Annotated in this window: 90 protein-coding genes and 1 pseudogene (2 of these 91 running past the window's edge); 51 read left to right on the forward strand and 40 right to left on the reverse strand. The window is 68.6% G+C overall.

What is annotated here, in order from left to right; genetic code table 11:
• The 9 genes from AC1RL8_RS08470 to AC1RL8_RS08510 all read right to left on the reverse strand — a co-directional run.
• Positions 1 to 37: the beginning of a hypothetical protein gene (locus AC1RL8_RS08470; RefSeq protein ID WP_143599160.1), read on the reverse strand. Its footprint begins 233 nt before the window's first position; the window shows 37 of its 270 coding nt (coding positions 1-37); its start codon is at positions 35 to 37; the stop codon falls past the left edge of the window.
• Between the two features lie 41 nt (positions 38 to 78).
• Complete coding sequence (locus AC1RL8_RS08475; RefSeq protein WP_492685032.1) at positions 79 to 11,073, reverse strand: peroxidase family protein; 10,995 nt, start codon at positions 11,071 to 11,073, stop codon at positions 79 to 81.
• Between the two features lie 496 nt (positions 11,074 to 11,569).
• Positions 11,570 to 12,022, reverse strand: a complete 453-nt coding sequence (locus AC1RL8_RS08480; protein ID WP_492685033.1) for a hypothetical protein — start codon at positions 12,020 to 12,022, stop codon at positions 11,570 to 11,572.
• A 13-nt stretch (positions 12,023 to 12,035) separates the two neighbouring features.
• Positions 12,036 to 12,809, reverse strand: a complete 774-nt coding sequence (locus tag AC1RL8_RS08485) for a LuxR C-terminal-related transcriptional regulator (protein ID WP_095744458.1) — start codon at positions 12,807 to 12,809, stop codon at positions 12,036 to 12,038.
• Positions 12,810 to 13,667: 858 nt separating this feature from the next.
• Positions 13,668 to 14,354, reverse strand: a complete 687-nt coding sequence (locus tag AC1RL8_RS08490) for a response regulator (RefSeq protein ID WP_095950012.1) — start codon at positions 14,352 to 14,354, stop codon at positions 13,668 to 13,670.
• A 37-nt stretch (positions 14,355 to 14,391) separates the two neighbouring features.
• Positions 14,392 to 16,074, reverse strand: coding sequence for a sensor histidine kinase (locus AC1RL8_RS08495; RefSeq protein WP_492685034.1), 1,683 nt, complete (start codon positions 16,072 to 16,074; stop codon positions 14,392 to 14,394).
• A gap of 376 nt (positions 16,075 to 16,450) precedes the next feature.
• The gene (locus AC1RL8_RS08500) at positions 16,451 to 16,921 is read right to left on the reverse strand and encodes a hypothetical protein (RefSeq protein ID WP_083259040.1); all 471 of its coding nucleotides are present in this window, start codon (positions 16,919 to 16,921) and stop codon (positions 16,451 to 16,453) included.
• 389 nt (positions 16,922 to 17,310) lie between these two features.
• A complete protein-coding gene (locus AC1RL8_RS08505; RefSeq protein ID WP_492685035.1) occupies positions 17,311 to 18,657 on the reverse strand; it encodes a DUF5666 domain-containing protein in 1,347 nt (448 codons plus the stop codon).
• Positions 18,654 to 19,487 (reverse strand): DUF6502 family protein, encoded by an 834-nt coding sequence (locus AC1RL8_RS08510; RefSeq protein WP_139703591.1) that lies wholly within the window; start codon positions 19,485 to 19,487, stop codon positions 18,654 to 18,656. The genes AC1RL8_RS08505 and AC1RL8_RS08510 overlap by 4 nt, the downstream gene beginning before the upstream one ends.
• Before the next feature lie 354 nt (positions 19,488 to 19,841).
• Between AC1RL8_RS08510 and AC1RL8_RS08515 the strand changes: the two genes are divergently transcribed.
• Positions 19,842 to 20,795: an alpha/beta fold hydrolase gene (locus tag AC1RL8_RS08515; RefSeq protein WP_492685036.1), complete on the forward strand. Its 954-nt coding sequence runs from the start codon at positions 19,842 to 19,844 to the stop codon at positions 20,793 to 20,795.
• Positions 20,792 to 21,109 (forward strand): hypothetical protein, encoded by a 318-nt coding sequence (locus AC1RL8_RS08520; protein ID WP_492685037.1) that lies wholly within the window; start codon positions 20,792 to 20,794, stop codon positions 21,107 to 21,109. The genes AC1RL8_RS08515 and AC1RL8_RS08520 overlap by 4 nt, the downstream gene beginning before the upstream one ends.
• A 4-nt stretch (positions 21,110 to 21,113) precedes the next feature.
• On the opposite strand, the gene AC1RL8_RS08525 is transcribed toward AC1RL8_RS08520, so the two are convergent.
• Positions 21,114 to 21,821: a FadR/GntR family transcriptional regulator gene (locus AC1RL8_RS08525; protein WP_095744462.1), complete on the reverse strand. Its 708-nt coding sequence runs from the start codon at positions 21,819 to 21,821 to the stop codon at positions 21,114 to 21,116.
• Positions 21,822 to 21,894: 73 nt separating this feature from the next.
• Entirely contained in the window at positions 21,895 to 23,220 is a 1,326-nt protein-coding gene (locus AC1RL8_RS08530; RefSeq protein ID WP_492685038.1) for an MFS transporter, read from the reverse strand.
• Positions 23,221 to 23,404: 184 nt separating this feature from the next.
• On the opposite strand from AC1RL8_RS08530, the gene AC1RL8_RS08535 reads away from it, so the two are divergent.
• Positions 23,405 to 23,962: an ureidoglycolate lyase gene (locus tag AC1RL8_RS08535; RefSeq protein WP_492685698.1), complete on the forward strand. Its 558-nt coding sequence runs from the start codon at positions 23,405 to 23,407 to the stop codon at positions 23,960 to 23,962.
• A 131-nt stretch (positions 23,963 to 24,093) separates the two neighbouring features.
• A complete protein-coding gene (locus AC1RL8_RS08540; protein ID WP_492685039.1) occupies positions 24,094 to 24,465 on the forward strand; it encodes a hypothetical protein in 372 nt (123 codons plus the stop codon).
• A gap of 162 nt (positions 24,466 to 24,627) precedes the next feature.
• Here the strand turns inward: AC1RL8_RS08540 and AC1RL8_RS08545 are convergent, their stop codons facing one another.
• Entirely contained in the window at positions 24,628 to 24,834 is a 207-nt protein-coding gene (locus AC1RL8_RS08545) for a hypothetical protein (protein WP_159277736.1), read from the reverse strand.
• A 145-nt stretch (positions 24,835 to 24,979) separates the two neighbouring features.
• Here AC1RL8_RS08545 and AC1RL8_RS08550 point away from each other — a divergent pair, with 145 nt between their 5' ends.
• From AC1RL8_RS08550 to ntrC, 12 genes are all read left to right on the forward strand, one after another.
• On the forward strand, positions 24,980 to 26,575 hold the full coding sequence (locus AC1RL8_RS08550) for a class I SAM-dependent methyltransferase (protein ID WP_492685040.1): 1,596 nt from the start codon (positions 24,980 to 24,982) through the stop codon (positions 26,573 to 26,575).
• A gap of 62 nt (positions 26,576 to 26,637) precedes the next feature.
• A complete protein-coding gene (gene ggt / locus AC1RL8_RS08555; protein ID WP_095950003.1) occupies positions 26,638 to 28,374 on the forward strand; it encodes a gamma-glutamyltransferase in 1,737 nt (578 codons plus the stop codon).
• Positions 28,375 to 28,435: 61 nt separating this feature from the next.
• The gene (locus tag AC1RL8_RS08560; protein ID WP_307694364.1) at positions 28,436 to 29,176 is read left to right on the forward strand and encodes a pseudouridine synthase; all 741 of its coding nucleotides are present in this window, start codon (positions 28,436 to 28,438) and stop codon (positions 29,174 to 29,176) included.
• 105 nt (positions 29,177 to 29,281) lie between these two features.
• Positions 29,282 to 30,295: a YncE family protein gene (locus AC1RL8_RS08565; protein WP_492685041.1), complete on the forward strand. Its 1,014-nt coding sequence runs from the start codon at positions 29,282 to 29,284 to the stop codon at positions 30,293 to 30,295.
• Positions 30,279 to 31,109: a polysaccharide deacetylase family protein gene (locus tag AC1RL8_RS08570; protein WP_307694362.1), complete on the forward strand. Its 831-nt coding sequence runs from the start codon at positions 30,279 to 30,281 to the stop codon at positions 31,107 to 31,109. Before AC1RL8_RS08565 ends, AC1RL8_RS08570 begins: the two co-directional genes overlap by 17 nt.
• 16 nt (positions 31,110 to 31,125) lie before the next feature.
• Positions 31,126 to 32,100, forward strand: coding sequence for a sterol desaturase family protein (locus tag AC1RL8_RS08575; protein WP_492685042.1), 975 nt, complete (start codon positions 31,126 to 31,128; stop codon positions 32,098 to 32,100).
• Between the two features lie 56 nt (positions 32,101 to 32,156).
• Complete coding sequence (locus AC1RL8_RS08580) at positions 32,157 to 33,059, forward strand: EI24 domain-containing protein (protein ID WP_139703609.1); 903 nt, start codon at positions 32,157 to 32,159, stop codon at positions 33,057 to 33,059.
• The gene (locus tag AC1RL8_RS08585) at positions 33,056 to 33,856 is read left to right on the forward strand and encodes a competence/damage-inducible protein A (RefSeq protein ID WP_167394999.1); all 801 of its coding nucleotides are present in this window, start codon (positions 33,056 to 33,058) and stop codon (positions 33,854 to 33,856) included. The genes AC1RL8_RS08580 and AC1RL8_RS08585 overlap by 4 nt, the downstream gene beginning before the upstream one ends.
• A gap of 147 nt (positions 33,857 to 34,003) precedes the next feature.
• Positions 34,004 to 35,419, forward strand: coding sequence for a type I glutamate--ammonia ligase (gene glnA / locus AC1RL8_RS08590; RefSeq protein WP_062470904.1), 1,416 nt, complete (start codon positions 34,004 to 34,006; stop codon positions 35,417 to 35,419).
• Positions 35,420 to 35,565: 146 nt separating this feature from the next.
• A complete protein-coding gene (locus AC1RL8_RS08595) occupies positions 35,566 to 36,093 on the forward strand; it encodes a hypothetical protein (protein WP_062470907.1) in 528 nt (175 codons plus the stop codon).
• A 14-nt stretch (positions 36,094 to 36,107) separates the two neighbouring features.
• Positions 36,108 to 37,187 carry a nitrogen regulation protein NR(II) gene (glnL, locus tag AC1RL8_RS08600; protein WP_062470910.1) on the forward strand — a complete coding sequence of 360 codons (1,080 nt, stop codon included), beginning with the start codon at positions 36,108 to 36,110 and terminating at the stop codon, positions 37,185 to 37,187.
• 26 nt (positions 37,188 to 37,213) lie between these two features.
• Positions 37,214 to 38,740, forward strand: coding sequence for a nitrogen regulation protein NR(I) (ntrC, locus tag AC1RL8_RS08605; RefSeq protein ID WP_492685043.1), 1,527 nt, complete (start codon positions 37,214 to 37,216; stop codon positions 38,738 to 38,740).
• Positions 38,741 to 38,767: 27 nt separating this feature from the next.
• On the opposite strand, the gene AC1RL8_RS08610 is transcribed toward ntrC, so the two are convergent.
• The 17 genes and pseudogenes from AC1RL8_RS08610 to AC1RL8_RS08690 form a co-directional block, all read right to left on the reverse strand.
• Positions 38,768 to 39,298 (reverse strand): hypothetical protein, encoded by a 531-nt coding sequence (locus tag AC1RL8_RS08610; protein ID WP_159277719.1) that lies wholly within the window; start codon positions 39,296 to 39,298, stop codon positions 38,768 to 38,770.
• A gap of 5 nt (positions 39,299 to 39,303) precedes the next feature.
• Positions 39,304 to 40,089, reverse strand: coding sequence for an exodeoxyribonuclease III (gene xth, locus AC1RL8_RS08615; RefSeq protein ID WP_492685044.1), 786 nt, complete (start codon positions 40,087 to 40,089; stop codon positions 39,304 to 39,306).
• Positions 40,090 to 40,312: 223 nt separating this feature from the next.
• Positions 40,313 to 41,077, reverse strand: a complete 765-nt coding sequence (locus AC1RL8_RS08620) for an ATP-binding cassette domain-containing protein (protein WP_492685699.1) — start codon at positions 41,075 to 41,077, stop codon at positions 40,313 to 40,315.
• A gap of 51 nt (positions 41,078 to 41,128) precedes the next feature.
• Positions 41,129 to 41,806 (reverse strand): annotated as a pseudogene (locus AC1RL8_RS08625) (ABC transporter permease); the annotation flags it as partial.
• A 76-nt stretch (positions 41,807 to 41,882) separates the two neighbouring features.
• A complete protein-coding gene (locus AC1RL8_RS08630; RefSeq protein ID WP_492685700.1) occupies positions 41,883 to 42,701 on the reverse strand; it encodes an ABC transporter substrate-binding protein in 819 nt (272 codons plus the stop codon).
• Between the two features lie 48 nt (positions 42,702 to 42,749).
• On the reverse strand, positions 42,750 to 44,669 hold the full coding sequence (locus AC1RL8_RS08635; RefSeq protein ID WP_492685045.1) for a molybdopterin biosynthesis protein: 1,920 nt from the start codon (positions 44,667 to 44,669) through the stop codon (positions 42,750 to 42,752).
• Complete coding sequence (locus AC1RL8_RS08640; RefSeq protein ID WP_492685046.1) at positions 44,666 to 45,919, reverse strand: molybdopterin molybdotransferase MoeA; 1,254 nt, start codon at positions 45,917 to 45,919, stop codon at positions 44,666 to 44,668. The genes AC1RL8_RS08635 and AC1RL8_RS08640 overlap by 4 nt, the downstream gene beginning before the upstream one ends.
• Before the next feature lie 152 nt (positions 45,920 to 46,071).
• Positions 46,072 to 46,461, reverse strand: a complete 390-nt coding sequence (locus AC1RL8_RS08645; RefSeq protein ID WP_095744480.1) for a hypothetical protein — start codon at positions 46,459 to 46,461, stop codon at positions 46,072 to 46,074.
• Positions 46,458 to 47,720 (reverse strand): formate dehydrogenase subunit gamma, encoded by a 1,263-nt coding sequence (locus tag AC1RL8_RS08650; protein ID WP_492685047.1) that lies wholly within the window; start codon positions 47,718 to 47,720, stop codon positions 46,458 to 46,460. Before AC1RL8_RS08650 ends, AC1RL8_RS08645 begins: the two co-directional genes overlap by 4 nt.
• Before the next feature lie 12 nt (positions 47,721 to 47,732).
• Positions 47,733 to 47,984 (reverse strand): hypothetical protein, encoded by a 252-nt coding sequence (locus AC1RL8_RS08655; RefSeq protein ID WP_082817975.1) that lies wholly within the window; start codon positions 47,982 to 47,984, stop codon positions 47,733 to 47,735.
• Positions 47,981 to 48,601 carry a formate dehydrogenase FDH3 subunit beta gene (gene fdh3B, locus AC1RL8_RS08660; RefSeq protein WP_062470938.1) on the reverse strand — a complete coding sequence of 207 codons (621 nt, stop codon included), beginning with the start codon at positions 48,599 to 48,601 and terminating at the stop codon, positions 47,981 to 47,983. Before fdh3B ends, AC1RL8_RS08655 begins: the two co-directional genes overlap by 4 nt.
• Positions 48,602 to 48,610: 9 nt before the next feature.
• Positions 48,611 to 51,586, reverse strand: coding sequence for a formate dehydrogenase subunit alpha (locus tag AC1RL8_RS08665; RefSeq protein WP_159275129.1), 2,976 nt, complete (start codon positions 51,584 to 51,586; stop codon positions 48,611 to 48,613).
• Positions 51,587 to 51,595: 9 nt separating this feature from the next.
• Complete coding sequence (locus AC1RL8_RS08670) at positions 51,596 to 51,820, reverse strand: formate dehydrogenase (protein WP_070059792.1); 225 nt, start codon at positions 51,818 to 51,820, stop codon at positions 51,596 to 51,598.
• A 114-nt stretch (positions 51,821 to 51,934) separates the two neighbouring features.
• Positions 51,935 to 52,552: a TorD/DmsD family molecular chaperone gene (locus AC1RL8_RS08675; protein ID WP_369644135.1), complete on the reverse strand. Its 618-nt coding sequence runs from the start codon at positions 52,550 to 52,552 to the stop codon at positions 51,935 to 51,937.
• Positions 52,549 to 54,627, reverse strand: coding sequence for a 4Fe-4S dicluster domain-containing protein (locus AC1RL8_RS08680; RefSeq protein WP_492685701.1), 2,079 nt, complete (start codon positions 54,625 to 54,627; stop codon positions 52,549 to 52,551). The genes AC1RL8_RS08675 and AC1RL8_RS08680 overlap by 4 nt, the downstream gene beginning before the upstream one ends.
• Positions 54,587 to 55,210 carry a DUF3306 domain-containing protein gene (locus AC1RL8_RS08685; protein WP_492685048.1) on the reverse strand — a complete coding sequence of 208 codons (624 nt, stop codon included), beginning with the start codon at positions 55,208 to 55,210 and terminating at the stop codon, positions 54,587 to 54,589. The genes AC1RL8_RS08680 and AC1RL8_RS08685 overlap by 41 nt, the downstream gene beginning before the upstream one ends.
• The gene (locus tag AC1RL8_RS08690) at positions 55,203 to 55,793 is read right to left on the reverse strand and encodes a DUF3305 domain-containing protein (protein WP_159275132.1); all 591 of its coding nucleotides are present in this window, start codon (positions 55,791 to 55,793) and stop codon (positions 55,203 to 55,205) included. Before AC1RL8_RS08690 ends, AC1RL8_RS08685 begins: the two co-directional genes overlap by 8 nt.
• 82 nt (positions 55,794 to 55,875) lie before the next feature.
• Between AC1RL8_RS08690 and AC1RL8_RS08695 the strand changes: the two genes are divergently transcribed.
• Positions 55,876 to 56,787 (forward strand): formate dehydrogenase accessory sulfurtransferase FdhD, encoded by a 912-nt coding sequence (locus AC1RL8_RS08695; protein WP_492685049.1) that lies wholly within the window; start codon positions 55,876 to 55,878, stop codon positions 56,785 to 56,787.
• Between the two features lie 13 nt (positions 56,788 to 56,800).
• On the opposite strand, the gene AC1RL8_RS08700 is transcribed toward AC1RL8_RS08695, so the two are convergent.
• Positions 56,801 to 57,823, reverse strand: coding sequence for an alpha/beta fold hydrolase (locus AC1RL8_RS08700; RefSeq protein ID WP_492685050.1), 1,023 nt, complete (start codon positions 57,821 to 57,823; stop codon positions 56,801 to 56,803).
• Positions 57,824 to 58,191: 368 nt separating this feature from the next.
• Positions 58,192 to 58,932, reverse strand: coding sequence for a response regulator (locus tag AC1RL8_RS08705; protein WP_062470956.1), 741 nt, complete (start codon positions 58,930 to 58,932; stop codon positions 58,192 to 58,194).
• 193 nt (positions 58,933 to 59,125) lie between these two features.
• On the opposite strand from AC1RL8_RS08705, the gene AC1RL8_RS08710 reads away from it, so the two are divergent.
• Genes AC1RL8_RS08710 through AC1RL8_RS08720 form a run of 3 tightly spaced genes read left to right on the forward strand, consistent with a single transcriptional unit; the run spans position 59,126 to position 62,764 of the window.
• Positions 59,126 to 59,545, forward strand: coding sequence for an organic hydroperoxide resistance protein (locus AC1RL8_RS08710; protein ID WP_062470958.1), 420 nt, complete (start codon positions 59,126 to 59,128; stop codon positions 59,543 to 59,545).
• A gap of 51 nt (positions 59,546 to 59,596) precedes the next feature.
• Complete coding sequence (locus AC1RL8_RS08715) at positions 59,597 to 60,973, forward strand: ATP-binding protein (protein ID WP_492685051.1); 1,377 nt, start codon at positions 59,597 to 59,599, stop codon at positions 60,971 to 60,973.
• A 27-nt stretch (positions 60,974 to 61,000) separates the two neighbouring features.
• The gene (locus tag AC1RL8_RS08720; protein ID WP_492685052.1) at positions 61,001 to 62,764 is read left to right on the forward strand and encodes a cytochrome c biogenesis protein DipZ; all 1,764 of its coding nucleotides are present in this window, start codon (positions 61,001 to 61,003) and stop codon (positions 62,762 to 62,764) included.
• Positions 62,765 to 62,776: 12 nt separating this feature from the next.
• Here the strand turns inward: AC1RL8_RS08720 and AC1RL8_RS08725 are convergent, their stop codons facing one another.
• The 3 genes from AC1RL8_RS08725 to AC1RL8_RS08735 are packed head-to-tail and all read right to left on the reverse strand — an operon-like array spanning position 62,777 to position 63,457.
• Positions 62,777 to 63,028 (reverse strand): general secretion pathway protein GspL, encoded by a 252-nt coding sequence (locus tag AC1RL8_RS08725; RefSeq protein WP_095744491.1) that lies wholly within the window; start codon positions 63,026 to 63,028, stop codon positions 62,777 to 62,779.
• Between the two features lie 12 nt (positions 63,029 to 63,040).
• On the reverse strand, positions 63,041 to 63,286 hold the full coding sequence (locus tag AC1RL8_RS08730) for a hypothetical protein (RefSeq protein ID WP_062479607.1): 246 nt from the start codon (positions 63,284 to 63,286) through the stop codon (positions 63,041 to 63,043).
• A gap of 9 nt (positions 63,287 to 63,295) precedes the next feature.
• Positions 63,296 to 63,457 (reverse strand): hypothetical protein, encoded by a 162-nt coding sequence (locus tag AC1RL8_RS08735; RefSeq protein WP_169805078.1) that lies wholly within the window; start codon positions 63,455 to 63,457, stop codon positions 63,296 to 63,298.
• A gap of 204 nt (positions 63,458 to 63,661) precedes the next feature.
• On the opposite strand from AC1RL8_RS08735, the gene AC1RL8_RS08740 reads away from it, so the two are divergent.
• The 20 genes from AC1RL8_RS08740 (at position 63,662) to AC1RL8_RS08835 (ending at position 98,958) form a co-directional block, all read left to right on the forward strand.
• Complete coding sequence (locus AC1RL8_RS08740; RefSeq protein ID WP_062479604.1) at positions 63,662 to 64,612, forward strand: LysR family transcriptional regulator; 951 nt, start codon at positions 63,662 to 63,664, stop codon at positions 64,610 to 64,612.
• Positions 64,613 to 64,770: 158 nt separating this feature from the next.
• On the forward strand, positions 64,771 to 65,280 hold the full coding sequence (locus AC1RL8_RS08745) for a cupin domain-containing protein (RefSeq protein ID WP_492685053.1): 510 nt from the start codon (positions 64,771 to 64,773) through the stop codon (positions 65,278 to 65,280).
• A gap of 23 nt (positions 65,281 to 65,303) precedes the next feature.
• Positions 65,304 to 66,311 (forward strand): hydroxyquinol 1,2-dioxygenase, encoded by a 1,008-nt coding sequence (locus AC1RL8_RS08750; protein WP_070059783.1) that lies wholly within the window; start codon positions 65,304 to 65,306, stop codon positions 66,309 to 66,311.
• A 95-nt stretch (positions 66,312 to 66,406) separates the two neighbouring features.
• Positions 66,407 to 67,870, forward strand: a complete 1,464-nt coding sequence (locus tag AC1RL8_RS08755) for an aldehyde dehydrogenase family protein (RefSeq protein ID WP_369632756.1) — start codon at positions 66,407 to 66,409, stop codon at positions 67,868 to 67,870.
• Positions 67,871 to 67,907: 37 nt separating this feature from the next.
• Positions 67,908 to 68,882 carry a tripartite tricarboxylate transporter substrate binding protein gene (locus AC1RL8_RS08760; RefSeq protein WP_492685054.1) on the forward strand — a complete coding sequence of 325 codons (975 nt, stop codon included), beginning with the start codon at positions 67,908 to 67,910 and terminating at the stop codon, positions 68,880 to 68,882.
• Between the two features lie 21 nt (positions 68,883 to 68,903).
• Entirely contained in the window at positions 68,904 to 69,971 is a 1,068-nt protein-coding gene (locus tag AC1RL8_RS08765; protein WP_492685055.1) for a maleylacetate reductase, read from the forward strand.
• 49 nt (positions 69,972 to 70,020) lie between these two features.
• On the forward strand, positions 70,021 to 71,274 hold the full coding sequence (locus tag AC1RL8_RS08770) for an ABC transporter substrate-binding protein (RefSeq protein ID WP_492685056.1): 1,254 nt from the start codon (positions 70,021 to 70,023) through the stop codon (positions 71,272 to 71,274).
• 12 nt (positions 71,275 to 71,286) lie between these two features.
• Positions 71,287 to 72,006, forward strand: a complete 720-nt coding sequence (locus AC1RL8_RS08775; RefSeq protein ID WP_492685057.1) for an ABC transporter ATP-binding protein — start codon at positions 71,287 to 71,289, stop codon at positions 72,004 to 72,006.
• Entirely contained in the window at positions 72,003 to 72,719 is a 717-nt protein-coding gene (locus AC1RL8_RS08780; protein WP_489057567.1) for an ABC transporter ATP-binding protein, read from the forward strand. The genes AC1RL8_RS08775 and AC1RL8_RS08780 overlap by 4 nt, the downstream gene beginning before the upstream one ends.
• Positions 72,712 to 73,572: a branched-chain amino acid ABC transporter permease gene (locus AC1RL8_RS08785; RefSeq protein ID WP_070059778.1), complete on the forward strand. Its 861-nt coding sequence runs from the start codon at positions 72,712 to 72,714 to the stop codon at positions 73,570 to 73,572. Before AC1RL8_RS08780 ends, AC1RL8_RS08785 begins: the two co-directional genes overlap by 8 nt.
• An 11-nt stretch (positions 73,573 to 73,583) precedes the next feature.
• Positions 73,584 to 75,179, forward strand: a complete 1,596-nt coding sequence (locus AC1RL8_RS08790; RefSeq protein ID WP_492685058.1) for a sulfatase-like hydrolase/transferase — start codon at positions 73,584 to 73,586, stop codon at positions 75,177 to 75,179.
• Between the two features lie 38 nt (positions 75,180 to 75,217).
• Complete coding sequence (locus tag AC1RL8_RS08795; RefSeq protein WP_492685059.1) at positions 75,218 to 76,192, forward strand: Bug family tripartite tricarboxylate transporter substrate binding protein; 975 nt, start codon at positions 75,218 to 75,220, stop codon at positions 76,190 to 76,192.
• A gap of 5 nt (positions 76,193 to 76,197) precedes the next feature.
• A complete protein-coding gene (locus tag AC1RL8_RS08800) occupies positions 76,198 to 77,235 on the forward strand; it encodes a branched-chain amino acid ABC transporter permease (RefSeq protein WP_492685060.1) in 1,038 nt (345 codons plus the stop codon).
• Positions 77,219 to 78,082, forward strand: a complete 864-nt coding sequence (locus AC1RL8_RS08805; protein WP_492685061.1) for an intradiol ring-cleavage dioxygenase — start codon at positions 77,219 to 77,221, stop codon at positions 78,080 to 78,082. The genes AC1RL8_RS08800 and AC1RL8_RS08805 overlap by 17 nt, the downstream gene beginning before the upstream one ends.
• Positions 78,083 to 78,155: 73 nt before the next feature.
• On the forward strand, positions 78,156 to 78,386 hold the full coding sequence (locus tag AC1RL8_RS08810; RefSeq protein ID WP_492685062.1) for a hypothetical protein: 231 nt from the start codon (positions 78,156 to 78,158) through the stop codon (positions 78,384 to 78,386).
• 97 nt (positions 78,387 to 78,483) lie between these two features.
• Positions 78,484 to 79,338 (forward strand): response regulator transcription factor, encoded by an 855-nt coding sequence (locus AC1RL8_RS08815; protein WP_095744502.1) that lies wholly within the window; start codon positions 78,484 to 78,486, stop codon positions 79,336 to 79,338.
• A gap of 907 nt (positions 79,339 to 80,245) precedes the next feature.
• The gene (locus tag AC1RL8_RS08820) at positions 80,246 to 80,836 is read left to right on the forward strand and encodes a hypothetical protein (RefSeq protein ID WP_492685063.1); all 591 of its coding nucleotides are present in this window, start codon (positions 80,246 to 80,248) and stop codon (positions 80,834 to 80,836) included.
• A 179-nt stretch (positions 80,837 to 81,015) separates the two neighbouring features.
• Positions 81,016 to 84,003 carry a hypothetical protein gene (locus AC1RL8_RS08825; protein WP_492685064.1) on the forward strand — a complete coding sequence of 996 codons (2,988 nt, stop codon included), beginning with the start codon at positions 81,016 to 81,018 and terminating at the stop codon, positions 84,001 to 84,003.
• Positions 84,004 to 84,181: 178 nt separating this feature from the next.
• On the forward strand, positions 84,182 to 91,780 hold the full coding sequence (locus AC1RL8_RS08830) for an OmpA family protein (protein ID WP_492685065.1): 7,599 nt from the start codon (positions 84,182 to 84,184) through the stop codon (positions 91,778 to 91,780).
• Positions 91,781 to 91,791: 11 nt separating this feature from the next.
• A complete protein-coding gene (locus AC1RL8_RS08835; RefSeq protein ID WP_493196459.1) occupies positions 91,792 to 98,958 on the forward strand; it encodes a prealbumin-like fold domain-containing protein in 7,167 nt (2,388 codons plus the stop codon).
• A gap of 16 nt (positions 98,959 to 98,974) precedes the next feature.
• On the opposite strand, the gene AC1RL8_RS08840 is transcribed toward AC1RL8_RS08835, so the two are convergent.
• The gene (locus tag AC1RL8_RS08840) at positions 98,975 to 99,757 is read right to left on the reverse strand and encodes an IclR family transcriptional regulator (RefSeq protein ID WP_062481672.1); all 783 of its coding nucleotides are present in this window, start codon (positions 99,755 to 99,757) and stop codon (positions 98,975 to 98,977) included.
• Between the two features lie 141 nt (positions 99,758 to 99,898).
• Here AC1RL8_RS08840 and AC1RL8_RS08845 point away from each other — a divergent pair, with 141 nt between their 5' ends.
• The 9 genes from AC1RL8_RS08845 to AC1RL8_RS08885 all read left to right on the forward strand — a co-directional run bounded on the left by AC1RL8_RS08845 (position 99,899) and on the right by AC1RL8_RS08885 (position 108,642).
• Positions 99,899 to 100,906 (forward strand): TRAP transporter substrate-binding protein, encoded by a 1,008-nt coding sequence (locus tag AC1RL8_RS08845; protein WP_082818330.1) that lies wholly within the window; start codon positions 99,899 to 99,901, stop codon positions 100,904 to 100,906.
• A 155-nt stretch (positions 100,907 to 101,061) separates the two neighbouring features.
• Entirely contained in the window at positions 101,062 to 102,126 is a 1,065-nt protein-coding gene (locus AC1RL8_RS08850; RefSeq protein ID WP_492685067.1) for a ThuA domain-containing protein, read from the forward strand.
• A gap of 91 nt (positions 102,127 to 102,217) precedes the next feature.
• Complete coding sequence (locus AC1RL8_RS08855; protein WP_492685068.1) at positions 102,218 to 104,443, forward strand: outer membrane protein assembly factor BamB family protein; 2,226 nt, start codon at positions 102,218 to 102,220, stop codon at positions 104,441 to 104,443.
• 36 nt (positions 104,444 to 104,479) lie between these two features.
• The gene (gene pqqA, locus AC1RL8_RS08860) at positions 104,480 to 104,554 is read left to right on the forward strand and encodes a pyrroloquinoline quinone precursor peptide PqqA (protein WP_013539171.1); all 75 of its coding nucleotides are present in this window, start codon (positions 104,480 to 104,482) and stop codon (positions 104,552 to 104,554) included.
• A gap of 58 nt (positions 104,555 to 104,612) precedes the next feature.
• Positions 104,613 to 105,533 carry a pyrroloquinoline quinone biosynthesis protein PqqB gene (gene pqqB / locus AC1RL8_RS08865; protein ID WP_492685069.1) on the forward strand — a complete coding sequence of 307 codons (921 nt, stop codon included), beginning with the start codon at positions 104,613 to 104,615 and terminating at the stop codon, positions 105,531 to 105,533.
• A gap of 4 nt (positions 105,534 to 105,537) precedes the next feature.
• Positions 105,538 to 106,275 (forward strand): pyrroloquinoline-quinone synthase PqqC, encoded by a 738-nt coding sequence (gene pqqC / locus AC1RL8_RS08870; protein ID WP_492685070.1) that lies wholly within the window; start codon positions 105,538 to 105,540, stop codon positions 106,273 to 106,275.
• Positions 106,272 to 106,541, forward strand: a complete 270-nt coding sequence (pqqD, locus tag AC1RL8_RS08875; RefSeq protein WP_070059765.1) for a pyrroloquinoline quinone biosynthesis peptide chaperone PqqD — start codon at positions 106,272 to 106,274, stop codon at positions 106,539 to 106,541. Before pqqC ends, pqqD begins: the two co-directional genes overlap by 4 nt.
• Positions 106,519 to 107,697: a pyrroloquinoline quinone biosynthesis protein PqqE gene (gene pqqE, locus AC1RL8_RS08880; RefSeq protein WP_492685071.1), complete on the forward strand. Its 1,179-nt coding sequence runs from the start codon at positions 106,519 to 106,521 to the stop codon at positions 107,695 to 107,697. Before pqqD ends, pqqE begins: the two co-directional genes overlap by 23 nt.
• 12 nt (positions 107,698 to 107,709) lie before the next feature.
• The gene (locus tag AC1RL8_RS08885) at positions 107,710 to 108,642 is read left to right on the forward strand and encodes an alpha/beta fold hydrolase (protein ID WP_492685072.1); all 933 of its coding nucleotides are present in this window, start codon (positions 107,710 to 107,712) and stop codon (positions 108,640 to 108,642) included.
• Here AC1RL8_RS08885 and AC1RL8_RS08890 read toward each other — a convergent pair.
• Genes AC1RL8_RS08890 through AC1RL8_RS08910 form a run of 5 tightly spaced genes read right to left on the reverse strand, consistent with a single transcriptional unit; the run spans position 108,623 to position 113,355 of the window.
• Positions 108,623 to 110,029 carry an ELWxxDGT repeat protein gene (locus tag AC1RL8_RS08890; RefSeq protein ID WP_492685073.1) on the reverse strand — a complete coding sequence of 469 codons (1,407 nt, stop codon included), beginning with the start codon at positions 110,027 to 110,029 and terminating at the stop codon, positions 108,623 to 108,625. The two genes, AC1RL8_RS08885 and AC1RL8_RS08890, sit on opposite strands and share 20 nt — an antisense overlap.
• 4 nt (positions 110,030 to 110,033) lie before the next feature.
• Positions 110,034 to 111,314, reverse strand: a complete 1,281-nt coding sequence (locus AC1RL8_RS08895; RefSeq protein ID WP_062476564.1) for a TRAP transporter large permease — start codon at positions 111,312 to 111,314, stop codon at positions 110,034 to 110,036.
• The gene (locus AC1RL8_RS08900; RefSeq protein ID WP_095951047.1) at positions 111,311 to 111,877 is read right to left on the reverse strand and encodes a TRAP transporter small permease; all 567 of its coding nucleotides are present in this window, start codon (positions 111,875 to 111,877) and stop codon (positions 111,311 to 111,313) included. Before AC1RL8_RS08900 ends, AC1RL8_RS08895 begins: the two co-directional genes overlap by 4 nt.
• Entirely contained in the window at positions 111,874 to 112,335 is a 462-nt protein-coding gene (locus AC1RL8_RS08905; RefSeq protein ID WP_070059760.1) for a type II 3-dehydroquinate dehydratase, read from the reverse strand. The genes AC1RL8_RS08900 and AC1RL8_RS08905 overlap by 4 nt, the downstream gene beginning before the upstream one ends.
• Positions 112,336 to 112,371: 36 nt before the next feature.
• Positions 112,372 to 113,355 carry a TRAP transporter substrate-binding protein gene (locus AC1RL8_RS08910; RefSeq protein ID WP_492685702.1) on the reverse strand — a complete coding sequence of 328 codons (984 nt, stop codon included), beginning with the start codon at positions 113,353 to 113,355 and terminating at the stop codon, positions 112,372 to 112,374.
• 197 nt (positions 113,356 to 113,552) lie between these two features.
• Between AC1RL8_RS08910 and AC1RL8_RS08915 the strand changes: the two genes are divergently transcribed.
• The gene (locus AC1RL8_RS08915; RefSeq protein WP_062476577.1) at positions 113,553 to 114,335 is read left to right on the forward strand and encodes an IclR family transcriptional regulator; all 783 of its coding nucleotides are present in this window, start codon (positions 113,553 to 113,555) and stop codon (positions 114,333 to 114,335) included.
• 46 nt (positions 114,336 to 114,381) lie between these two features.
• Positions 114,382 to 115,343: the 5' portion of a TRAP transporter substrate-binding protein gene (locus AC1RL8_RS08920; protein ID WP_492685074.1), read on the forward strand. The gene runs 58 nt beyond the window's last position; only the first 962 of its 1,020 coding nucleotides appear in the window; the start codon lies at positions 114,382 to 114,384; its stop codon lies beyond the right edge, outside the window.

Genomic DNA, 115,343 nt, shown 5'->3' on the forward strand with positions numbered 1-115,343 from the left:
GGGCCTGCTGCGGGCTTGCGTTGTTTTTCTCGTCCATGTCGTTCTCCGTGGTCAAGGTCGTTGAAACGTCGGCGGTGCTCATGCCGACAGCACGAAGTCGGCCTGCGTGATGGTGTTCGTTCCCACCCCGTTCACGCCCATCAGCAGGATGCTTTCCAGGCCGTCGAACTCGACCAGCGTGTCGGCGCCCAGGTCGGTGATGGACACGTTGGCGGCAAAGTTGCCGGCGTTGATCCCCATTGCGGAGATGTTCAGCCGGTCCTGCCCGTTGAGCAGGTTCCCACTGGCATCGAAGCCGAGGATCGTGTCGTTGCCGAACCCCGGCGCGAACACGAAGACGTCGTCTCCCGTTCCGCCGTCCATGGTGTCGTTGCCCGTGCCGCCGGTCAGCCGGTCCGCGCCCGCCCCGGTGCTGAGGGTGTCGTTGCCGCCACCGCCATCCACCACGTTCGCGGCATTCAGGAGGGCCACGGGCGCGAAGCTGATGTTGTCGTTGCCCTGGCTGCCGATCACGTTCTCCACCGAGCTCAGCGTGTCGGTGCCGGTCTCGGCACTGGTGGCGGAGGTCGGCGTGACCGTCGCACCGGCCGAGGTGGCGGACAGGTCGTAGGTGTCGTTGCCGATGCCGCCGGCGTAGCTGTCGTTGCCGTCGCCCACCGTGGCGATGAAGGTGTCTGCGCCCGCATCGCCGTCCACCGTGTCGCTGTCCAGCCCGCCGGTGAGCCTGTCGTCGCCTGCCTGGCCGTTGATGGTGTCGTTGCCCGAGCCACCCAGCACGATGTCGTCGCCGGCGCCGGCACTGATGGTGTCGTTGCCGCCCTGGCCGTCGATGAAGTTCGCGCCGCCATTGACGACGATGATGTCGTTGCCCTGGCTGCCGATGATGTTCTCCATCGTGTTGAGCGTGTCGGTGCCGATCTGCGCGCTCGTGGCGAGGTTGACCGTCACCGTCGCGCCGGCCGTGGTGGCCGACAGGTCGTAGGTGTCCACGCCGGCCCCGCCGACATAGCTGTCGTTGCCGTCGCCGATCGTCGCGACGAAGCGGTCGTCGCCGCCGCCGCCGTTCAGCGCGTTGGCACCGGTGTTGCCGGTCAGCGTGTCGTTGCCGGCGCCACCGGTCACGTTCTCGATGTTCGCCACCGATTCGAAGCCCGTGGCCGTGCCGGTGGCCAGGTTCACGGTGACGGCCGTGGTCGTGGCACCGTAGCTCAGGGTATCGACGCCGCCCTGGAGGTCGGCCGTGACCGCCTCGACGTCGGTGACGGTGCCGCCCGCCAGGGACGCGATCGCCGTTCCCGTCAGCACCACCGCGAGCGTCTGGCCCAGCGCCGTGCCGGCGATGGTCAGCCGGTCGTTGGCACCCGCGCCGCCGTTGATCGTGTCGGCGCCGTCGCCGACGAGGTAGTGGAAGAGGTCGTCTCCCGCGCCGCCGCTGACCGTGTCGTTGCCGGCGCCGCCGGTGAGCGTGTCGTTGCCCTCGCCACCGGTCACGGTGTCGTTGCCGCCGCCGGCGTCGATGACGTCGTTGCCGCCCTGGCCGTCGATCACGTTCGCGCCGCCATTGACGACGATGCTGTCAGCGCCCTGGCTGCCGATGAAGTTCTCGATGGAGGACAGCGCATCGGTGCCCGTCTGCGCGCCCGTGGCGGTCGTCGGGGTGATCGTCACGCCTGCGGAGATCGCGGACAGGTCCAGCGTATCGGTGCCGCCGCCGCCGGTGTAGCTGTCGTTGCCGTCGTTCACCGTCGCGACGAAGCGGTCGTTGCCGCCGCCGCCGTTGAGCACGTTGGCCAGCGCATTGCCCACGAGCACGTCGGCGCCATCGCCTGTCGTCACGTTCTCGATGCCGGCGATCGAGGTGAAGCCCGAGGCCGTTCCGGCCGTGAGGTTCACCGAGATGGCCGCGGCGCTCGTGTAGGTCAGCGTGTCGACGCCGGCCAGCAGGTCGGCTGTGACCGACTCGACATTGCTCACCGTGCCGCCGGCCACCACCGTGAGCGCGGTGCCGTTGTAGCTCACCGCCAGCGCGTCGGCCGCCGCCGTTCCGATGACGTTCAGGGTGTCCAGCCCCGCGCCGCCGTCGACGGTGTCCGTGCCTTCGCCCATCGTGTAGTTGATGGTGTCGTTGCCGGCGCCGCCGGCGATGCTGTCGCTGCCCGCGCCGCCGTCGATGAGGTCGTCCTGGCCGAGGCCGTTGATGGCGTCCGCGCCGCCGCCGCCGAAGATCACGTCCTGGCCTTCAGTGCCCGTGAGGACCTGGGCCGCGTTGTTGGCCGCGATGAAGTCGCCCGTGACCACGGTGGCCGCGGAGCGCACCGTCTCGAGCGCGCCCGCATCGTCCGTGAAGCTCACCGTCAGGCGCAGTTCGCGGTTGACCTGGTCGGCGCCCGGCGTGAAGGTCGCCAGGGTGGCGCCCGCGATGGGCGTGAACCCGGCGCCGCCGCCGCCGACGCCCGTGTTGACGGCCTGTTCCCACTGGTAGCTGAAGACGGCGCCCGTCAGCCCGTCCACGTCGCTGATGCCGAGGGTCGATGCCGTCAGCAGCTGGCCTTCGGTCGGCGTGGTGTCGCTGATCGTCGGCTGCCCGGTGGCCGCGGCGTTGAGGGCCAGCGGCGCGGTCGTGGCGGAGTACACGTTCTCCAGCACGTCGTTGGCATCCTTGTAGACCGCCCGCACGCGCAGCGCCAGGCCGAGCTCGAAGGTCCGCGGCGTGAAGCTCGTGCCCGTGGCCCGCGCCACTTCGCCGCCGGCGTTCTCGATCAGGATGTCTTCGAAGATGCCGGGGCGGACCTCGGCCTGCCAGAAGTAGGCGATGGGGCCGGTGATCGCACCGTCGGGGTTGGTCGCGCTGACGTTGTCCGGATCGGTCACGCCCAGGGCCGACACGGTGAGGGTCGCGCCCAGGGTGGGCGTGGTGTCGCTGAGGGTCAGCTGGCCTTCGGGATCGAGGTTGAAGCCTTCTTCCGCAATGAATGCCGCGCCATCGGAGAACTGCAGGCGTTCGATGTTGCGCACCACGTCGATGCCGTCGGCGCCGGCCACGCCGTCCACCACATGGCTGATGCGCCAGACATCGTTTTCGAGGAAGGTGATCTCGTAGTTGCCGAAGACGTCCGAGAAGACGGCCGTGTCGAAGTCCGGCGCATCCGACATCAGGATCTCGCGGGCAATGGTGAGTTGACCCGGGTTGTAGGTGCCGTCGAAGACGCGCCCCTGCAGCTCGAGGTCGGTCATGGTGTCATAGCTCGCGATCTCGGCGCCCGTTCCGTCGGCGTTCTCCCGCACGCTGATGCGCACGTTCAGCCAGGCATCGCCGTCGATGATGTCGTTGCCGCCGCGGCCCTCCAGCAGGTCGCTGCCGCCGCCGCCCAGGATGATGTTGCCGGCGAACGAAGTCACCGGTCCGTCCATCTCCATGCCGACACCGAGCACCTGGTCCAGGAGGCCCTGCAGTCCGTCGATGAGTTCGATGTGGGTCAGCACGCTGCCCGTGGTGCCCGACAGCGCCATCGCGGCCGCATCGTTGTCGTCGCCGCGCAGGACGTCGGCGTGCGCAGAGCCCGACATGCCCTCGACCGAAGTGAACCGCGCCAGCACGGTCGCGTTCGAGATCGGCACGGGCGTTTCGTCGAAGGCACGAAGGAACAGGTCGGCCGTGACGCCGAAGGCATCGTCCTTGAACCCGGCCCAGTCGAAGCCGGAGCCGCCTTCGTAGCGGTCCACCTGGCCGCCGTTGCCGAACATGATGTCGTCGCCGCCTTCGCCGTCCATCCGGTCGGAGATCGAGTTGCCGATGAAGACGTCGTGGCCCACCACCTGGTCGCGGGCGAAGGCGTCGAAGTTCTCGCCGGCGCTGCCGTCGGCCATGCCTTTCTCGATCCAGTCGTCGCCTTCGTTGCCGAACACGAACTCGTTGCCGCGGGCGCCGAGGATGAAGTCGTTGCCCGTGCCGCCGAACGCCTCGGACGGGTCTTCGCCGGTGACGATGAAGTCGTTGCCGTGGCCGCCCAGGATCAGGTTGATGCCGTTGCCGCCGTGGATGGCGTCGTTGCCGTCGCCGCCCTGCATGTTGTCGTCGCCACCCAGGTCCGTCATGATGTCGTCGCCGGCCCCGCCGAAGACGAAGTCGTTGCCATCCCCGCCTTCGAGCCGGTCATTGCCGGCGTCGCCCCACAGCGTGTCGTCGCCGATGCTGGAAATGATGGTGTCGTTGCCTGCGGTACCGCCCAGAACGACGTGGTCCTCGCCGCTGTACTGCAGGTAGTTCGGATCGGCCGCTTCGGTACCGGGGTTGTTGCGCAGCACCAGTGGCGTCAGGCTGCCCTCGGCCGTCGGATCGTCGCGCCCGTCGAGCCCCAGGCCCGTGAACTGCCGGGACGGGTCCACCTCCAGCGTGAACCCCGGCGTCGTGAAGATGTCGCCGGGCAGGTGCTCGACATCGGTGTTGGCCATCACCAGCCGGGCGAAGGAGTTGTTCTCCAGCTCGGTGAGGAAGTTCAGGCCCTGCGTGCGCTCCAGGTAGTAGAAGCGGTCGCCGTCCTGCAGCTTCTCCATCTGCTCCTCGAAGACGAAATTGAAGGTCGAACCCAGCAGGCCGCCGAACGGCATCTGCTTTTCGGCCAGGCCGCCGATCCACAGGTCGATGTCGTCGACGCCGGTGGTCGTGATGCCGGCCTCGTCCGCGTAGGCATTGCGTCCGTACAGGAAGTCGAGCCGATCCTCCGGCGCACCGATGCCGCCGTAGACCAGCGCCACCGCCGCCGCGCGCTTCTCGATCAGGGTGTCGGCGGCGGCCAGGCTGGCGTGCACGCCGTAGGCCGCAATGAAGTTGACCACCGAGGCCTCATGCTTGATGTGCTGCATGAAGTCGACCCAGTTCGCGTAGGGCTTGAGCTGGCTGTCGCCGGTCACGCTGTAGAAGTCGCGCCGCGCGGCGTTGAGTGTCGGCACGCCGGTGTCGCGCCCGCGCACGATGTTGATCGTCGCCAGGTCGAGCGGCAGGCCGAGCAGGTTGTTGCGCAGGGCCTCGGTCACGAACTCGTCGATCTCGTTGCCCTGTTGCCGCGTGAGGCCGCGCGCGAGCGCGCCGGCCGCTTCATCCGCCGTGATGCCGCTGGCTGCGAACGCGAGCGGATTGAGGAAGGCCTCGATCAGCCCGAGCTGCTGCGTGGGGTCGGCCGTGCCGCCGATCACGTTGAAGTCGACGTCGAAGCGGTCCACCGTCTCCGTCAGCATCGAGTGGCCGAAGCGGTACACGGTGTGGGCGAACTCGGCGACGATCGACGGATCGATCTCGGTGTCGTAGACCTGGGTGGCGGCAAAGAAGATGTCGATCTGCGGCTGCACCTTGCGCGCGAATTCCTCGAACACGAGGTGCTGGTACTGCATCTCGGTGCCGAAGCGGGCCGCCTGGAACAGGCGCTCGCCGTCCCACGAGCCATCGGGCAGGTGCCATTCGGCAATGAAGGCCGCGTCGCCCGACGCCATGATCACTGCCTTGGTGTGTTCGACCAGCCGGTTGTGCTCGGCGTGGAACACATGGTGAATGCTGGTCAGCGCGATGTTTTCGTTGACCCGGCCGTCGCCGGCGATGTAGTGCGCATCGAGCAGTTCGTCGTCGTAGAAGCCCGCGGCCGGTGTGCCGCCGATCTGGTCGTCGGCATCGGCCGTCAGCGCGACGCCCTGGCTGTTCACCGGGTTGGCAGTGTGGGCGATGTCGGCCAGGAACACGTGGCCCGTGCGCACGGCCAGGCTTGCATCGATCGGCGCGCCCGGCGAGCCCGAGGCCAGCGTGCCGCCGGCCTGCAGCACGATCTGCGCGAAGCCGGTCACCGGGTCGGGAATGAAGTTGCCGTACTCGTCGGCCGCCAGCAGCGGCAGGTTGAGCGCGTCGGCATTGTCCAGCGCGATGCCCAGCAGGTCGCGTGCCTGCGCCTTGACCACCGCCCAGGTGGCCATGCCGCCGAGTTCGATGTCGTCGCCGGTGCCGAAGATGCCGTCGGCACCGAGGTCGCGGTTGGTGATCAGCCGCCCGGTGGCGACCGGCTTGCCTTCGGCGTTGAGCTCGTAGGCGCGCAGGAAGACCTGGTGCGAGGGGTGCGACGTGTAGGTCTGGTTCTGGTCGATGAAAGGCGTCGTGAGGTTCGTGGCCTCGTGCGTGGTGTCGTCCGCGGTGCCCATGACGCCGTCGGCGCCGGGTCCGGCAACCTGGGTGGCGCGCGTCAGCACCAGGAAGTTGCTGTTGCTGCCCGACACATAGAGCGGATCGTCAGGCTGCAGCGGGACGAAGATGGTGCCGTTGCCGCCCTTGGCCACGAGGTCCAGGCCGTGGTCGAAGAACTGGCCGAAGAAGGTCATGAAGGCGTTGAACGGCGCCGACAGGCCTTCGTCCGGCGCGGTGTTCGGAATGACCAGCAGGGTGCCGACGGGAATCGCCACGCCGTCCAGGTCGTACAGCACACCGTCCACCAGCGTGCCCAGGCCCGCGTCGACGAACGCGCTCACCGCCGCCGGGTTGTTGCTCGTCATGTCGACGATCAGGTTGCTGATGATGCGCGGGTCGGCGTCCACCACATTGCCGCTGGGGCCGTAGTCCGTGTTGGTGAGCGTGCCCCCCGGGCCGAGGTTGATGCTGTCACCGTCCTGGTCGTTGCGGAACACCGGATCGACCAGGCGCGGGAACACCTGGTCCGCGGCGCCAAAGCCGGACTGGCCCTGCACCAGGTTGTTGTAGGAGCCGTCCACCGTGCGAAGGCCGAGCGGCGCGCGCGCGTTGTCCAGGATGTCGGTCAGCGCCTCGCCGTTCGCGTGCCGCTCCGAGATCTTGATCTGCTCCAGGATGAACTGCAGGTCGGACTGCAGGAAGCGCACGCCCGCGCTGTCGACCAGCGCGGAGGAGGGCGGGGGCGCCGGCGGCACGACGGCCGCCACGCCGGTGACCGCCGCGGTGGGCGTGGAGTACACGGTTTCCAGCACGCCGTCGGCATCGCGGTAGACGGCCCGCACCCGGATGGCCAGGCCGTCGAAGGGTGCGGTGACCCGGAAGGTCGTGCCGTTCACCGTGGCGGGCTGGCCGCCGCCCAGGTCGATGATGTCGCGGAACACGCCCGGCGCGCGCGTCGGGTCGGCCTCGTACTGCCACGTGTAGCTGATCGGCCCGGTGACGGTGCCGCCAGGATTGTCCGCATCGGTGAGGGCGGCCGACACGCTCAGGAGCTGGTTGATCTGCGGCGTGTCGTCGCTGATCGTGACCGAGCCGCCCGGTGCGTTGTTGCTGCCGGACAGCAGCTGGACGGCGTCGGAGAACTGCAGCCGCTCGATGTTGCGCAGGATGTCGGTGCCGTCGGTGCCGACGTTGTCGGTGACGGTGGTGCGGCCGTCGGCGCCGGTGGTGACGGTGTAGTTGGCGCGCAGCCCGGAGAACATCGCGGTGTCGTAGTCGGCGCTGTCGGACATCAGGATCTCGCGCACGATGCTGAGCTGGCCCGGGTTGATCTCGCCCGAGAGCATGCGCGGCACCAGCTCCTTCAGGCTGTCGACGCTGGTGAGGCCGGGCACGCCCGAGACGGCGATGCGTACGTTGAGCCAGGCGTCGCCGTCGATGATGTCGTTGCCGCCGCGGCCCTCGATGAGGTCGCTGCCGTCGCCGCCCAGGATGATGTTGCCCTCGCCGAACGAGGTCATGCCCGCGGGCAGCAGGCTTTGCAGGCCGTCGATGAGCGCGATGTTGGTGAGCACGCTGCCGGTCCAGCCGGCCTGCAGGATCTCGACGGCGTCGGCGTCGTCGCCGCGCAGGAAGTCGGCGAAAGCCGATCCCGACAGGCCTTCGGTGAAGGCGAAGCGGTCCATCATCGCGGCGTTCGAGTTGACCACCGGGGGCACCACGAAGTCGTTGACGATCATGTCGGCGGTCACGCCGTACTTGTCGAACTTGTAGCTGGCCCAGTCGAAGCCGGAGCCGCCGTCGAAGTGGTCTTCGCCGTCGGAGCCGGTGAAGATGTCGTCGCCGCCTTCGCCGATCAGCTCGTCGAAACCGCCGCCGGAGATCAGGACGTCGTTGCCGATGACGCTGTCTTGCACGAGCGGGTCGAAGCTGTCGCCCGTGGTGCCGTCCTGGGTTCCCAGCTCGATCCAGTCGTGGCCCTCGTTGCCGAATGTCGGCAGGTTGCCCTTGCTGCCCAGGACGAAGTCGTTGCCCTGGCCGGCAAAGACTTCGGAGACGTCCTCGCCGGTGATGATGAAGTCGCTGCCGTCCCCGCCGATGATCAGGTTCGCGCCGTTGCCGCCGTGGATGACGTCGTTGCCCTCGTTGCCCTTGAGCACGTCGTCGCCGCCGCGGTCCGTGATGATGTCGTCGCCCGCGCCGCCCTCGACCTGGTCGTTGCCGTCGCCGGACTCGATGCGGTCGTTGCCGCCGTCGCCGTAGATGGTGTCGTCGCCGATGCTGGCGATCAGGGTGTCGTTGCCGGCGGTGCCGCCGAGCACGACGTGTTCGTCGCCCGTGTAGCGCAGGTAGGTGGTCTCCACGGCCGCGGTCGTGGGATCGTCACGGATCACCAGCGGGGTGAGTTCGGTGCCGCCCTCGGTCGGGTCGCCGTGACCGTCCACGCCGATGCCGGTGAACTGGCGCAGCGGGTCGACTTCGAGGATCAGGCCCGGGGTCGAGAAGATGTCGGCCGGCAGGTGCGTCGCGTCGGTGTTGAGCATCACCAGCTTGGCGAAGGTGTTGTTCTCCAGTTCGGTGAGGAAGTTGAGGCCGGCCAGACGGGAGAGGTAATAGAAGCGGTCGCCGTTCTGCAGCGCCTCCATCTGCGACTCGAAGACGAAGTTGAAGGTCGAGCCCAGCAGGCCGCCGAAGGGCATTTGCTCTTCGGCCAGGCCGCCGATCCACAGGTCGATGTCGTCCACGCCCGTGGTGGTGACACCGCCGACCATCGCGTAGATGCCCGTGCTGTTCAGGAAGGCGAGCCTGTCGGCTTCGTCTGCAACGAAGCTGCGCTCCGCGGCCGTGCCGGCGTTGAGAACCACGGTGCCGCCGAAGACGAGTGCGGCCGCCACGGCCCGCTTCTCGGCCATCGTGTCGACGTCCGCGGCGGTCAGCGCGCCATGCGTGCCGTACGCCGCAATGAAGTTGATGACGGAGGCCTCGTGCTTGAGGTGCTGCGTGAGGTCGACCCAGCTCGTATAGGGCTTGAGCTGCGGGTCCGCGGTCGAGGTGTAGAACTCCCGGCGCGCTTCGTTGAGCGTGGGAATGCCGGTATCCCGGCCGCGTGCGATGTTGATGGCGGCGAGGTCCAGCGGCAGACCCAGGAGCTGGTTGCGCACTGCGTCGGTGACGAACTCGTCGATCTCGTTGCCCACCTGCCGGGTCATGCCGCGCACGATGGCGCCGGCCGCCTGCTCCGGTGTCAGTGCGCCGTCGTTGTTGAACCCGATCGGGTTGAGGAAGGCATCGACCAGCGCGAGATCGCTCGACAGGAAATTGGGGTCCAGCCGGTCCACGGTCTCGGTCAGCATCGTGTGCCCGACGCGGAACACCGCGTGTGCGAACTCGGCGACGATCGCCGGGTTGATCGTCGTCTGGTAGTTGGTTTCGGCCAGGAACTCGTCGACGGCCGGCTGCATCTTGCGCGCGAACTCTTCGAACACCAGGTGCTGGTACTGCATCTCCGTCGCGAAGCGCGCGGCCTGGAAGATGCGCTCGCCGTTCCATGAGCCGTCGGGCAGCTGCCATGAGGCGATGAACGCAGCGTCGCCCGTGGCCAGGACGGTGGCCTTGATCTCTTCGGCCTGCCGGTTGTGCTCGGAGTGGAAGACGTGGTGGACGGAGGTCAGGGCGATGTTCTCGTTGCCGCGGCCGTCGCCGGTGATGAAGTGGCGGTCCAGCAGCTCGTTGTCATAGGTGCCGGGTTCCGAGAGGCCGACGGCCGAGTCGCTGTCGGGCGCCAGCACGCCGCCCACGAACACGGGCGCCGCGGCATGCGCGATGTCGTTCAGGAAAGCATGGCCGGTGCGAACGCCCACGCTGGCATCGATGGGCGCGCCGGGCGTGCCCGAGGCGAGCCCGTTGCCGTCCGGGTCCAGCGGCCCGCCGACGTCGGCGGCGCGCAGCACGATCTGCGCGAAGCCGGTCACGGGATCGGGGATGAACTTGCCGAACTGGTCCGTCGCCAGCAGGGGCAGGTCCAGCACGTCGGCGTCGTCGAGCTGGATGCCGAGCATCAGCGCCTGCGCCTTGACCTGGGCCCAGTTGGCAAGACCGCCGTCGGCGCCATCGAGCAGGCTGCCCGTGGCCACCGGACGGCCGTTGGCGTCGAGCACGTACTCGCGCAGGAACACCTGGTGCGAGGGATGCGAGGTATAGGTCTGGTTCTGATCGACGAAGGGCGTGGTCTGGTTGGTCTGGTCGCCGTTCGCATCGCGCGTGGCGCGCGACAGGATCATGAAATTGGGGGCGCCGGGGGCCGTACTGAACAGCGGATCGTCCGGCTGCAGCGGCATGAAGATCATCTCGGTGCTGCTCTTGTTGACCAGGTCGAGGCCGTGGTCGAAGAACTGGCCGAAGAAGGTGAACCATGAATTGAAGGGCGCCGACAGGCCTTCGTCGGGGCTGGTGTTCGGAATCTCCAGCAGCGTGCCGGGGGGAATGACGACGCCCTGGAGGTCGTACAGGACGCCGGCTGCGTCGAGCGTTCCGAGGCCCGCGGCCACGAAGGCGCTCACCGCCGCGGGGTTGTTGCTGGTCATGTCGGCGACCAGGTTGCTGATCAGCCGCGGGTCGGCATCGACCACGTTCCCGGCGCTGCCGTAGTCCGTGTTGGTGATCCCTGCGAAGGCGTCGTCCTGCTCGTTGCTGTAGGTCTGCGGCACCAGCTGCGGAAACGGGTTGTCTGCGGCACCGAACTCGCTCTGGCCCGGCATCAGGTTGTTGTACGACCCGTCGACCGTCCTGAGGCCGAAGGGCGCAAAGGCGTTCGGGACCAGGCTGGCGGGGTCCGCTCCCGCTGCTTGTGCTTCCGCAATGAGAATTTGTTGAAGAATGAATTCGAGATCGGACCTGATCAGCGTGGCCATTTCTATTCTCCTCAAGACGAACGACTTTCAATGCAGCCCCGGTCCCGCCTACATGGCGAAAAGGCTCATGTAGCGTGGCTCAGGAGTGACCGCGCGCCTGGAATTGCCAGCCGCGGGTTTTTCGAGGAAGTGATGCAGCGCGCGACCCGGTAGCGGTCACGCCTGGGGAGCGACTAGGATCGTCGTCGGCCGCTCAGGCACCGCAGCGGGGCGGTGCAGCAAATATCCATTGCGCGATGCCGGTCAGGCGCGATGCCGGCATGGAGATGAAGCCCGCATTTCATGCGGACCTTGATTCGACACTTGTTCATGCGATACCCCCACCATGGATCCTGTCAAAAAGAATCTAGGTCGGCGCGCCGAAAGTCGTTGCCGCTTGTAAGCGGACGGCAACCGGTGGTCGATTGGTTGTCTTCGAAAACGAAGGTGCTAATTATGAGAGGCCATCTTCAGGAATGCAACTTTCTCACATACAAATTAACTGACGAGAACCTGACTACGCGCGCCAGAGCCAAAAAAAAACAGCGACCGCGGCGACACCGGCCGAAATCAGGGCGATCAGCGCCATTTCCGCATGGCCGCCATTGCTTTTTTGGGACGCCGCAGCGAAAGCGGGAGGGCGTTCATTGCCGTGTGGCGGGCTCGCGAAGGGGCTGTAGACGGCGGAGCCGGGGCGCTCCGGGTCACCGCTTCCTGTTGTGACCGCCGGATCGTCGGGAGAGGCCGTCACCACGGCCGCGTCGCTTGCGACTTCGCCGTCCGCAACGCCGCCATCCGGGTTCTCGTGCGCCGCAACGGCCGCCGACGTCGCTTCCGTCGCGATCGCCAGGTCGGCGCACATGACCTGCGTGGCCCAGGCCGCGACAAGCATGGCCTGAACGAAGGGCCGCTTGTCGAGCGCGCGACGAGGGCGCGATCCGGCGGCGAAGGGGCAATCGATCGGGGTCATGGGTCGCTGCCGTTCAGATCAGGCCCGTGTGAACGGCGAAGTTCACCGCCTGGGCGCGCGAATGCACATGCAGCTTCTTGTAGATGCTCTTGATGTGCACATTGACGGTCTGGCCGGTGATGCCGAGCTTGGCGCCGATCTCCGCCGAGACGTAACCCGAGGCCACGCAACGCAGGACCTCGCTCTCTCGCGGCGTCAGTGTCATGTCGCGCGATGGCGGCCTCGGCGGCGACGGCGCCTTGTCGGCGACCGGCTCGCGGGGGTGGTAGTCCAGGCGGTGCAGCAGGCGCCGCGTGAGTCGGGGCGTGATTGCGGCCCCGCCGTTCACCACGTGCAGCACGGCATCGGCGAAGCTCTGCAACCAGGCGTTCTTCAGGAGGTACCCCATGGCACCCAGTTCGAAGGCGCGCAGCACGTGGGCATCGTCCTCGAGCGAGGAGATCACGATGACCTCGCTGCTGCGGTGCAGGCGGCGTGCCTCGGTGATCAGCTCGAAGCCCATCTCGTCGCCCAGCTGCAGCTCGAGCATCAGCACGTCGAAGGTGTGCGTGGTCAGCAGCCGGCGTCCCTCGCGAACGCTGTCGGCCTGGCCTTCGAGCTGGATGCGCAGGTCCGACAGCAGCTCCTGGGCGATCACCCGGCGCATGTACTCGTCGTCGTCGACGAGCAGCACGCGCACCGGCGATTTTTCCTGGCCGATCAGGAAGTCCGGCCACAGCCTCGCGGCGGGCGCGCAGACGCCGACGGAGGCCTTCTCGCCAGAGCTGATGAGCCGGTGATCAAGCATGTGCCTGCCCCGGTTGGCGTGAGCGACGCAGGCCGGTCGTTGCGAGCGTGGGCGGGGAGACGCAAAGGTCGTCCGTCGAGCGCTCCGGGGCCACTTTCCCCATCGGCGGCAAAGCAGGTTGGGGTTTCATACATTTTCAATAGAAAAATGAAAGGCAAGTGCCGAATTGAATGTTTTCTGTGAGTTTTAATTGAAATTCAATTCAGCCCGAGGCTTGTGCAATCCTATGAACTTGACGGGACGATTGCGCGGGTCTTTTGCTCCTGTTTGTGGAAAGACATGAGTGTTTCAAAATGGAACTACCTGAACCATGACGTTCGATATACCTAATTTCTATGTTTTTGAGGCGGATCGTGAAAAACGACGCATTGTTCGCCAAGTGAGCAATGCTGGTTGAAAAGTGGAATGGGTTTATTTATGCGAGGAAATTTTGAAAATAATGAAATTAATCAAATATGAAATTCATTTCTGATTGGGTATTTGGTGTTTGGTGAAATAAAATACTCAAAAAACCAATTGAAACCGTGGAAATAATTTGATTATTGAAATCCCGATGATATTTGAATTGAATGAAATCTTCTATTAACCAAATTGCCTGCTATCCGATTTTTATTTTTGTGATCTATTCTCTCGTTTGATCATGATTTTTCAATTCGATTGAAATTCAATTTCTTTGAGGTGGCACGAAATACGGTGCCGAATCTTTTCCTCCTCTGCCACTCCGGTGCGCTCCCGCACGCCAGCTGATCGCAGCAGGCGGTGATCGGAAAAGCGGGGAAATGGCGGGGCCTGAAGGGGCATGCCGACGCTGAGCGACCCGCAGTGGGCGCCTCGAAGGACGGGGCGGGCAGGGCGCTGTCAGTGCGCCATCGCGTCGAGGTGGTGCTTGACGGCGTAGATGTACAGCTCGAGCCGGTTCGTCACGCCGAGCTTCTGGTAGATCGACGTGAGATGGTTGCGCAGCGTGTGCTCGGTGACGAAGGCCTGCCCGGCCAGGGTCTTGTTGGAGGCGCCGCTGCCGTGCACCACGGTGCGGACGATGTCGCGCTCCTTCTGGGTCAGGCTGGCCTGCCTGACGGACTCGGGGTCGGCTTTCGGCGGCTTCTTCACCGAGGTGAGTTCCGAGAGCACGCGGCCCATGGTCGGGGCGTCGACGCAGAGCTCGCCGTGGTGCACGCGCTCGATCGCGTCGAGCACCTGCTCGGCCGAGGCGTCCTTGCGCATCACGCCGCGCGCGCCGCGCAGCACCGCGAGGTCCAGGGTGCGCTGCTCGCGTTCGCCGGTCAGCACGACCACGCGCGAGACCTCGTTCGACAGCAGCTGCGGCAGGATGTCCAGGGCGCAATGGCCGTCAAGGTCGAGGTCGAGCACGATGACGTCGGGGGCCAGGCTCTGCGTGTGCGCCACGGCTTCTTCGCAGCAGCTGGCGGTGGCGACGACCTTCATGCGCGGCTGTTCGCCGTCGATCAGCCGGGACAGGCCCCACAGCATGGTCTGGTGATCGTCCACCAGCAGGACGCCGATGGGATGGGCTTCGGTTTGCATGAGGGGCTCCTCGGACTGTTGTCGTGCTTTTGGGGGCTCAGATGGGGATTTCGATCAGCACCTCGGTGCCGCCGCCCCGGCACCGGCTGACCTGCGCGCGGCCTCCGAGCGCCGCTGCGCGGTCGCTGAGGGAGCGTGGCCGGAAGGGCGCGAAGTTCTCTTCGTCGCCTTCGTTCTCGATGCGCAGGTGCAGGCAGCCATTGCGGCAGCCGATGCGCACGCTGCCGCGGCGGGCCTGCGTGTGCTTGCAGATGTTGTTCAGGCCTTCGCCCACCATCTGCAGGACCTCCGCGGTCATGCGGTCGTCAAGACGCACGTGGCCTTCGACGTTCACCGAAATCTCGATGCCGTAGAGCCCCTGGATGCGGGCGGCCTGGCTGTACAGCTGGTGCAGCACGAGGCCGCACGAACTTTCCGGGCCGGCCTTGACCGCGCCCGCGAAGCGCCGCAGGTCGGCGATCACGCCGCTCGCCACCTCGGCGAGCTTGTCCAGGTCCTCGAGCAGCGGGTTGTCCGCGGCGGCCTTCTTGCGCAGTGCGCACAGGCCCATGCGCAGCCCGATGTAGGGCTGCACGGCGGTGTCGTGCAGGTCCAGCGAGATCTTCAGGCGCTCGGTCGCGGCCGCTTCGGAGGCCATGCGGTCGAGCACTTCGATGGTCTCGATGACCGGGAAGATCTGTTCCATGAGGTGGGCGAGGAACAGCGCGTCGGACTTGCTGAAGTGGCCGTTGCGCGACGAGATGAACACGCGCCCCTCGCCCAGGCGCAGCGGCAGCGCGGCGCTGATGAACGCGCGGGCCTCGAGCATGGTAGCCACGGCGGCACTGCGCTTGGCGCCGTCGCGGCCCTCGGGGCGCCAGCCGATCGCGCCGGGGCCGTGCATGTGGCTGCGCGCAAAGAAGTGGTTCAGGGGCCAGGGCAGGCGGTTGCTCAGCACGGTGTGCGGATGCTCCAGCGCCATCAGCGGCGACTCGGCGATGCCTCCGAGCGTCTCGACGCCGACGTGCTCGCAGGTGTCGTCCTTGCGCAGCGTGCGCAGGGTCCAGTTGCCGGTGGCGGTGTCCCGCGTCATGAGGATGCAATGGCTGGCCTTGAAGAAGGCCAGCGTCTTTTCCATCGTGCGGGCGATGGTGCGGCCCGCGCCGAAGCGCGGGTTCGACAGCTGGCTGATGTCACCCAGCAGGGCCAGGCGCCGCTGCAGGATGAGCTTGGAGCCGCCCCAGTGCACGATCATGTGTCCCAGCGCCAGCAGGAAGGTCGTGCGCATCAGCAGCTGCGGCGCGTCGTCGCCCGTGCTCGAGCCGAGCCCGCAGGCGGCGAACGACGCGACCGAGACGATCGTCACGCGGGCGCCTTCCTCGAAGCCCCAGCGGAACGAGGAGGTCAGGATGGCGAAGAAATAGAACAGGAAGAAGAGGCTGTGCACGCCGCCCGTCACGAAGACGATCAGCGTGAACCACATCACGTCGGACCAGTGGACCGCCTTGCCCTGGACATGGCGCCAGCCGCCCTGCGTGCAGGCGTGCACCAGCACGCTGTGCAGGAGGTATCCGCAAAAGGCCAGCCAGACCGCGCTGGCCACCGGTTGCCGCGTGGGCCCCGCATCGACCGCCATGGCCAGCACCGCCGAGATCGACAGCACCAGCCGCATGCGGGCGGCCATGAGCGCATCCGTCGACAGGCTGCTGTCGAGGCTCGGGGCGGAGACGGGGGCGCGCATGGCAAGACATCCTTCGCATGAACTGTTTCATGCACGGCAGGGGCCGACGTTCGGTGGTAACAGCCTGGCGTTCATTTCTTCGGGCCAATAACGCGGTGTATGTGAAGGTTTCACATTACTTCTTTGGTACTCGAAATGAACCTTGTGGGCGATCTGTGACGTCTGTTGCGCTTGGTTTCAATTGTGTCGTGGGCAGGCTTTTTTCATCGCTGTACGAGGCGCTTTCGCTGGGCCGGGGGCTGCCGCACGGCAAACGGGTACCCGATTCATGGAGGTGTGGGGCAAGGGGGCGCGAGGGGCGATGTTCGTGCGCGCCGGACGCACCGATCCCGGCGCGCCAGGGCTGGCACGCCGGGCGTTCGACCCGAACCCGGATTCAGCCCCGCCGTGGCACCAGCGCCGTCCGTCCCAGGGGCGTGACCCGCAGGACGGTGGCCTGGCGCAGCTTCTGCCGGGCGCGGCAGATCGGGGGGAGGGTGGCTTCCACCATGCCAGCGGCTTCCAGGACCGCCACGGAGTTGATCTCCGACGGGTCCTCGGTGTGCAGGGGAAAGGTCGAGTTGCCGATCCTGCGCAGGTAATCGAGCGGCATCACGCTCCATTGGGGGCGTTCTTCATGCACCGAGGCGCCGTTGCCGCAGAGCGTGGCGATCTCCGCGTGCCCTTCCTCCGTGATGGCGAAGACCTGGGCGCTTTCGTACCGCTGGTAGCCGAAGTTGTCGACATGGAACTCGGCTTCGATGAGTCCGGTGGCGACCAGCACCGAGGCATGCCGGATGTCCGCGTCCGCCGTGAGCATGACCGGAAAACGCTTGTTCATGAGCCGAAGAAGAAGGACGAGCGGCATGCGGTACTCCTCGCAGTGTCAGCGGTGCCGGCTGGTCCGGCGACGAACAGGCGCCCGATGCGCAGCCCCGCACAGGGAGGCATCCGTCAGGCGTGGGCCTGCGATGCCAACGGGGAGCAACGGTCGCACTGAACTCGCGGGAACAGACACGGAAGCCACCAATGTAAGAAATGTGATTTTTTCACTTTAGTCCCTTTTTCGTACTTTCGCCACGGGTTTGGAGATAGATGGCCGAAGGTGCTATCCGGCCCGCGTGCGCGCAGGCCGACGCCCGCCGCGGTGCGGCGCGTCGAACTGGAACTGGATGTGTGTGAAAGCCCGGCTTCGCCTGCGGCCAGAAGGGGCGGGCGATGCGACCGGGCGGCGGGGCGCTGCGCTGCCGCTTCAGGTCAGGGGTTGAATGTCACCCGCTGCGCGATGAGAACGCCGTCGACCACCCGGTCTCCCACGACGGTCACGCGCTGGCCGTTGGCCAGGTTCGCGGCGGTACCGTTCTCGAAGGTGGTACCCGGTCCGCTGGCGTCCACCGGCTGGCCCTGCACCCGGAAATAGGCCGAAGACTGGTAGCCGCCGATGGCGCCGATGAGCGTGAACGAGGCCGGCCCGCCCGTGCCCGGCACATGGCGGATGCGCAGCTTCTTGACGACCAGCACCCCGCCGGACATGAAGCCGTCGACCTCGACCTTCACGCCGTTGCCGAGCGAACCGACGGGGCCGCCCGTGATCTGCGCATTGGTGGCGTCCACCGGCGTGCCCAGCACCTTGAAGGCGCCGCGCGAGACGAAATCAGTGATGTCCCCCGCGAGTTGCAGTGCGATGCCGTTGCCCGTCGGTATCGCGTACCAGCCCGCCACCTTGGTTGCCGTGAACGCGTTGCCGACCGGCGCGGCCGTGCCGCGGGCGCGCACGATGACACCGTTGGCCAGCGACGAGGCGTCGATGCCCGCGAAGCTGGCGCCGCCATAGCTGACCGTCAGCTGGCCGAGCGTGAAGGTCTGGTTCATCACATTGAGGTTCTGGATGGCGCCCGTCACCAGCGGGGCGGTCAGCGTGGGTGCGGTCTGCACGCGGGTGGCGCGCAGCGTGCCCGGCGCACCGGGCAGGCCCCACACCTGGACGAGGCTGCCGTCGGCCACATTGGCAAGCCCGTTCGCGTCGGCCCAGACCGTGGCCGCATCGATGCTCACGCTGATGCCCATGACGACGAAGCTGCCGGCGCCCACGTCGATGCGCGAGACGGCGCCGCGCAGTTCGGCGCCCGAGACGACCTGCGTCGCGATGCCGCGGGTGAAGTCGGGGTCGACCTTGCCGGCGACCCGCGCGCTCATGCCGATCTGGAGTTCGGTGGCGTCCTCGACGGTGATGGTGGCCGTGTCCGTGGTGTAGCGCAGGCCGTTCAGGATGATGCTGCCCAGGCCGTCCGCGGAGCCGATGCCGGCGGCGTCCGCAGTCACGCCGGTGCCGCCCGAGCCGACACCGGAGCCGTCGGTGTTGCCGTTGCTGGCGGTGTCGCCGGAGCCGCCCGTGCCGGCGTTGCCCGAGCCGGACCCGGTCCCATCCCCGCCTGTGCCCGTGCCCGCGCCGCCGGGGCTGTCACCGCCGATCGCAGTGCCGGTGCCCAGGCCCAGGTTCCCGGTCGAGGCACCACCGCCGCCTCCGCAGGACATCAACAGGGCCATGAGGCCGGCGCAGAACAGGCCCAGCAGGAGGCGGCGGGGTGTTTGGATCGTGCTCATGAGGGGCGCTCGCTTTCAGAGGACGCGGGCGGGGGCGGCGTGCCCTCGTCCTCGTAGTACGTGTAGATGCCGACACGGATTCGTCCATTGGCGCGGGCCGGCGCGCGGCTGACCGCCTGCGCCATTTCCTGCGCGAGCTCGTGGTGCAGGGCGGACCAGCGGTCGCGCACCAGGCGGTGGATCTGTTCGCAATCGTTCAGCGACAGCCCGCGCGCGTACACCGCGCGTTCGAGCATGCGGGGCTGCTCGCCCAGCGTGTTGGCGACGGCCGCCAGCAGGTGGTCCCGGCCGTTGTCGCCCAGGAAGGCCAGCATCGATTGCAGGTCCTGCACGGGCACGAAACCGTCGGCGGTGAGCTCGGCCATGCCCTCGTTTTCAGTCACCATGTTCAACCGGATCAGCTCGTCGAGGATGGTGCGGTGGTGCACGTTGCCGCGGCTGCTCAGGCGGGCGACCGCCTCGAACGAGGGCGCCGTGTGGCCCGAGGTGACGGGCAGGCGCCGGAACGAAGCGTCTTCGGTCAGCATCTGCAGCCACAGCGTGAAGGTCTTGGCTGCGGCCGACAGTTCGGTGTGGGGCAGGGGGTCGACGGTGGAGCGGACCTTGGCGGTCACGGCCTTGCGGTTCAGGCCGGTGGTGACGGACAACTGGCTCAGGTTGGGCTTGGGAACGCCCTGGCTGCGCCAGGAGTGCTGCGCCTCCTCGATCAGCAGGTCACGCAGCAACTCCTCCAGGTGGGGGTGCTTGACCCCCATCGCGAGGGCGAGCTTCACCACGGGTCGAAGGATGCGTGAGCAGGCCGCCAGGGCCCATTCCAGCCGTTGTTCCATGACGCGACGTGTGTAGTCCTGAAAGTGCAATGCCGACAGGATCGGAGGCGGCGCCCCGACCACCATCAACGCCCCATTGTCCTGCGCACCGCGCTGCAGTGAAAGCTTTGGACTGCGGTTTGACGGCCAGTGAGCCAAAGTTTCATGTTCGGGCGCGGGGCGACCGTCCGGCCGGTGCTGCCAAGGCCGATCGGCCGACGGGATGGCCAGGTTGCCTATGTCGCCCTGCAGCGTGCCCGCCGCAGGGCGCGCGCGGCCCGGACGACACCCAGGGTCGGCCCTTTCCCACATGCGGGCCCCGCGCCGGAGGCGACAAAGACATCTCTGTTTCTTTGCATGTCTCAAGGAGCCGAGATGGCCAATGCAAACCCCCGAAAGAACGACGCGGCCGGCACGACCGCCGTCACGCACCGCACGGTGCAGATCGATGGCGTCGAGGTCTTCTATCGCGCGGCCGGTCCGGTGGGTGCCCCGGTGCTGTTGTTGCTGCACGGCTATCCGTGTTCTTCGTTCCAGTACCGCGCGCTGATGCCGGCGCTGGCGGACCGCTGGCGCGTGGTGGCGCCCGATTTCCCGGGCTTCGGCTACAGCGGCACGCCCGAGGAGAACTTCGTGTTCGATTTCGATGGCTACGCGTACTTCCTCGACCGCTTCACCGCCGCGCTCGCGCTGCGCCGCTACGCGCTGTACCTGCACGACTACGGTTCGCAGATCGGCCTGCGCCATGCGATGCGGCGGGCCGGGCGGGTGACGGCGCTGATCGTCCAGAACGGCGACATCTACGAAGACACGCTGGGGCCGAAGTACGCGGCGATCCGGGCGTACTGGAACGACCCGAGCGAGGCCCATCTCGCGGTGCTGGAGCGCGCCGTGAGCGAAGAAGGCTTTCGCGACGAATTCATCGGAGAGGTGTCGTCGCGCGTGGCCCCGCGGCTCGCGCCCGATCTCTGGCGCCTTCACTGGCCGTTGATGGACACGCCCGCGCGGCGCGGCATTGCGCTCGGTCTCATGAAGGGCCTGAAGGACAACCTGCGGTGGTTCCCGCGCTACCAGGACTACCTGCGCACGTACCGCCCGCCCACGCTGATCCTGTGGGGTCCGCAGGACGGCTACATGCCGATCGAGGCCGGCCGTGCCTACCTGCGGGACCTGCCCGACGCCCAGTTCCACGCGTTCGACGACGGGGGCCACTGGCTGCTCGAGACGCACTTGGCCGAGGTGCTGCCGCCGCTGCGCGATTTCCTGGGGCGGCACCTGCCGGTGCCGGCGTTTGCATCCACCCGGACGATCGAAGGCGTGCCGCTATGAGCGTCGCCACCATCGCGCGCATCTGGCGCGGCCGCGTCACGCGGGGCCGCGCCGATGCCTACGAACGCTACCTGCTGGCGGAAGGCATTCCGCCGCTGCGCAAGACGGCGCTCGCGGTGCAGCTGTTTCGCGAAGACCGCGCCACCGAGACCGAGTTCGTCACGACCTCCTACTGGCCCGACGTGGCCGCGATGAGCGCGTTCACCGGCGGCGACCCGAATGGGGTGCACCATCTGCCGCGCGATGCGGAGTTCCTGATCGAACTGCCCGAGAGCGTCGAGGTGCTGCGCATCGTCGTCGACACGTGGACCTGAAGCGTCAGGCTGCCTCGAGGCCCGTCGGAAAGTGCACGCCCGCGCGCTGCGCGGCCTGCACGATGTGCTGCGTCATCGCCTGCTGCGCCAGCGCCGGGTTGCCTTGCGCGAGCGCCTCGATGATCGCCATGTGCTCGTCGTAGGTGGCATGGCGCGCACCGCGCTTGTAGAAGGGCAGGCGCTGGCTCTCCTGCATCACCTCGGCGCTGTTGCGCAAGATCTCGGCGATGGCCTGGTTGCCTGCGATGCCGATGATCTGCATGTGGAAGTCGAAGTCGAGCTGCGTGGCCTGCGTGAAGTCGCCGGCGTCGATGCACTCGCGCATGGCTTGCGCGTTGGCGCGCAGCGCCGCCAGGTCGTCCGCTTCGATGACCAGGCAGGCCAGCCGCGCGGTGAAGTTCTCGACCGCGAAGCGCAGCTGGTACACGTCCTGCAGCGAATGCGAGGTGGCGAACTTCCAGGCCGGGGAGGCGGCCGGCGCCTGTTGTCCGCCGTCTTCGGCCACGTACATGCCCTTGCCGGGGCGCGGAATGACCAGGCCCGTGCCCTGCAGCGTCGACAGCGCCTCGCGCAGCGAGGTGCGGCTGATGCCGAGCTGCTCGGCCAGGTCGCGCTGCGAAGGCAGCAGCCCGCCGGCCGCGTAGGTGCCGTCCGCGATCCGCTGCTGGATCAGGCGGGCGGCGGTGGCGGCGACGGCGGGGGAGGCGAGCATGGGCGGTTTTCGGTGCGAAGTGCGGCAGTGGCGGGAGCTGGAAATCTTACTGTGGCCGCACCCCGGGCCTTCCCTACTTGTTGACCAGCTTGGCCGGCACCGTCCAGGTGAGGAAGGCGCCGAACAGCAGCACGCCGGCCAGCACGAACAGGGCGATGTCGGTGCTTTTCGTCGCGTCCTTGATCAGGCCGATCATGTACGGGCTCACGAAGCCCGCCAGGTTGGCGAAGGAGTTGATGAGCGCAATGCCCGCCGCCGCGCCCGCGCTCGACAGGATGGCAGTCGGCAGGCTCCAGAACAGCGGCGACGTCGCCAGGCTGCCACCCGCGGCCAGGGCCAATGCGGCCAGCGAGAGGTACACGTTGTTGCTGAAGATCGCGCTCAGCGTCAGGCCCAGCGCGCCGCAGCAGAAGGGCACGATCAGGTGCCAGCGGCGTTCGCGCATGCGGTCGGAGCTGCGGCTCACCAGCAGCATCGAGACGATGGCCACGGCAAAGGGAATGGCCGTGAGCAGGCCGATGTTCAGCGCGCCCGACACGCCCGACTGGCGCACCAGCGTGGGCAGCCAGAAGGTCAGGCCGTACTGGCCCATCACCGTGCAAAAGCAGATCAGCGCCATCTTCACGATGCGGCGGTCGGCGAACAGCGCGCGCAGCGTCATGTGGCTGGTGCCGCCCTTGGTGGCGTTCTCGGCGGCGATGTTGCGTGCGAGCACGGCCTTTTCTTCGGCCGTCAGCCAGCGTGCGCCCTGGATGCTGTTGTCGAGGTACACGATGACGAGCAGGCCGATCACCAGCGAGGGCAGCGCCTCGATGAGAAACAGCCACTGCCAGCCGCGCAGCCCGCCCATGCCGTGCATGGCGTCCATGATCAGGCCCGACAGTGGTCCGCCCAGCACGCCCGACACCGGAATCGCGCACATGAACACCGCCACCATCTTGGCGCGGCGGTGCGAGGGAAACCAGTAGGTGAGGTACAGGATCATCCCCGGGTAGAAGCCGGCCTCGGCCGCCCCGAGCAGGAAGCGCAGCACGTAGAACTGCGTGGGCGTGGTCACGAACATCATCGCGGCCGAGATCAGGCTCCACGTGATCATGATGCGCGAGATGGTGGCCTTGGCGCCGATGCGGTGCATCAGCAGATTGCTCGGCACCTCGAAGAAGAAGTAGCCGATGAAGAACAGCCCCGCGCCCAGCCCGTACATGGCTTCGCTGAACTGCAGGTCGCTGAGCATGTTCAGCTTGGCGAAGCCGACGTTCACGCGGTCCAGGTAGGCGGCCACGTAGCAGAGCGTCAGGAACGGCATGAGTCGCCATGCCACTTTCTTGTAGAGCGCGTTCTCCGCTGCAGCAGAGGTGGTGGCCGGCTGCAGCGGCGCATGAAGGGTGGTGGTTGACATGGCGGTCCTCGAAGGCGTCGATGGGTGGATTAACTGGTATTACCGGTATGATTTAACGCGACCGAGACCTTAAGGCCTCATGCGCCATTGGACACTAGCGATTTCCCTGACGCCGGGAGATTGACTGAGTGGATGTATCGCAAGGATACTGGTAATACCAGTTGGACCAAAAGCCGAGGAGTTTCTGTTGACGATTGCCAGCCCCACTTTCCTGCCCCCGGCGCCGGGCACGCCCGCGACGCTTGCGCTCGTTGCGCAGCCGCTGACGCGCGAGGCGTTCGCCGCGTTCGGCGACGTCATCGAGAGCGCGCACGCCCGGGCGATGCCGATCAACGCGGGCATGACCACGCGCTTTCACGACCTGGCGCGCGTGGACCCGGGCCCCGGCGACAGCCGCGTGCTGGTGAACATCTTCGAGACGCAGCCCTACGCGATGCCGCTGCAGGTGGGCATGCTGGAGCGCCACCCGCTGGGCAGCCAGGCCTTCGTGCCGATGGACGGCAGCCGATTTCTCGTGGTGGTGGCGCCGGCGGGCGACACGGTGCGCGTGGAAGACATCCGCGCCTTCGTCACCGACGGGCGGCAGGGCGTGAACTACGCGCGCGGCGTCTGGCACCACCCGCTGGTGGTCACGCAGCAGCCGGCCAGCTTCGTGGTGATCGACCGCGGCGGGGCCGGGCCGAACTGCGACGAGATTCTGGTGCCGCCGGCGTGCGTGGTGCGCGTCAGCCTAGCGGGCTGAGCGCGCGCCATCCCTGCGGCCATCGCCCGGCGGCTGCGCCAGCGTCGCAGGCACCGCGACGCCGACTTGCGGTCATTGGCGAAAGAGGCCTACACCGCCGGGAGCGCCCCGGTGAAACCTTCGGGCCATGGGTGAACGCCATGCGCAATCCAACGAAATCGATGTTTGCCGGAAGCCTCGCCATCGGGGTCCTGGGTGTCGCGGCGCTCGTTGCCGGGCCGGCTGCCGCGCAGTCGGCCGACAAGCCGCCGCCACCGCCGGTCAAGCCGCAAGCGCAACCTGGCCCCGACCCCGAGCTCCTCGTGAAGCCGCCGCCCCATGGCCATCCGCGGCTGGTGAAGCCCGCGCCGCCCGACCGCGACCCCGGCATGGTGAAAAAGCCACCGGCGGACGCGAAGCCGGCCGGCGAGGACAAGCCCCGCGCGGACGACCCTGGCGCGCCCTCGCGCCAGGACGACTGCCGGGGCACCGCCGAGGACTGCAGGCAGAACTCCCCGCGCTGACGTTTCGAACGGAAGGACACGCCTCGCCATGAAATGGTCGAGTCGCCGGGCTACCTGCGCAAGACCTGCGACCGCGAGAGCGGGTTGGCGCTCATCGACATCGACGCCTGAGCGGTGCGGCCGGGCGTCAGCCCTGCGTGATGCGGCGGGTGGTGCGGTGGCTCACTGGCACTGGAACAGCACGCCGGATTCGGCGGGTGCCTTGCCGAGCCACTTCGGGTCCTGTCCCTTGGCGCTGCAGTAGTCCGAGGCCTGGGTGTAGGTCATGGCACGCAGCACACCGTCGCGGAAGGGAACGATCTGGTTGGGCGGCGTCGAGCAGCCGGCAATGACCAAAGCCAGGGGAAACAGTGTGATGCGCCAGTTCATCGGGCCATTCTAAAGAGGTCGTGCAAGCGCATGAGCCTGCGGCCAGGGCAGGGCGGGTCGGCCCGCGCCGGCTTCTTTTTGCGAGGGCACGGGGCTATAGTCTGCGAGCACTGCTGCAGCCCCTTCCGATCCCCAAAGGACGTTCGTGCCGGACTCTCTGACTTCCACGCTCACCAGTTACTACGATGCGGTGCCCTACGACTCGCACCCGTTTCCCCAGTCCGCCGTGGAGCACTTGGAAGCCCTGGCCTTCCTGTTCGGACTCGAGGCGCCGCCGCCGCAGAAGGCGCGCGTGCTCGAGCTGGGCTGCGCCGCCGGCGGCAACCTGATTCCGTTCGCGGCGCGCCATCCGCAAGCCCAAGCGGTCGGGGTCGACCTGTCGCGCGTGCAGGTGGCGCAGGGCGCCGCGGCGCTCGACCAGGCGGGGCTGTCGAACATCGAGCTCAAGGCCTTCAACATCGCCGACATCGACGCCTCGTTCGGCCTGTTCGACTACATCGTCTGCCACGGCGTCTACAGCTGGGTGCCGGGGCCGGTGCAGGACGCCATCCTGCGCGTGTGCGCCGAGAACCTGGCGCCCAATGGCGTGGTGTACGTGAGCTACAACGTGTACCCCGGCTGGAAGGCGCGCGAGATCGTGCGCGACGCGATGATTCTGCGCGGTGGCCCGCGCGACACGCCCGAAGAAAAGCTCTCGTACGCGCGCGGCATGCTCGAGTTCCTCGAACAGTCGGCCCGGCCCGACAGCGTGCTGCGCAAGACGCTCGAAGAGACGATGCCGATCGTGCGCAACTCCGGCAACTACTACCTGCTGCACGAGTTCCTCGAGCCCTGCAACGAGCCCTGCTATTTCAAGGAGTTCGTCGCCCGTGCCGAGGCGCGCGGGCTGGCCTACCTGTGCGACGCCGAGCCCTCGACCATGTTCGTGCAGAACTACGGCGAGAAGGTGCGCGACCCGCTGCTGCGCGAGTGCGGCGGCAGCCAGGTGATGATGGAGCAGTACCTCGACTTCCTGGTCAACCGCACCTTCCGCCAGACGCTGCTGGTGAAGCAGGGCAACGCCGCGAACATCCGCTACCGCCTCGAGGTGCCCCGCCTGCGCGCGCTGGAATTCGCCGGCGTCTTCCGCGTCGATGGCGGTGATGCGCTCACCATCGACACCCGCGAGCAGCCTTGCACCGCGCTGCGCGACCTGAAGGTCACGTTGCGGTTGCCGGCGCACAAGGCGGTGGCGCAAGCGCTCGACGCGAGCTATCCGTGTTCGATGTCGACCGAGGCGCTGCTGGCCGCGGTGGTGACGCTCACCGGCGAGCCGCGCGCAGCCGTCGAGCCCATCGTGCTCGCCATGCTCGAGGAACTGCTGATCCTCGGCGCGCTGCGCATCCGGCGCACGCCGGTGCCGGCGGCTTCTGCCGTGTCCGCGTTGCCGCAGGCGCTGGCGCCGGTGCGGCGCGCGCTGGCCGGCGTGCCCGCGTCGCAGGCGACGGCCGTGCTCTGCAACCAGTGGCACGAGCCGGTGTCGCTCACGGTGCTCGAACGCAGCCTGTTGCCGCTGCTCGACGGGGCGCACACGCATGAGGCGCTGGCCGCCTTCCTGCTCGACGAGGTGCGCGCCGAACGCCTGCGCTTCCTGAAGGAGGACCAGCCGCTGACCGATCCGTCGGCGCTGCACGCCTTCGCGCAGGAGCAGGTGGCGCAGGCGCTGCAAAGCCTGCGGCGCAAGGCGCTGCTCACGGCCTGACGGACCCACGTTCCATTCACCCCTCCCTCATTCTTCATCCAACGCACAGAGGAGACTTTTCCATGCAGCACTTCAAGTGGACCCCCACCCTGCGCGCTGCCGTCGCGGCCGCGCTCACCCTGGCGGCGGCCGGCGGCTCGCAGGCCGCGTCGCAGGCGCCGGTGGCGGCCGAACACGGCATGGTCGTGAGCGCGCAGCACCTGGCCAGCAAGGTCGGCGTCGATGTGCTCAAGCGCGGCGGCAACGCGGTCGATGCGGCCGTGGCCGTGGGTTATGCGCTGGCGGTGGTGTACCCGGCGGCGGGCAACCTGGGCGGCGGCGGCTTCATGACCGTGCAGCTGGCCGACGGCCGCAAGACCTTCCTGGACTTCCGCGAGAAGGCACCGCTGGCCGCCACGGCCAACATGTACCTCGACAAAGACGGCAACGTCGTCAAGGGCCTGAGCACCCACGGCCACCTCGCCGTGGGCGTGCCGGGCTCGGTGTCGGGCATGGAGTACGCGCGCGAGAAGTACGGCACCATGAAGCGCGCCGACCTCATCGCCCCCTCGGTCCAGCTGGCCGACAAGGGCTTCGCGCTGGAGCAGGGCGACATCGACATGCTGCTCACCGCCACCAACGACTTCAAGAAAGACCCGGTCTCCGGCGCCATCTTCCTGAACAAGGGCGAGCCCTTCGCGGTCGGCCAGAAGCTGGTGCAGAAAGACCTCGCCAAGACACTGAAGGAAATCAGCGCCAAGGGCACCGACGGCTTCTACAAGGGCTGGGTCGGCAAGGCCATCGTGGCGTCGAGCCAGGCCGGCAAGGGCATCATCACGCAGGCCGACCTCGACCAGTACAAGACGCGCGAGCTCGCGCCGGTCGAGTGCGACTACCGCGGCTACCGCGTGGTGTCGGCGCCGCCTCCGAGTTCGGGCGGCGTGATCATCTGCGAGATGCTCAACATCCTGGAGGGCTATCCGCTCAAGGATCTGGGCTTCCGTTCGGCGGAGTCGGTGCACTACCAGATCGAAGCCATGCGCCACGCCTACGTGGACCGCAACAGCTACCTGGGCGACCCCGACTTCGTGAAGAACCCGCTCGATCGCCTGCTCGACAAGGGCTACGCCGCCAAGATCCGCGCCGCCATCGACCCCAAGAAGGCCGGCGTCTCCAAGGACATCAAGCCCGGCGTGGCGCCGCATGAAGGCAGCAACACCACCCACTACTCGATCACCGACAAGTGGGGCAATGCGGTCTCGGTCACCTACACGCTGAACGACTGGTTCGGCGCCAAGGTCACGGCCGACAAGACCGGCGTGCTGCTGAACAACGAGATGGACGACTTCACCTCCAAGATCGGCGTGCCCAACATGTACGGCCTGGTGCAGGGCGAGGCCAACGCCATCGCCCCGGGCAAGCGCCCGCTGAGCTCGATGAGCCCGACCATCGTGTCGAAAGACGGCAAGCCGGTGTTCGTGGTCGGCACGCCCGGCGGCAGCCGCATCATCACGGCCGTGCTGCACACCATCCTGAACGTGGTCGACTACGGCATGAACGTGCAGGAAGCTGTCGATGCACCGCGCTTCCACCAGCAATGGCTGCCCGACGTGACCAACGTCGAGACCTTCGCGATCAGCCCCGACACCCGCAAGATCCTGACCGACATGGGCCACAACCTGGGCGTGCCGCAGCCGGCCAACCACCTGGCGGCGATCATCGTCGGCGCGCCCTCGCTGGGCGGCAAGCCGGTGGGCGCCAACCGCTTCTACGGCGCCAACGATCCGCGCCGCAACACGGGCCTGGCGGCAGGCTACTGAACCTGCGGCACACTTGAAGGCGGTCGTGCCCCTGTCGGCACGGCCGCTTTTTTCATTTCTCATGCACCTGCAAGACATCCTCTATACCCAGGGCTTCGGCACCCGCCGCGTGTGCGCGGGCCTGGTCCAGCAAGGCCACGTGAGCATCGCCGGCGCGGCCGTGACCGACCCCTTCGCCGACCTCGACCCCGAAGGCCTGCTGTTCACCGTGCAGGGCACCGAGTGGGCCTGCCACGAGAAGGCCTACCTGATGCTGCACAAGCCGGCCGGCACGGAGTGCTCGCAGAAGCCCTCGACCTACCCGAGCATCTACACGCTGCTGCCGTCGCCGCTGCGCCTGCGCCCCAACAAAGGCGCGGTGCAAGGCGTGCAGGCCATCGGCCGGCTCGACCAGGACACGACCGGCCTGCTGCTGCTGACCGACGACGGCCAGTTCATCCACAAGATGGGCTCGCCCAAGCACCATGTGCCCAAGGTCTACGAGGTGACGGCCAAGCACCCGATCGACGAGGCGCAGATCGCCAAATTGCTGGCCGGCGTGGTGCTCGACGACGATCCGAAGCCCGTGCGCGCGGCCGCCTGCGAGTCCGACAGCCCACTGCACCTGCGGCTCACGCTCACCGAAGGCAAGTACCACCAGGTCAAGCGCATGCTGGCCGCGGTCGGCAATCGGGTCGAGGGCCTGCATCGCTCGCGCATCGGCGGCCTGGCGCTGCCGGACGACCTGGCGCCGGGGCAATGGCGCTGGCTCACGGCCGAGCAGGTGGCCCAGCTGCGCGCGCCCGTGCCCCGGGCCGCTTGACATAGGTCAAGGCGCCGGGCGCAACAGCGGGTGAGGGCGCGCCGGCGGTCAGCTGTTTGTCGGGTTCGACCGTTAAGATTGTTAACCCTCTCCCGGAACCTTCCCTTGCGACTCCCTGCCCGCCCGAACGGCCGCATCGCGGCCTTCCTGCTGTCCTGCCTGTGCCTGACAGCCCTGGTGACCCTCCCCGCCGCGGCGGCGCCGCCGGCCCCTCCACCGGTTTTTGTGCTCAATTCGCTGGACGCCAGCGTGAGCGTGATCAACCCGGTCGACTGGACCGAGAAGCAGCGCATTCCCACCGGCAAGGAGCCGCACCACATCTACATGACGCCCGACGAGAAGTCGGTCATCGTGGCCAATTCGGCGGGCGATTCGCTCACCTTCCTGGACCCGCGCACGGCCGAGGTGCAGCGCGTGGTGTACGGCATCATCGATCCGTACCAGCTGCAGTTCTCGCGCGACATGAAGTGGTTCGTCACGGCGGCCAACCGCCTGAACCACGTCGACGTGTACCGCTGGGACGGCAAAGACCTGAAGCTGGTCAAGCGCATCGCCACCGGCAAGACGCCCAGCCACATCTGGATCGACAACACCAGCACCGTGGCCTACGTCACCATGCAGGACAGCGACGAGCTGATCGCGGTCGACCTGCCGACGCAGACCATCCGCTGGCGCATGGCCACCGGCGCCATGCCGGCCGACATCTTCGGCGCCCACAACGACAAGACGCTGCTCGTGGGCCTCACCGGCAGCGACGGCGTGCAGGTGTTCGACGTGGCCGGCGCCCAGCCCAAGCTGGTCGGCAAGATCCCCACCGGCAAGGGCGCCCACGCCTTCCGCTCGGCCGGCGACGGCAAGACCGTGTTCGTGAGCAACCGGGTGGCCAACACCATCAGCCGCATCGACCTGACCACGCTGAAGGTCGTCGCCAACTACGCCGTGCCCGGCGGCCCCGACTGCATGGACGTGTCGGCCGACGGCAAGACGCTGTACGTGACCTCGCGCTGGGCCAAGAAGCTCACGGTGGTCGATCTCGCGAGCCAGAAGGTCGTGCGGCAGATCAACGTCGGCCGCTCGCCGCACGGCGTCTGGACCCTCGACCATGCCAAGCGCATCTGAGCGCGTGCGCGGCTTGCGCACCGCCGGGGTGGCCTTCGCCGTCGCGGCGCTGGCCTGCGCCACCGTGCCGGCGGCCGGGGCCCAGGAAGCCGCCGCCTGCGACAAGCCGGTCTACCTGACGCTGGACACCGGCCACATGGGCATCGCCCCGCTGGTGGCCGACGTGCTCAAGCGCCAGGACGTGCGCGTCACCTTCTTCGCCGCCGCCGAGCGCACCCAGACCGACGGCGACAGCCTGGACGACCACTGGGCGCCGTGGTGGAAGGCGAGGGCGGCCGAAGGCCACGAGTTCGGCTCGCACACCTACGACCACGCCTACTGGCGCGGCGACGTCAAGGGCACGCCGCCCAGCTTTCGCATCAAGCCGTCGGCCGGCCCGCAGACCGGCAAGGAGTCGGTCTGGAGCGCGGCCCAGTACTGCGCCGACATCCGCAAGTCGTCCGACCGGCTGGCCGCCATCACCGGCAAGAAGCCGCTGCCGCTGTACCGCGCGCCGGGCGGCAAGACCTCGCCCGCTTTATTGGCGGCCGCCAGGGACTGCGGCTACGCGCACGTGGGCTGGTCGCCCGCCGGCTTCCTGGGCGACGAGCTGCCCAGCGAGGCCTTCAGCAATCAGAAGCTGCTGGCCCAGGCGCTGGCAGGCATCCGCCCCGGCGACATCCTGCTGGCGCACCTGGGCATCTGGTCGCGCAAGGACCCGTGGGCGCCCGCCAACCTCGAGCCGCTGATCGTCGGCCTGAAGGCCAAGGGCTTCTGCTTTCGCACCCTGCGCCAGCATCCGGACTACCGCGCCTGGATCGCCTCCCATCCTTGATTCCTGAGTTTTCGCCGTGATCGACTGGTTGACCGACGTTTTTTCCGCCATGCAGGGCTGGCTCTTCGAGACCGCCGTGCAGCCGCTGGTGTACGCCATCGGCCTGGGCGGCTGGGCCGAGGACGCCTTCGACGCCACCGGCTGGCTGCTGGTCGGCGTGATCCAGATCCTCGTGCTGCTGGCCGTCATCGGCCCGCTGCAGCGCTGGCGCGCGGTCGAGCCCATGACCGACCGCCGCGCCATCCGCACCGACGTGCTCTACACGCTGATCCACCGGCTGGGCCTGTTCCGGCTGGCGCTGTTCTTCACGCTGCAGCCCCTGTTCGACGACCTGCTCGGCAGCCTGCGCATGGCGGGGTGGGGCACCTTCCACCTGGACGAGGCCTGGCCCGGCGTGACCGACGTGCCGTGGGTGGCTTTTGCCATCTACCTCGTGGTGCTCGACTTCGTCGGCTACTGGATCCACCGCGGCCAGCACCAGTTCAACTGGTGGTGGAGCCTGCATTCGCTGCACCACTCGCAACGCCAGATGACGATGTGGAGCGACGACCGCAACCACCTGCTGGACGATGTCATCCACGACACGCTCATCGTCATCGTGGCGCAGCTGATCGGCGTGGCGCCGGGCCAGTTCATCGCCGTCGTGGCCTTCACCCAGCTCAGCGAGAGCCTGCAGCACGCCAACCTGCGGCTGAGCTTCGGGGCCATCGGCGAGCGGCTGTGGGTCAGCCCGCGCTTTCACCGGCTGCACCACAGCATCGGGCTGGGCCACGAGTCGCACGGCCGGAGCACGCTCGGCGGCCACAACTTCGGCGTGCTGCTGCCCTGGTGGGACATGCTCTTTCGCACCGCCAACTTCGAGAACCGCTACGACCCGACCGGCATCCGCGACCAGGTCGAGCCCGGCGCCGACGGTCGGCCGCGCGACTACGGCCAGGGCTTCTGGTCGCAGCAGTGGCTGGGGCTGAAGCGGCTGTTCGGCCGCGCCTGATCCACCCGCAGGCCCGGCGGCTGGCGGGCCGGGGCCTTGCGCTATCCTCGAACCTCATGCGCCTGCTCCTCGACTCCTTCTGGCGCGCGGTGGCCTATTGCATGCTCCCGCGCGTGATCGTGCTGTCGCTCCTGCCATTGGCGCTCATGGTGCTGCTGGCCGCAGGGCTCGGCTACTTCTACTGGGACGCGGCTGTCGCCTGGACGCGCGAGGCCCTCGACGCCTGGCCGCTGCTGTCCAGCTTCTGGGCCTGGATCGGGCGCCTGTTCTCCAGTGACGTCACGGCCGCGCTGGCGCCGCTGGTGGTGGTGTTCGGCGTCACGCCGCTGATCGTCGTGCTGTCGCTGCTCATCGTGGCCGGCTTCATGGCGCCGGCGCTCACCAAGCTCGTGGCCGAACGGCGCTTTCCCACGCTGGAGCAGAAGAAGGGCGCCTCCTTCTTCGGCAGCGTGCTGCGCTCGCTCGGCGCCACCGTGCTGGCGCTGATCGCTCTGGTGGTGTCGATGCCGTTGTGGCTCATTCCGCCGCTGGTGCTGATCCTGCCGCCGCTGATCTGGGGCTGGCTGACCTACCGGGTGATGAGCTTCGACGCGCTGGCCGAGCACGCCAGCCCCGAGGAACGCGCCGCGCTGCTGCGCGCCCACCGGTTGCCACTGCTGTGCATCGGCGTGCTGTGCGGCTACCTGGGCGCCGCGCCGAGCATCGTCTGGGCCTCGGGCCTGCTGTTCGCCGCCGCCTTCTTCGTGCTGGTGCCGATCGCCATCTGGATCTACACGCTGGTCTTTGCTTTCTCCGCGCTCTGGTTCGCGCACTACTGCCTCGACGCCCTGACCCAGCTGCGCGCCCAGCGCGCGGCGCAGCAGCCCGCGGCCGGCAGCGGCGACGCGCAGCAGACGCTCGAGGCGGCCGAAGCCACCGAGGCCAACAAGGCCGCTCTTTCTCAATGGAGTTCTCCATGACACGCGCATTCGGTCTCATCGTCGTCGGCGACGAGATCCTTTCCGGCAAGCGGGCCGACAAGCACATGGCCAAGGTCATCGAGCTGCTGGCCGCGCGCGGCCTCCAGCTGGGCTGGGCCGAGTACGTGGGCGACGAGCCCACGCGGATCACCGCGGCCCTGATGCGCGCCTTCGCCTCGGGCGACATCGTGTTCTCGACCGGCGGCATCGGCGCCACGCCCGACGACCACACCCGCCAGTGCGCCGCCCAGGCCCTGCGCGTGCCGCTGGCGCTGCACCCCGAGGCCGAGGCGCTGATCCGCGAGCGCATGCAGGACACGGCCCTGGAGCAGGGCGTGCCCTACGAACCCGACCGGCCCGACAACATCCACCGCCTGAACATGGGCGTGTTTCCGCAGGGCGCGTCGATCATCCGCAACCCGTACAACAAGATCCCGGGGTTCAGCGTCGAGCACGTGCATTTCGTGCCGGGCTTTCCGGTCATGGCCTGGCCCATGATCGAGTCGGTGCTCGACAGCCGGTATGCCGATCTGTTCACCCGCAACGCCATTGCCGAGAAGTCCGTGATCGTTTTCGGTGCGATGGAAGCCACCCTCACGCCCCTGATGCAGGCCATCGAGCAGGCCCACGCCGGCATCAAGGTGTTCAGCCTCCCCAGCGTGGATCACCCGCAGTACGGGCGCCACATCGAGCTGGGCGTCAAGGGCGACCCCGCGAAGCTCGATGCCGCCTATGGCCAGCTCATCGAAGGTCTGCACACTTTCGATGCGAAGCTTGGCCCTGAATTGGTGCGTTAATCTGCATTGCACCAATTTGGTGATTTTTTCCTTTTCCGGCAGCCCCTGGGCCGTCACCCGGGCCTCATCCGGCGGGGTGACAATGGCACAGAAACTGCATCCTCCCGTCCCTGTATTCCTAACCACCATCCAACTCAGGAGAAACTGATGGCAAAGACCGTCGCCGATGTACTCAAGCTCGTCAAGGAAAACGAGGTCAAGTTCGTCGACTTGCGCTTCACCGACACCCGCGGCAAAGAGCAGCACGTGACCGTGCCCGTGTCGCACTTCGATGAAGACAAATTCACCTCGGGCCACGCGTTCGACGGTTCGTCCATCGCCGGTTGGAAGGGCATCGAAGCCTCGGACATGCAGCTCATGCCCGACCCGAACACCGCCAACATCGACCCGTTCTTCGAAGAAACGACGCTGATCCTGACCTGCGACGTGATCGACCCGGCCGACGGCAAGGCCTACGAGCGCGACCCGCGCTCGCTCGCCAAGCGCGCCGAGGCGTACATGAAGGCTTCCGGCCTGGGCGACACCGCCTACTTCGGACCGGAACCCGAATTCTTCGTGTTCGACGGCGTGCGCTGGAAGAACGACATGTCGGGCTGCTTCGTGAAGATCGAGTCCGAAGAAGCCTCGTGGAACACCGACAAGGAGTTCGAGCACGGCAACAGCGGCCACCGTCCCGCAGTCAAGGGCGGCTACTTCCCGGTGCCCCCGGTCGACAGCTTCCAGGACATGCGCTCGGAAATGAGCCTGGTGCTCGAATCGCTGGGCATCCCGGTCGAAGTGCATCACCATGAAGTGGCCAACGCCGGCCAGCTCGAGATCGGCACCCGCTTCAGCACGCTGGTGCAGCGCGCCGACTGGGTTCAGCTGCAGAAGTACGTGATCCACAACGTGGCCCACGCCTATGGCAAGACCGCCACCTTCATGCCCAAGCCCATCGTCGGCGACAACGGCTCCGGCATGCACGTGCACCAGTCGGTCTGGAAGGACGGCAAGAACCTGTTCGCCGGCGACGGCTACGCAGGCCTGTCGGACTTCGCGCTGCACTACATCGGCGGCATCATCAAGCACGCCCGTGCCCTGAACGCCATCACGAACCCCGGTACCAACAGCTACAAGCGCCTGGTCCCCGGCTTCGAAGCCCCGGTGAAGCTGGCCTACTCGGCCAAGAACCGCTCGGCCTCGATCCGCATCCCGTTCGTGGCCAACCCGAAGGGCCGCCGCGTCGAAGCGCGCTTCCCCGATCCGCTGATGAACCCGTACCTGGGCTTTGCCGCGCTGCTGATGGCCGGCCTGGACGGCGTGGAAAACAAGATCCATCCGGGCGAAGCCGCCAGCAAGGACCTGTACCACCTGCCGCCGGAAGAAGACGCGCTGATCCCGACCGTCTGCCACAGCCTGGACCAGGCCCTGGAGCACCTGGACAAGGACCGTGCGTTCCTGACCAAGGGCGGCGTGTTCACCGACTCGTACATCGACGCGTACATCGACCTCAAGATGCAGGAAGTCACGCGCTTCCGCATGGCGACGCACCCCGTCGAGTTCGACATGTACTACTCGCTGTAAAAAGCGCCACAACGAGCCCGCCCCGGCGGGCAAGTAAGACAAAAGGACGGCCCCGGCCGTCCTTTTTCCTTGGTGCGGAACACCCTGTCGTGAGCGGGCCCGAATTGCATCAAAATGCGCGTTTGTCGCGCCCTCTCCGGATCCAAATGAAGACTGCTTCCCTGATTTTCCTGGCCGCCGCCTCGTTCGCCACCGCCACGGCGGCGCTCGCGCAAGAGCGCGTCTGGCGCTGCGGCAACGAGTACACCAACAACGCGACCGTGGCCCAGCAAAAGGGCTGCAAGATCATGGAAGGCGGCAACGTCACCGTCGTGCAGGGCACGAAGCCCTCGGGCGGCGGTGGTGGCAGTGCGTCGTCGTCGGGCTCGGGCGGTTCGGCCGCGCGCGCCCCGGCGGGCAGCCCGCGCGTCGAAGGCGTCGACCAGCGCGCCCGCGACGGCGAGGCGCGTTCGGTGCTCGAGGCCGAGCTGCGCAAGGCCGAGGCCCGCCAGACCGAGCTCAAGAAGGAATACAACAACGGCGAGCCCGAGAAGCAGGGCAGCGAAGGCCGCAACTACCAGAAGTACCTGGACCGCGTGGCCGAGATGAAGGCCGAACTCGCGCGCAACGAGAGCGACATCGCCGGCATCCGCCGCGAAATCGGCCGCCTGCCCGGCAAGCCGCAGGCGCAGTAAGCGGCGCGCAGTCCATGGTGTTCGGCAAGAAGGCGACTGGCGCCAATCCGCGCTTTCGCGCCTTCGACCTCTTGTCCACGCTGATCGCGGTGGTCAACAGCGACGGCTCGGTGCTGTTCGCCAATGCAGGCCTCGAAGACGCGCTGGGTACCTCGCGGCGCACGCTCGAGGGCTCGCAGTTCGGCGCCTGTTTCCATGAGCCGCAGGTGCTGCGCACCGCGCTCGACGGCGCCAGCAGCAACGACTTCGCCACGCTGCGCTACGAGGCCTTTTTGCGGCGCGTGAACCACGAGCTGATGCCCGTGCAGGTCACGCTCGCGCACGGCGACAAGAAGGGCGAGCTCATCATCGAGATGTCGCCGCTGGAGCAGCAGGTGCGCCAGGACCGCGAGGAGCGCCTGATCGACCAGGCGCAGGCCAACAAGGAACTCATCCGCAACCTCGCGCACGAGATCAAGAACCCGCTGGGCGGCATCCGCGGCGCGGCGCAGTTACTGCAGATGGAGGTCGAGTCGCGCGACCTCATCGAATACACCCAGGTCATCATCCACGAGGCCGACCGGCTGCAGACGCTGGTCGACCGGCTGCTGGCGCCGCACCGGCGCCCGCACGTGGTGGGCGACGTGAACATCCACGAGGTGTGCGAGCGCGTGCGCTCGGTCATCCTGGCGGAGTTTCCGCGCGACCTGCACATCGAGCGCGACTTCGACGTCTCCATTCCCGAGTTCCGCGGCGACCGCGAGCAGCTCATCCAGGCCACCCTCAACATCGCGCACAACGCGGCGCAGGCCCTGGCCGAGCGCCGCGCGGCGGGCGACGCGCAGATCACTTTCAAGACCCGCGTGGCCCGCCAGGTGATCTTCAACAAGCAGTGGTATCGATTGGCACTGGAATTGCATGTCATCGACAATGGACCGGGTGTGCCGGACACGATCAAGGACCGCATCTTCTATCCGCTCGTTTCGGGCAGGGAAGGCGGGACCGGGCTGGGACTGACGCTTGCACAAACTTTTGTGCAACAGCATCACGGCGTGATCGAGTGCGACAGCGTCCCGGGCCGAACCGATTTCAAGATATTGATTCCGCTGCCCTAGCGCAGCCCCGGCAACAGAGGAGATGCATGAAGCCGATCTGGATAGTTGATGACGACCAATCGATACGCTTCGTGCTCGAGAAGGCGCTGCTGCGCGAAGACCTGCCCACGCGCAGCTTCACGAACACACGCGAAGTGCTGGCCGCGCTCGAACAGGCCGAAGGCGACGAGCAGCAGGGCCCGCAGGTCCTGGTGAGCGACATCCGCATGCCGGGCGGATCGGGGCTCGACCTGCTCGACAAGATCAAGGCCAAGCACCCCGGCCTGCCGGTCATCATCATGACCGCCTTCTCCGACCTTGACAGCGCGGTCTCGGCCTTCCAGGGCGGCGCCTTCGAGTACCTGCCCAAGCCCTTCGACCTGCCGCGCGCCGTGGAACTCATCCGCCGCGCCGTCGACGAAAGCCAGCGCGAGGAAGTGTCCGAAGAGCGCATGGTCGCCGCGCCCGAAATGCTCGGCCAGGCGCCCGCGATGCAGGACGTGTTCCGTGCCATCGGCCGGCTGTCGCAGAGCAACGTCACGGTGCTCATCACCGGCGAATCGGGCTCGGGCAAGGAGCTGGTGGCGCGCGCGCTGCATAAACACTCGCCGCGTGCCAACGGCCCCTTCGTGGCAATCAACACAGCCGCCATTCCGAAAGACCTGCTCGAGAGCGAACTCTTCGGCCACGAGCGCGGCGCCTTCACCGGCGCGCAGACCATGCGCCGCGGCCGCTTCGAGCAGGCCGAAGGCGGCACGCTGTTCCTCGACGAAATCGGCGACATGCCCTTCGACCTGCAGACGCGCCTCCTGCGCGTGCTCAGCGACGGCCACTTCTACCGCGTGGGCGGCCACAACTCGGTCAAGGCCAATGTGCGCGTCATTGCAGCCACACACCAGGACCTCGAGCAGCGCGTGAAGCTCGGCGGTTTCCGCGAAGACCTGTTCCACCGACTCAACGTGATCCGCCTGCGCCTGCCGGCGCTGCGCGAGCGCGGCGAAGACGTGCCCGCGCTCACGCGCCACTTCCTGCAGCAGAGCGCGCGCCAGCTGGGCGTCGAGCCCAAGCGCATCTCCGATGCGGCACTCGCCAGGCTCGCGGCCTTCAATTTCCCGGGCAACGTGCGCCAGCTCGAGAACATCTGCCACTGGCTCACCGTGATGGCGCCCGCGCAGCTGATCGAGTCGAAAGACCTGCCGCCCGAAGTGATGGCGGGCAGCGGGGCGGACGTGCATGTGGCGGTGGCCGAGGTGGCGGCGCCCGTGCAGGCTGCTGCGGTGGCTCCGCTGGCTGTCGAGCGCGATGCGTCCGCGCCGGTGGTCGCCGCGCCCGAAGGGGTGTCAGGTGCCCCCGCCGGCCCCAGCGCCTGGGAAAGCGGCCTCGAAGCCGAGGCTCAGGCGCTGCTGGCCGCAGGCCGCACCGACGTGTGGGACGTGCTCACGCGCCGCTTCGAATCGCGGCTCATCCTCACCGCCCTGGCCAACACGCGCGGCCGGCGCATCGAGGCGGCCCAGAAGCTGGGCATCGGGCGCAACACCATCACCCGGAAAATCCAGGAACTCGGTATCGAATGAAAAGGCCCTCCCAGGGCCTTTTTTTTATTACCGGCTGCGCTGGCCGAGCGTGAGGGAATCGAGCTGGAAATTGCCGCTCTTGTCCCAGAGCCAGGTGTCGACATACGTGTGACCGCCCAGCTTGCCGGGGCTCGGCAAGGGCGAGGTCGCCTTGACCAGCTCCGCGATCATCGGCGGCACTTCGGGCGCATGGCTGGGCACGCGGCTGAAGGTGACGTTGGTGACCTTGCCGTTCGCATCGATCTCCGTCTCGACCACCACCACCGCGTACACCAGCGGCGGGATCTTGCCCTTGTAGATGCGGCTGGCATACGCCTTGTAGATGTGGCGCGCGCCGGTCTTGCGGTAGGTGCGGATCGCGGGCGTCTGCGCGGTGATGAGCCGCACGGTCGGCACGTCGCGGCTGCCTTCGGTGGCGGTTGCGCCGCCGGGCGATGTGCTGCCCGTGCCGCTTTCCGATCCACCGCCCGGCTTGAGCACCGAGCAGGCGGCCAGCGCGAGCGCCGCGGCGGCGATCGCGGCGGAACGGGCCAGGCGTGCGGCGATCGGCGTCGTCATGGCCGTCAGGCGCCCGCGCCGAGTTCGAGCACCACCGGGGCGTGGTCGCTCGGCTTTTCCCACTTGCGCGGCACGCGGTCGATGACGCAACCCTTCACCAGCGGCCGCAGCGGCTCGCTCACGAGGATGTGGTCGATGCGCAGGCCGCGATTCTTCTGGTAGCCCAGCATGCGGTAGTCCCACCACGAGAAGCTCTTTTCGGGCTGCTCGAACATGCGGAAGCTGTCGGTCAGGCCCAGGCCGAGCAGCGCCTTGAAGTGGTCGCGCTCTTCGGTCGTGTGATGGATCGTTTCCTTCAGGCCCACGGGGTCGAAGCTGTCGCGGTCTTCGGGCGTGACGTTGAAGTCGCCCAGCAGCACGAGGTTCGGGTGCGCAGCGAGTTCACGCGCGATGTAGGCGTGCAGCGCGTCGAGCCACTTCATCTTGTAGGCGAACTTCTCGCTGCCCGGCTCCTGGCCGTTCACGAAGTAGCCGTTGATCACGCGCAGCGGGCCCGAGGGCGTATCGATGGTGGCGGCGATCACGCGCGACTGCTCGTCGGCGAAGTTCTCGATGTTCTTCACCACGTCGCGCACCGGCGCCAGGCTGAGGATGGCGACGCCGTTGTAGGTCTTCTGCCCGAACACCGCCGCCTCGTAGCCGGCCGACTTCAGCACCTCGAGCGGAAACTTGTCGTCGGTCATCTTGAGCTCCTGCAGGCACAGCACATCGACCGGGTTGGCGATGAGCCAGTCGAGCACATGCTGCAGGCGCGCGGTGAGGGAGTTGACGTTCCAGGTGGCTATTTTCATGAGGGCTCTGCGTATTCGGTTATCGGGGGGCGGTCGTGCGTTCGCAGCCGGTCGGTGAGGTCTCTGTGCAGGCGAAAGAAATGGCCGCGCCCAGACCCGGAAGGAAGGCGTGTCGGCAGCGAGACCGCGACAGTGATTTCCATCGCGGTATTTTGCCTCGCTGGATCGGGATGCCGTGTAAGCGAAGGCGAGGGGCGCGGAACCGCCGACCCGCCCGCCGGCGCTAGGGCTGAAGGTACCAGCCCAGCTCACCCTGCAGGAACTGGGCAGCCTCGGGCGGCAGATCGTCCGAATCGAAGAAGCTCGCCACGGGCCGCTCGACCACGATGCGCCCCGCGTGCAGGTACGCCACGCGCGTGGCCAGGCGCTTGGCCTGCCCGAGGTTGTGCGTGCTCATCACGATCGTCACGCCGCTGTGGGCGACTTCTTCGATGAGGGCCTCGATCTCGTTCTTGGCGCCAGGGTCCAGGCTGGCCGTGGGCTCGTCCAGGAACAGGATGTCCGGCTGCAGCGCCCAGGCGCGCGCCAGGCCCAGGCGCTGCTGCTGGCCGCCCGACAGCGAACGCGCCGAGCGCTCGGCATGTTCGAGCAGGCCCACGCGCGCCAGCGCCAGGCCGCAGCGCTCGCTGCGTTCGGCGGCCGGCACGCCCGCCAGCCACAGGCCCACCCACACGTTGCGCCACACCGACAGGCTCAGCAGGAACGGGCGCTGGAACAGCATGGCCGCGCGCGGCAGGCGGCCTTCGGGCCGCAGCGGCAGGCGCTCGCAGCGTCCTTCGCAGGGCAGCAGCCCGTGCAGCAGCCGCAGCAGCGTGGTCTTGCCCGAGCCGTTGGCGCCCACGAGCACGAGCCGGTCGCCCCGGTGCAGGGTCAGCGAGGCCTCGTCCAGCGCGATCAGTGCGCCGAAGCGCACCGTGGCGCGCTCGAGCCGGATCAGCGGCACCGTGCCGGCCACGGCCGGCGTGTGCGGGGCGGGCGCGCGGCGCACCGCGCGCGGCTTCGCCGGCGGGGCAGTGTTCAGCGGACGCGTGGCCAGCCATTGCAGCAGCCCGATGGCGCCGTTGACCGCACCGACCACCGCCAGCAGCACGATGCCCAGCGCCAGGGCCAGCGCGAGGTCGCCCTTGCTGGTCTCCAGCGCGATGGTGGTGGTCATCACGCGCGTGACGCCGGCGATGTTGCCGCCGACGATCATCACGGCGCCGACCTCGGCGATGGCCCGCGCGAAGGCCGTGAGCAGCACGGTGGCCACGCCCATCCGGTCGTGCACCAGCATCAGCAGGGCGGTGGCCAGCGGCCCGGCGCCCAGCGAGCGCAGCTGGTCGCCGCCGTCGGCCAGCGCCGCCATCACGAGCCGGCGCGACAGCGCGGCGATCAGCGGCGTGACGAGCACGCTCTGCGCCACCACCATCGCCGACGGCGTGAACAGGATGCCCAGTTCGCCCAGCGGCCCCGAGCGCGAGAGCAGCAGGTACACCAGCAGGCCCACCACCACGGCGGGCAGGGCGAGCAGCGTGTTCACCAGCCACACGGCCAGCGCATGCCCCGGGAACCGCGCCACCGCCAGCCAGGCGCCCAGCAGCAGGCCGAACAGCGCGCCGATCAGGCAGGCCGTGGCGCTCACCTGCAGCGAGAGCGCCGTGATGCGCACGAGTTCGGGGTCGGCGCTGGTGATGAGGTGCCAGGCCAGCGCCCAGCCTTCGGTCACGGTGTTCATCGAAAGACGGCCTTCATCGCCGACGCGAGGCCGTGCGCATCGCGTGGCCCGGCCCCGTCATCGACCGGCGCGCCGTTCACTGGCCTGCGTTCGGGAAGAAGAGCTGCTCGCCGCCGATCTTGTACGCGGCGATGGCGGCCTGCCCGTCGCGCGACACGACCCAGTCGGAGAAGGCTTGCGCCAGGTCTTTCTTCACATGCGGGTGCCTGGCGGGGTTCACGACGATCACGCCGTACTGGTTGAACAGCTGCTTGTCGCCCTCGACCACGATGCCCAGGTCGGCGCGGTTCTTGAAGTTGAGCCAGGTGCCGCGGTCGGACAGCACATAGGCATTGGTCGACGCCGCGATGTTGAGCGCCTGGCCCATGCCGCAGCCGCATTCCTTGTAGCCCGCCGGCTTGGCCGCGGCCAGGTCGATGCCGGCGAGCTTCCACTGGCGCAGCTCGGCCGCATGCGTGCCGCTCTTGTCGCCGCGCGAGACGAAGGCGCCGCCCGTGGTGCCCAGGCGCTTGAGCGCCGCCGCGATGTCGTTGCCGCGCACGCCGGCCGGGTCGGACTTGGGCCCGATCAGCACGAAGTCGTTGTACATGACCGGGCGGCGCGGCAGGCCGAAGCCCTCGGCGACGAATTTCTCTTCGGCGGGCTGGTCGTGCACGAACAGCGCGTCGGCGTCGCCGCGGCGCGCCATGTCCAGCGCCTGGCCCGTGCCCACCGCCACCACGCGTACCTCGGTGCCCGATGCTTTCGTGAACTGCGGCAGCAGGTGCTTGAACAGGCCCGACTGTTCCGTCGAGGTGGTCGATGCCAGCACGATGAACTTGTCCTGTGCGTGCGCCATCGGGGCGAGCAGCGTGCCGGCGAGGGCGAGAAGGGTGAAGCGTCTGCGCGAAGCCATCGTCATCGTGTCAGTCCTCGAGAGTGAAAGAAAGAAGCGGTTCGGCCATCAGGCTGCGGCATCGACGCGAAAGCCCAGCCGGCCCAGCGCTTCGCGCGCCGCGGCCGATTGCAGCAGCGCAATGAAGGCCTGCACCGGTGCGCGCGCAAGCCGTGCCTGGGGCACCACGAAGTCGTAGCGTTCCTCCTGCACGGGAATGAAACCCAGCCCGTACTGCCGCGCGACCGTGTCGATGGCCAGGCCCCAGTCGGCGCGCTGCTGCGCCACGGCCACCGCCACCGCGTTGTGCGACTTGGTCTGCACGCCGTAGCCGGGCGGTTGCGCGCCGCCGAGCAGGCGGTCGATGAGGATGCGCGTGCCGCTGCCGGCGTTGCGGTTGACCATGGTGCAGCCGGGCTGCGCGGTCGCTGCGGCGATGGCCGCTGCGGCGTCCAGGCCCTCGAAGCGCGCGTCGCCGGGGCGATGGACCACGCCCTGCATGCGGCCGTAGCCCGTCACCAGTTCGAGGCCCGGCGTGAGCAGCGGCCGGTTGTAGACGCCCGTCGCCGGGTCCATCAGGTGGATGCCGGCCACGTCGCATTCGCCGCGCTTGGCGGCCATCAGCCCGCCGGTGCTGCCCACGTTCATGGCCTTGATGCGGATGCCCTGGCGCATCAGTTCGCCGGCCAGCCAGTCCAGGCCCACGCAATGGCTGCCGATGAAGATCAGGTCGGCGGCGTCCAGCCCCTGGCCCAGCAGCTGCACCTGCACGGGGGCGCCGGCATCGACGATCTCGGTGTGCTGGCCGATGGTGATGAAGCCGTCGGCGCTGCTGAAGGTGGTGACCGAGCCCGAGCCCTTGCCCATCGGGTAGGCGGCCACGCCGTCGTCGGTGGGCACCAGGCCCACCAGCAGGTACTCGGTGCGGCCGCGCTCGGAGTTCACGCGCATCGGCAGCGTGGCCGCCACGTGCGCATGCCGCTGCGGCGGCCGGCCCGCGAAGGCGCGGATCACGGGCGCCAGGAACTCGTGGAAGGTGAAGACCGCCGAGGTCGGAAAGCCCGGCAGGATCACGACCGGCTTGCCGCCCGTGACCGCCAGGCACACCGGCTTGCCGGGCTTGAGCGCCACGCCGTGCGCCACCACGCCCGGGTCGCCGAGGGCGGCCACCACGCGGTACGACAGGTCGCCTTCGCCCTTGGATGTACCGCCCGAAAAGACCACGGCATCGCATGCGAGGCCCCGCGCGAGCGCGGCCGACAGCAGGGCCTCGTCGTCGGGGATCACGCCCAGGCGCACCGGCTCGCCGCCCAGTTCCTCGACCGCGGCGCCGATGATGGCGGCGTTGGAGTCGTACACCGCGCCCGTGGGCAGCGGCGCACCGGGCGCGACGATCTCGTTGCCGGTGGAGAAGATGGCGACGTGCGGCTTGCGCCACACGGTGACCTCGGCCAGGCCCAGCGCCGCGAGCACGCCGATCTCGCGCGAGCTCAGCACCTGGCCGGCGCGCAGCACGGTCTCGCCGCGTGCGATGTCGGTGCCGGCGTAGCTGACGTTCTCGCCGGCCGTGGCGGCGCGGCGCACCTGCACGCTGCCGTCGTCGAGGTCGGTGTGCTCCACCATCACCACCGCGTCGGCGCCGCGCGGCAGCATGCCGCCGGTGGCGATCGCCGTGGCGTGGCCGGGCGTCACTTCGCGCCGCGGCACGATGCCGGGTGCCAGCGTCTCGCCGACGAGGGCCAGCGCGCGGACCTGTTCTTCCATCGCGCCCCAGGTGTCGGCGGCCTGCACGGCAAAGCCGTCGACGTTGGAGCGGTCGAAGCCGGGCACGTCGATGGCGGCGACCGCGTCGTCGGCGAGCACCCGGCCCAGTGCCGCGTGCAGGGGAACGGTCTCGCGGCCCAGGGGCGCGAGGCTCAGGTGTTCGCGGAAGCGGCGCTCGGCCTCGTCCCGCGTGACGACATCGAGAAATTGCGATTGGGCTTTCACAGGCACTCGTACAGATGAACAGTGACGTCGGTTCCGGGCCCGAAGCCTTCGCTTTCGGCGGGGGCGATCACGAAGCCGTCGGCGCGCGTGGTCGAGCTCAGCACCGAGGCGCCCGAGAGCGCGAGCGGCTCCACGCCGTCGGCGCCGATCTTCACGCGCACGTAGTCGACGCGCCCCACCTGCGAGACGATCTTGCGCGCCACGGTGGCGCGCGTGCGCGGGTAGGGCCAGTCGGCGGGCCGGCCGCCGAGCAGGCGGATCGCACGCCCGGCAAAGAAGTCGTAGGCGCACAGGCAGGAGACCGGGTTGCCCGGCAGCAGGAACACCAGCGTGCCGCCGATGCGCCCCATGCCGGCCGGGCTGGAAGGCCGCATCGCGATGCCGTGGATGGCCAGCTCGCCGAGTTCGGCCAGCAGGCGCGGCGCGTGGTCCTCGGCGCCCACGCTGGAGCCGCCGGAGATGAGCACCACATCGGCGCCGGGCGCGGCCAGGGCCTGCGCGATGATTTGCGGGTCGTCGCCCAGGCGCTGGTGCGACTCGAGCAGGCCGCCGTCGCGCGCCACGAGGCCGCGCAAGGTCACGGAGTTGGCGTCGTAGATCTCGCTCGGGCCCTTGGGCGTGCCGGGCGCGCGCACTTCGTTGCCGGTGACGAGCAGCCGCACGCGCGGCCGGCGCACCACCTGCAACTGCGCCAGGCCGAGCGATGCCACCAGCCCCGCGTCCTGCGGGCGCAGGCGGCGGCCCGTGGCCAGCGCGGTGCTGCCGCGCGCGATGTCCTCGCCGATGTGGCCCACATGCTGGCCCGGCGCGACGGCGCGCGTGATGGCCAGGCGCCCGTCCTGCTCGCTTGCGTATTCGGCGGGCACCACGGCATCGAGCCCGCGCGGCACCGGGGCGCCGGTCATGATGCGGATGGCGGCGCCCGCGGGCACCTCGCCTTCGAAGGGGCGGCCGGGCCAGGCGTGGCCCGCGATCGGGAACTCGAGCGGGTTGTATTCGCCGGCCCCCGTGGTCTCGCCGCCGCGCAGCGCATAGCCGTCCATGGCCGCGCGGTCGAACTCGGGCACCGCGATGGGCGCGATCACCTCCTGCAGCAGCACCCGCCCCGTGGCCTCGTCGACGGCCACGGATTCACCGGGCAACAAGGGCGTGTGGGCGTCGATCCAGGCGAGGGCGGCGGGCACCTCGGCGCGCTGCGTGAAGCCGCGCATACGCACATCGGTCGAGGCAGTTCGTTCGGGTGTGGGCATCGGGGCCAGTATAGAAGTTGGAGGTCGCCGGCGTGGTCGGGCATGGCACCCGACAGCCATGCGCAAGGGCGGCCGTGCCGGACCTTGCCGGCGGGCCATTTGCGGTCGTTTTTTCTTCAGCCGCGTCCGCGCACGCGCGGTGCGCCGTCGGCTTACTTCTTGGGTGCGGGATTCGTCTGCGCCGAGGTCTGGTTCGAACTCGGCGGCGACGCGGCCGTGGGGGCCGGGGAGTGGGCGCCCGATGCCTCGATGGGCTTGGTTTCAACCTTGGGGGCAGCGGCGTAAGGCCCCGGGTCCACGCAGGGCGGCGTGGCCACCGCGGCCGGTGCCGGCTTGCCGGCGGCCTGCGCGCTCGCGCGGTACTTGGCGGCGACCTGGTCCTGTGACTTGCACAGCAGGTAGCCGTCGGTCTTGGCGCTCCACGCGGTGCGGGCCGCGGCCTCGGCGGCCTTGGCCTGCGCTTCCGGCGTGGGCGGGGGGAGCTTGGCGACAGCAGAGGTCGCAGCGAGTGCGCACAGGAGAAGGGTCAGCGTGTGCTTCATGCGGAGGTTCCTTGCTGCGCCGTCGCCGGCCGTGCGGGCTCGGGTGCGCCGGCCGGTTGCGAGCGCTGCGCGGGGATCTTGCCGGCCTGGATGTCGTCGTACCAGAGCTTGTGGTGCTCGCGCGCCCAGGCCTCGTCGACATAGCCTTCGCGCATCGCCTTGTAGGCGCCGTCCATGCCCAGCGTGCCGATGTAGATGTGGCCCATGATCATCGCCATCATGAGCAGCGTGGCCACCGCGTGCACCATGTGCGCGACCTGCATCTCGCCGCGCGTGTAGACGAAGCCGGGCAGCAACTTGTCCAGGAACAGGCCCGAGGCGATGACGATGCTGCCCAGGAACAGCACGCCGCCCCAGAACACCGCCTTCTCGCCGGCGTTGAAGCGGTGCGACGCGGGCTCCTTGCCGCCGAACAGGCCGCCGCCATGCCGCAGCCAGGTGAAGTCGTCCTTGCTCGGCCAGTTGCTGCGGATGAAGGTGAAGATCATGAACAGCGTGGTCACCACGAACAGCGGCCCCACGAAGTTGTGCACCGTCTTGAGCACGTAGGCGAGCCAGCCGAACAGCGTGCTGCCCAGCACCGGCAGCAGGAAGAACTTGCCGAAGGCCATCACGATGCCCGAGATCGCGAGCGTGACGAAGGCCAGCGCGTTCGACCAGTGCGTGGCGCGCTCGAAGGGCGTGAAGCGCTCGATCTTGCGGCCGGTTTCGGTGCCGTGCAGGCGGATCGGCCCGCGTGTGAAATAGAAGATGGCCAGTGCCAGCAGCGTCACGAAGAGCAGCGCCGCGCCGTACGGAATGATCCAGTCGTTGCGCACCTGCCGCCAGGCCTCGCCCGCGTTGGTGAAGCGCGAGCCCGGGTACTGCACGAAACGCTGGATCAGGTTGCCGGCCTCGGGCGCCTGGCTCACCGGCAGGCTGCTGTAGCCGGTGACGCCGCCGCTCACCTGGCGCCACATCGGCGCGTTGTTGCCGGGCTGCACCTTGTTGCGCTCGCCGTTGGTCTGGTTGAGGTAGTTGGGGTCGGCGCTGGCCTCGGGCTTGACGTCGAAGATGTTCTGGCTGCGGATGCCGCCCTCGGCCTTCGGTGCCGCTGCGGCTGTGGAGGCTGCGGCAGGCGAAGCAGGCGCGGGCGCTGCGGTCACGGCGCCGCTCGCGGCCGGGTTGGCCTCCTGGGCCGGCGCCACCGCCGCCCAGCCCAGGAGCGCGGTCGCCAGCAGCGCGTGGAACGCGTGCCTGGTGCGAATGGTGACGCTCATGCGGCCTCCGGTTCAGTTTTCTCGGGTGTACTCGTTCTGGCCGTTGGAGCGCGTCTTGATCTGCTGCTCCCACGCCGTCTTGTCGCCCACCTTCCAGCCGGGCGCGGTGAAGGCGGTGCCGGTGTTGGCCTGCGTGCCCGTGCCGCTCCAGGGCACCGCGTCGTGCTTGACGCCCTCGGCGTTCGTCTGCGGCTTCTCGCTGCAGGCCGCCAGCAGCATCGCGCCCGAAGCGAGCGCGACGAGCATCACGACCGCGCGCTTCACTTGGTGCCTCCGGTGGGCGGCGTGCCGGCCTGTTGCGAGCCGTAGGCCGTGCCCCAGCCCCAGACCTCGGCGCCCGTGCCGCGGTGCACGACGCGGGTGCGGAAGATGTCGGCCACCACGTCGCCGTCGCCGGCCAGCAGGGCCTTGGTCGAGCACATCTCGGCGCAGGCCGGCAGCTTGCCTTCGGCCAGGCGGTTGCGGCCGTACTTCTCGAACTCGGCTTCGGAGCCGTTGGCTTCGGGGCCGCCGGCGCAGAAGGTGCACTTGTCCATCTTGCCGCGCGCACCGAAGGTGCCCTGCGACGGGAACTGGGGCGCGCCGAAGGGGCAGGCGTACGAGCAGTAGCCGCAGCCGATGCACACGTCCTTGTCGTGCAGCACCACGCCTTCGTCGGTGCGGTAGAAGCATTGCACGGGGCACACCGCCATGCAGGGCGCGTCGGAGCAGTGCATGCAGGCCACCGAGATCGATTTCTCGCCCGGCAGGCCGTCGTTGAGCGTGACCACGCGGCGGCGATTCACGCCCCAGGGCACCTCGTTCTCGTTCTTGCAGGCCGTGACGCAGCCGTTGCACTCGATGCAGCGCTCGGAATCGCAGACGAACTTCATTCTTGCCATGGTGATTCCTTATGCTTTCTCGATGTTGCAGACCGTGGTCTTGGTCTCTTGCATCATGGTGACGCTGTCGTAGCCGTAGGTGGTGGCGGTGTTGATGGCCTCGCCGCGCACGATGGGCGCCGCGCCCTTGGGGTAGTAGGCCAGCAGGTCTTCGCCCTGCCAGCGGCCCGAGAAGTGGAAGGGCATGAACACCGTGTCGGGCCCCACGCGCTCGGTCACCAGCGCCTGCACGTTGAGCTTGGCGCCCGTGGGCGTGTGCACCCAGGCGCGCTCGCCGTTGCGGATGTTCTTCTCGGCCGCCACCTTCGGGTTGATCTCGATGAACATCTCCTGCTGCAGCTCGGCCAGCCAGGGGTTGGAGCGCGTTTCCTCGCCGCCGCCCTCGTACTCCACGAGCCGCCCCGAGGTCATGATGTAGGGGAACTTCTCGGCGATCTTGTCGGCGATGTTCTTCTGCTGCACCGTCTTGTAGAGCGTGGGCATGCGCCAGAAGGCCATCTTGTCGTCGTGCGTCGGGTACTTGGCGACGAGGTCGGGGCGCGTGCCGTAGATCGGCTCGCGGTGCTGCGGGATCGCGTCGGGAAAGTTCCACACCACCGCGCGCGCCTTGGCGTTGCCGAAGGGGTGGCAGCCGTGGTTCTTCATGAACACGCGGATCATGCCGCCCGAGCTGTCGGTCTTCCAGTTCTTGCCCTCGGCCTTGGGCTTCTCGGCCTCGGTGAGTTCGTCCCACCAGCCCAGCTTCTTGAGCAGCAGGTGGTCGAGCTCGGGGTAGCCGGTGGTGATGTCGGCGCCCAGCGAGTGGGAGCCGTCCTCGGCCAGCAGGTTCTTGCCGTTGCGCTCCACGCCGAAGTTCGCGCGGAAATTGCCGCCGCCGTCCATCACGTGCTTGGACGGGTCGTACAGGTTCGGCGAGCCGGGGTGCTTGAGCTCGGGCGTGCCGTAGCAGGGCCAGGGCAGGCCGAAGTAGTCGCCCGAGATGTCGTAGCCGTTGACCTTGTCCTTGACCGCCCCCTTGGCCCGCAGCGTGCGCACGTCGAAGGCGGCCATGTTGCGCATGTGTGCCTGCAGCCGCTCGGGGCTCTGGCCCGAGTAGCCGACGGCCCAGCAGCACTTGTTGATCTCGCGCAGGATGTCGTCGGGCACGGGCTCGTCCATGCCCTTGACCTTCTGCATCTTGTAGTTCTTGCTGAGCTCCTTGCCGAAGCCCAGGCGGTCGGCGAACTGCTGCATGATCATGTGGTCGGTGCGGCTTTCCCACAGCGGCTCGATGACCTTCTCGCGCCACTGGATCGAACGGTTCGACGCCGTCACCGACCCGCTGGTCTCGAACTGCGTGCACGCGGGCAGCAGGTACACCGCACGGTTCGCGTTGGCGTCCTCGGGCCGGCCCGGCATCGCGGCCATGGCGGCCGTGGCCGAGGGGTACGGGTCGACCACGACCAGCAGGTCGAGCTTGTCCATGGCCCGCTTCATCTCGAGGCCGCGCGTCTGCGAGTTGGGCGCGTGGCCCCAGTAGAAGACGCCGCGCAGGTTCGAGTCCTGGTCGATGAGCTCGTTCTTCTCGAGCACGCCGTCGATCCAGCGCGACACCGTGATGCCGGGCTTGCTCATCATCGCGGGCGAGGCGAAGCGGCCCTTGATCCATTCGAAGTCCACGCCCCAGGTGGCGGCGAAGTGCTTCCACGAGCCTTCGACCAGGCCGTAGTAGCCCGGCAGCGAATCGGGGTTGGGGCCGACGTCGGTCGCGCCCTGCACGTTGTCGTGGCCGCGGAAGATGTTGGTGCCGCCGCCCGAGGTGCCCACGTTGCCCAGCGCCAGCTGCAGGATGCACGAGGCCCGCACGATGGCGTTGCCGATGCTGTGCTGCGTCTGGCCCATGCACCACACCACAGTGCCGGGGCGGTGCTCGTGCAGCATGGTCGCGACCTTCAGCACCTGCGCCTCGCTCACGCCGCAGGCCTCCTCGACCTTGTCCGGCGTCCACTTGCTCATGACTTCCGCGCGCACTTCTTCCATGCCGTAGACGCGGTCGTTGAGGTAGCGCTTGTCTTCCCAGCCGTTCTTGAAGATGTGGTGCAGGATGCCGAACAGGAACGCGATGTCCGAGCCCGAGCGGATGCGCACGTACTCGTGGGCCTTGGCCGCCGTGCGCGTGAAGCGCGGGTCGACCACGATCATCTTGCAGCCGTTTTCCTTGGCATGCAGCATGTGCAGCATGCTCACGGGGTGCGCCTCGGCCGCGTTGGAGCCGATGTACATCGCGATCTTCGCGTTGCGCATGTCGTTGTACGAATTGGTCATGGCGCCGTAGCCCCATGTGTTCGCCACGCCCGCGACCGTGGTCGAGTGGCAGATGCGCGCCTGGTGGTCGCAGTTGTTGCTGCCGAAGAAGCTCACGAACTTGCGCAGCAGGTAGGCCTGTTCGTTGCTGTGCTTGCTCGAGCCGATCCAGTAGATGGCGTCGGGGCCGCTGGCCTTGGTGAGTTCCTTCAGCTTGGCGGTGATCTCGTCGAGTGCGGTGTCCCAGCTGATGCGCTCGTACTTGCCGTTCACGAGCTTCATCGGGTAGCGCAGGCGGTACTCGCCGTGGCCGTGCTCGCGCAGCGCCGCACCCTTGGCGCAGTGGGCGCCCAGGTTGATGGGCGAGTCGAACACCGGCTCCTGGCGCACCCACACGCCGTTCTCGACCACCGCGTCGGACGCGCAGCCGACCGAGCAGTGCGAGCATACGGTGCGCTTCACCTCGATCTTGCCGGCGCCGATGGCCGTGGGCCGGCCGTCGGCGGCCTTGGCCTTCTGGATCAGCGTGAGCTGGCTGGCCGCCAGGCCCACGCCGACGCCGAGGCCGGAGCGCCGCAGGAAGGCGCGCCGGTCCATGGTCGGCAGGGCGTTCGCGAGGCCGCGCCGCAGACTGTGAACGAAGGGCGACGCGTCGGAGGCCCGCGGGCTCGCGGTGCCTGGGGATTTTCTGGTCAGAAGCACGGGGTCTCCTCAGGCTGACGTGGTGGCGTAGTAACGCTTGACGTGTTCGCTCAGGGAATAGCCGCCGCCGTTTTCGGGCGGGGGCGGCAAAGAGGGGGCGACGGCGGCGACGGGTGTCTCGGCCATGTTTGGCAGCGACGTGACGGCCACCGCAGCGGCGCCGGCGGTGGCGGCACCGATGAAGAATCCGCGGCGGGAGGCCGGCTTGATGCCGGTGTTTTGGCTGTCCTGCATATTGACTCCAGGAGTGGCTGGGCGCGACGAGAGAGGGGAAACCCGGTCGGCCTTGTGGATACTAGACCAGCAACAAGGTGTGAGCAACCTGAATACCCCTCGCATTCGTTCGCTTCAGTCCAGCATGTCGAAGGCCTGCGCCTCGACGTCGCCGAATGCGCGGGTGAAGGCGGCGAGCGCCGCATAGAACCGCGCCTTCGGATGCTGCAACACAGCATCGCACAAGGCGGGCAGCCACGGCTGGACGTGTCTGGAGAACATCGCCTGTTGCTGCGTGAGGTTGGCCACCGCCACGTCCTCGCCGGCGATCAGGTAGCGCATGACCTCGAACAGGCAGGCGATGTGGTCCTCGGTTTCGTAGGTGGTCTCGGTGCGCGCCAGGCCCAGCTTGTCGAGGTCGTGGCGCAGCTGCACGAGCGGCTTGTCGTTGAGAAAGCCGCTCAGGTAGTGCGAACCGAACAGGAAGACCTCGGGCTTGCCGATGCCGCCGAAGAGCGCGTCGTATTCCTCGTGCGCGGCGGCCGCGTCGGTGTCGCGCGCGATGCCGACCAGCTGGCGCCACGGCTCTTCCAGGAAGGCGCCCGCGGCCGGCGCCTCGGTGGGCGCGACCTGGAAGGCCTCCAGCAATTCGGCATCGGGCGCGGCATACCACAGGCGCGCGAGCAGGCCGTAGAGCTCGGCCCGGGCCACCTCCTCGTCGAGCGCGGACGTGGCGGGAAAGGTCTGGCTCATAGCGGGGCGATCTTCACTTCGTTGGTGGCGCTGTACAGGTCGATGACGCGGCAGTCGCTGCACATCTTGAGGCGCTCCAGCGCTTCGCCCTGGAACATGGCATGCCCGGCCAGCTTGCCGAGCATGGCCTCGATGGCTTTTTGCGTGCCGAAGGGCTTGCTGCAGCGGATGCAGGCCCAGGGCTTGGCCTCGTTCAGCAGCACCTGCTGCTTGCGCTCGGGCGCGGCCAGCAGGCGCGGCACGAGCGAGACGGCGTCCTCGGGGCAGGTGGTTTCGCACAGGCCGCACTGCACGCAGTTCTTCTCGATGAAGCGCAGCTGCGGCGCGCTCTGGCTGTCCAGCAGCGCACCCGACGGGCAGGCGCTGACGCAGGCCAGGCACAGCGTGCATTTGTCCTTGTCGACCGCGACGGCGCCCAGCGGCGATCCGGCCGGCAGCGCGAAGGCCAGCGGGGCCTCGGCGGGCGCCTGCAGGGCCGGGGCCGCGCCCATCAGGTGGTCCAGCGCCATCTCGAGCCGGTCGCGCTTGTCGGCGCCGACGGCGAAGCGCGCCGCCGTGGCCGGCACGCGCTGCGTGGTCGTGCGCAGGCCGGCCAGCGCGGCGTCCAGAACAGCGGGCGAATCGGCCTCGATCACGTGGAAGTGCGTGCCGGTGTAGCCCAGGCCCAGCAGCAGCGCCTGCGCGACGTCCCGCTGTTGCTTGAGCGCCGCGAGGTACTGCGGCGCCTCTTCGCCGGTGCACAGCACGGCGACCTGCGAGGCGCCGAAGGCGACGGCGCTCAGCCACAGGTCGATGCCGGTGCTGGCCGCATGAAAGAGGTCGACCGGCATCACGCGCGCCGGCACGCCCTGGGCCTTGCCCAGCTGCGCCTGCCGGCCGAGCTGTTCGAGCAGCGCCTGGCCGCCTTCCTGGCTGTGCAGCAGCAGCGCCGCATCGCGTCCGCCCGCCGCGGCATAGGTGCCGAGCAGCTTGCGCAGCTTCAGGCCCTGGTCGGGCGCGCGCGGGTAGGTGTAGCCCAGCGCGCCCGTCGGGCACACCGTGGTGCAGGCGCCGCAGCCGACGCACAGGTTCGGGTTGACCACGATGCGCTGGCGCTGCGGGTCGCTGCTCACGGCGTGGGCCGAGCACACCTCGACGCAGGCGTTGCAGCCGACCACCTCGTTGCGGCTGTGCGCGCACAGTTTCTGCTTGTAGTCGAAGAACTTGGGCTTCTCGAATTCGCCCACCAGCTCGCGCAGGCGCAGCAGCGTCTGCAGGCCCTCGGCCTGCGCGACGCCGCCGGGCAGGTGGAAGTAGCCCTGCGGCGGCGCGTGCCAGTCGATCTGCGGCGCGGCGCCGAGGTCGAGCACGAGGTCGAAGGCCGCGTCGAGCGCCTGCGGCGCGCGGCTGAAGTTGATGGCGCCGGCCACGCTGCAGGCGCGTTCGCAGTCGCGGTGCGAGGTGCAGCGCGCGTTGTCGATCTGGTAGTCCAGCCCGATGGCCTGCTCGGGGCAGGCGACCACGCAGGCATTGCAGCGGGTGCACAGGTCGAGGTCGATCGCGTTGTCGCGCGTCCAGCGCAGCGTGAAGGCGCCGAGCCAGCCGGTGAGCGCATCGATGCGCCCGGCGATCACCGGCCAGCGGCGCGCCTGGGCGCCACCGTCTGCACCGGGGCCCTGCGCGAGCAGGGTGACGTCGAGCGTGTCGCCGACCAGCGCCGCGGCGCGTTCGGCGGCGTCGAGCGGGCCGATGATCAGCAGCCGGCCCTGGCTGGTGTAGCTCACGGTCGAGACGGGGTCGGGCTCGGGCAGGCTGGCGGCGGCCAGCAGCGCGGCGATCTTCGGCATCGCGCTTTTCGCGTCGCGGCTCCAGCCGCCCGTCTCGCGGATGTTGATGAAGCGGATCGGCGAGGTGGCGTTGGGCGTCTGCGTGGCGAGTTCGCCGAACAGCCGTTTTTCCTGGGTGCAGGCGACCACGACGTCGTCGCCGGACTGGATGGCGCGCTGGAAGGAGGTCGCCTCGCGGCGGCACAGCGACGAATGCAGCGGGAGGGTTTCAGCCAGTGCCGCGCCGAGCGTCTTCGGCTCGAGCGGCATCGTCTGGTTGCAGTCGCAAATCAGCGTGGTGGTCATCGGTTTCTTGGCTGGCGGGTTGCTGCGTGGCAACCGGCGGGCTGGGAAGCGTTGCGGGATCCTGGGACTGTGCCACGTCCGACGTTTCGACGCCGTCGGGGGTTTCCGGGGGAATGTCTTCGGGGGCTTCGTCGAAGAGCTTGAGGAACTTGGCGCTGGCCATCTGGCGCAGCACGCTCTCGGGCACGGGCGTGGACTGGGAGTAGTCGTCGACGTAGGTGTCGAGGCCGTCCATCACGTTGAAATGCGGATCGGCAAAGAGCTTGCGGAAGGCCGCGTTCTTGACCTCGGGCGCCACCTGCTTCGTGAGGAAGGGCTTGAAGTCGGACCTGATGTCGAGCGCATCCACATCCGCGAGCGTCAACGGCGGCGCGGTGTCCTGCTCGCCGTCGGCGGCGGGGGGCTCGGCGAGCGCGGCGGGTGCTGGCACCGGCGCTGGCGCCGCGACGGGTTCCACGGCCGGCAGGGTCTTTTCTTCCACGGCGGCCTCGGCCGCGCGCACCTCCTGCTTGCGGCGCGACCAGCGTCCCAGGAAACCTTCAGACATCGCCCGCACCCCGCCCGCGTTTCTTCTCGGTCGTCACGCTCGCGGCGTTGCCGAAGCGATCGACCAGCGAGCGGAAGCTCTCGGGCCGCCGGCGGCGCTTGGGCTCGACCACGTAGTGCTCGTCGACGAAGGCGCGCACCCAGTCGACCACCTCCGCGGGCGCCGGCACCTGCTCGACGGTTTCCTGCGCATCGAGCCAGCGCCCGGCCTCGTAGTAGCTGAGCGTGACCACGACCGGCCGCGGAATGGGTTCCGTGGAAAGCGTCGGTTCCTCGTCCATGCGCCACAGCACGAACCAGCACGGGGTCGGCGTGATTGCGTTGAGGTGGTAGCCCTCGGCCTCGTCGCGGTACAGCTCGACCTGGAAGCCGGGGTGCAGCCAGTGCTGCTCGCCGTCGTCGTCGCGCAGGAGACGCGGCTCGGTGCCGAAGCCGGGCTCGTCGGGCAGCACGCTGTCGAGCGTCCAGCGCCAGGGCTGCCAGTGGCTCGAGGGGCCGTGCAGGCGCTCGCGGCGCATGACCACCGCGACGTCGAGCGTCGGGCGGCCCGTGGGCGCGGTCGCGGGAGTGTCCGAAGAAGGCATGAACGAACCATAGCCGATGGCGCGCCCGTTCGCGAGCAGTACCCCTTCGAGCTCCGCTCGCAGCGGTGGCGTAGGATTCCGCATGGCCCCACGTGAAGACGACGCAGAAGACGACACACCGCTGGCTTTCGATGCGGTCCCGCTGCCCCGGCGCGCCGGCGCGCCGCGCCTGAACCCGGCGCGCGGCCCGCTGCTGCGCCGCATCGAGATCGTCGACCAGCACGGCGAGCGCCGCGACATCGACATCCCGGCGGAGCGGCCGTTGACCGTCTTCGTCGACAAGCGCGAACTCGTGACGCTGATGACCCTGGGCGCCGCGCCCGAGTTGCTGGTGCTGGGCTACCTGCTCAACCAGGACCTGGTGCGGCGCGCCGACGAGGTCGAGAGCATCGACGTCGACTGGAGCGTGGAGGCGGCCGCCGTGAAGACCCACCGCGGCATCGCGAACCTCGCCGAAAAGACCGCGCACCGGGTCGTGACCACGGGCTGCGGACAAGGCACCGTCTTCGGCGACGCCATGGCGCAGATCGGCGCCGTGCGGCTGCCGGCCGCGCAGTCGGCGCGCATCGCGCAGGGCACGCTGGCGCGCATCCTCGAACAGATGAAATCGCGCAACAGCGTGCACCGGCATGCCGGGTCGGTGCACGGATGCGCGCTGTTCCGTGGCACCGAGATGCTGGTGTTCGCGGAAGACGTCGGACGGCACAACGCCATCGACACCATCGCCGGCTGGATGGCGGTGCACGGCATCGACGGCGGCGACAAGGTCTTCTACACCACGGGCCGCCTGACGAGCGAGATGGTGATGAAGTCGGCCCACATGGGCGTGCCGATCGTCGTCTCGCGCAACGGCGTCACCGCGATGGGGCACGAGCTGGCCACCAAACTCGGCATGACCTTGTTCGGCCGCGCGGCCAACCGCCACTTCCTGTGCTACTGCGGGTTCGAGCGCTTCGACGCCGAGCCGCTGGCGCAGGCGCTCGTCGCCGACTGAGGGCCCGCGCGGCTTAGCCGCGCGCCACGTCGATCACCGCCTTCGCGAACGCCTCGGGCGCCTCCTGCGGCAGGTTGTGGCCGATGCCGCCGCTGACCAGCCGGTGCTCGTAGCGCCCCGAGAATTTCTTCGCATACGCGCTGGGCTCCGGGTGTGGCGCGCCGTTGGCGTCGCCCTCGAGCGTGATGGTCGGCACGCCGATCACCGGCGCCTGGGCGAGCCGGTTCTCCAGCGCCTGGTACTTCGCCTCGCCCTCGGCCAGGCCGAGGCGCCAGCGGTAGTTGTGCACCGTGATCGCCACGTGGTCGGGGTTCTCGAAGGCGACGGCGCTGCGTTCGAAGGTGGCGGCGTCGAAGTTCCACTTCGGCGAGGCGAGCTGCCAGATGAGTCTGGCGAAGTCGTGGCGGTTTTTCTCGTAGCCCGCGCGGCCGCGCTCGGTCGCGAAGTAGTACTGGTACCACCACTGCAGCTCGGCCTGCGGCGGCAGCGGCGCCTTGCCGGCCTCCTGGCTGCCGATGAGATAGCCGCTGACCGACACCAGCGCCTTCACGCGCTCAGGCCACAGCGCGGCCATGATGCACGCGGTGCGCGCGCCCCAGTCGCAGCCGGCCACGGTGGCGACGGGGATCTTCAGCGCGTCCATCAGCGCAACGATGTCGACGGCCACCGCCGACTGCTGCCCGTTGCGCGGCGTGTCGGCCGACAGGAAGCGGGTGGTGCCGTAGCCGCGCAGGTACGGCACGATCACGCGAAAGCCCGCGGCGGCCAGCTGCGGCGCGACGTCGACGAACATGTGGATGTCGTAGGGCCAGCCGTGCAGAAGAATCACCGGCGCGCCGTCGGCCGGGCCGGCTTCGTAGTAACCGATGCGCAGGCTGCCGGCGTCGATGCTCCTGAGGGGTTCGAGGCGACGGGCGCCGCCTGTGCTGACGGATTGGGCGAAGGCGGGAACGATCGACGTGAGCTGCGTGGCGGCGAGGCCGAGTGCGGCCTTGCCGAGGAACGCGCGGCGTGGCAGCGAGGGGGAGGCGGTCATGGAAATCTCCTGGGATGCGAAGGGGGACGGCGCGATTGTTCGGCGGGGAATCCACCTGCTGATCGGCTTGTGTATGCCTCTGTATCCGCGCCGGTTCCGGCCACACTAAATTTCAAACGCAGGCGCGCAAGACCGCTTCAACGAAACGTGGTGTGTCGATGTCGGGCCGGGATACACAGGCATACGCAATGCCCGTTGCGCGACCAACGTGCAGCCAACAATCCGCCCGTCATCCACTCATCGCCCGAAGGAAATCCCCATGACGCGCCCTCGCGGATTCAAGAAGCTCTGGTTCGCGCTGCTGTTCTTCGCGGGCGGGTTCGCGCACGAGGTGCGCCACCCGACCCAGTGCCAGAGCGTGGCGTCGGTCAGTCTCTCGCTTCGACCGCCGAAGCGAGCACGTAGCCTTCGCTGCGCACGGTCTTGATGTAGCGCGGCTCGCGCGCGTCGTCGCGCAGGCGCTGGCGCAGCCGGCTCACGAGCAGGTCGATGGAACGCTCGAAAAGCTCGGCCTCACGGCCCTGCGTCAGGCTCAGCAGCTGGTCGCGGCTGAGCACCTTCTGCGGGTGGTCCAGGAACACGCGCAGCAGCCGGTACTCGGCGCCGCTGAGCGCCACCATCACGCCGGCGTCGTCGATCAGGTGGCGCGCGACCGTGTCGACCTGCCACTCGCCGAACCCCAGCTTCTGCGAAGGCTCGACGGTGCCCATGTTGGGCGGCAGCATGCGCGTGCGCCGCATCACGGCGCGGATGCGCGCCAGCAGCTCGCGCGCGGAAAAGGGCTTGGCCAGGTAGTCGTCGGCGCCCATCTCCAGGCCCAGGATGCGGTCGGCTTCCTCGCTGCGCGCGGTCAGCATGAGGATGGGCGTGGCCTTGTACTTGCCGGTGCGCAGGTCGCGGCACAGCGTGAGCCCGTCTTCGCCGGGCAGCATCAGGTCCAGGATGATCAGGTCGAAGGGCCCCGACGCCTCGAGCGCGGCGCGCATGTGGCGCCCGGTGGGCACCGCGACCACGCGCAAGCCGTTCTTCACCAGGTAGGTGGTGAGCAGTTCGCGGATGTCCCGGTCGTCGTCGACGATGAGGATGTGGTCGGAGGTCTTGGGCGTCATGGCAGGGGAGGCATTGGCGGCACGGCGCCGCAGCCGCAATGTAGCGTTCCGGCGGCGCGCCGGGGGTGGCCGTGGAAACGTAGTGTGTGGATGTACGGGCCAGATACACAGGCATACAGAAGGCGATCCGGCAGGGGGCGGGCGGCCCAACAATCCGTGCGTTTTCCAACCACCCTGCACTCAAGGAACCCTCATGACCCGCATCGACAAAGTCCTCTACACCGGCAAGACCCACACCTCCTCGGGAGGCCGCGACGGCGAGGCGCGCAGCTCCGATGGCCGCCTGGACATCAAGCTCTCGTCGCCCGGCAGCGCCGGCACCGGCACCAACCCCGAGCAGCTGTTCGCGGCCGGCTGGTCGGCCTGCTTCATCGGCGCGATGGGCAAGGCGGCCGGCAAGATGAAGGTCGCGCTGCCGCCCGACCTGGCCGTCGATGCCGAGGTCGACCTGGGCACGGCGGGCGGCGAATACTTCTTGCAGGCGCGCCTGAACGTGAGCCTGCCGGGCCTGGACCGCGAGGTGGCGCAGGCCCTCACCGAGGCCGCGCACCAGACCTGCCCCTATTCCAAGGCAACCCGAGGCAACATCGACGTTGCCATCCACCTGGTGTGAGCCCGCTGCGCTGACGACGCATCGCCACGCCGCCTGACGAAGAAGCTGTCCATGCCCACTTCCGCGAATCCCGTTGCGAATCCGACCGGTAGTGCGCCGCGCTGGCGCCGGCTGCTGCCCGGCTCGCTGTTCTCCCGCGTGACGCTGATCATCGTGGTGGGCCTGGCGATCGCGCAGCTGCTCACCTTCGCGGCGATCCGCTACGAGCGGAACATGGCGCTTCGCGAGCTGATGATGATCGGCATCGAGCGCGACATCGCGAGCTCGGTCGCCATCCTCGACCGGCTCCCCGCGGCGGAGCGCGCCGGCTGGCTCGACCGGCTGGAACGGCGCAACTACCGCTTCGTGCTGGGCGGCAGTGCGCAGGGCAGCGTGCCCCGCTCGGAGGCTTCGCAGCAGTTTGCCGCGGCCATCGTCGATGCGATGCGCCCGTTCCCGGTCGTCAAGGTCGGCGAGGTGGCCTGGCCGCCCGAAGGCCTGCAGATCGAGGTGCGGCTGGGCGATGGCTCGTCCGTGGTCGTGCACGCCATGCGCGTGGGCATGCCGGTGTCGGGCTGGGTGATGTGGCTGCTGGTGGGCCAGCTGCTGGTGCTGGCCGTGTGCGCCTGGGTCGCGGTGCGGCTGGTGACGCGGCCGCTCGCGCAGCTGTCCGCCGCGGCCGACCAGCTCGGACCCGACCTGAAGGGCCGCACGCTGGTGGAAGAGGGCCCGACCGAAGTGGCGCACGCGGCGCGCGCCTTCAACGCCATGCAGCAGCGCATCGCGGGCTACATGGCGGAGCGCGTCGAAATCCTGGCGGCCATCTCGCACGACCTGCAGACGCCCATCACGCGGATGCGCCTGCGCACCGACCTGATGGACGACACGCACGACCGCGAGAAATTCCGCCAGGACCTGGACGCCATGAACGCACTGGTGCGCGAAGGCGTGACCTATGCGCGCACGCTGCACGGCGCCACCGAGCCGCCGCTGCGCATCGATGCCGATGCGCTGTTCGAGAGCATGGTGGCCGACTACGAAGACGTGGGCCAGCAGGTGCGGCTCGACGGCCGGGCCGGCGCGCCGATCGTGAGCCGCCCGAACGCGCTGCGCCGCATCCTGATGAACCTGATCGACAACGCGCTCAAGTTCGGCTCCGACGTGACGCTGCGCGTGCAAACCGAAGGCGAGGGCGAAGGCGAGGGCGGCCGCCTCGTGGTGAGCGTGCTCGACAACGGCCCGGGCATTCCCCCCGAGGAACTCGACGCGGTGCTCAAGCCCTTCTACCGCGTCGAAAGCTCGCGCAACCGCAGCACCGGCGGCACCGGCCTGGGCCTGGCCATCGCGCACCAGCTGGCCATGGCGATGGGCGCCGAGCTCACGCTGCACAACCGACCCGAAGGCGGGCTCGAGGCGCGGCTGGCGTTGGCCGCCGCGCCCGCCCGCTGAACCCGACCCCCCATCTTTCACATCACCATGCTCATCCTCTTCATCGCCTACCTGGGCGGGGTGCTCACGATCCTGAGCCCCTGCATCCTGCCGGTGCTGCCCTTCGTGTTCGCGCGCGCCGACCGGCCGTTCCGCTCGCACGGCCTGCCGATGCTCGTGGGCATGGCGCTGGCCTTCGCCGTGGTCGCCACGCTCGCGGCGGTGGGCGGCGGCTGGATCGTCACGCTCAACGAATACGGGCGCTACGCGGCCATGGCCTTGCTCGCGCTGTTCGGTGCGACGCTGCTGTTCCCGCGCGTGGCCGAGCGGCTGAGCCGGCCGCTGGTGGCGCTGGGCCTGCGCATCTCCGACGCGCCACAGGCTTCGGTGTTTTCTCCGCTGTGGCTCGGCGTGGGCACGGGCCTGCTCTGGGCACCGTGCGCGGGGCCAATCCTCGGGCTGATCCTGACGGGCGCGGCGCTCAACGGCGCGAGCGTCGGCACCTCGCTGCTGCTGCTCGCCTACGCGGCCGGCGCGTGCACCTCGCTCGCGGTGGCGCTGCTGTCCGGCGGCCGGCTGCTCTCGGCGCTGAAGCGCACGCTGCCGACCGGCGACGGCGTGCGGCGCCTCGCCGGTGCCGCGGTGCTGGCGGGCGTGGGCGCCATCGCGCTGGGGCTGGACACCGGCTGGCTCGCACGCCTGTCGCTGGGCACCACGTCGGCGCTCGAACAGGCGCTGGTGGACACGCTGCGCCAAGACGCGCCGCAGGCGCAGCGTGCAGACGCCGGCTTCGTGCGCGTCGCGGACACCCGCCCGGCCCCGGTGCCCGCGCGCGAGCTCCGCGTCGAAGGCCGCCTGCCTTCGCTGGCCGGTGCGACCGAGTGGATCAACTCGGCGCCGCTCACGCCCGAGGCCTTGCGCGGCAAGGTGGTGCTGGTCGACTTCTGGACCTACTCGTGCATCAACTGCCTGCGCACGCTGCCCTACGTGCGCGCCTGGGCCGAGAAGTACAAGGATGCGGGCCTGGTCGTCCTCGGCGTGCATGCGCCGGAGTTCGCGTTCGAGAAGAACCCGGCCAACGTGCGCAAGGCCGTGAAAGACCTGGGCATCGGGTTCCCGGTGGCGCTGGACAACGACTTTTCGATCTGGCGCGGCTTCGACAACCAGGCCTGGCCGGCGTTCTATTTCGTCGATGCGCAGGGGCGCATCCGCCATCACCAGTTCGGCGAGAACCGCTACGACAAGGCCGAGCAGGTGATCCAGCAACTGCTGGCCGAGGCCGGGCAGGCGCAGGTCGCCGCCGGGCTGGTGGCGCCGCTGGGGCAGGGCACCCAGGCCGCGCCCGGCGCCGAGCCGGCGCAGTCCGGCGAGACCTACCTGGGCCATGCGCGGGCGCACGGCTTCGCGTCGCCCGGCGGCATCGCGCGCGACCGTGCGAAGGCCTACGAGCCGGTGGCATCTTCGCTGCGCACCAACCAGTGGTCACTGGGCGGCGACTGGACGGTGGAGGGCGAGCGGGCCGTGCTGAACCAGGCCAATGGCCGCATGGCCTACCGCTTCAAGGCGCGCGACCTGCACCTCGTGCTCGGGCCGATGGCCGACGGCAAGCCGGTGCGTTTCACGGTGCGGGTGGACGGCCAGCCGCCGCTGGCGGACCACGGCGCCGACACCGATGCCCAGGGCCACGGCGTGGTCGATGCGCAGAAGCTGTACCAGCTGGTGCGGCAGTCGGCGGGCGGCGGCAGGGAGCGGCTGTTCGAGATCGAGTTTCTCGACGCCGGCGCGCAGGCCTACGCGTTCACCTTCGGTTGAGCGGCGAGCCGGTCAGGGCGTCAGGCCCGCCGCGTTGACGGCCCGGCAGGTGTCGACCTCCTGGCGCGTGGGCAGCACGAAGCAGCGGGCGTCGGCCTCGCGGGCGACGGCTTCGCGCAGCTGGCGTTCCTGCGCGGTTTCCACCTGCAGCTCGACCAGCCACTTCATGAGCAGCGCCATCACGATCAGCAGCACCACGGAGGCTGCCAGCAGGGTCGTGCGCCAGCTGTGGACGCGGAAGACGGAAGCGTTCGAAGTACTCATCGCGTGCGGCCCTCAGCTCGACAGCTGCGGAAAGATCCAGATGCTCATGCCGAGCACCACGCCCGCGCCCAGCGACATGGCCGCCGCGGTCGCGAACAGGCAGGCCACGAGCAGGCTCGGCACGACCACCGACATGCTCAGGAAGGCGATGGCGACGAGCACATAGGCCAGCACAGGCAGCAGGGCGATGTAGGCCGGCCGCGCGGTGCCGGTCGGCAGTTCGTCGGGCGTCATGTCACGCAGGAACGGGTTCAGCATGGCGGGCGATCAGCAGTTGCCCTTCTTGGCCTGGCCCGGCGGGCAGAAGTTGCCGCCCTTGTGCGCCGGCCCGGGCTCCGCGCGCGGCGGTGGCGCGTGGTGGTGCACGCAGGCGCTCATGAGAACGGATGCCGCCAGCGCGAGCATCACGGTGATCGTGGATTTGGTCATGGGAACTCCCTGCTTCGATTTCTTGTGCACCCGGGGTGCTTCGGAGCAGGACAATAGTTGCCGTATTAACAATCTCACAGGGAAATGCTCACATTTGTGGGCGAATTGAGAAGGGTGCGGTCAATCTCCGAGCGGGATTGCGCAGTACTTCACACCCGTGCGGCCGACCGGCCGCCGCCGCGCAACCGCTACATTGCATGCCCCATGGACCGCCTCGAGAACATAGAGACCTTCGTGCGGGTCGCACAGACCCAGAGCTTTGCCGAGGCCGCGCGCCAGCTGCGGGTGTCGAAATCGGTGGTGACCAGCCGCGTGAAGCAGCTCGAAGACCACGTCGGCGCGCCGCTGTTCCACCGCAGCACGCGCGTGGTCCGGCTCAGTGACGTGGGACAGGCCTTCCTGCGCGACTGCGTCGAGCTGGTCGGGCGGGCCAACGACATCATGGACCAGATGCGCGACGCCAAGGACGGGCCCACCGGCACGCTGCGCGTGCATGCGCTCACGGGTTTCGTGCTGGGGCATTTCGCGACGCTGCTGCGTGCTTTCCAGGTGAGCTTTCCGGACATCCACCTGGAGCTCATCGTGAGCGACGCGGTGGTCGACCCGGTGAAGGCGGGCGTCGATTGCGCGCTGCAGATCTTTCCGGCGGCGTCGACCGAGCTGGTGTCGCGCCCGCTGTTCCCGGTGCGCCGCGTGTTCTGCGCCACGCCCGAATACCTGCGCGCGCACGGCCGGCCCGCGAGCCCGCGCGAGTTGCACAAGCACACGCTCGGCCTGTACTCGGGCTACCCCACGCGCGACCGCTGGACCTTCCATCATGCCGGCGAGCAGGTCACGCTGTACATGAGCGCGGCGCTGCTCACCAACAGCGTGCACCTGCTGCGCGAGTACGCCATGGAGCACGCCGGCATCGTCTGCCTGCCGACGCTGGTGGCCGGCGAGGCGATCCTGCGCGGCGACCTGGAGGTGGTGCTGCCGGCGCACCAGCTGTCGTCGTTCTCGCTGAGCGCGGTGTACGCGGGCACCTCGCGCAATGCCTTCAAGCTGCGCCTGTTCATCGAGCACCTGACCCAGGCGTTCTCGAAGGTGCCGCCATGGGACGCGGCCATGATCGAACGCGGCCTGCTGCCGCCGGGGCTGATCTGGGACGCCTGACGCGAGCGCGGTCGGTTCCGGGGTAAACCCTGTGCATTGAACGGATTTGCCGAACAATGCGGCCCGCGTTTCGGGCCTACCGCTCGCGCCCCCCGTTTCCTACAGTGCACACATCGCAGCCACCACGCTGCATCGTCCGGCACCTCAGGAGACAACCCATGACCGTCGCATACCAGACCCGCTTCGGGTCCCTCAAGCACTTCGAGAAAGGCCACGTCGAGCCCATCGACGACGACGTGCGCCACTACGCGTTCTCCAACTGCTTCGAGATCGCCAGCATCAGCCAGCCCTACGAGAAGGTCGTGTTCGGCCAGAACCAGATCTACGTGCTGGAAACGCTGCGCGCCGAAGGCACCTCGCCCTGGTTCACCTGCGCCCACGACGAGTTCGCGCTGGTGATGGACGGCGAGGTCGAAGTGCACCTCGTGCAGCTCGATGCGGCCCAGGCCGTGGCCGACACCGAGAAGAACGGCGCCGTGCTCGTAGAGGGCGAGCCGCAGGGCAAGAAGATGGGCTGGATGAAGCTCTCGCGCGGCCACCAGGGCCTGCTGCCCAAGAACACGGCCTACCAGTTCCGCGTGGCCGGCGACCCCGGCGTGATCGTGCTGCAGACCTGCAAGGGCGACCTCTCGGTAGAGAAGTGGGCCGACATCTGCCAGACGCACTGAACAAGCCATCCAGGAGCCAAACCATGAACGCACCCGCAGAACTCGCCAAGGTCATCGCATCGCAGCCCGATGCCACGCTCGGCTACAAGGATTTTTCGCTCGGCAGCTTCGGCTTCCGCCGGGACGAGTACTTCGCCCACATCACCTGGAAGACCCGAGACGGGCGTCCCATGAGCCACACCATGGACGCCGGCAACTACCTGCGTGCGCTGATGCGCGACGTGGCCTGGGGCTTCTTCTACGGCTGGGTCAACTTCGACAACGTGTTCGGCACCATCAACCACTACGACTCGGTCGACCTGTACGCCGGCAGCTTCAACGGCACCATGAAGGACGCGGGCATCGACCTGCTCGAGAACTTCCCCACGGCGCAGATCCGCGCCACCTTCGAGGCCATGCTCGACGACTGGACCAACGAGGCCTTCGACCCCTTCGCCGCGCCGCAGGAAACCGGCTCGCCCTACGGCCGCAAGAGCGGCAACAACACCGCCAAGATCACCCGGGCGCGCGAGCTGGCCAAGCGCTGCGTGGGCCTGAAGGGCGACCTCGACCTGCGCAGCGACGCGCGCGGCGCGCCCGTCAACCGCGCCTTCGCCGACGTGCCGCAGGGCCAGCCCGAGCTGCACCCCGAGCCGGGCTTCGAGAACGAGGTGCACGCCTTCAACCTCTTCGGCTTTTTGAGCCGCTCGCAGGTCACGTGGAACCCGAGCTTCACCTCGGTGGTGAAGCACAGCTACATGTGCCCGACGACCGAGGAGCACATCCTGCCGATCATCCACGGCAACGACCGCGTCGAGTGGTTCTTCCAGATGACCGACGAGATCCACTGGGACTGCGGCGACAAGAACACCGGCAAGCCCATGGCCCGCGTGATCATGAAGGCCGGCGACATGGCCGCCATGCCCGCCTACTGCCGCCACCAGGGCTTCAGCCCCAAGCGCTCGATGCTGCTGGTGTGGGAGAACGGCTCGCCCAGCCTGGTCTACGAGATCCAGAAGGGCGAGTCGCCCGAGATCCCGGTCGAGTTCTGACCGGCCGGCGCGCCGCCGCTTCTTTCTTCCCGCCATTCATCCATCCAGCCCTCCCCGCGCGGGGAGGGCGAGGAGAACCCATGCCCGCTCTTTCCATCCGCCACCAGCTTTTCATCGACGGCCGTTTCGTCGACGCCGAATCCGGCGAGACGCTCGCCACGCTGAACCCGCACGACAACACGCCCATCGCCCAGGTCGCGCTGGCCGGCAAGGCCGACGTCGACAAGGCCGTGGCCGCCGCGAAGCGCGCGTTCCCCAAGTGGAGCCGCATGGCCGCCGCCGATCGCGGGCGCATCCTGCTGAAGCTGGCCGACCTCATCGAGGCCAACGGCGAAGAGCTCGCGCGGCTCGAATCGCTGGACACCGGCCACCCGATCCGCGACTCGCGCCGGCTCGACGTGCCGCGCACCGCCGCGTGCTTTCGCTACTTCGGCGGCATGGCCGACAAGTTCCAGGGCGAGACCATTCCGGTGGAGGAGGGCTTTCTCAACTACACGCTGCGCGAGCCCGTGGGCATCGTCGGCCAGGTGGTGCCGTGGAACTTCCCGCTCATGTTCACGAGCTGGAAGATGGCGCCCGCGCTCGCGGCCGGCAACTGCATCGTGATGAAGCCGGCCGAGATCACGCCGCTCACCTCGCTGCGCATCGCCGAGCTGATGGCCGAGGCCGGCGTGCCGCCCGGCGTGGTCAACATGCTGCCCGGCCTGGGCAGCGTGGCGGGCCAGTACATCGCCGAGCATCCCGAGATCGCCAAGATCGCCTTCACCGGCAGCACCGCCACCGGCCGGCGCATCGTGCAGGCCAGCGCGGGCAACCTGAAGAAGGTGCAGCTCGAGCTGGGCGGCAAGGGCCCCAACATCGTGTTCGAGGACGCCAACCTGCAGGCCGCCGTGAACGGCAGCGCCTGGGCCATCTTCCACAACCAGGGGCAGGCCTGCATCGCGGGCTCGCGGTTGATGCTGCACGAGAAGATCGCCGACGCCTTCCTCGACCAGTTCATTCCGCTCGCGCAGTCGATCCGCCTGGGCAACCCGCTCGACGAGGCCACCGAGATGGGCCCGCTCACCAGCGCCCAGCACCGCGACCGCGTGCTGAGCTATGTCGAGGTCGCGCAGGCGCAGGGCGGCGAGGTGCTGGCGGGCGGCGGCGCGCCCGGCGGCGACCTGGCGCAGGGCTGCTATGTGCAGCCGACCGTGGTGCGCGCCCGCTCGTACCAGGACCGCGTGGCGCAGGAAGAGGTGTTCGGCCCCTTCGTCACCGTGCTCACCTTCAAGAGCGACGAAGAGGCGATGCAGATCGCCAACGGCACCGACTACGGCCTGGGCAGCGGCCTGTGGACCCGCGACCTGCAGCGCGCCCACAAGGTGGCGCGCGACCTGCACGCCGGCATGGTCTGGATCAACAGCTACAAGCGCGTGAACCCCGGCTCGCCCTTCGGCGGCGTGGGCCAGAGCGGCTACGGCCGCGAGATGGGCTTCGACGCGATGCGCGAGTACACGCAGGTGAAAAGCGTGTGGGTCAACGTCGACGCGCAGATTCCGCCGCACTTCGTGCGCTGAGGCTTTGCTTTTCTTCCCAACCCGACGGACGCACACGATGTCTTTCTCGATCCTTTCCCGGGCCCTGCTCGCCTGCACGCTGCTGTGGGGCATGGCCGCGCAGGCCCAGGCGCCGGCCTGGCCGACCAAGCCGGTGCGGCTGGTCGTGGGCTTTCCGCCGGGCGGCATCGTCGACACGGTCGCGCGCCAGTTGCAGCCGCGCCTGCAGGCCGCACTCGGCCAGACCGTGATCGTGGACAACCGCAGCGGCGCCGGCGGCACGCTGGCAGGCGCCGAGGTGGCCCGCGCGGCGCCCGACGGCCACACGCTGCTGATGGTGTTCGACAGCTACGCGACCTACCCGCTGGTCTATCCGAAGCTGAGCTTCGACATCGCGAAAGACCTGCAGCCCGTGACGCAGGTGGCGAGCAACCCGCTGGTGCTGGTGGTCAACCCGAAGGTCGAGGCCAAGGACTTCGTGCGCTTCGTCGGCCTGCTCAAGGCGCAGCCGGGGCGCCTGAACTACGCCAGCGTCGGGCCGGGCTCGAGCAACCACCTCACGGCCGAGTACTTCAAGGCCGTGAGCGGCACCTTCGTCACGCACATCCCTTACCGCGGTGGGGGTCCGGCCCAGCAGGACCTGCTGGGCGGGCAGGTCGAGATGATGTTCCTCTCGGCCGTGCTGGCCCAGCCGCATGTCAACGCGGGCCGGCTGCGCGCCCTGGCCCAGACCGGCGCGCAGCGCGTGGCCGCCTATGCCGACGTGCCCACCGTGGCCGAGAGCGGCTACCCCGGCTTCGAGGTGAACTCCTGGGTCGGCCTGCTGGCCCCGGCCGGCACGCCGCGCGCCGTGGTCGACCGGCTGCAGGCCGAGGTGCGCAAGGTCGTGACCGAGCCCGCGTTCCAGCAGCGGCTGCGCGAACAGGGCCTGACGGGCATCGCCAACACGCCCGAGCAGTTCGCCGCCGTGCTGCGCATCGAGCAGGACAAGTGGGCCCGGCTGGTGCGCGAGCGCCGCCTGAGCCTCGAATAGCCAGACAGAAAGGAGCGCGCCATGCACGACTTCATCCACACCACCCACCCGCAGCGCGTGGTGTTCGGCGCCGGTTCGCTGCGCCACCTGGCGCGCGAGATCGATGCGCTGGGCGCGAAAAAAGCACTGGTGCTGTGCACGCCCGAGCAGCGCCCGCAGGCCGAGCGCGTGGCGGCCTCGCTCGGCGCGCAGGCGGCCGGCCTGTTCGACCGCGCCGTGATGCACGTGCCCGTCGAGACGGCGCGCGAGGCTCGCGACCTGGCGCGCCGGCTCGGCGCCGACTGCGCCGTGGCGCTGGGCGGCGGCTCCACCACGGGGCTGGGCAAGGCCATCGCGCTGGAGTCGGGGTTGCCGATCGTGGCTATTCCCACTACCTACGCGGGCAGCGAGATGACGCCGATCTACGGCCTCACCGAGAACGGCCTGAAGAAGACCGGCAAGGACCCGCGCGTGCTGCCGCGCACCGTGATCTACGACCCCGAACTGTCGCGCACGCTGCCCGTGGGCCTGAGCGTGACCAGCGGCATCAACGCCATCGCGCACGCGGCCGAAGGCCTGTACGCGCAGGACAGCAACCCGGTGATGGACCTGATGGCGGAGGAGGGCATCGCGGCGCTCGCCCGCGCGCTGCCGGCGATCCGCGTGCAGCCCGACGATCTGGCGGCGCGTTCCGACGCGCTGTATGGCGCCTGGCTCTGCGGCGGCGTGCTCGGCGCGGTGGGCATGGCCCTGCACCACAAGCTGTGCCACACGCTGGGCGGCAGCTTCAATCTGCCGCACGCGGAGGTGCACACGGTGGTGCTGCCGCATGCGCTCGCCTTCAACGCCCAGGCCGCGCCGCGTGCCATGGCGCGCATCGCGCGCGCGCTCGGCGGCGTGTCGGCGCCGGCGGCGGTCTATGCGCTGGCGCGCGACAACGGCGCACCGGTGGCGCTGAAGGACATCGGCATGCGCGCCGCCGACCTCGACCGCGCGGCCGACATCGCCGTCGCCAACCCGTACTGGAACCCGCGGCCCTTCGGCCCGGGCGAGCGCGACGCGATCCGCGCGCTGCTGCAACGCGCCTTCGACGGCGAGCCGCCGGGCTAGGCCACGGCGCAGGCATCGAAGACACACACGAACAACGAAGGAGACAGCCATGACATTCAACCGCAGACAGTTCACGCAGGCCGCCGCCGCGCTCGCCGCCACGGGCGCCGCGCCGCGGGTGTTCGCCGCCGACACGCTCAAGATCGGCTACGTGTCGCCGCAGACCGGGCCGCTCGCGCCCTTCGGCGAGGCCGACAAGTGGGTGATCGAGCAGATGAAGGCCGCCTTCAAGGACGGCATCAGCGTGGGCGGCAAGAAGTACGCTGTGCAGATCGTGCTCAAGGACAGCCAGTCGAACCCCAACCGCGCGGGCGAGGTGGCCAACGACCTGATCCTGAAGGACAAGGTCGCGCTGGTGCTCACGGCCGGCACGCCCGAGACCGCCAACCCGGTGAGCGACGCCTGCGAACTCAACGAGGTGCCCTGCATCTCCAGCGTGGTGCCGTGGCAGCCCTGGTTCTTCGGCCGCAAGGGCGACCCGGCCAAGGGCTTCAACTGGACCTATCACCTGTTCTGGGGGCTCGAAGACGTCATCGCCACCTTCACCAACGGCTGGAAGACCGTGGCCACCAACAAGAAGGTCGGCGGCCTGTTCCCCAACGACGGCGACGGCAACGCCTGGGGCGACAAGGAACTGGGCTTTCCCAAGCCGCTCGCGCAGATGGGCTTCACGCTCACCGACCCCGGCCGCTTCCAGAACGGCACGCAGGACTTCAGCGCGCAGATCGCGGCCTTCAAGCGCGACAACGTCGAGATCGTCACCGGCGTGGTGATCCCGCCCGACGCCAAGACCTTCCTCACGCAGGCGCGCCAGCAGGGCTTCAAGCCCAAGGTGATCACGCTCGGCAAGGCGCTGCTGTTCCCGGGCGCCATCGAGGCGCTGGGCGACCTGGGCGAGGGCCTCTCGACCGAGGTGTGGTGGAGCCCGTCGCACCCGTTCAGCTCCAGCCTCACGCAGCAAAGCGCCAAGGCGCTCGCGGAGGCCTACGAAGCCGGCACCAAGAAGCAGTGGACGCAGCCCATCGGCTTTGCGCATGCGCTGTTCGAGGTGGCGGCGAACGCGCTGTCGCGATCGAAGTCGCTCAAGGCCGGCGACGTGCGCGACGCCGTGGCCGCGACCTCGATCAACTCCGTGGTCGGCCCCGTGAAGTGGGGCGGCCAGGGCCCGTTCAAGAACGTCAGCAAGACACCGCTGGTGCTCGGCCAGTGGGGCAAGGGCAAGCAGCGCAAGGTGGAGCTGACGCTGGTGAACAACGAGGCCGCGAAGGCGATCCCCACCGGCGGCGCGCTGCGCCTGCTCTGAGGGACGGCTGCCATGACGCTGCTGGCCTTGCACGGCGTGAGCAAGTCCTACGGGGCGCTCAAGGTCACCGACGGCATCACGCTGGCGGTGGCCGAGGGCGAGACGCTGGGCATCCTCGGGCCCAACGGCGCGGGCAAGACCACGCTGTTCAACCTGATCTCGGGCGACGCGCGCGTCGACGCCGGCCGCGTGGAGTACGCGGGCCGCGACGTGACGCGGCTGCGCCCGCACCAGCGCTGCCGCGCCGGCATCGGCCGCAGCTACCAGGTGCCGCAGCCCTTCGGCCACATGAGCGTGTTCGAGAACCTCGTCACCGCCGCCTGCTTCGGCGGCCAGCAGGCCGAGCGCGAAGCCTGGGAGACGGCGCACGAGGTGCTGGCCCAGACCGGCCTGGCGGCGCACGCCAACAAGCCGGCCGGCGGGCTCACGCTGCTCGACCGCAAGCGGCTGGAGCTGGCGCGCGCGCTGGCGACCAAGCCGCGCCTGCTGCTGCTCGACGAGATTGCGGGCGGGCTCACCGAGCCCGAGGCGGCGGTGCTGGTGGCGGAACTGAAACGCATCAAGGCGCGCGGCGTGACCATGATCTGGATCGAGCACGTCGTGCATGCGCTGCTGTCGCTGGCCGACCGGCTGTTCGTCATCAACTTCGGGCAGCAGCTGGCGGAAGGCGCGCCGCGCGCGGTGATGAACGACCCGGAAGTGCGGCGCGTGTACATGGGGATCGAGGCATGAACGCGCTGCTCGACACCCACGGCCTGCAGGCCTTCTACGGCGATGCGCAGGCGCTGTTCGGCATCGACTTCACGCTGTCGGCGGGCGAGCTGGTGGCGGTCATCGGCGCCAACGGCGCGGGCAAGTCGACCTTTCTGAAAAGCCTCACGGGGCTGCTGCGCGCACCCTCCGACGCGATCCGCTTCAAGGGCGAACCCATCGGCGGCCTGCCGCCCGGCGAGATCGTGCGGCGCGGCCTGGCGATGGTGCCCGAAGGCCGGCGCCTGTTCCCGAGCCTGAGCGTGGAAGAGAACCTGCTGATGGGCGCCACGCCGCGCCGCGCGGGGCCGTGGAACCTGCAGCGCCTGTACGGGCTGTTCCCCATCCTGGCCGAGAAGCGGCGCCAGCCTGCCACCTCGCTGTCGGGCGGACAGCAGCAGATGGTGGCGCTGGGCCGCGCGCTCATGAGCAACCCCGAGCTGCTGCTGTGCGACGAGCTCTCGCTCGGCCTGGCGCCGGTCGTCATCCGCGAGATCTATGCGGCCATGCCGGCCATCACGGGGGAGGGCATGACGGTCGTGATCGTGGAGCAGGACGTGCGCATGGCGCGGCAGGTGTCGCAGCGCGTGTACTGCTTCCAGGACGGGCGCGTGTCGCTCACGGGGCGCTCGGATGAACTCACGCCCGAGCAGATCTCGCAGGCCTACTTCGGCATCGAGGAGCACCATGCTTGAAACCCTGCTCCAGGGCGTGCTGCTCGGCGGCCTCTACACGCTGTTCGCGCTCGGCCAGTCGCTGATGTTCGGCGTCATGCGGCTGACCAACACGGCGCAGGGCGACTTCATCATCCTGGGCGCCTTCGCGGTGATCGCCGGCGTCTCGATGACCGGCGCATCTGTGCCATGGCTGGTGGTGCTCGCGGTGCTGCCGCTGGCCTTCGGCTTCGGCTACCTGCTGCAGCGCCACGTGCTCAACGGCACGCTGGGCAAGGACCCGCTGCCCTCGCTGGTCGTGACCTTCGGCCTGTCGATCGTGATCCAGAACCTGCTGCTGGAGCTGTTCTCGGCCGACCCGCGCGCCATCGAGGTCGGCGCGCTGGCCACCGCCTCGGTGCCGCTGGGCGACACGCTGGCGCTGGGGGCGCTGCCGCTGGTGATCCTGGCGGTCGCGGTGGCGGCCACGGGCGCGATGCAGTGGATGTTCACGCGCACGCCGCTGGGGCGCACCTTCCGCGCGGTCTCCGATGACCGCGAGATCGCCGAACTGATGGGCCTCAAGGCCAAGCAGGTCTATGCGCTGGCCACGGGCATCGCCTTCGTGCTGATCGCCATCGCCGGCGCGCTGCAGGGCATGCGCACCACGGTGTCGCCGTCGGACGGCCCGCTGCTGCTGCTGTTCGCCTTCGAGGCCGTGATCATCGGCGGCATGGGCTCGTTCTGGGGCACGCTGGCCGGCGCCATGATCCTGGGCATCGCGCAGCAGATCGGCTTTCGCATCGATCCGGGCTGGGGCATCTGGTTCGGCCACCTCGTGTTCCTCGCGGTGCTGGTGCTGCGGCCGCAGGGACTGTTCCCCAAGACACGCTGAGCCCTTCCGACATGACCGACAAGACCTCCCCCGCGCCGCTCAGGCACGTGCTGTTCATCATGTGCGACCAGCTGCGCGCCGACCACCTCTCGTGCTACGGCCACCCGCGCCTGCAGACCCCGCACATCGACGCGCTGGCCGCGCGCGGCGTGCGCTTCAGCCATGCCTATGCGCAGGGCGCGGTCTGCGGCGCCTCGCGCATGTCGACCTACACCGGCCGTTATGTCAGCAGCCACGGGACGATGTGGAACTTCGTGCCGCTGTCGGTGGGGCAGAAGACGCTGGGCGATCACCTGCGCCCGCACGGCGTGCGCTGCGCGCTGGTCGGCAAGACGCACGTCGAGGCCGACACCGAGGGCGCGCGCCGCCTGGGCATCGATTCGACGCAGGGCGCGGGCCGGCTCGCGATGGAAGGCGGCTTCGAGCCCTATGCGCGCGACGACGGCATCTGGCCGCCGGGCTTCAAGGTCACGGGCAACGCCTACTGCGACTGGCTGCGCGCGCAGGGCTACGACTCCGACAACCCCTGGCACGACTTCGCCAATTCGGGGCGCGGCCCCGACGGCGAGATCCTGAGCGGCTGGCAGATGCGCTGGGCCGACCGGCCCGCGCACATTGCCGGCGCGCACAGCGAGACGCCCTACACGACCGAGCGCGCCATCGACTTCATGCGCGAGGCCGGCGACGCGCCCTGGGTGCTGCACCTGTCGTACATCAAGCCGCACTGGCCTTACGTGGCGCCCGCGCCGTACCACGCGATGTACGGGCCCGACGACATGTTGCCCGTGGTGCGCAGCGAGGCCGAGCGCGTCGACGCCCACCCGGTGGTCGAGGGCTTCCGGCGCGAGACCGTGAGCCGCAACTTCAGCCGCGACGAGGTGCGCAATACCGTGGTGCCGACCTACATGGGGCTCGTGAAGCAGGTCGACGACGAGCTCGGCCGGCTCTTCGCCTTCATGGCCGAACAGGGGCTGGACCGCGACACGCTGGTGGTCTTCACCAGCGACCACGGCGACTACCTGGGCGACCACTGGCTGGGCGAGAAGGAGCTGTTCCACGACCCGATCGTGAAGGTGCCGCTGATCGTGGTCGATCCGCGCGCCGAGGCCGACGCGCGCCGCGGCACGGTGAGCGACGCGCTGGTCGAATGCATCGACCTCGTGCCGACCATGCTCGACGCGCTGGGCCTGCCGCAGCCGGCCGAATGGCTCGAAGGCCAGTCGCTGCGCCCGCTGCTGCACGGCCACGCCGGCGCGGCCGGCAAGGACCTGGTGGTGTGCGAGAACAGCTTCGCCTTCCGCGACGAGGTGCGGCTGCCGCTGGCCCAGCCCGTCGAGCGCTGCCACATGACGATGCTGCGCACGCGCCGCTGGAAGTTCGTGCACTTCGAAGACCTGCCGCCGCAGCTGTTCGACATGCAGGCCGACCCCGACGAGCTGGTCGACCTGGGCCGCGACCCGGCCTTCGCCGCCGTGCGCGAGCAGATGCTGGGCCTGCTGTTCGACTGGCTGCGCCAGCGGCGGCGCTTTCCCACAGTGGCGCCCGAGGACATCGCGCGCTGGAACGAACGCGAGCTGGCGGCCGGCATCCTCATCGGCACCTGGTAGGCGGCCGCGCACCCCATTTCAAGAAAAGGAGACATCCCATGAACGCTTTCCGCCGACCTCTCGCGGCCTGTATGGCGGCAGCCGCCGCATTCGCCACCCTCGCGCCCAGCCACGCCGCCGACACCTGGCCCAGCAAGCCCGTGCGGCTGGTGGTGGCCTTTCCGGCCGGCGCGCCGGGCGACATCGTGTCGCGGCTGATGCAGCCGGCCCTGCAGAAGGCGCTGGGCCAGCCCGTGGTGGTCGACAACAAGCCGGGCGCGGGCGGCAACATCGGCATGCAGGAGGTGGCGCGCGCCACCGACGGCCACACGGTGCTGGTCGGGCCCGACACCATGCTGACCATCAACCCGCACCTGTACCGCAAGCTCGCCATCCGCCCGATGGAAGACCTGGTGCCCGTGACCCAGCTGGCCGCGTTCAGCCAGGAGCTGGTGTGCTTTCCCGGCGCCGGCATCAAGACCCTGCCCGAGCTGCTGGCCGCGGCCAAAGCCAAGCCCATGAGCTACGCCTCGGGCGGCCCCGGCGTGCCCGGCCACATGGCCATGGAGATGCTGCTGGCCGATGCCGGCGTGCAGATGCAGCACGTGCCCTACCGCGGCCCGAGCCCGGCCATGCAGGACGTGATGGGCGGCATGGTGCCCTGCGGCTTCCTGGCCTCGCCGACGGTCGGCCCGATCATCCGCGACGGCAAGCTGGTGGCGATCGCCGTGTCCGGCAGCAAGCGCCTGGGCAGCCAGCCCACGGTGCCGACCGTCGCGCAGGCGGGCGTGAAGGGCTACGACGCCAGCTTCGCCGAGATGATGGCCATGCCGCGCGCCACGCCGCCGGCCGTGGTGGCGCGGCTGCAGGCCGAGGTTGCGAAGGCGCTGGCCGCGCCCGAGCTGCGCGAGCGGCTGGCCACCATGGACCTCGAGGTGGTGGCCAACACGCCCGAAGAAGCGGCGCGCCGCCTGCGCGCCGAGCACCAGCGCTGGGGCCAGGTGGCCGCGCGCGTGCAGCTGCAGCTGGACTGAGCGCGATGGCCTGCGTCGTCGTCACCATCGACACCGGCAGCAGCCGCCGCGCGGGCTGGAGCGCCGCCGCGCTGGTGGCGGTGGCCGCCACGCTGCCTTTCTGGGGCGAACCCAGCTGGATGCGCGAGTTCGTCGAGATCGCCTGCTACTTCATCTTCGCGATGATGTGGAACCTGCTGGCCGGCTACGGCGGCATGGTCAGCATCGGGCAGCAGGCCTTCTTCGGCTTCGGCGGCTACGTGATGCTGATGCTGGGCAACTTCGCGGGCGTCAACCCGTTCGTGGCGATTCCGCTGGGGGCGCTGGCCGCTGCGCTGATCGCGGTGCCGGTGTCCTTCGTGGCGTTCCGGCTGTCGGGCGGCTACTTCGCCATCGGCACCTGGGTGATCGCCGAGGTGTTCCGGCTCAGCTTCGCCAACGTGTCGGCGGTGGGCGGCGGCTCGGGCACCACGCTCACGGCGCTGCGCGGCATCGAGCGCGCCACGCGCGAGAGCGTCACCTACTGGATGGCGCTGGGCTGCGTGGTGGCGGCGGTGTCGCTGGTCTACCTGTTTTTGCGCAGCCGCTTCGGGCTGGCGCTGCTGGCGATCCGCGACAACGAGCTGGCCGCCGAATCGCAGGGCATCCCGGTGGCGCGCATGAAGCTCGCGGTGTACGTGGTGGCGGCCTTCGGCGCCGGGCTGGCGGGCGCGCTGTACTTCGTGGGCAACCTGCGCATCAGCCCCGACGCGGCCTTCGCGCCGAACTGGACCGCCTTCGCGATCTTCATGGTCGTGATCGGCGGCATCGGCCGCATCGAAGGGCCGCTGGTGGGCGCGCTCGTGTTCTGGGCGCTGAACAAGTTCCTGAGTGACTACGGCACCTGGTACCTGCTCGGGCTCGGGCTGCTGGCCATCGTGGCCACGATCTTCTTCAAGCAGGGGCTGTGGGGCTGGGCGCAGCAGCGCTGGGCCTGGTCCCTGTTCCCGACGCAGCGGCGCCTGGCGGCGCCGCACGCGCCTTCTTCCTCCCTGGAGCCCGACGCCCATGCGCAACATCGATGAACACACCATCACCGCCGCCGTGCTCGAGCGCATGGCCGGCTGCGAAGACGCGCGGCTGAAGGAAGTGATGTCGGCGCTGGTGCGCCACCTGCACGACTTCGCGCGCGAAGTGCGGCTCACCGAGGCCGAGTGGGCCGCGGGCATCGACTTCCTCACCGCCACGGGCCAGAAGTGCGATGCGCAGCGCCAGGAGTTCATCTTGCTGTCGGACACGCTGGGCCTGTCGATGCTCACGGTGGCGATGAACCACGCCAAGAGCCCGCAGGCCACCGAGGCCACCGTGTTCGGCCCCTTTCACGTGGCCGGCGCGCCGCAGCTGCCGCTGGGCAGCGACATCGCGGCCGGCGCGGTGGGCGAGCCGCTGTTCGTGCAGGCCACCGTGCGCGGGCGCGACGGCGAGCCCGTGGCCGATGCGCTGGTCGACGTGTGGGAGGCCGACGCCGAAGGCTTCTACGACGTGCAGCGGCCCGACGGCCCCATGCAGGGGCGGGCGGTGCTGCGCACCGACGCGCAAGGGCGGCTGTGGTTTCGCGGCGTGGCGCCGGTGGCCTATCCGATTCCCACCGACGGGCCCGTGGGCGCCATGCTGCGCGCCACCCGGCGCCATCCGTGGCGGCCCGCGCATGTGCACTTCATGGTGCAGGCGCCGGGCTACGAGACGCTGATCACGCACGTCTTCCGCGAGGGCGACCCCTACCTCGACAGCGACGCGGTGTTCGGTGTGCGCAGTTCGCTCATCGGCGACTTCGCCGCGCACGCGCCGGGCCATGCGCCCGACGGCAGCGTGCAGGGCGGGCCGTTCCACACGCTGGACTTCGCGTTCGTGCTCGAGCCGGCCGGGGAGTGAGGAGGGGGCCCGCGAACCGTTTCGGCGTTTCGCCGCCTCTCTTGCAGGTGTCCCTCTTCAAGGAGCCCTGCATATGTGTCCCGTTTCCATCACCTGGCATCTGCTTCGCGGCGCGGGAGCGCTTGCGCTCGTCGCGCTGGCGGTGCTGCTGTCGTCCGCCCATCCCTGGATCGCGCCGCCTGCCGTCGTCGGCGCCTTGCTGCTGCTGCGCGGCTGCCCGATGTGCTGGCTCGTCGGGCTGCTCGAAAGGCTGTCCGCGCGCAAGGCGGCCCCTGCGTCCGAGGCCACTTCCGAGAGGGTTTGAGCGCGTTCGGCCTTCGTGGAATGGAAGGCTGATCCGGGATTCCATCCGCCCGTGTCGAGGGGGTGACGCCCCATTAGTGTGAGTTTGTTTGCACACGATGACAAAAGAACAGGGCTACCTGTTTCCGTTGGTCAATATCGGCACTTTTCCCTATCGACTGTACATAAACGTTAATACATTCCACTCCATTGTGAGAGGCATGCGGGGAGCGATGAAAAGGGAAGCGATGGTGGACAGGGTGGAACAGAAAAACGGTCGTGTGGTGGTGCTGACGGACTCCGGCGAAGAGATCGACTGGCTGCGAGGCCGGTTGAAGGACGCCGGCTTCAGCCCCTTGTGTGTGGTCAACGAGGAAGACCTGCTGGAGGCCGCCTCGATGCCCGGCGTCGGGCTCTTCCTGCTGATGGGCGAGGCGATGGAGGGCGCGCTGCCGGAAATCCTGTTCGGCATCGGCGCCAGCCGTGCGGCCACCGCGCCGGTGGTCGTGCTGACCCGGTCGCGCGGCGTGCTGGAAACGCCCCGCGTGTCGGTGTTCGACGTCGATGATTTCCTGGTGAGCCCCTGGAACGCGGAAGAGGTCGTGGCGCGCGTGTCGACGCTGTGCGGCAGGAAATCGCTGCGCCGAAACGCGAAGCCGCACGGCCTGTACGGTTTCCAGCTCGTGCGCAGCCGCCTCGCGGTCGAGTACGCGAGCCGCGAAGCCATCATGACGCCGAGCGAATTCGAGATCGCCCGGGTGCTGGTGCGCCACCTCGACACGCCCGTGTCGCGGCAGCAGCTGCCCCAGGGGCCCCGATGCAACGGGGAGCTGGGCGCCAGCCGGTCGCTCGATGCGCTGGTGTCGCGCGTGCGCAAGAAGCTGGCATCGATCGTGGCGGGCGAATTCCGCGTGCGCTCGCTCTACGGCGTGGGCTACACGCTGGAGCGCGCACACAACCGGCACGGCAAGTGAGTTTTCGCGGGCAGCGCCCGCGGCATCCGAAGGGGTGACGCAAGGTCACCTTGAAAAAAGACGTTCGCCCATTCGCCTCCGAATTGAGGCCGGGCGTCGGCAGACCAACGAATGAATTCCGGCGAAGTGAGCCGGCCGGGATTGGCTTGAATTGAATTCAGGCCAATGGCGCAGCCGTGCCTGTTTGAATGGAATTGGATTTTGAAAAATCCATCGAGCCGTATTTCACGCAGCCCGTGATTGAAACCATTGGGGGACAGGGCACGCATGCAGGAACTTAAATTCGCGGCGCCTGATTACACAGTCTGTGAATTTGTAAATTTAGTTTCGAAGTGGCCCCGAGGGCCAGTCCGAAGCCGCTCGAAGGGCCTCGTTTCTCCCTTGAAACACTGGGTGATCGTGAGGCGGCGAGTTGATGTGGAAGTGAAATTATTCAAACGCATCAACAACTTGGAGGCGATCCGCTTGTGAAATTGATCACACTCCAATTGCAGGTTTATTCACAATCTAAGCAGACGTCCAGATTACATCTGTATTCACAGTTGTTAACTTTGGAGGGCCTCTCGTGACATTTTCACGGAACCCTCGGCCATTGCAAGTGGCGGATCGCGGACGTTCGATTGTTTTTGTAAACATTCAGAAAATAATATGAACGTGGTAAATGGCTCATGGAAGCGGCTCGAAAAGGGCGTGCTTGCGTGAGGCCGAGCGTGGGCATCGGAGGCGGTCGTCGCCGATGCCGGTGTGTAAGTGGTGTGCTGCAAGTGGCTGGGAAATGGCTTCGACGCCAATTCGCGAGGCCACAGGTCAAGTCGGTTTGATCTTCGTGTTGCCTCGGTCTGGCTTTGAAGTTGTTTTTTAGGAGTTGTCTATGTCTATCGGAAGTTCGTCTCAAGTGAATTCATTCATGTCGCCGGTGGTCCGGCTGACCGTTCGCCTCGGCCTGGGGCTCGGCGTGGCCATGACCCTGGGGCTGGGCGGCATGGCCGCCGCGCAGGGCACGAAGGCCGCGCCCGCGCCCACCGAGGCCGCGCAGAAGAAGACCGTCGCGGTCGTGCTGACGCAGGCCAAGGTGGTCAAGGACGCGCAGGGCAAGGAGCAGCTGGTGGCGGCCGATTCGGTCAAGCCGGGCGACGTGCTCGAGTACACGGCCACCTACACCAACCACACGGGCAAGGCCGTCACCGGCCTGGTGGCCAACCTGCCGATCCCCGAAGGCCTGGAGTACCTGCCCAAGACCGCCAAGCCCGGCGCGACGCTGGTCAAGGCCGCGACCAAGGACGGCGCCTTTGCCGCCGAGCCGCTGGCGCGCGTCGTCAACGGCAAGTCGGAGCCGGTTCCGTACAACGAGTACCGCTCGCTGCGCTGGACGCTGGGCCAGCTGCCCGCCAACGGCTCGGCCGCGGTGACCGCGCGCGCCAAGGTCGAGACGGTGGTGCCGCCCGCGCCGGTGGCCGCTGGTGCCGACGCGCAGAAGGTTGCGCGCAGCACGCCCTGAGCTTCCCGCGCTGACGACGACCGCCGGCGGCGCTGAGCCGCCCTGACGGCCGGTTCTCTCTTTCTTCAAAACCCCGCTGGTTTTTCCATTGCCGGTTTCCGTTCGCGGAAATCCCCGGCCGGGGTGAGTTCGTCCTTTTTTTGACCTTTTTTGACCCCAACCCCCGAGGAGAAACCCAAGTGATCCCTACCTTGTCTGCCCGTCGCACCGGCCCCGCGCCGCGCGCGCTCTGGGCGGGCGCAGCAGCCCTGACGCTGAGCTTCCTTTTTGGAAGTTCCGGCGCACTCGCTGCGGCTCCACCCGCCAACACCATCATCGGTAACCAGGCTTCGGCCACCTACCTGGACCCGAACGGTGCCAGCCAGCTGGCCACCTCCAACCTCGTGCAGACGACGGTGCAGCAGGTCGGCTCGTTCAACCTGGACACCTACACCACGGTGACGACCAACGTGGTCAACACGAAGACCGGCGCCGCGGGCACGACCGTGTACGCACCGCACGTGCTGACCAACACCGGCAACGGCACCGACACGTTCACGCTGAGCGTGGCCGCACCGGCCAGCCCGAACGGCTTCACCAAGGTCGAAGTGTTCGCCGACGCGAACGCCGACGGCGTGCCCGACAGCACGACCGCGCTGTGTACGGTGACCCCGGGGACTGTTTGTAATGTTCCGGCCCAGACCGTGGCGGGCGGCAACGGTACGTTCCCGTTCGTCGTGGCGTACTCGATCCCGAGCACAGCCACCGGTGGAACAGGGGGTACCTTCACTTCGCCGGTAGCCGCGACCATCACGGCCACCGCAGGCACGCCGGCGCTTTACGCGGCTTCCAACCAGTCCGCGGCCGACGTCGACCACGTGAACCTCACGGACAAAGCGGCCTTCAATGCCACCAAGAGCCTGAGCGTTCCGGCTGTCAGCTGGGTGAGCGGTGCCGCCTGGCCCGCTGCTTCGGTGGCGGGTCCGCGCTCGGTCGCAGGTTGCGCTGCCACCCTCGCGGGTGCGGGCGCTCCGGCGACAGGCTGCGTCTACACCACCTACACGTTGAAGTTCAACAACACGGGTGGTGCGACAGGCCGGTTCGCGTTGACGGACACCTTGCCTAGCGGTTTCACCTACGTGCCGGGTTCGGCCGTCTGGAGCAACTCGCCGTCGGGCACCGCGCTGACGGATCCGGCGGGCGGCGACACCACGGGCATCGACTTCAAGGCGGCAGGCAATACGCTGACGTTCGTCGTGAGCGACCTGCAGCCAAACGTCACGCAGACGGTGAGCTTCGTCGTGATGGTCAATGACACGGCGGCCATCGGCACGTCGACCACGACCAATACGGCCAGGTACAACCCGATCTCGGCGGCTCTGGCTGACGATTCCAATTCGCCTGGCGCGACGAACTCGCCGACCAACCCGGCCAGCTACAACGTCATCGGCACCTTCGACATCGTGCTCGGTTCCGCGACGGGTACCGTTGCCGTTCCAGGCTCGCGCGATACGACGGCGGGCCAGCCGAACGCCGTAGCGACCGATGCCGCGGGTGTAGACCACTCGGTGCAGCCCACTGCGGTCGGCGGCGCCATGGTGAAGTTCGCCCAGACGGTCTTCAACACGGGCAATGCGACCGATACGGTGAACCTCGTGAAGGGCACGGACAACTTCCCGAGCGGGACGACTTTCAAGTTCTTCGCTGAGGACGGTTTGACGCCACTGATTGACAGCAACAGCGACGGCATTCCGGACACGGGGCCTATCGGCAGCGGTGGCACCTTCAAGTTCGTCACGGTGGCGACGTTGCCAGCACTGGCGACCGTTCCTCCGGGTTCGCCCTATTCTGTTGTCGTGATCGGTACCTCGACCGGCGACAGCACGAAGACCGACACCACGCGCGATACGTTGGCCAAGATCGTGACCGTACTCGTTGACCTGACCAACAGCGTGAACGGCAACTCCAACGCGACCCCGGGGACTGAAGACTTGGGCACCGGCCCCAGCTCGAAGCCGACGACGACGACGGACACCCCGGCTGGAACTGCGGCAGTCTTCCCCCTGTACGTCAAGAACAACGACTCGGTGGCCACCACCTACAGCCTTGCCGCGAGTCAGGCCAACAGCTTCCCGGGCAGCCTGCCCGCAGGCTGGACCGTGAAGTTCGTGCTTGGAATTGTCGCCCCCACCGGTTGCGCTGCTGCGACTGGGATCACTCAGGTGGACGTGAATGCCGGCGCTCAGGCGCCAGTCAGTGCCTGCGTGACGCCGCCTGCTTCGCAAGCGGTGATCGTTGCTCCCGGTCAAGCAATCTACTTCCAGGTGCGCTCGATCACCACGACCTCGACCAAGGCCGTGGCCATCGATACGAAGCTGGACGCTGTGACTGTGAGCAAGGCCAACACCTTCGGCGCGACGCTCACGCCGAACAACAACGGCCAGGTCGCTCCCGGCGGTTCTGTGGTGTATGCCCACACGGTGACCATCACCGGCGCGCAAAGCTGCGGCACGAAGTACAACGTGACGGCCACGGCAACGGGTGCAGCAGCAGGCTGGACCACCGCCGTGTACATCGACGCGAACGGCAATGGCCAGATCGACGACACCGACCCGTTGGTGACGAACGGCACGGTTACGCCGACCGCACCGACCGCACCGGCCAAGGCTCTGGACAGTGGCACGACGCACAAGCTGCTCGTCAAGGTGTTCGCACCGGGCGGCGCAGCGGCAGGTGCCACCGACACCGCCACGGTGACGGTGACCTTTCCTGACGTCCCCGCTTGCGGCACGCCTTCGGCCAACGACGTGACCACGGTCATCACGGGCCAGATGCGCCTCGTGAAGACGCAGGCACTGGACGTGAACTGCGATGGCGCCGAGGTCCCGTCCTCGTCGGCTCCGCTGGTCGCCAAGCCCGGTGAGTGCATCGTGTACCGCGTCGTTGCGACCAACGAAGGCGTGGCACCGGTCACCAACATGTCGATCAACGACGCGGTGCCGGCCTACACCTCCTTCACCGGTGCGACGCAGCCTCCGGCCCCCACCCAGTGCACGTCCACCGGCGTGTCTGGTACGGCCCTGGCCTACAGCAGCACCGCCACCACCGTGGCTTGCGGCAGCGCAAGCAACACCGTGGCACCTGGCGGCAGCGCCACGCTGCTGTTCTCCGTGAAGGTCAACAACTGAGCTTCGCCTGAGTGAAGCGGAGCCGACGGGCACAAGCCCGTCGGCTCCCTCGCACAGGGCACACAAGCCTGTGCGTTTTTCCTTTGCGCCTTCTCTCGTTTCCGAGGCGAGGGCGCAAACGAAAAAGTTCTTTCGTTTCTTCTGATCCCCACGCGGTGATCGATCAAGGGTTCGCGGCATGCTGTTCACTTTCAATCCCAGGAGCACACACCGGCCATCGTGGCGCGGATGGGCTGCCGCGCTCGCCGCTGGCGCGGCGCTGCTGCTGGGTGGTGCCGTGCAGGAAGCGAACGCCGCACCGGCCCCGGCCGGCATCGTGATCCGCAGCATCGCCACGGGCACCTACGTGCCCAACGGTCTGGCGCAGACCGAGACCATCTCGTCCAACGAAGTGATCGCCACGGTGCTGCCGGTGGAAGCGCTGGTGCTCACGCAGGACCAGTCGCTGTCGCGCCCGCCCGCGAGCATCGTCACGCTGAGCCACCTGCTCACCAACACCGGCAACGTCGCCTCCACCTACACGCTGGCGCTGGCCAACAACGCCGGCGGTTGCGCGGCCGACACGCTCGATCTGTCGGCGCTTCGCGTCGTGCGCGACAGCAACAACAACGGCGTGGTCGATGCGGCCGATCCGGTGGTGCAGCTCAACACCGCGGGCGCCCTCGCGCTCAAGCCCGGCGAGACCGCCGCACTGCTGGTGCAGGGCACGATCCCCACGGCTGCCACGGGCGTGGCCTGCGTGGGCCTGACCGCCACCACCGCACTGCAAGGCCTCACCGCGATCAACCGCGACACCGTCACCGTCGGCAACGCCGCCGCGCTGCAGCTGGTCAAGTCGGCCAGCTACCCCGGCAACGTCATCCCCGGCCAGACGCGCATCGACTTCTCCGTCTCGGGCACCAACATCGGCGCGCAGGACGCGCAGCCCTCCAACGTCATCGCGCCCACCAACACGCCGCTGCTCGTGAACGGCGCGCCCAGCGCATTGGTCCTCGTGCGCGACCCCGTGCCCGCCGGCACCCAGTACGTGCCCGGCACCTTGCGCACCACCGCCGCCAACGCCGTCAAGCTGTACCGCCTGGCCAACGATCCTGCGTTCAGCTACCGCACCGCCGAAGACGCCTCGGCCGTCGAAGTGGCCATCGGCATCTCCACGCCCGTGGCGCGCAACGTGTCCATCGCGATGCAGTTCGCCGTCAAGGTCAACGCCGACCAGGTGGGCGAGATCCGCAACACCGCGCACAGCACTTACAACGACGGCACGGGCCCGGCCACCGTGCCCTCGAACACCATCGTCATCAGCTCCACCCAGGCGCGCATCGGCGTGGCCAAGGCGGCCTCCACCCCGCGCGTGAACCGCAACGCCGACGGCAAGACCGACGGCACCGCCACCGTGCGTTTCAGCGTCAACGTGCGCAACTACGGCACGTCATGGCTGTACGGCGTGCAGGCCGCCGACGTGATGGAAGGCGCGGGCGCCACGCAGTTCGGCACCTACACGGCAGCCGCCGTGCCCGGCGCCAACCAGTACACCATCGTGCCCGGCTCGATCGTGATCGCGCCCGCACCCAGCGGCGGCACCGTCGCCGCCCCCAACCCCGCCTTCAAGGGCACCGCCGCCGCCTCGAACCTGCTGGCCGATGGCGCCGTGCTGCCCGTGGGCGCGCAACTGACGGTGCAGTTCGATGCCCGCATCAACTTCACCGGTCGCACCGGCACCTTGCTGAACACCGTCAAGGCCTCGGGTGCCCTCAATGCCGGCGGCCCGGCGGTGGCCCTGGACGACTCCGTCAACGGCGACAACCCCGACGCCGACGGCGACGGCAACCCCAACAACGACACCTCGCCCACGCCGGTGTCGACCCAGCTGCCCACGCTCACGCTGACCAAGCAGGCCTCCATGGCGCGGCGCGTGTCGCCCGGCGTCTACGAGCTGGACTACACCTTCAAGGTCACCAACACCGGCGCCGTCGCCGCGCCCAACGTGCGCGTGATCGACAACCTGAACTGCACCTTCGACATGGACAAGTCGAGCGGGCAGGTCGCTTCGTGGGAACTGCTGGGCCCGCCCAAAGCCGCCAACGGCAACCTCAACGCCGCCACCGGCTTCACCGGCCGCGCCACCTGCAACCGCACCACGCAGGACAGCGCCGACCCCTTCCAGCTGCCCACCGAAGTGGCGCTGAGCCTGACCGACGGCGCCCGCGCGCTGGCCCCGGGCCAGAGCGAACAGATCCGCCTGAGCGTGCGCATCACCGAGAAGCCTGCCGCCATCGGCGGGCGCGTGTCGCTCACCAACAAGGCCTGGGCCGCCGCCTTCGAGCAGAACACCGTCAACGTCACGCCCACGATGCTGCTGGCGGCCACCGCCACCTCGGTGCAGGCACTGCTGGTCGATCCGCAAGGCACGGTCTACAACGCACTGACCCGTCAACCTGTGGCCGGCGCGCTGGTCACCTACACGCGCCAGTCCTGCAGCAGCGGCACGGCCGGCCCCATCACCGCGGCCGAGATCTACGGCGCCGACTCGGGCACCTACACGCTCAACCCCAACGGCAGCATCTCGATGACCACGGGCGCCGACGGCGCCTACCAGTTCTACCTGCAGACGCCGCCCGTGACGGGCCTGTGCACCTACGCGCTGTCGGTCACGCCGCCCGCAGGCAGCGGCTACGTCTACCCCTCGCAACTGATCCCCGTGACCGGTGGCTCCTTCACCAGCTGCGGCGCCGTCGTGCCCAGCGCCGTGCCCCCGAAGGACGCGGACCCGACCAGCTACTACTTCCAGGTGCAGGCCGGCGCCAAGCCAGACGGCACGCCGTGCGACGCCGTGCACAACCACATCCCGCTCGACCCGGGCAACATCCTGGGCCTGGTGCTGCGCAAGGACGGCAGCAAGCGCCAGGTCGAGTTCGGCGACTTCATCGACTACGCGCTCACCGTCACCAACAAGACCGGCTTCCCCGTCACCGGCGTCACCTTCAACGACACGCTGCCCCCGGGCTTCGCGTACGTGGCCAACAGCGTGCGCCTGAACGGGCAAGTGGTGCCCAACCCCGCCGGCGGCGCCGGCCCGGGCCTGATCTTCAACTACCCCACGCTGGTGGTGGCACCCGACCAGTCGGCCATGGTGCGCTACCGCGTGCGCATCGGCGTGGGCGCGCCCACCAACGGCGACGCCATCAACCGCGCACGCGCCACCTCGGGCCCGATCCAGTCGAACCTGGCGAACTGGACCGTGCGTGTGACGGGCGGTGTGTTCTCCGACGACGCCTTCGCCTTCGGCAAGGTGTACCTCGATTGCAAGCGCGACGGCCAACGTGACGGTCGCCAAGAGGGTGCCGACGAGATCGGTGTGCCCGGCGTGCGCCTGTACATGGAAGACGGCACCCACGTCGTCACCGACATCGAAGGCAAGTGGAGCCTGTACGGCCTCAAGCCCGTGACCCACGTGCTGCGCCTGGACCAGACCACGCTGCCGCTGGGCGCCAAGCTCGAAGTGCTCGACAACCGCAACTCGGGCACGCCCGAGAGCCGCTTCGTCGATCTGAAGAAGGGCGAGTTCCACAAGGCCAACTTCATCATCACGAACTGCGATGAGAAGAGTGTCATTGCCGACGTGGCCGCACGCCGCGCCGCCATCGCCGCGCGTCCCGACACCGAGGCCGAAGCGCAGGTGCGCCTGCGCCTGGACCCCGAAGGCAAGGTCGTGCCCGTGGGCGACGTGCGCGGCCTGCCCGCCACCGGCCAGGCCCTGGCCAGCGGCAGCACGGGCGCCGTGCAGCCCACCTCGGCACCGCTGATCGCGCTGCCCGTGGCGCCGGCCAACGCCAGCAGCTTCGTCAGCGGCGGTGGCGGCAGCATGGGCGGCACGCTGGGCGTGCAGCCCGCGATCCCCACCGGCAGTCTGTTCTCGCCGCTGAACGGCGTGCCCACCTCGGGCCTGCCGTCCTCGACCACCAGCGGCTCGGCCACCGGTGTCGGCGCGCAGGCCATGCGCCCCATCGGCACCGGCGGCGCGATGCTCGAGCCGCGCGCCAACCCGCTGCTGCCTCAGCCAACGCCGAGTCCCATCGAACTCGAGACCCTGCTGCCCCAGCTGGAGAACAACACGCTGGGCTTCATCGGCCTGAAGGACCGCGACACCGTCGCCGGCCAGTCGATCAACGTGCGCGTCAAGGGCACGGCCGGCACCAGCCTGCGCCTGAGCGTCAACGGCAGTGCATTGGAAGAGCGCCGCGTGGGCAAGAAGACCCAGCTGGCCTCCAAGAACATCGCCGCCTGGGAATACATCGGCGTGGCCCTGCGCCCCGGCACCAACACCCTCAAGCTCGAGGCCGTGGACGGCTTCGGCAACGTGCGCGGCAGTGCCGACGAGATCACCGTCGTCGCCCCCGACAAGCTCGGCGCCATCGAGGTCGACCTGCCCGAAGTGGCGCGCGCCGACCTGCGCACGCCCGTCGTCGTCAAGGTGCGCCTGATCGACGCGGCCGGTGTGCCCGTGACCGCCCGCACGCAACTCACGCTGGAGACCGACCGCGGCCGCTGGCTGGCCGAAGACCTGAACCCCACCGAGCCGGGCACGCAGGTCTTCATGGACGGCGGCGCCGCAGAGTTCCAGCTGATGCCTCCGGGCGAGCCCGGCGATGCGCGCCTGCGCGTGAGCGCCGGCACCTTCGTCAAGGAAGTGCGCCTGGCGCTGCTGCCCGAGATGCGCCCCATGATCGGCGTGGGCATCGTCGAAGGCGTGCTCGACTTCACCAAGCGCGGCAAGCTGCCGATCGGCGCCATGCCTGCAGGCGCCGCCTTCGAAGCAGAGTTGACCGGCCTGAAGGACGAAGGCACCAACAGCCGCGCCAGCGGTCGCGCCGCCTTCTTCTTCAAGGGCACCGTCAAGGGCGAGTACCTGCTCACGGCCGCCTACGACTCCGACAAGACGCGCAAGGACCGCCTGTTCCGCGACATCCGCCCCGACGAGTTCTATCCGATCTACGGCGACTCCGCGGTCAAGGGCTTCGACGCCCAGAGCACGCAAAAGCTCTACGTGCGCATCGACAAGAACCGCTCCTACCTGCTGTACGGCGACTTCACCACCGCCAGCAGCACCGAGGTGCGCAACCTGAGCCAGAGCAACCGTTCGCTCACGGGCCTGAAGCACGTGTACGAGGACGAGAACGTGCGCGCCACCAGCTATGTCTCGCGCACCGCGCAGACCCAGCAGGTGGAAGAGTTCCGCGCGCTGGGCACCTCGGGCCCGTACTACCTGAGCGCCAGCAACGGCGAGTTCGTGGACAACAGCGAACAGATCGAGATCGTGGTGCGCGACCGCAACCAGCCCAACATCGTGCTGCAGCGCACGGCCGTGGCGCGCTTCGTGGACTACACGGTGGAGCCGCTCACGCGCCGCATCCTGTTCACGCACGCCATCGCCTCCATCGACGCGAACCTGAACCCGCAGTCGATCCGCGTGACCTACGAAGTGGACTCGGGCGGCCCCAAGTTCACCGTGGCCGGCACCGACGTGCAGGTCAAGGTCAGCGAGAACCTGCAGCTGGGCGTGGTGGCTTCCACCGACCAGAACCCGCAGAACAAGCGCAACCTGCAGGCGCTCACCGGCGTGGCGCGCATCGGCCAGAACACCAGCGTGGCGGCCGAGCTGGTCAAGACCGACTCCGACGACAAGGGCAACGGCCACGGCGCGCGCGTGGAAGCGCGCTACCAGGACGAGAAGCTGGCCGTGGTGGCCCTGGCGGCCAAGACCAGCAAGGGCTTCGACAACCCCGGCGCGAGCTTCTCGGCCGGCCACACCGAAGCCTCGGCGCGCGCCGAGTACCGCGTCGACCCGACCCTGGCCGTGCGCGGCGAGGTGCTCTACAGCAAGGACGCGGCCCAGGTCGACGAGCGCAAGGGCGCCACGGTGAGCGTGCAGAAGAAGCTCAGCGACAAGACCGTCGCCGAAGTGGGCCTGCGCCACGGCCAGAGCAACAACGCGCTGGGTTCGAGCTCGGGCTTCGACTACGGCCAGATCTCCACCTACAACGGCCAGATGGGCAGCAGCATCGGCGCCAACAGCGTGACCACGCTGGGCGCAGCCGCCGCCGCAGCCGGCGTGGACACGCAGAGCCAGACGACCGTGCGCGGGCGCCTGTCGACCGAGGTGCCCGGCGTGGCCGGCGCGCAGGTGTTCGTGGAAGGCGAGCAGGACCTGAAGGACGGCAAGCGCCACGTGCTGGCCGTCGGCGGCAACTACGCCATCACCGACAAGACGCGCGTGTACGGCCGCTACGAGCTGATCTCCACGCTCAACGGCCCCTACGAGCTGGACAGCACGCAGCGCAACAACACCGGCATCGTCGGCATCGAGAGCAACTACATGGAAGGCGGTCGCGTGTACAACGAGTACCGCATCGCCGACGGCGCCGAAGGGCGCGGCGTGCAGGCGGCCATCGGGGTGCGCAACACCTTCAAGGTCAACGAGCAGATCCGCGTGACCGGGGGCATCGAGCACACGCGCGACATGAGCGGCTACAGCAACAGCAAGAACACCGGCACGGGTTATGCCGGTGGGCTGGGCGAATCGACCGCGATCACCAGCGGCATCGAATACATCACCGACCGGATCAAGGCCTCGGGCGTGTATGAAGCGCGCCGGGGTGATGATGCGAACACGCGCCTGTTCAGCGCCGGCTTCGGCTTCAAGCTCGATCCGTCCTGGAGCCTGCTGGCGCGCAGCATCGTGAGCGACAGCGAAGGCCAGGGCGCCAACGCGGGCAACGAGCGTCACCTGCAGCGCCACCAGATCGGCATTGCGTACCGGCCGGTGGACGACGACACCTGGAACGCGCTGGCACGCTACGAGCGCCGCTCCGAGCGCGTGGTGGGTGCGGGCAATGCGGCCGGCGCGCTGCAGGGCAGCAGCGTCTTTGGCGCCGACAACGGTGCCAGCCTGCCGGGCAAGACCAGCGCGGACATCGTCTCGGCGCACGTCAACTACAACCCCGAGCCGGGCAAGGCGGTGATGGCGCGCTACGCCTTCAAGCTCAGCCGCGCCGACGACGGCACGCTGGCCAGCAAGTACTGGGCGCACCTGGTGCAGGCGCGCTACACGCAGGACATCAACCAGGACTGGGACTTCGGCGTGCAGGCCGGCCTGCTGTACGGCAAGGGTGGCGCGCTGCAGAAGACCTTCGGCGTCGAGGTGGGCTACCAGGTGCAGAAGAACATGTGGGTGTCGGCGGGCTACAACTTCGTAGGGTTGAACGACCGCGATCTGACGGCCAACGAGTACACGAGCAAGGGTGCCTATGTGCGGCTGCGCTTCAAGTTCGATGAGACGCACCTGGGGTTTGCTTCGACGGGGGAGACGAACACGGCCAAGGCTGCGAAGGCCGAGAAGGTGGCTGCGGATGCGCCGGACGTGGCGCCGCTGCCGATGCGCACGGTGCTGCAGGCCGAGGCGCTGTTCGAGCCCGCCAAGTCCTTCATCAAGCCGCAGGCGCACGACACGCTGAACACGCTGGCCGCGCAGATCAAGGCGACCGAGGCGCAGGTGGTGATCCACATCAGCCATGCCGATGCGCAAGGCAGCGCCGACGACCGCATGCAGCTGGTCGCGCAGCGGACCAACGCGGTGCGCAGCTACCTGATCGGGCGCGGCGTGGATGTGCTGCGCCTGCGTACCGACACCAAAGAAGACACGCAGCCTGTCGCAGGCGATGACAGCGGCGCCAAGAGCCGCTGGGTCGTGATCGCCGCGGCCGCGCAAGAAACCCGCTGAACGAGACCATGATGCAAAGCAGAACGAGAAACGAAGCGGGCGGGATGGTGCGGCTCGGCGGGGTGCTGAAGGGCCTGCTTGCCGCGACGGCCTTGTGGCTGTTTGCCATGCCGGGTGCGCAGGCTGCAACCGCTGCGTGCACGCCGCAGTCGGGCTACAACAGCTGCGTGACCTTCACCCATTCGGGCTCGGCGCAGACCTTCACGGTGCCTGCGGGCGTGTCGTCGGTGCGCGTCACGATGTGGGGCGCCGGCGGCGGCGGCTCCACGGCGGCCGGCGGCAACTCGGCCAACGGGGGCGCCGGCGGCTTCGCCGACGGCACCGTGTCGGTCACGCCCGGCACCGCCATGGCGGTGACGGTGGGGCAGGGCGGGCAGAACGGGGGCACCGGCGCGACCTACGGCCGCGGGGGCGGCGGCGGCAATGGCGCGAACGCGGGCGTTGCCGGTTCGTCGGGCGGCGGCATGAGTGCGCTGTGGAACGGCGGCACGGAGTTTTCGGCCGCCGCCGCACGGCTGATCGCAGGCGGCGGCGGCAGCGCGTTCTGGACCGACGTCGGCAGCCCGGTGCCGGGCGGCGGCGGTGGCGCCAACGGGGGCTCGTCCACCGGCACGGGCGGACGAGGCGGCACCCAGGCCGCCGGTGGTGCGCGCGGCACCCCGAGTGCGGGGACCGTCGCGGCCACCTGTCCGGCTGGCACTGACGGCAGCGCCTTGCAGGGCGGCACCGGGTGCTCGGCGGTCGGTGGCACCCCCCTCCAGTACGAGGGCGGTGGCGGCGGCGGCGGCGGCTGGTTCGGCGGCGGCGGCGGCATGGCCCAGTGCAGCAACACGCCCAATCCCGTCTCGGTCGGCTGTTCCTACAACGGACCGGGCGGCGGCGGCTCGGGCTTCATCGGCACGGGCGTGACCGGCGGCGTGATCACCGCGGGGGCCGACGGCAGCTACTCGGCGGCTTCCAACCCGGCCAACCAGGGCAACACGCTCTACCAGGGCGGCGTCGGCGTGGGCGGCGCGCGCGCTTCGCTGACCGGCTCCACCGGCGGCAACGGCCTCGTCGTCATCCAGTTCAACGTGGTCAGGCTGCAGCTCGCGAAGGCCTGGTCGGCCGGCAGCAACACCGGCGACGTGGCGAGCATTGGCGCCTCCACGGGTGGTACCAACTTCTTCGGTGCCAGCAACACCTCGGCCTTCACCTCGACGGCGTCCACTGCCGCCTCCAGCTCCGTCGTGGGCGTGAACATCGGCAACGTCATCACGCTGCCCGCTGAAACACTGACCACCGGCACGCTGGCGAACTACAACACCGTGCTGTCATGCACCGTGAATAGCGGCACGATGGCCAGCACGTTGAGCGGCACCAACGGACAGGTGTCGAACACGCTGACGATCGCCCTCGGCGACATCGGCAAGGACATCGTCTGTACCTACACCAACACGCGCAAGACCGCGACCCTGCAGCTGGCCAAGTCGTGGAACCCCATCAGCGTGACGGGCAACGTGGCGAACATCGGCGCCACCACGGGCGGCGCGGCCAACACCGTGGCGTTCTCGTCGACGGCGCCGACGGCCAACACCAGCGCGACCGTGACCGTGGCGGCCGGCAACACGATCACCTTCCCCGCGGAAACCATGAACGGCGGCGTGCTGCCGAACTACACGACCGTGCTGTCGTGTACCGCCGGTGGCGGCGCGACGGCCAACAGCCTGAGCGGCACCAACGGGCAGGCGACCAACACGCTGCAGATCGGCGCGGGCGATGCGGGCAAGGCCATCGTCTGTACCTACACCAACACGCCGAAGACCTCCACGCTGCAGCTGGTCAAGTCGTGGGGCGCCAACAGCCTCACGGGCAACGTGGCGAGCATTCCCGCCTCCACGGGCGGCACCAACAACACCACGGCCTTCACGGCCACGGCCCCCACGGGCGCGACCAGCGGCACCGCCGTGACCGTGGCCACGGGCAACACGATCACGCTGCCGGCCGAGACGATGTCGCCGGGCACGCTGGCGAACTACAACACCGTGCTGGCGTGTACGGCCGGTGGCGGTGCCACGGCCAATGCGCTCAGTGGCACCAACGGACAGAACAGCAACACGCTGCTGGTCGGCGCGGGCGACGCGGGCAAGGCCATCGTCTGTACCTACACCAACACGCCGAAGACGGCGACGCTGCAGATCAGCAAGGCCTGGGGCGCGAACAGCATCGCCGGCAACGTGGCGAGCCTGGGCGCGAGCACGGGCGGCGCGAACAACACCGCCGCCTTCACGGCGACGGCGCCGACGGGCGCCAACAGCGGCGCGGCCGTGACCGTGGTCGCCGGCAACACCATCACCTTCCCCGCGGAAACGATGCCCACGGGGACGCTGGCGAACTACAACACCGTGCTGGCCTGTACGGCCAGCGGCGGCGCCACGGCCAACGCGCTGAGCGGCACCAACGGGCAGGTCACGAACACCTTGCTGATCGGCCCGGCCGATGCGGGCAAGGCGATCCTCTGTACCTACACCAACACGCCGAAGACGGCCACGCTGCAACTGACCAAGTCCTGGGGCGCCGGCGCCATCAGCGGCAACGTCGCGAGCATCGGCGCGAGCACGGGCGGCGCGAGCAACACCACGGCGTTCACGGCGACCGCGCCCGCGGCGGGCAACAGCAGCACGGTGAACGTGGTCGCGGGCAACACCATCACGCTGCCCGCCGAGACGATGCCCACGGGCTCGCTCGCGAGCTACAACACGGTGCTGTCGTGTACGGCAGGGGGCGGCGCCACGGCCAACGCGCTGAGTGGCACCAACGGGCAGAACAGCAACACGCTGCTGATCGGTGCGACCGACGCGGGCAAGGCCATCGTCTGTACCTACACCAACACCGGCAAGCCCGCGACCCTGACCCTCGCCAAGCGTTCGCTCGGCGGCGTGGCCGGCTTCGACTTCACGGGCACCAATGGCGTGGCGGCGCACACCATCACCACCACCGTGGCCGGCACGGCCGTCAACGGGCCGCTGCAGACACTGACCGCGACGGGCACGGCGACCACCTTCACCGAAACCTACACGCCGGCCACGGGCGTGCCCGACTACGTGATCACCGACGTCAGCTGCACGGGCATGGGCAGCGGCGGCACGGTGACGCGCGGGACCGCGCAGAACACGAACCAGTTCACGCTGAACGCCGCGGCGACGGTGGCGGGATCGAACATCGTCTGTACCGTCACCAACGCCAAGGCGCCGACGGTGCAGCTGCGCAAGAAGTGGGTCAACGCGCTGGTCAACGACGCCTTCACGCTGACCGCCTCGGGCACGGTGCACCCGAACCACAACATCGGCTACGCCTTCAACCTGCAGGCCACGGCCAACACACCCAACGAGACCGACACCGGCGGCGCGCAGCGCGTGGCGGTGGGCGACACCGTGACGCTGTCGGAGACGCCCTTCGGCACCAACGCCGGCTCGTACACCGCCAGCGCCTGGAGCTGCACCGGCGGCGGTTCGCTCAGCGGCAACCTGCTGACCCTGGGCAACGCCGATGCGGGCCTGCCGATCATTTGCGAGATCACCAACACCGCGAAGACGGCGACCGTCACGCTGGCCAAGACCTGGTCGGGCGCGATCGTCAACGACGCCGTGAGCGTCACCGGCACGGGCCTCACCACGCTGGCCTCGGTGGCCAACACGGCCGCCGAGACCGACACCGGCACCGCACAGGCCGTGCCCGTGGGCAGCGTCATCACGCTGGCCGAGAGCTTCACCACCGGCAGCGCCGCCAACTACACCAGCGCGCTGAGCTGCACCGGCACCAGCGGGCTGTCGGGCAACACGCTGACGGTGGGCGCGGCCGACACGGCCATCGTCTGTACCTACGCCAACACGCGCAAGACGGCGGCGGTGACCTTGTCCAAGAGCTGGAGCGGCGCCATCGCCGGCGACAAGGTCAACCTGACGGTCAGCGGCAGCGCCGCCGAAGTGACGGGCGCGACCGCCGGCACGTCCACCGCGCCGGCCACCACCACCAACGCCACGGCCACCGTGGCCAGCGGCGCCACGGTGACGCTGGCCGAAGCCTTCACCACCGGCAACGCCGCCAACTACACCACGGCGCTGGCCTGTACCAAGGTGTCGGACGGCAGCGCGGTGACGGTGAGCGGCAGCGGCCTGAGCCGCACCTTCACCATGCCGTCGGACAGCGCGGTGAACTGCGCCTACACCAACACGCGCAGGACCGCGACGCTGCAACTGGCCAAGGCCTGGAGCGCCGGCAGCACCACGGGCAACGTGGCGAGCATCGGCGCGACCACGGGCGGCGCGAGCAACACCGCCGCGTTCACGGCGACGGCGCCGACGGCGGGCACCAGTGGCACCGCGGTGTCGGTGGCCGCGGGCGACACGCTCACCTTCCCGGCCGAGACGATGACCACGGGCACGCTGGCGAACTACACCACCGTGCTGTCGTGTACCGCCGATGCCGGCGCCACGGCCAACACGCTGAGCGGCACCAACGGACAGAACAGCAACACGCTGGTGGTCGGCGCGGGCGACGCGGGCAAGGCCATCGTCTGTACCTACACCAACACGCCGAAGACGGCCACGCTGCAGATCGCCAAGGCCTGGGGTGCGAACAGCATCGCCGGCAACGTGGCGAGCATCGGCGCGAGCGCGGGCGGATCGAGCAACACCACGGCCTTCACCGCGACGGCGCCCACGGGCGCCAACAGCGGCACGGCCGTGACCGTGCAGGCCGGCAACACGATCACGCTGCCGGCCGAGACGATGGCGCCGGGCACGCTCGCCAACTACACCACGGTGCTGGCCTGTACGGCCGGCGGCGGTGCCACGGCCAACGCGCTGAGCGGCACCAACGGGCAGAACAGCAACACGCTGCTGGTCGGCGCGGGCGACGCCGGCAAGGCCATCGTCTGTACCTACACCAACACGCCCAAGACAGTGACCGTGCAGCTGCGCAAGGCCTGGAGCGCGGACAGCACGAGCGGCGACGTGGCCAGCATCGGCGCGACCACGGGCGGCAGCAGCAACACGTCGGCGTTCACCGCGACCGCACCCACCGCCGGCAACAGCGGCGCGGCGGTGTCGAGGGTCGTCGGCGGCACGCTCACGCTGCCGGCCGAGACGATGACCACGGGCTCGCTCGCGAACTACAGCACGGTGCTCGCCTGTACCGCCGACGGCGGCGCCACCACCAACCCGCTGAGCGGCACCAACGGCCAGGCGAGCAACACGCTGGCGATTGCCGCGGCCGACGCCGGCAAGGCCATCGTCTGTACGTATACCAACGCGAAGAAGACGGTCACCCTGCAGGTGCGCAAGGCCTGGGGCGCGAACAGCGAAGCGGGCAACGTCGCCAGCATCGGCGCGACCACGGGCGCGACCAACAACACGGCCGCGTTCACCGCGACCGCGCCCACGGCCGGCAACAGCGGCGCGGCCGTGGTGGCGGCCGTGGGCAACACCATCACCTTCCCCGCGGAAACGATGCCCACCGGCACGCTGGCCAACTACACGACCGTGCTGTCATGTACCGCCGACGGCGGCGCCACGGCCAATGCCCTGAGCGGCACCAACGGCCAGGCCAGCAACACGCTGGTGATCGGCGCGGGCGATGCCGGCAAGGCCATCGTCTGTACCTACAGCAACAACCGCCTGCCGACGGTGCAGATCCGCAAGCAGGCGCTGGGCGGCACGGGCACCTTCGCGTTCAGCGGCACCAACGGCTTCGGCTCGGACAGCATCAACGTCTCGGTGTCGGGCTCGACGGTGGTGGGCACGATCAAGACGCTCACCACGGCCAACACGCAGACGGTGCTGACCGAAGTCGCGGCCTCGATGCCCGGCGGCTTCGCGTTCTCGGGCGCGACCTGCACGGGCCTGGCGGGCGGGGCGACGGCAGCCGTCGACCTGGTGGCGGGCACCGTCACGCTGCCCGCGGCCGGGCTGACGAACGGCACGGCGGTGGTCTGTACCTTCACCAACACGCTCGCGGCGATCGTGAGCGGCCGTGTGTTCCTGGACAACGGCGTGGGCGGCGGCACGGCCAACGACGGCATCGTCAACGGCGGCGAAGGCCCGCTGTCGGGCGTGAGCGTGCGTCTGACCAACTGCGGCGCCGCCGTGTACGCGAGTGCGCTGACGGACGCCTCGGGTGCCTACAGCCTGAGTGTGCCGGCCGGCACGGCCACGGGCTCGGCGATGTGCGTGGAAGAAACCAACCCCGGCACGCGCGTGTCGACCGGCGCCTCGGTGGGCAACGTCGCGCTGCCCTCGGGCTCGGCCGTGGCCGCGGCCGGTGGCACCTACACCTACACGCGCACCGGCACGCCCGACCGCATCGCCTTCAGCTGGAACGGAACAGGCCACGCCAACCTGAACTTCGGCGACGTCGACAACAGCGCCTTCGCGACCGACGGCGCCAAGACCGGCCTGCCGGGCAGCACCGTGACCTACGCCCACACCTTCACGGCCGGCACGGCCGGGCAGGTGCGCTTCAGCGTGGCGAGCGAGACGGCCACGCCCGCCATCACCGGCTGGACGACGAAGGTCTTCGCGGATGTAGGTTGCACCGGCAGCCTGCAGCCCGGCGCGGCGCAGCTGTACCCGCCGAGCGCGGCGGCCACGCCCGTGGCCTTCGCGGGCAAGGTCTGCGTGATCGTGCAGGAGTTCATTCCCGCCACGGCACCGCTGGGCTCGAACAACAAGGCAACGATCCGCGCCGACTTCACCTACACCAACGCGAGCCCGTCGCTCAGCGGCAGCTTCACGCTGGACGACCTCACGACCGTGTCGGGCGTGGCGCTGGAGCTGAAGAAGGAAGTGCGCAACATCACGCAAAGCGGCACCTTCGGCGTGAACAACCAGGCCAAGTCGGGCGAGACGCTGGAGTACCGCATCACGTACACGAACAACGGCGACGCACCGATCCGCAGCATGGTCGTGAACGACATGACGCCGGGCTACACCACCTTCGTGAGCGCGACCACCGGCACCACGCCGGCGTCGCTCACGGGCTGTGTCAAGACCACGCCGGCGAACGCGCCGCCCGCGGGCGCGGTGGCCTGCACCACCGTTCAACCCGCCGGGGGCACGGGCGCGATCGACTGGCGCTTCACGGGCACGGTCGAGCCGGGCGGCACGGGCTTCGTGCTGTTCCAGGTGAAGGTGGACTGAAGACCTGGCAGGGCCTTCAGGCCCGGCGCTTGAACAGTGCGGACGCGCCGCTGGCCCGCGCCACGTCGTCCGCCGCGGCCAGCAGCTGCGGGCCCAGCGCGAGCATGCGTTCTTCCGTGAGCCGCACCAGCGGCCCCGCGATGGTGATGACGCCGATCACGCCGCCGTGCGCACCGCGCACCGGCGCGGCCATGGCAGTCATCGCGGGGGCGAACACCTCGTTGATCATCGAGAAGCCGCGCTTGCGCGTGGCGCGCAGGAACACGAGCAGCGCCTTCACGGTGGTCGGTGCTTTCGGGCCGAAGTCTTCCGGCTGGCCGAAGCCCTGCTTCGCGACGAGCTGCAGCGCCTGCTCGTCCGTCATGGTCGACAGCCACGCGTGGCCTGCGGAGCTGCATGAGAGGTTCACCGACAGGCCCATGTCCGGGTCGTAGCGCAGCCCGCGCGTGGCGCCTTGCGCCTTCGCGACGAAGGTGAGCTCGTCGCCGTCGACCACCGCCAGCCGCACCAGCTCGCCCGACGCGACCGCGAGTCGGTCGAGCAGCGGCTGTGCCACGTCGACGATGCCGCTGTTGCTCAAGAAGCTCAGGCCCAGCGACACCAGCTTGATGGTCAGCATGTAGTCGCCATGGCTCTGGTCCTGCCGCACATAGCCGTAGCGCACCAGTTCGCTCAGCAGGCGGTGGGTGGCGCTCAACGGCATTTCCAGCTCGGCAGAAAGCGCGGAAAGCGCACGGCCCTCGGGGTGGCCGGAGAGGTGTTCGAGCACCTTGAAGCTGCGTTCGAGTATGGCTGTCATGAGACGACTCTAGCATTTTGCCAAGTGTTTTCACTAGTAGAAAGATTTTCCACTAAATCGATAAGATCGCGCCGCCAGGAGTCGGAGCGCGTGTGACGCGCCCCGGCATGGACCGCTCACATCGCACGCTGGAGAACAACTTTGAGAACGCTTTACCGCTCGCTGGCCACCGCCGGCCTTGCCCTCGCCCTGGTCGTTCCTGCTGTTGCGCAAGCGCAGCAGGAGCGCGTGATCCGCTTCGGCCACCTGAACAACGCCGACCACCCCGTGAGCTTCGGCGTCAAGCGCTTTGCCGAACTCCTGTCGGCCAAGAGCGGCGGCAAGATGAAGGTCCAGGAGTTCCCCGCCTCCCAGCTGGGCAACGAGATGCAGCAGCAGTCGGCCCTGCAAGGCGGTGTGCAGCAGATGTCGGCACCGGCCACCACGTCGCTGGCGGGCATCGTCAAGGAGTTCGGCCTCGTCGACTTCCCGTTCTCGGTGAACAACTTCGCGCAGGCCGATGCGCTGCTCGACGGCCCGTTGGGCCAGGCCCTGATCGCCAAGCTCCCCGAGAAGGGCCTCGTCGCCCTGGGCTACTGGGACCTGGGCTTTCGCAACGTGACGAACAGCAAGCGCCCCATCGCCAAGCCTGAAGACCTCGAAGGCTTGAAGATCCGCGTGATCCCCAACCCCGTGTTCCTCGAAACCTTCAAGGCCTTCAAGGCCAACCCGGTGCCGATGCCCTTTGCCGAGCTGTACGGCGCCCTCGAGGCCAAGGCAGTCGATGGCCAGGAGAACCCCTATGCGGTGATCCTGTCGAACAAGTTCTACGAAGTGCAGAAGTTCGTCAGCGCCACCAACCACGTGTACGCCGCCAACATCGTGCTGGTGAGCAAGAAGTTCTGGGACTCGCTCACGCCGGCCGAGCAGAAGATGATGAACGACGCGGCCAACGAGGCACGCGGCTACCAGCGCCAGGTCAGCCGCGCCGCCGCGCAGAAGGCCGTGGGCGACCTGCAGGCCAAGGGCGCGCAGTTCAACGAACTCTCACCAGCTGAACAAAAGCGCATGCGCGACATCGCCAAGCCTGTCGTCGACAAGTTCGCCGCCCAGTACGACCCCGCCATCGTCAAGCTCTACAACGACGAGCTCGTGCGCATCCGCAAGTAGCGCGCCCTCACGGCTGGCGACGAATTCTTTCTTCGTTCCCGCCGGCAATTTCCGTCACTCCCACGTCTGCGCCTGCCGCCAACCGCGGCGCAGCGACACGTGCTGGGCGCGTGCGCCCGTCCGATTCCGCCATTGACCACCAAGAGGAGACTTCGTTGAAACATTCCAGATCCTTTCCCTTCGGACTTGCATCGGCCGCCGCGCTCGCGCTGGCATTGACTGCCTGCGGTGGAGGCGACGGCGGCGGCGGCGCGGCCTTGCCGTTCCTGCCCGTGGCGCCTGCGCCCGCTGCATCGGCACCGCCGCCCGCGCCGACCGACGAAGTGCCGGCAACGCCCACCGACCCAGTGGCCGAGGTCGACGACAGCTTCGACGAGTACTACAACGTCTGCCGCGGCACCAACCCCAAGTGCTACAACGACTGGGGCGCGTTCGCCAGCACGCCCGACCGCGTGCTGATCTACTCGCGCACCGCCGGCCCGCGCCATGCCGTGCTCGGCACGCCGATGGCGGCCGGCCTGAACCCGACGATGAACACCGACAACGTGATGCAGGCAGGCCTCGTGCGCATGCTGTCGGCCGAGGGCATCACGGTCGACTGGACCGAGGACGTGGCCGTGCTGGGCAGCCGCATCAACAACTACAAGGCGATCATCTTCGCGAGCTCGAACCGCGACACCTTGTGGAACGGCGCCGTGAGCACCAGCCAGGACGCCGCGCGCACCGCGCTGCGCAACTACATGCGCCGCGGCGGCGGCTTCGTCGGCCTGCACAACGCCTTCGGCGCCGAATACAACTGGCCCTACTACGAAGGCCTGCTGGGCAACGCGAACTTCTACAACCACGGACCGAACCGCGCGGGCGATGTCGAGATCGTCTCGGACGACCCTTCGACGAAGGACGTGCCCAAGCGCTTCTCGTTCCAGGACGAGTGGTACAACCTGATGCCCTTCCCGACGAAGGTGAAGTTCCTGGCCAAGGTCGACACCTCGACGCTGAAGCCGCTCACCTCCGCGCCGCATCCCGGTCACGCCGACTTCCATCCGGTCGCCTGGTGCCAGTACTACGACGGCGGTCGCGCATGGCTCACGACCCTCGGGCACAACGCGCACTCGTTCACCGCCGACCTGTCAGGCGTGGGCGCCATCGAGTTCCAGAAGCTCGTCGTGCAAGGCGTGAAGTCGGCGATGGGCCTGACGCCTTTCTGCACCACTGAATAACCACGACCTCCCGGGGCCGGTGCGGCGCCGTGTGCGCGCCACCGGTCGTTTCGAACATCCCTGTTCCAACGTTCACCGAGTAGAGACATCCATGAAGAAAAAATCATTGGTCACGCTGCTGATCTCGTGCGGCGTGCTTGCATCGCCGTTGCTGATCACCGCCTGCGGCGGCTCCAGCGGCGGTGGCGGCACGCCCGTGCTGCCCGTCGTGCCGGCCCCCGCGCCGCCGCCGTCTGCCGGCACGCCGCCGCCCGCATCGCCACCGTCCGCCGCCGCACCCGCGGCCGACCTGTCGGACTGCTGCACCGCCGGCGACAAGGACTTTCCGAAGGTCGGCGGCAACCTGGGCAACCAGAACTATTCGAGCCTGCGCAAGATCAACAAGGGCCTCGTCACGCAACTGGGCGGCGCCTGGGTCAACCAGATCGAAGGCGGCATGACCACCGGCAACAACCAGAGCACCACCGTCGTCGTCGACGGCGTGCTCTACATCGAGTCCGCAGTGGGCAACGTGGTCGCGGTGGACGGCAAGACCGGCGTGACGAAGTGGAAGTGGACCACGCCCTACGGCAGCATCACCCGCCGCGGCGTGGCCGTCGCCAAGGACCTGGGCCTGGTGTTCACCGTGGCCACCGGCAATCGCCTCGTGGCGCTGCGCACCGACACCGGCGCCGTCGAGTGGATCAAGCAGTACCCGACCAGCAGCACCGACCCCGACTACAAGGGCGCGCTGCAGAAGGTCGCGCTGGTCTACCACGACAAGCGCCTGTACCTGGGCACCAACGATGGCAACCGCGGCGCCGCGTTCTCTGCCGACGCACTCACCGGCAAGGTACTGACCACCTTCTGGGGCGTGCCCCGCGCGGGCGAGCTGGGCTACGACACCTGGGGCGGCGCCCCCGACACGGCACGTACCGGCGCCACGCCGTGGATCCATCCCGCGGTCGATCCCGAGCTGGGCCTGGTGTACTGGACCTTCGGCAACGTGCGCGGCGGCTCGTCGCAGGACGGCTCCTCGCGCCCGGGCCAGAACCTGTTCGCCAACTCCATCGTCGCGCTCGACCTGAAGAGCGGCGAATACAAGTGGCACTTCCAGTCGGTGCACCACGACATCTGGGACATGGACAACGTGATGTCGCCCGTGCTCGCCGATGTGAAGATCGACGGCAAGGACCGCAAGGTCGTCATCTACGGCAGCAAGACGGGCATGTACTACATCCTCGATCGCAAGGACGGCAGCGCGCCGCTGGGCATCGACGAAGTGCCCGTGAAGCAGGACGCTCGCCAGGCCAGCTGGCCCACGCAGCCCCTGCCGCGCCAGGGCGCCTGGACCGAGACCTGCATCGTCGACCAGCCGCTGGGCACGGCCATTCCGGGCGACCCGAACCGCGCGGTGCCCAACTACACGAAGGGCTGCCTGTACGACGCGCACTGGGATGTGCCGATCCTGTCCATCCCGGGCCACGGCGGCGGTGCCAACTGGAACCACCAGTCCTTCAGCCAGCGCACGGGCCTGGTCTACACGGGCATGGGCTACGTGTCGGCAGCGCACTCGCTCAGCGAGTCGAGCAACGGCCTGCGTCCGCCGGGCACCTACATGACCGGCGCGGTCGTGGCGGTGGACCCGAGCACCAACCTCGTCAAGTGGAAGAAGCCGCTGCCGTACTCGGTGGCGCACGGCAACGGCATCCTGAGCACGGCCTCCGACCTGCTGTTCATCGGGCAGCCCGACGGCAACCTGCTGGCGCTCGATGCGCAGGACGGCACCGAGCTGTGGCGCTTCCAGACCGGCGCGGCGATCAGCGCGAGCCCGGTCTCCTACGAGATCGACGGCGAGCAGTACATCGCGGTGTTCTCGGGCGGCACCAGCATTCCGTACGGCGACTCGGCCCCGCGCGGCGACCGGCTGTGGGCCTTCAAGGTCGGCGGCGCGGTGACCGCGGCCGCCACGCCGACACCGCCCGTGGTGCGGCGGCCCGTGTCGGGCCAGGCGGTGGAGGGCGCGGCACTGCCGACACCGAACACCGTGTTCCTGGCGCGCGTGCAAACGCCGACGAACGAGCCGGGCGCGACCGAATCGACGGCCGTCAATGCCATGACGCCGACCTTCATGCGCGTGCCGGTCAACACCGCCGTGACCTTCACCAACCCCGCAGCCAACGCCAACACCCACTGCGCCACGCAGTTCTTCGAAGGGCGGTTCAATTTCAGGCTGAACCCGGGCCAGTCGCAGACCCACACCTTTGACACGCCGGGCGAATACTTTTACAACGACTGCCATAGCCCGCGCCCGACGGGAAAGATCGTCGTCTATTGATATGTCCTCAACCCCAACCACTGAAGGAGCAATGCGATGAAATGGTGCAAGCCTGAGTTCGAAGAAATGCGTTTCGGTTTCGAAATCACGATGTACATCTCCGCTCGCTGAGCGCGCAGACCCACGGCACCGGCCTTGCGCCGGTGCCGTGTTTTTTTGTTGGGCCCCCATGAAGATTCTGGTGCTGGGTTCGGGAGCGGGCGGTGGCTTCCCTCAATGGAATTGCAATTGCCGCCTGTGCGCCGGCCAGCGAAGCGGGCAGGTGCGGGCCATGCCCCGCACGCAGAGTTCGATCGCCGTGTCGGCCGATGGCGAACGCTGGATTCTGCTGAATGCCTCCCCCGACCTCGGCGCGCAACTGCGCGCCTCGCCGGCCCTGTGGCCGCGCCACGGACTGCGCCATTCGCCGATCGAGGCGGTGGTGCTGATGGACTCTCAAATCGACCACGTCGCAGGCCTGCTGAGCCTGCGCGAAGGGCAGCGGCTGCAGCTGTACTGCACGCCCGAGGCCCATGACGACCTCACCGGCAGCCTGCCGCTGCTGCGCACGCTCGACAGCTACTGCGGCGTGACCTGGCACCCGTTGTCGCTCGAGCCCGGCGGCGGTGCCTGGCACGACATCGCCGAGCTGCGGCTGCAGGCCGTGCCGGTGCCCGGCAAGGCGCCGCCGTATTCGCCGCGCCGCCAGACCGAGGCGCGCAGCGAGAACGCCGCGGTGCTCATCGAAGACCCCACCACCGGCAAGCGCGTGCTCTACGCGCCGGGCCTGGCGCAGGTCGGCGAGGCCGAGCGCCGCAGCCTCGACGCCTGCGACTGCGTGCTCGTCGACGGCACCTTCTGGACCGAGGACGAAATGGTCGCGGCCGGGCTCGGCAAGAAGCACGCGGCCGACATGGGCCACCTGCCGCAGTGCGACGGGCCGCACGGCCCCGGCATGCTGAAAGCACTCGACGCCTGCGCTGCAAAACGCAAGGTGCTCATCCACATCAACAACAGCAACCCCATCCTGGACGAAGACGGACCACAGCGTGCGCAGCTCGTGCGCCGCGGCATCGAGGTCGCGTTCGACGGCATGGCCCTGGAGATCTGAACACGTGACACAAGAGACACAAGGCCCATGGTCCCTGCAGGCGTTCGAAGCGAGGTTGCGCGCCATGGAGTCGCGCTACCACAGCCACCACCCGTTCAATCGCCGGCTCAACGCGGGCGAGCTGCAGCCCTTCCAGGTGCGCGGCTGGGTGGCGAACCGCTTCTACTACCAGTGCCGCATCCCGGTGAAGGACGCCGCCGTTCTGTCCAACTGCGACGACCGCGCCACGCGCCGGCGCTGGGTGGTGCGCATGCTCGACCACGACGGGCATGGCGACCATGAAGGCGCCAACGCGGGCGGCATCGAGATCTGGACCCGCCTGGGCATCGCCACCGGCCTGGCGCGCGAGGTGCTCGAGTCGCACGCGCTCGTCGTGCCCGGCGTGCGCTTCGCGGTCGATGCCTACGTGAACTTCGCGCGCACGGCGCCGTGGCAGGAGGCGGTGATTTCGTCGCTCACCGAGATGTTCGCACCGCGCATCCACAAGGACCGGCTCGCGGGATGGCCCACGCACTACCCGTGGATCGACACCTCGGGCCTGGACTACTTTCGCAGCCGCATTCCGCTGGCCGACCGCGACGTCGAGCACGGCCTCGAAGTGGCGATGCAGTGGTGCACCACGCGCGAGCGGCAGCAGCGCGCGCTGCACATCCTGGGCTTCAAGCTCGACATCCTCTGGGCCATGCTCGACGCGATCGAGAAGGCTTATCCCGACGACCTTCCGAAAGACCAGCAACCATGACCGCATGGACCGACGATGCCCAGCCGGCGCTCACCTCGATCTACCGCATGCAGTGGGAAGAGGCACAGCAGTGCCACGTGCTGCTGTTCCCCGAGGGCATGATCAAGCTCAACGGGCCGGCGGCCGAGATCCTCCAGCGCTGCGACGGCAAGACCTCGGTGGCCGCGCTCGTGGCCGACCTGGAGCGCACCTTCGGCGAGAGCGATCTGCATGCCGACGTGCTCGAATTCCTGGAGCAGGCCCATGGACGCCACTGGATCCGCTGAGCCGCAAGCCCGCGCACCCCGCGCGGTCGCCAAGCCGCCGCTGTGGCTGCTGGCCGAGCTGACCTACCGCTGTCCGCTGCACTGCGCCTTCTGCTCCAACCCGGTCGACTACACGCGCTACCGCGAGGAGTTGGACACGGCCGAATGGATTCGCGTGTTCCGCGAGGCACGCGCGATGGGGGCGGTGCAGCTGGGCTTCTCGGGCGGCGAGCCGCTGCTGCGCGACGACCTGCCCGAGCTGGTCGCGGCGGCGCACGAGCTCGGCTTCTATACCAACCTGATCACCTCGGGCGTGGGCCTCACGCCGCAGCGCGCAGAGACGTTGAAGCGGGCAGGGCTGGACCACATCCAGCTGTCGTTCCAGGATTCGAGCCGCGAGCTCAACGACTTCCTCAGCTCCACGAAGACCTTCGACCTCAAGCAGCGCGTGGCCCGCACCATCAAGGACCTCGGCTACCCGATGGTGCTGAACTGCGTGATGCACCGCTACAACCTGCCGCACGTGGGGCGGATCATCGAGATGGCCGAGGCGATGGAGGCCGACTTTCTCGAACTCGCCAACGTGCAGTACTACGGCTGGGCCTGGCGCAACCGCGAGATGCTGATGCCCTCGCGCGAGATGCTGGCCACGGCCGAAGCGGTGGTGGAAACCCATCGCCCGCGCCTGGACGGCCGCATGAAGATCCTCTGGGTGGTGCCCGACTACGCAGAGGGCAAGCCCAAGCCCTGCATGGCGGGGTGGGGCAGCGTGTTCCTCGTGGTGGCGCCCGACGGCGTGGCGCTGCCGTGCCACAGCGCGCGCATGCTGCCCGGGCTCGACTTTCCCAATGTGCGCGAGCACAGCATCCGCAGCATCTGGCAGGAGAGCCCGGCCTTCGGCGCCTACCGTGGCACGGGCTGGATGAGCAGCACCTGCCAGAGCTGCGACGACAAGGAGAAGGACCATGGCGGCTGTCGCTGCCAGGCCTTCCTGCTGACCGGCGACGCGGCGGCCACGGACCCGGTGTGCCCGAAGAGCCCGCGGCATGACGAAGTCGAGGCGATGGTCAAGGCGGCGGGTGATCCGCGCGACCTTGGCACGCCGATCCGTTTCGTTCCGGGCGCGCGGCGTGCGGGCGAACTCGTCTTTCGCACCGACGCGAACGCGTTGGGTTGAGAGCACGCCCCGATGACGATCACCCATCGCCTGCCTCTGGACGGCGGGCATGTGATGCACGTCGAGGAGCACGGCAATCCGGCGGGCCTGCCGGTGGTGGTGCTGCATGGTGGGCCGGGCTCGGGCTGCTCGCCGCTGTTGCGCCGGGACTTCGATCCGGCGCACTACCGCATCGTCTGCCCCGATCAGCGCGGTTCGGGCCTCAGCACACCTGCAGGATCGATCGAACACAACACGCTCGCCGATCTGCTGGCCGACCTGCGTCTGCTGCGCGCGCACCTGCGCATCGATCGATGGCTGGTGGTGGGCGGCTCGTGGGGCGCCACGCTGGCGCTGATGCATGCGCTCGACGCACCGGAGGCCGTCGCGGGCCTGCTGCTGCGCAACGTGTTCCTCGCGCGTCCGGGCGACATCCACGCGCTCTTCGCCGGGGCCCTGCAGCACGACGGCCCCGCATGGCGCGCACTGTGGGACGAGGCCGGGCGCCGGCAATGCCCGGTGACGGTGCCGATCGCCGAAGTCTTCGCGCACGGCACCTGGGCGCGGCAGTGCGAGCTGACGCGCCACTGGTTCGATTGGGAACAGCGTTTCGCCACCGGCGGCGCCGCGTCGCCGATCGACGAGGTGATGCTGCCGCGGCTCGTGGCGCGCTACCGCGTGCAGAGCCACTACCTGCGACACGGCTGCTGGCTCGATGCGCCCACGCTGCTGCAACGCTGCGCCGCATTGCCTGCTGTTCCCACACTGATCGTGCATGGCACGCAGGACGCGCTGTGTCCGCCCGAGGGCGCTCAGGCGCTGGCGCAGATGCTGGGCGCGCCGCTGCAGTGGGCGCAGGGCGCGGGCCACGACCCGACGCATCCGGCCATCGCCGCGGCCATGCAGCAGGCCTTGCGCGACTACGCGGCCGCGCAGGCCTTCGGCTTCAACGCAGCCGCGCCTTGAGCGGATCGCCGATCAGCGTCACCTTGCCGTCCTTGTGGTGGGACCACAGCCGGTCGTTGCCATGGCCATCGTCGGCCACGAAGAGCACCGCGTCGCTCAGCGCGCGAAAGCCCAGCGGCATGGCGTGGCGTTCGCCCGCGGCAAGGTCGGCCACGGCGCGCGTGCCGGCCGGCGTGCCGTCGCTGATCCACGGCTCGACGCCCCGGCCACCGCCGCCGTTCGCCGCGAACCACAGGCGCGCCCCGATGACGGCGAAGCGCGCGGGTGAGCCGTTCTCCGCGCCCGGTGCGATGTCCTTCACGCGCACCGTGCCCGCCGCCGTGCCGTCGCTGCGCCACAGCTCCGCACCCGACACGCCGTCGGTCGCGGCGAAGTAGAGCTTGCCGCCCATCACGGCGATCGCGCTCGACACGGCGCCGCTCGGGCCGGGCCTGATGTCCTTCACCAGCGTCGTGCCCTTCGCGGTGCCGTCGGTCTTCCACAGCTCGATGCCGTGCACGCCGTCGTCGGCCGAGAAGTACAGCGTGCGGCCCAGCACCGCCAGGTGCGTCGGCCGCGAGGGTGCGGCGCCCGGGCGCAGGTCCTTCACCAGCTGCGTGCCGTGTGCGGTGCCGTCGCTCTTCCACAGTTCGGTGCCGTGTTCGCCGTCGTGCGCGGTGAAGTAGAGGTCGTTGCCCACGGCCGTGAGGTTCTGAATGCCCGCGTCCTCGAGGCCCGGGCGGATGTCCTTCACGAGGCGCGTGTGCTCGGGCGTGCCGTCGGTCACCCAGAGCTCGTGGCCGTGCGTGCGCGTGGTCGCGGTGAAGAACAGGCGCGGACCGGCCACGGTGAGCTGGCGGGTGAGGGCGCGCGGCCCGGCATCGATGGCGGACACGCGCGTGGTGCTCTTCGCGTCGCCCGTGGTCTTCCACACCTGGAAGCCGGTCTGGCCGTCGTCGGCCACGAAGTAGAGCGCGTCGCGGAACACGGTCAGCTCGTTGGGCATCGCGCCTTCCTCGCCGGGGCGCAGGTCGATCACCTGTGTCGTGCCGGCGGCGGTGCCGTCGGTGCGCCAGATCTCGAGCCCGCTCGCGCCGTCGGTGGCCGTGGTGTAGACGTGGCCCTTGAACGCGACCTGACCGGCAGGGAACGACCCCCGGAAGCCCGGCCGGATGTCTTTCAACAGGGAGGTGCCGGCATTGCTGCCGTCGGTGACCCACAGCTCCTGGCCCGTCGTGACATGGAAGGCGCTGAAGACCATCTTGCCGCTGCCCAGCGGCGCGAGGCCGGAGGGCGCGATGAAGGCCAGCCGCTGGCGCTGCTCGGGCAGCACTTCGCGTTCGGGGTCTTGTGCAGCGGCGGGCAGGGCGGTGAGCAGGGCGAGCGCGGTGAGGAAAACGGCGCGCATCGGCTCAGCCCCCGAACCACCGCGCCGGCACGATCACCAGCTGCGGAAACGCCACCATCACGAACAGGATCGCGAACTCGGCCAGCATGAACGGCACCACGCCGCGCGTGACGTCGTCCATCGAGATCTTGCCGACGCCGGCCACCACGTTGAGCACCGTGCCCACCGGCGGCGTGACGAGCCCGATCGAGTTGTTGATGATGAACAGCACGCCGAAGTACACGGGGTCGATGCCGGCCGCCTTCACCACGGGCATGAGCACCGGCGTGAGGATGAGGATGGTGGGCGTCATGTCCATCGCCGTGCCCACCACCATCACGAGCACCATGATCGCGATCATGAGCAGCATCTGATTGCCCATGAACGGCTGCAGCATGCCCACGATCTTGGAGGGCAGGTCGGCCACCGTGATGAGCCAGGCGCTCACCATCGCCGCGGCAATCAGGAACATCACGATGGCGCTGGTCTTGGCTGCGCTCACGAAGATGGCGTACAGGTCCTTCCAGGTGATCTCGCGGTACACCACCGTCGACACGAACAGCGCGTACACGGCGGCCACCACCGCGGCTTCGGTGGGCGTGAACACGCCCATGCGCAGGCCCACGAGGATGATCACCGGCAGCATCAGCGCCCACAGTGCGTTGCGGAAGGCGGCGGCGATTTCGGCCGACGACTTGCGCGGCGGCGGCACGATCTTTTCGCGCCGCACCAGCCAGGCCCAGGTGATCCACAGCGCGCCGCCGATCAGCAGGCCCGGCACGATGGCCGCGAGAAACAGCTTGGAGATCGACACGTTGGCCGCCACGCCGAAGATCACCAGGCCGATGCTCGGCGGAATCACGGGGCCGATCACGCCGGTGGCCGCAATGAGGCCGGCCGCGCGCGGCTTGTCGTGGCCCGCGCGCACCATCATCGGCAGCAGCAGCGCGGTGAGCGCGGCGGCGTCGGCCACGGCCGAGCCCGAGAGCGCCGACAGCAGGCAGCCGGCCATGATGGTCACGTAGCCCAGGCCGCCCTTCACATGGCCGACCAGCGCGAGCGCGAAGTCGACGATGCGCTTGGACAGCCCGCCCACGTTCATGATCTCGCCCGCGAGCATGAAGAAGGGCACGGCCAGCAGCGGAAAGCTGTCGGCGCCGCCGATCACGTTCTGCGTGAGGATCTGCGCGTCGAACAGGTCGAGATGCCACATCAGCGCGACGCCGCTGGCCAGCAGCGAGAAGGCGATGGGAATGCCCATCGCCATGGCGAGCAGCAGCGAGCCGACGAAAACAGCGATGGTCATGGCCGTGCCCCCGGTTCCTTGGCGTCTTGCGAACCCAGGATCTGCTGCAGCTGCACCGCTTCTTCCGACTCCTGCACCATCACCAGTTCATGGTCGGCGATGCGCCCCGTGAGCAGGCGCAGCAGGTCGAGCGCCAGGATGAGCCCGGCCAGCACCGAGAACACGATGCCCGCCGCGTAGACGATGGCCATCGAGGCGCCGGTGACGGGCGCCGTCACGTCCCAGTTGATGCGCGCCTGCGCGATGCTGCCCTGCAGCAGCAGCCAGACGATGTAGAGCATGACCACATGGCCGACGGCCAGGCAGATCTTCTTGCCGATGGGGGGCAGCTTCTGCACCACCATGTCGACACCCAGGTGCCCGTGCTCCTTCAGCGCCACCACGGCGCCCAGGAAGGTCATCCAGATGAAGAGCCAGCGCGAGATTTCCTCGGACACGGTGATGCCCGAGTTGAAGCCGTAGCGCAGCACCACGTTGCCGAACACGAGCACGACCATGACCGCGAGCGCGGCCGCGATCAGCGCCTCGATGCCGGTGCAGCACCGGTCGAGCCAGCGGGTCATGCGGAGGCCTGTGCTTGCGCTTGCGCCTGGCGCTGCATGTCGACCAGCGCGCGCAGCGCCGCCAGGTACGACAGCGGGCCCAGGCCCTGGACCGTGCCCTTCACTGCCGGCGAAATGATCGAATGCGCACGCCATGCTTCGCGCGCGGCGATGTTGGACATGTGGACCTCGATGGTCGGGAACGGCATGGCCTTGATCGCGTCGTGCAGCGGCACGCCGTGCTGCGTGAGGCCGGCGGGGTTCACCAGCGCGCCCTGCGCATCGTCAATGTGGGTGTGCAGGAAGTCGATCAGGTCGCCTTCGTGGTTCGACTGGATGGTGTCCAGCGTCACGCCGAGTTCGACGGCGAGGGCCTGCAGCTGCGCGTTGATTTCGGCGAGCGTGGTCTTGCCGTAGATGTGCGGTTCGCGGCGACCGAACAGGTTGAGGTTGGGGCCGTGGAGAACGAGGATCTTCATGGGGAGCTTCGGTGAGGGACGGGCTGGCTTGCTGACTTACTTGCGGATGCGCAGGAGCTCGTCGTTGTAGAGCTTGACGATGGCGGGGTCGTACTGGGCGGCGAACTTGTCGACGACGGGCTTGGCGATGTCGCGCATGCGCTTCTGTTCAGCTGGTGAGAGTTCGTTGAACTGCGCGCCCTTGGCCTGCAGGTCGCCCACGGCCTTCTGCGCGGCGGCGCGGCTGACCTGTCGCTGGTAGCCGCGTGCCTCGTTGGCCGCGTCGTTCATCATCTTCTGCTCGGCCGGCGTGAGCGAGTCCCAGAACTTCTTGCTCACCAGCACGATGTTGGCGGCGTACACATGGTTGGTGGCGCTGACGAACTTCTGCACTTCGTAGAACTTGTTCGACAGGATCACCGCATAGGGGTTCTCCTGGCCGTCCACGGCCTTGGCTTCGAGCGCGCCGTACAGCTCGGCAAAGGGCATGGGCACCGGGTTGGCCTTGAAGGCCTTGAAGGTCTCCAGGAACACGGGATTGGGGATCACGCGGATCTTCAGACCTTCAAGGTCTTCAGGCTTGGTGATCGGGCGCTTGCTGTTCGTGACGTTGCGAAAGCCCAGGTCCCAGTAGCCCAGGGCGACAAGGCCCTTCTCGGGGAGCTTGGCGATCAGCGCCTGACCCAACGGCCCGTCGAGCAGCGCATCCGCCTGTGCGAAGTTGTTCACCGAGAAGGGGAAGTCGACGAGGCCGAACTCCTTGACGATGCCTGCGAGCGACGTGGTGGCCGGTGCCGACATCTGCTGCACGCCGCCCTGCAGGGCCGACTGCTGCTGCATCTCGTTGCCCAACTGCGAGGCGGGGAACTCCTGGACCTTCATCTTGCCGCCGCTCTTGGCCGACAGGAGTTCGGCAAAGCGCTTGACGCCGAAGCTCACGGGATGGTCGGCGTTGTTCAGGTGGCCGAAGCGGATCACGCGCTCCTGCTGCGCCCACGACGGGGCGGTGAGGCCGGCGCACAGGCCGGCCACGGCAAGCATACGAAGAAGTTTCACGAAGGGTCCTCGGGCGGGAAGGAAGAAAGGGGGAAAGAAAAAAATGCCGGACGGAGGCGATCGTATTTTTGTTGGAAAGAATTTCCATAATGGAAATCCCTTCCCCGAGTTCTGCTACGCTGGCGGACCCTGAGTGGCGGGCCGCATCGCCCGCGTTGACGAGACGACATCTGGAGGACGAAATGAGCGGAATACTGGAACGCAGCTTCAAGGTGCTGGAACATCTGGCGGAGCATCCCGAGGGGTGCGCGCTGTCGGCGTTGGCCAGCGAATTGCAGATCCCATTGAGTGCATCGCACCGATTGCTCGCGGAGCTCATCCGCTGCGGCTACGTGCGACAGGAGGCGCGCGACGGCCACTACGTGCTGACCATCAAGCTGGTCTCGATCAGCCTGTCGTTCCTCAGCCGCTCGGGCATCGTCGACATCGCGCAGCCGCTGCTCGACCAGCTGGCCTCGACCTCGGGCGAGCTCGTGCGCCTGGCGGTGGTCGACGGCGAAGACCTGACCTTTGTCGCGAAGGCCCAAGGCGCCACGCATGGCCTGCGCTACGACCCCGACATGGGCCTGTCGGTGGCGCTCTCGTGCAGCGCAGCCGGGCACGCGTGGCTGTCCACCATGGGCGAGGACGACGCGATGGCGCTCGTCGCCAAGAAGGGGCTGGGCAAGCCCGAGGACTACGGCCCCAAGGCCCCCACGTCGCTCAAGGCCGTGATGGCTTTCGTGAAGGCGGCGCGCCAGCGCGGCTTCAGCATGATCAACGAGGTGTTCGCGCCCGCGATGACCGCCATGGCCGCGCCCGTGTTCGGCGCCGACGGCACGGCAATCGGGGTCGTCACCATCGCGGGCCCGTCGGTGCGGCTCACGCCGCAGCGCATGGAAGCGCTGGGGCCGGCGCTGTGCCAGGCCGCCGAGGAGGTGGCGCGCGCCAGCGGGGCCTCGGCGTTGTTCAAGAAGAGGGCGTAGGCCCAGCCGTTTGCACCATCCCCAACAAAGAGAAGGAGACATCACCATGAAGACGAAGCATTCGAAGCGCACCCTGCTGCTGGCCGCCATGGCGGCGGCCCTCGCGTTCGCCGCCCCTGGTGCGTTCGCGCAGCTCAAGGAGCGCACCATCAAGTTCGCGTTCCAGAACCAGGCCGGTCATCCGCAGGCGCAGGGCGCGCAGAAGTTCGCCGACCTCGTGGCCGCGAAGTCGGGCGGCAAGATCACCGTGAAGCTGTTCCCGGGCGGCACGCTCGGCGGCGACCTGCAGACCGTGTCGGCGCTGCAGGGCGGCACGGTGGAGATGACCGTGCTCAACGCCGGCATCCTGTCGGCGCAGGTGAAAGAGTTCGCGGCCTACGACTTCCCGTTCCTCTTCAACAGCGGCAAGGAAGCCGACGTCGTCACCGACGGCCCCTTCGGCCAGAAGCTGATGGCCAAGCTGGAAGACAAGGCGCTGCACGGCCTGGGCTACTGGGACCTGGGCTTTCGCAACCTGACGAACAGCAAGCGCCCGATCGTCAAGGCTGACGACATCGCGGGGTTGAAGATCCGCGTGATCCAGTCGCCGATCTACATCGACATGTTCAGCGCGCTGGGCGCCAACGCCACGCCGCTGCCGTTCCCCGAGCTGTACCCCGCGCTCGACCAGAAGGCGGTCGACGGCCAGGAGAACCCGAACACGACCATCCTGTCGTCCAAGTTCGCGGAAGTGCAGAAGTACATCACCCAGACCCGCCACATCTACAACCCGCAGGCGCTGCTGATCAGCCGCAAGACCTGGGACGGCATGAGTGCCGACGAAAAGAAGATCGTCAACGAGGCCGCCGCCGAAGCGACCGCGTTCCAGCGCCAGGCCTCGCGCGGCGCCGCCGACAGCGCGCTCGATGCGCTCAAGAAGGCCGGCATGACGGTCTCCGAACTGCCGCCCGAAGAGATGGCGAAGCTGCGCGCCAAGGTGAAGCCGGTGATCGACAAGTACACGGCCTC

This window comes from Variovorax sp. GW822-FHT04E09, from assembly GCF_058800845.1.

Excerpts from the sequence above, each read along its gene's own strand:
- AC1RL8_RS08475 (WP_492685032.1), bottom strand. The coding sequence starts at position 11,073 with ATGGCCACGCTGATCAGGTCCGATCTCGAATTCATTCTTCAACAAATT.
- AC1RL8_RS08480 (WP_492685033.1), bottom strand. The coding sequence starts at position 12,022 with ATGACCCCGATCGATTGCCCCTTCGCCGCCGGATCGCGCCCTCGTCGC.
- AC1RL8_RS08485 (WP_095744458.1), bottom strand. The coding sequence starts at position 12,809 with ATGCTTGATCACCGGCTCATCAGCTCTGGCGAGAAGGCCTCCGTCGGC.
- AC1RL8_RS08490 (WP_095950012.1), bottom strand. The coding sequence starts at position 14,354 with ATGCAAACCGAAGCCCATCCCATCGGCGTCCTGCTGGTGGACGATCAC.
- AC1RL8_RS08495 (WP_492685034.1), bottom strand. The coding sequence starts at position 16,074 with ATGCGCGCCCCCGTCTCCGCCCCGAGCCTCGACAGCAGCCTGTCGACG.
- AC1RL8_RS08500 (WP_083259040.1), bottom strand. The coding sequence starts at position 16,921 with ATGCCGCTCGTCCTTCTTCTTCGGCTCATGAACAAGCGTTTTCCGGTC.
- AC1RL8_RS08505 (WP_492685035.1), bottom strand. The coding sequence starts at position 18,657 with ATGAGCACGATCCAAACACCCCGCCGCCTCCTGCTGGGCCTGTTCTGC.
- AC1RL8_RS08510 (WP_139703591.1), bottom strand. The coding sequence starts at position 19,487 with ATGGAACAACGGCTGGAATGGGCCCTGGCGGCCTGCTCACGCATCCTT.
- AC1RL8_RS08515 (WP_492685036.1), top strand. The coding sequence starts at position 19,842 with ATGGCCAATGCAAACCCCCGAAAGAACGACGCGGCCGGCACGACCGCC.
- AC1RL8_RS08520 (WP_492685037.1), top strand. The coding sequence starts at position 20,792 with ATGAGCGTCGCCACCATCGCGCGCATCTGGCGCGGCCGCGTCACGCGG.
- AC1RL8_RS08525 (WP_095744462.1), bottom strand. The coding sequence starts at position 21,821 with ATGCTCGCCTCCCCCGCCGTCGCCGCCACCGCCGCCCGCCTGATCCAG.
- AC1RL8_RS08530 (WP_492685038.1), bottom strand. The coding sequence starts at position 23,220 with ATGTCAACCACCACCCTTCATGCGCCGCTGCAGCCGGCCACCACCTCT.
- AC1RL8_RS08545 (WP_159277736.1), bottom strand. The coding sequence starts at position 24,834 with ATGAACTGGCGCATCACACTGTTTCCCCTGGCTTTGGTCATTGCCGGC.
- ggt (WP_095950003.1), top strand. The coding sequence starts at position 26,638 with ATGCAGCACTTCAAGTGGACCCCCACCCTGCGCGCTGCCGTCGCGGCC.
- AC1RL8_RS08560 (WP_307694364.1), top strand. The coding sequence starts at position 28,436 with ATGCACCTGCAAGACATCCTCTATACCCAGGGCTTCGGCACCCGCCGC.
- AC1RL8_RS08570 (WP_307694362.1), top strand. The coding sequence starts at position 30,279 with ATGCCAAGCGCATCTGAGCGCGTGCGCGGCTTGCGCACCGCCGGGGTG.
- AC1RL8_RS08580 (WP_139703609.1), top strand. The coding sequence starts at position 32,157 with ATGCGCCTGCTCCTCGACTCCTTCTGGCGCGCGGTGGCCTATTGCATG.
- AC1RL8_RS08585 (WP_167394999.1), top strand. The coding sequence starts at position 33,056 with ATGACACGCGCATTCGGTCTCATCGTCGTCGGCGACGAGATCCTTTCC.
- glnA (WP_062470904.1), top strand. The coding sequence starts at position 34,004 with ATGGCAAAGACCGTCGCCGATGTACTCAAGCTCGTCAAGGAAAACGAG.
- AC1RL8_RS08595 (WP_062470907.1), top strand. The coding sequence starts at position 35,566 with ATGAAGACTGCTTCCCTGATTTTCCTGGCCGCCGCCTCGTTCGCCACC.
- glnL (WP_062470910.1), top strand. The coding sequence starts at position 36,108 with ATGGTGTTCGGCAAGAAGGCGACTGGCGCCAATCCGCGCTTTCGCGCC.
- ntrC (WP_492685043.1), top strand. The coding sequence starts at position 37,214 with ATGAAGCCGATCTGGATAGTTGATGACGACCAATCGATACGCTTCGTG.
- AC1RL8_RS08610 (WP_159277719.1), bottom strand. The coding sequence starts at position 39,298 with ATGACGACGCCGATCGCCGCACGCCTGGCCCGTTCCGCCGCGATCGCC.
- xth (WP_492685044.1), bottom strand. The coding sequence starts at position 40,089 with ATGAAAATAGCCACCTGGAACGTCAACTCCCTCACCGCGCGCCTGCAG.
- AC1RL8_RS08630 (WP_492685700.1), bottom strand. The coding sequence starts at position 42,701 with ATGGCTTCGCGCAGACGCTTCACCCTTCTCGCCCTCGCCGGCACGCTG.
- AC1RL8_RS08640 (WP_492685046.1), bottom strand. The coding sequence starts at position 45,919 with ATGCCCACACCCGAACGAACTGCCTCGACCGATGTGCGTATGCGCGGC.
- AC1RL8_RS08645 (WP_095744480.1), bottom strand. The coding sequence starts at position 46,461 with ATGAAGCACACGCTGACCCTTCTCCTGTGCGCACTCGCTGCGACCTCT.
- AC1RL8_RS08650 (WP_492685047.1), bottom strand. The coding sequence starts at position 47,720 with ATGAGCGTCACCATTCGCACCAGGCACGCGTTCCACGCGCTGCTGGCG.
- fdh3B (WP_062470938.1), bottom strand. The coding sequence starts at position 48,601 with ATGGCAAGAATGAAGTTCGTCTGCGATTCCGAGCGCTGCATCGAGTGC.
- AC1RL8_RS08670 (WP_070059792.1), bottom strand. The coding sequence starts at position 51,820 with ATGCAGGACAGCCAAAACACCGGCATCAAGCCGGCCTCCCGCCGCGGA.
- AC1RL8_RS08675 (WP_369644135.1), bottom strand. The coding sequence starts at position 52,552 with ATGAGCCAGACCTTTCCCGCCACGTCCGCGCTCGACGAGGAGGTGGCC.
- AC1RL8_RS08680 (WP_492685701.1), bottom strand. The coding sequence starts at position 54,627 with ATGCCGCTCGAGCCGAAGACGCTCGGCGCGGCACTGGCTGAAACCCTC.
- AC1RL8_RS08685 (WP_492685048.1), bottom strand. The coding sequence starts at position 55,210 with ATGTCTGAAGGTTTCCTGGGACGCTGGTCGCGCCGCAAGCAGGAGGTG.
- AC1RL8_RS08690 (WP_159275132.1), bottom strand. The coding sequence starts at position 55,793 with ATGCCTTCTTCGGACACTCCCGCGACCGCGCCCACGGGCCGCCCGACG.
- AC1RL8_RS08695 (WP_492685049.1), top strand. The coding sequence starts at position 55,876 with ATGGCCCCACGTGAAGACGACGCAGAAGACGACACACCGCTGGCTTTC.
- AC1RL8_RS08700 (WP_492685050.1), bottom strand. The coding sequence starts at position 57,823 with ATGACCGCCTCCCCCTCGCTGCCACGCCGCGCGTTCCTCGGCAAGGCC.
- AC1RL8_RS08705 (WP_062470956.1), bottom strand. The coding sequence starts at position 58,932 with ATGACGCCCAAGACCTCCGACCACATCCTCATCGTCGACGACGACCGG.
- AC1RL8_RS08710 (WP_062470958.1), top strand. The coding sequence starts at position 59,126 with ATGACCCGCATCGACAAAGTCCTCTACACCGGCAAGACCCACACCTCC.
- AC1RL8_RS08715 (WP_492685051.1), top strand. The coding sequence starts at position 59,597 with ATGCCCACTTCCGCGAATCCCGTTGCGAATCCGACCGGTAGTGCGCCG.
- AC1RL8_RS08720 (WP_492685052.1), top strand. The coding sequence starts at position 61,001 with ATGCTCATCCTCTTCATCGCCTACCTGGGCGGGGTGCTCACGATCCTG.
- AC1RL8_RS08725 (WP_095744491.1), bottom strand. The coding sequence starts at position 63,028 with ATGAGTACTTCGAACGCTTCCGTCTTCCGCGTCCACAGCTGGCGCACG.
- AC1RL8_RS08730 (WP_062479607.1), bottom strand. The coding sequence starts at position 63,286 with ATGCTGAACCCGTTCCTGCGTGACATGACGCCCGACGAACTGCCGACC.
- AC1RL8_RS08735 (WP_169805078.1), bottom strand. The coding sequence starts at position 63,457 with ATGACCAAATCCACGATCACCGTGATGCTCGCGCTGGCGGCATCCGTT.
- AC1RL8_RS08740 (WP_062479604.1), top strand. The coding sequence starts at position 63,662 with ATGGACCGCCTCGAGAACATAGAGACCTTCGTGCGGGTCGCACAGACC.
- AC1RL8_RS08745 (WP_492685053.1), top strand. The coding sequence starts at position 64,771 with ATGACCGTCGCATACCAGACCCGCTTCGGGTCCCTCAAGCACTTCGAG.
- AC1RL8_RS08750 (WP_070059783.1), top strand. The coding sequence starts at position 65,304 with ATGAACGCACCCGCAGAACTCGCCAAGGTCATCGCATCGCAGCCCGAT.
- AC1RL8_RS08760 (WP_492685054.1), top strand. The coding sequence starts at position 67,908 with ATGTCTTTCTCGATCCTTTCCCGGGCCCTGCTCGCCTGCACGCTGCTG.
- AC1RL8_RS08765 (WP_492685055.1), top strand. The coding sequence starts at position 68,904 with ATGCACGACTTCATCCACACCACCCACCCGCAGCGCGTGGTGTTCGGC.
- AC1RL8_RS08770 (WP_492685056.1), top strand. The coding sequence starts at position 70,021 with ATGACATTCAACCGCAGACAGTTCACGCAGGCCGCCGCCGCGCTCGCC.
- AC1RL8_RS08775 (WP_492685057.1), top strand. The coding sequence starts at position 71,287 with ATGACGCTGCTGGCCTTGCACGGCGTGAGCAAGTCCTACGGGGCGCTC.
- AC1RL8_RS08780 (WP_489057567.1), top strand. The coding sequence starts at position 72,003 with ATGAACGCGCTGCTCGACACCCACGGCCTGCAGGCCTTCTACGGCGAT.
- AC1RL8_RS08785 (WP_070059778.1), top strand. The coding sequence starts at position 72,712 with ATGCTTGAAACCCTGCTCCAGGGCGTGCTGCTCGGCGGCCTCTACACG.
- AC1RL8_RS08790 (WP_492685058.1), top strand. The coding sequence starts at position 73,584 with ATGACCGACAAGACCTCCCCCGCGCCGCTCAGGCACGTGCTGTTCATC.
- AC1RL8_RS08795 (WP_492685059.1), top strand. The coding sequence starts at position 75,218 with ATGAACGCTTTCCGCCGACCTCTCGCGGCCTGTATGGCGGCAGCCGCC.
- AC1RL8_RS08800 (WP_492685060.1), top strand. The coding sequence starts at position 76,198 with ATGGCCTGCGTCGTCGTCACCATCGACACCGGCAGCAGCCGCCGCGCG.
- AC1RL8_RS08805 (WP_492685061.1), top strand. The coding sequence starts at position 77,219 with ATGCGCAACATCGATGAACACACCATCACCGCCGCCGTGCTCGAGCGC.
- AC1RL8_RS08810 (WP_492685062.1), top strand. The coding sequence starts at position 78,156 with ATGTGTCCCGTTTCCATCACCTGGCATCTGCTTCGCGGCGCGGGAGCG.
- AC1RL8_RS08815 (WP_095744502.1), top strand. The coding sequence starts at position 78,484 with ATGACAAAAGAACAGGGCTACCTGTTTCCGTTGGTCAATATCGGCACT.
- AC1RL8_RS08820 (WP_492685063.1), top strand. The coding sequence starts at position 80,246 with ATGTCGCCGGTGGTCCGGCTGACCGTTCGCCTCGGCCTGGGGCTCGGC.
- AC1RL8_RS08830 (WP_492685065.1), top strand. The coding sequence starts at position 84,182 with ATGCTGTTCACTTTCAATCCCAGGAGCACACACCGGCCATCGTGGCGC.
- AC1RL8_RS08835 (WP_493196459.1), top strand. The coding sequence starts at position 91,792 with ATGCAAAGCAGAACGAGAAACGAAGCGGGCGGGATGGTGCGGCTCGGC.
- AC1RL8_RS08840 (WP_062481672.1), bottom strand. The coding sequence starts at position 99,757 with ATGACAGCCATACTCGAACGCAGCTTCAAGGTGCTCGAACACCTCTCC.
- AC1RL8_RS08855 (WP_492685068.1), top strand. The coding sequence starts at position 102,218 with ATGAAGAAAAAATCATTGGTCACGCTGCTGATCTCGTGCGGCGTGCTT.
- pqqB (WP_492685069.1), top strand. The coding sequence starts at position 104,613 with ATGAAGATTCTGGTGCTGGGTTCGGGAGCGGGCGGTGGCTTCCCTCAA.
- pqqD (WP_070059765.1), top strand. The coding sequence starts at position 106,272 with ATGACCGCATGGACCGACGATGCCCAGCCGGCGCTCACCTCGATCTAC.
- pqqE (WP_492685071.1), top strand. The coding sequence starts at position 106,519 with ATGGACGCCACTGGATCCGCTGAGCCGCAAGCCCGCGCACCCCGCGCG.
- AC1RL8_RS08885 (WP_492685072.1), top strand. The coding sequence starts at position 107,710 with ATGACGATCACCCATCGCCTGCCTCTGGACGGCGGGCATGTGATGCAC.
- AC1RL8_RS08890 (WP_492685073.1), bottom strand. The coding sequence starts at position 110,029 with ATGCGCGCCGTTTTCCTCACCGCGCTCGCCCTGCTCACCGCCCTGCCC.
- AC1RL8_RS08895 (WP_062476564.1), bottom strand. The coding sequence starts at position 111,314 with ATGACCATCGCTGTTTTCGTCGGCTCGCTGCTGCTCGCCATGGCGATG.
- AC1RL8_RS08900 (WP_095951047.1), bottom strand. The coding sequence starts at position 111,877 with ATGACCCGCTGGCTCGACCGGTGCTGCACCGGCATCGAGGCGCTGATC.
- AC1RL8_RS08905 (WP_070059760.1), bottom strand. The coding sequence starts at position 112,335 with ATGAAGATCCTCGTTCTCCACGGCCCCAACCTCAACCTGTTCGGTCGC.
- AC1RL8_RS08910 (WP_492685702.1), bottom strand. The coding sequence starts at position 113,355 with ATGCTTGCCGTGGCCGGCCTGTGCGCCGGCCTCACCGCCCCGTCGTGG.
- AC1RL8_RS08915 (WP_062476577.1), top strand. The coding sequence starts at position 113,553 with ATGAGCGGAATACTGGAACGCAGCTTCAAGGTGCTGGAACATCTGGCG.